Here is a 115,343-nt window from a genome sequence, read left to right as displayed (position 1 = left end):
TCATCGTGAACAAGTACTTCATAATCGTCTTCATCCGTTAAACCCTAAAAGAGTAAAAGAATGGGAGTATAATCACTTATTGCTTGATGAACAAGAAGGTAGAAGAATTGATATCATTTTAGAAAGTAAAGATGGATTATATGTTTCAGAATTTACCGTAAGAGATAGTTGCGAAAAGCTTAATAGGTATATAAATGCTTTAATTGAAGGTGCACTTATCGAAAATGGGTTAGAAGAATATCCTGATGGTATTCATGACGAGTATTTTCAATTTTATTTAGAGAACTTGGATCAATTCGGTTTCTTAAACTGAAAAATACGATGATCGGCATTCACTTGAAAACGCCCTCTATCAAAGAGGGCGTTTCTTTATTTCGCAAGCATCCATTTCTCTTTCATAAACAAGCTTCTGACGATGACAAACAGGATAACGACTGCCAGTGCCGAGGAACCGAGTGTCAGGGCGATGGACATTGGATCGATGATACCAAACATCAATTGCTTACACAGCGCATGAATATTGAGGAATGGGATGGCGAAGTAATACGTATCTAGCTGCGTAGCACCCGCTCTCATGGTAAAGAACATTGGGAGCACACCTAGTGTAATGATCATGGACATGTACGACTGTGCTTCTTTGACTGAGCCCGATATCACGCTGAGCAGCAGTTCAATCATCGATACCATGAAGGAGAAAATGATTAACGCCGCAAACATGACGCCGATAATGCTCCACATTTGATCACCAAAGTTCAGAGCTTGCTTCAGCTTTTCTGTAAAGAGCAAAGTGGATAGAAGCAGCATGCCGATCGCCACAATCCCACTTAAAATACCGAACATAGAGACAGCGAGCCATTTTCCGATGAGAATCTGGAGTCTGCTGGCCGGTGTCAGGAATAAGGCTTCAATTGATTTTCGGTCTTTTTCACCTGCTACAATATCAAGCGCAGCCGGCAAAGCTCCTGAGATGACGGAGGTTACCAAAATCATCGGAAGGAGAATCGACAACAGCATAGCGGTCACTCCGTTTTCCCCTTCATCACCTTCTTCTACATCAACGGACTGCACTTCAAACGGATGTATAACGGACGTATCGATTTGATCCGCTGCTAAGCGCTTCTCGACCACCTGGTTTTGATACTGCTCCAGCAATGATTGCAGCATTTGAACCGTGATCACCGAATCATCATCTGTCGTATATCCATGAATTTTAATGGCGAATGGCTTTTGATGCTTGAGCATATCACCTGCTTCTTTCGGCATTTCCAGGTAAGCATTTGCCTTACCATCCTTGACGGCTTGCTGCGGATCTTCAAATGTTTCAAGGTTTAGGTTTTTGACCTCTTTGATCATTTGGTTCATTTCCGCTGGAAGCTGTTCATTGATGGCGACTGTATAGGCTTTATCCCCTGGATCTGCAATCATGCTTTCATAAAAGAACACCAGTCCAAGCATGGTCAAAAGAGGAATCAGTACAGTTAAGAGCAACGTTTTTCGATCCCTCAGCGCATCTGTCATTTCTTTTAAAAAGACGGTTTTCCACATTATGAAATCCCCCTAGCGAGCTTCGACATAAAGATATAGTTCAAGTCTTCACTTTGTTCCTGTGCATATAATTCTGGAAGTGTCCCTTTGTAAACAAGCTCTCCTTGATGAATCATCATCACACTGTCACAAAGCTGGCTGACTTCTTCCATGATGTGGCTTGAAAAGAGGATCGTTTTATTTTGCTGCTTGAGCTGATGGATAAAATCTCTGAAAATATTACTCGACGTGATATCTAAGCCTGTTGTCGGCTCATCAAATAAAATAATGTCAGGATCATGAATTAAGGTTCTGGCAATCGCCACCTTTTGTTTCATCCCTCTTGAGAATCCTTTCACCTTGCGATCCATATATTGTCTCATTCCAAAACGCTTTGCCAAATCCTCTATTCTTGCTTTGATTTCATGCTGATCTAAGCCATATAATTTGCCAAAGTATTCAAGGTTTTCTCTTGCCGTCAAACGGTCGTAAAGCCCCGTCTCTCCGCCAAACAAGACACCAATTCGTTTTTTCACTTCTGTTGCTTCTTTCACTGTATCAAAGCCTGCAACAGTGACTGTTCCGTGTGTAGGCTCTAATAATGTGGCTACGGCGCGCAATAATGTCGTTTTTCCTGCACCATTTTCTCCTAAGATGCCAACGACTTCCCCTTCCTTCACGGAGAACGTCATATGTTTCATCGCTTTCACGACTTTTTTCTTATCTTTAAACCAGCAGCTGCAATCGCCGAGAGTAATCATTTGGTTCGCCCCTTTCAACTTTACTTTCTAAGTCTATGATAGAAAAAATAATGCCTGCCTGATATAAAAATGTCGCGAAACGTCCTTTTTCTGTCTTGAAATGATCTATTTCAAAAAAACAAATGGTAAAATAGACAAATAATAAGAATAGTCATAGGTGATTTTTATGATAAAAGTAGGTCTCGTCGACGATTACCGAGTAGATTTAGAAAAGCTGCACGCCATTGTAGGCAGGATGGAGGCTGTGGACATTGTCTTTGTCACGCAGTCAGCAGAGGATGCATATGAGAAGGTCAAACAAGGAGACATTGATTTATTGTTCGCTGACATTGAAATGCCTGGAATGTCCGGCTATGAATTAGCGGACCTCATTCACTCTCACGCACTGAATGTCGATGTGGTCTTTGTGACAGGAAATAGTGGATATGCAGTCCATGCGTTTGATTTGAATGTACATGATTATATTATGAAGCCCTACCAAGCTGATCGAATTGCGAAATGCTTAGAGCGTTATATGTCCACCAAGCAGGAGAAAAGCATTCATGGACGGCTTCTCATTAAACAGCAGTCAGATATTCATGTGCTGCAGAAAAAGGATGTCATTTTTGTTGAACGAACGGGCCGCTCAACAACTATCGTGACAACGACAGGAGATATTCAGACCTATCAGACATTAAACGAGTTAAAGGGCGATCTGGCTGAAAAGGATTTTATCCGCTCCCACCGATCGTTTATCATCAATATTCATTACATTAAGAATTTCTCGGCGTATGCTAAAAATTCGTATATCGTGTCTTTTGAAGGTACAGATAAAAAAGCCATGATGACCAAGCAGCAATTAGAATTCTTTAAGAAATACTATTTTTAAGGAGAACGAACGTGAACGCTTTCTATCTTGGATTTCGCATTTATGCCCTCATATGGTTAGGTCTTGCGTTTCATGCAGCTGCTGAAGCCTTTCTGCCGTTACCATCCATTGTGTTGTGGCTTCTTACCTTTTGCGCGATGTGTGTTTATACATTTTTCATGTACAAAAGATTTTTGCCTCATACGAGTGGTGATGTGATATTAGGCGCTTTTATACTCATCACCTGCGCAGGTCTTTTGCTGTTTGTAACGCAACCGAATGGGCTGACCTATCTTTTGGCGCTCATCATAATGGTGACAGTTGATATCCTCTCATTGAAGGTGATGCAGACGGAAAAACAGTTAAATGGACGGCTTCAAGAGCTCATAAAAGCAGAATCAAGAACCAACGAATTACTTCTTGAGATGCGCAGTAAACATCATGAAACAGCCAGACATTTAAATGCCTTTTCCTCGTCGAACGACGAGCGTGAGATCAAAGATTTGATTCAGCAATACGTCAAACATTTCCCATGGATGAAAGGCGAAAATGCTTATTTGGCCTCTACCCTACACTCCTTTTTGGAGCGGGCTGAGAAAGAGGACATTGCACTTTCACTAGACCTTCAAGCACCCTTTTCATCGCTTCCCTTTTCAAAGGCGGATCAGGTTAGTTTTACTGGCAACCTGCTTGATAATGCCCTAGATGCAGCGATTGAAGCGAAGCAAGCCGGAAAAGAGGGCAGCATCTCGGTCACGACCTCTATTCGGAGCGGATTATTTTTAATCCATTGTGAAAACAGCACAAAAGGTATGGAAAAACACGTGCTAGATCATTTATTCAAAACTTTTGGCCGTTCGACAAAAGGCGGCGATCATCAAGGCATGGGGACGTATATCATTCAACAGCTTGTTGAAAAGGCAGACGGTACACTTGATTTCACTTACCGTTCTCCAAATTTGCGGCTCGTCATCAAAATCCCTCTCACCATGTCATAAAAAAAAGGTGCATAGCTGCACCTTTTTTTAGTGTTAAGAGAAGATTTTATCAATTTGATTGATTTCCTCTTCTGTTAATTGAACATCGTTTGTTTTTAGGTTTTGCAGCACTTGGTCTGCTCGTTTTGCCCCTGGAATAATAGCATCAATGCCATCCTGCGCTAAGAGCCAAGCGAGTGCGACGTGTGCTGTTTCTGCATTCTTTGATTGGGCAATGGCTTTCAGCTTGTCTACTTTTTCGAGATTTGAAAGGAATGCATCGCCTTGGAAAAGCGGGTCCTTTGCTCGAATATCATCAAATGTCGCATCCTTTGTAAATTTCCCGGTCAACAAGCCTGATGCCAATGGGAAATAAGGAATAAAGGAGATCCCATGCTCGACGCAGTATGGAAGAAGATCCTGCTCTGCCTGACGTTTCAGCAGAGAATACTCCGATTGAAGCACGTCTAAGTAGCCATCTCGGTTAAAGGCTTGAAGCTGTTCAAAATCAAGGTTTGATGCACCGATTGCCCTGATTTTTCCTTCATCCTTCAATTCCTTTAATGTGCCTGCTACTTCTTCGAGCGGCGTGCGTCCATCCGGGAAATGCATATAGTACAAGTCAATATAATCAGTTTGCAGCCGTTTCAGGCTATTTTCGACCTGCCCTCTTAAGAAATCTCGGCTGTTATCAAGTTCAATTTGGCCGTTTACTTCCTTATGAGCCCCTTTTGTCGCAAGGACAAGCTTTTCTCTGCCGCCTCTTTTGGCAATGATCTCACCGATTAATTCCTCTGAACGGCCCAGCCCATAAATAAAAGCAGAATCTAGGAAATTGACACCTTGATCAAGAGCCGTCTCCACAAGCTCCCGTCCAGCATCCTCACTTAGATTCGGGAATAAATTATGCCCGCCTACTGCATTCGTACCAAGCCCTATCGGATTTACCTGCAAATCAGTTCGTCCAAGCGTTACCTTTTTCAAAAGCTCATCTCCCTTATCTACATAATCATCCTTATTTTCCCACGAATCATTTCCAACATTCAAGTATACCGCTCTCTAAAAATCAACCTGCAGGTGGACGCTGCGAAAATAGAAGATGCGTATGATGAAGATAGACTAAAACGAAAAGGAGATCTTCTCATGACCATTCAAATTGTCATCATTATGATTATTCTGCTTTTAAGAACAGGCAAGGAAAAAGAAATCCGCCCCATCAGGCTTCTCATAGGACCACTCATTTTATTAGGCACACTCTCTTATTCCTTTACCCAGCATATTGAAATTACGGCGATGAGCCTGCTTGCAATGATTGTCTTTGCACTCACAGGTTTTGCAATCGGGCTATGGAGAGGTAAACTATACAAAGTAACATATGATCAACAGTCGGGGCGTATCACCGCCGCCAGCTCACTCTATGGAACACTTTTTTTCATTGGAATCATCCTTATCCGGATGACAGTAGGTTCAATTGTACAGGATGGCGGTCATTCCCTGATTATTTTCGCAAATGGCCTGACATTCCTTCCAATCGGCAGTATGATCGGATTACGTTTTATTCTTTTAAAAAAATATATGAACATCAAGGCATCTGCTGCTATTAACTGACAGACAGGAGTTTTTGATATGAACCTTCAGCAGCCACTCAAGCTTTTAGGTCAAATAAGGCGAAAATTTGTATTAGGCCTTGTATTGATCTATATGTATATTCAAATGTATGAGCCCCTTTCAATAGGCGAATTGGTGTTTCGAACCTTCGTCTATTTGGTGTTTCTCCTTTGTCTTTTTCCAAAAAGCAAGCTGTCACCTAAAAAGCAATTTTCTATGCTCTTCTTAATGTGGATTCTGACACATCTCTTGTGGCTGGTGACAGGTCAGATTCAAGACAGTATTGGGCTGACCTTTTTTATGATTGGCTTTATCGCTTTTCGTTTTTCAGAGGCGCATCACCCCTATCTATTTGCTATCATCTTTTTCACTAGTGGGCTCAGCTATTATGTAAACGATTTTTCTTGGAACATGGTGATCACTCTCCCGCTATTCCAGCTGCTTGTGTATACACTTGTTTTGATTTCTAGAATGCGGCGGCGTGAACAGGAATTAAAGGAAGAACACTTCGGAGAATTGCAATTGGTTCACAAGGAATTATCAGAAGCCCATGAACAATTGAAAAAGGCGCATATGGAGCTTGAAGAAGCGACCGTTCAATCTCTCCAATTTGCAGTGCTGGAGGAGCGAAGCAGAATTGCACGTGACCTGCATGACAGCATCGGACACCAATTAACCTCGATGATTGTCCAGCTGCAGTCTTTGCCCTACCGTTTAAAGCAGGAAGAACCAGAGCAGATGACGCAGACGTTTCAGGAGCTGATCCATATTTCTAAAAATTGTCTCACCGAGGTTCGTTCTGTGGTTCATCATATGGCGTCAGATGATGCAGGTCTCGGACTTGCCGGACTTCGCAGCCTCATCAAGCAAGGAGAGATATCGGGAGAGCTTGACATTCACTTTCATACAGAGCAGCTTACGTATAAAAAATGGCCGCTCTCCGTATCTGAACTGCTTTACCGCATTTTACAAGAAGCCATCACCAATACAATTCGCCATGCCAAGGCCACCGCGATGACCATTACACTATCTAACGACCAGCATGAGCTGATGATGAACATTGAAGACGATGGATATTTGACCAGCGAAAAAGATCTTTCATTTGGCTTTGGACTGTCAGGCATGAAGGCACGGTGTGACGCAGCAGGCGGTTCCCTCAAGACGTCCATACGCGACCCGCACGGCTTCTGTATTCATATTCAAATTCCTATCAAGGAGGACTCCAAGGCATGACAAACCCTATTAAGATTGGCATTATTGATGATCAGCCGTTGATACGCCAAGGATTTCGTTATATTGCAAGCGCTCAAGAGGATATTAACGTCATATGGGAGGCGTCAGACGGTCAGGAGGCGGTTGAGCTTTGCTCGATCAACACACCAGACGTACTGCTGATGGATGTACAAATGCCTCGAATGGATGGCATCACAGCAACAGAGCACATTTTAAAAAAGCATCCAGATGTAAAAGTTGTGATTCTCACGACCTTTGATACGGAAGAATACGTCTTTGACGGAATTCGTGCAGGGGCAGTCGGTTATTTGCTGAAGGATACAATGCCTGAGGAATTAATTGAGGCCATCCGCACCGCCTTTGCTGGTGAATCTGTCTTTCGAACGGCAGCCTCTGAGCACATGATGGCACGAGCTCTTCAGCAGGCAAATGATACACATCACACTCATCTGCTTCACGAATCATTCACAGAACGTGAACGCGATGTATTACAGCAAATGGCCTATGGCTTAAAGAATGAAGACATTGCTGATCAATTATTTATCAGCAAAAGTACGGTAAAAACGCATGTGCACCGTATTTTACAAAAGCTCAATGCACAAGACCGTACACAGGCTGTCGTCTTCGCCATCCGGCACCGCCTCGTGAAATAAAAACTACCTTCACTTCAAGATTTTTATACAAAAAACATTTAAAACCTAAAATAAATCTATAAATCAATACTTATTAACTAGTATATTGTGCTTATTTAATTCCTTATTTTATAGATGATTGTGTTAAAAATGATCAAAAATAGGGACTAAAACCTATTCCTCATCATGAATGAATTTCGATAGAATGAATAGTGCAAATCGTCATTAGGATATTTTCCCCTTTAACACCCGAATATACCATTCTATCTGTTTCTTTTTTCTTAGTCAGATAGCGGGAATGAAATGACGAAAGAAAAGCAAAGGAGCATCAACTGTGAATCTTAAAAAAATAAGTGCACTCCTCATGATTTCATTCGTGATGATCATCTCTGCAGCCTGCCAGAGCTCAGCCAAATCAACCGACGCTGATCAAAAGTCAACGAAAACAGCAGAGGTAAAAGTTAATAGCTACGAATATACGTTACCAGAAGACTCAACAACTACCCTGAGAGACAATGAATTGGTACTAAAAGTCAATCTGACGATCACAAATAAAGGTGACAAAGCCCTTTCATTATATAACTCTGACTTCTCCCTTTATCAGGACGATGCCAAAGTATCTGATTTAAAATTCTACGGCAGCAAAGACCGTCTTGACCTTGGTTCATTGAACAAAGGCAAGTCACTTTCAGGAGCACTTTATTTCCTAGTAGACAAAGGGAAAAAATATCAGTTTGTCTATCAGGACAGCATCAAGAAAAACAGTGATTCCATCCAAATCGACCTAGATGGAAACAAAATACTCGATTCAGCAAAAAAGCTGGATAACCCAGCAAAAGCGTTATCCGCTTATACCGATATTATTGTTTTTGATAAAAAGAACGATGAATTCGCAGATTTAACGGGTGACAACCAATCGGATGTCGTCAATAAATACCATGAGATGTTTGTAAAAGACTTCAAAAGAAGTGCAGGAATATACGGAAATGAAGTGAGTGACCGAGATATTCTGTCGATGTACAAACGCATTCAAAACACCATGAAGGATAAAGCCAAAGTAGAAACAAGTGTGAAAACCATCTCTGATGACGAAGCAAAAGTTGTCGCTCAAGTAACAGGCATTGATGCTTCTAACTTAAAAGACAAGCTAGACAAGCAAAGAGACGAGTTTTACAACGGGAAAATCCGTTCTAAAGAAGAATTGTATAAAAAAAGCTTAAACATGTACGCATCTGAATTCGAAAAACTTCCTCCCGTTTCCAGCCCAGCTGAATATGAAGTGAAAATGAAACGTAATGGGGAGGGTCAATGGAAAATTGACCTCAATGATTATAATACAGAGCAGTACATGAGTGGTTTTATTAAAACGAGATAATCTAAAAAAGACGCTGGCCTCTGAAGGTGCCGCGTCTTTTTTAGATTATACTGTCGCCTCTTGCTCTTCTTTCACCGCTTTTTCGATATCTTTAAAACGGCTCGATACAGTCGACGCACTAATACCATACTTTTTCGCTACTTGTGCTTGAGATAGCGGGGCATCGCTTGCAAGTGAATGAATGTAGTATTCGATTCCGGCAGCAAATGACGCTGCTTTACGGATCACAGGTGATTTCTGATCACAGTAGGCTTTCCAAACCGTTAAAGCACCATCTGTCAGGCTTTGATCACCGTGCTCCTTCATTCCGTCTTCAATCAGCTTAGCAGTTTCCAGCTGGACGTCACTTGCCCAGTCCATACGATCTGCTGATAGACCTGCATCGCCTTCTGTTTGAGCAGGTGTTTCTGCTTCTTCTACTTCTTGCTTCGCAAACATACACTTCAGCACATCAGGGAATGATTCTCTCATAAATGTGCTGCGCGCCCCTCCATTTGCTTCATATGCGTCAACAAGCTGGCGAACTTGAAGAAGAAGAGTATCTGTAAACTCTTTCGCAAACATCGTATATTGAATGAAAAACTCTGCCTTTTCTTCAAATTGAACAGGAAAACCAAGCACGAGACTTCCTTTTTCAGGCAGTACCGTTTGATCAGGTTTTACATCTACTTCAACCTTCTCCGCTGTTACCATATTCTCAAAGTAAAGAGACTCGTCCGTTTTTTCATTTAATAAAAGCAAAGATGGCTCCATGTCTGTCCAAGATTGGACCACTTGTCTTGTTTTCGGACGGGTAATATCTTCTGCTTTCTTTGTCAGGAACTCTTGGAAAATGGTCTCTTTCTGATCAGTTAATGGACGGAAGAAGATGCCCCATACACTCAAATGGAAAACTGAGATTTGTTGCGTTTCTTTATCCATATCTGCAAGGAAAGAAAACTCATTAATGAATTGATTGATCGCTCTCTGATGCTTAGAAAAAGCATAATTCATTAAATCCTTTTGAACTTGTACAGCTTCCTTAAACACAAGCTCAGACGTTTGTTCTCCGCCTGATTTTTGACCACAGCAATGTTTATATTTTTTTCCGCTTCCGCATGGGCAGAGCGCATTTCGTTTAATTTTTCCCAAAATAAAACCTCCGACATTCTAGTCTAACCTCACTATTTTAACAAACGATTGCACAGGAGGGTTTTATTTTCAAGAAAAAAGAAAAATCTGAATGATCAGTTAAATTATAAAATCACCTGAAGATCACGATAGATCATAGGAAAGACAGACTTTCTCTGTTTATTTTCTCCAATCATACCAACAGATTTCCCTCAGCTCATTCCTTCGAATAACTGCTTTGCCTCAAAATAAAAGATTTGAACGAATTTCTTTGTATTGACTCTGCCCGTCGATCCTGCGGGAGAAGATGTCTTCTGCATTTCTTTCATTCTTTGGCTGACATCGGTAAAATCGAAAAACTTCGACGCGTAGTGCTCAAACTTAGGATTTGAGAAATCTGTTAATCCTAGTGAGGCAAAATGATTCAAGGAATGATGAATAGCTCGTCTAATCCGCTGCTCCGCCGCTTTCACTTCCCGCATCACCTCTACATCGGTTGCATCATGAGCCAGTTTTCTTTCTGCTGTTTTGATAAACAGCTGCTTTAGCGGCGGGAAATTGACCTCATGAGAATTGGCTGACTGTGTTTCATGTAAGTAGATGAGTATCTCCAGTAAATCTTTAGAGCCGCTCTCGCCGACAATTCCCAGCTCAGATAAGAGGAACTCCCCAGCTTCTTTCATCGTCCTTCTCTTCGCCTCAGCGCCCGCACCTTGAGAAATCACAGGCTCTAATGGCAGCACGTGGCGAAGAGAGGCTTGTATATCGTAAATCGATTTTTCCAGCTTGATACGCTCCATAACTTTTCGAATCACACTGACGATTTCAATGCGATTGACAGGCTTATGGATATAATATTCAATCCCTAGTTCATAGGCTTCTGCCATCATCTCTTTCGCCTCTACTTGGGAAATCATAATGACCTTGCCTTTGAATTCAGGGTGGATATGGCGGATGGTTTGAATGCCATCTCTAGCAGGCATTAAAAGATCAATCAAAAGGATGTCTACTTTCTTGAGGTTCAGTGAATGTGCCTCTAATCCAACTCCGTCACCCGCTTCATCTACGACCTCTCCCAAATCCTCATCCTCTATGATTTGACCTAAAATCGAGCGTATTGCACGATCATCATCTGCAATGAAGAATCGCATACACTCACCCTCTCTGTATTAAATTTTGTATAGGAAGGACAAGCAGAAATGCTGTACCTTTTGTTTCTTTTGGTTCGATTTGAATATGACCGCCAAGCTCTTGTACCAGCTCTCTCACATAGGATAAGCCAATCCCAGTAGACGGTGTTCCAAATGCATCAAATTTGGAGGTATACCCTGGATCAAACACAATCTCTCTCATTTTTTTAGGAATCCCTGGTCCATCATCTTCAATCCGAATCTCTATTTTATCATGACTTCCTTTCAATTCGAGTGAGATCATCCCGGTATCTTTTATTGCTTCGACTGCATTGGCCATTAAATTATTAATCAGCGATAAGAAAATAAACACATGATAATCATGCAGATGAATGCCCTTTATATCAGATGTAAAGGAGATGTTTTTCCCAAGAGATAGAGCATACTTCTCTTGAATGCGGATCACAATTTGAACGAGCTCTTCCGCCTTCATATAGTCTTGCATATTTTCCTTCGAAATCAGCTTTGAAAGCCCAGCATAAATACGCTGATTATCCTTTTTCACTTCATGAATTTCTCCTGCAAGCTTTAACAGCTCCTGACTCAATTTTTTCCCTGCTTCGTGTTCATGCAGCAGACGGTAAAGCCGGTATGATTCCTGTGTAATATGCTCTGTATGTTTTAACGTTTTCTTTAAATGCACCGTTTCTTCGTATAAATTCGAAATGACCATCATCATATGCTCATTTTGTTTCATGATCTGCTTTTCTCTTGATTGCGCCTCATACAGCTTCATCATATTAAAAAAACTGATCACCACAAAGCTGTGAGCAAACGCAATGAGGAACATATCGCTCAGCTTTGATAAGGTCATCGTTGTATCAAACACTAAAAATTGTACAAACAGCTCGACAAAATCAGCAACTAATTCGATCATCAAACCGATGATCCCAATGAAAATAGAGCGCTGTTTAAAGCGTCCCGTACGGACGGCAAAAAACAGGAAAGCATAAGTGAAATAGAAAAAGAAGCTTGGGAATTGCTGATAAAATGAAGAAGCTAGATCAGCATTCTGCTGAATCAAATCTAAGCCTACCCGAAAAAGTACAATAGCTGCGCCTGTTAAAAATCCCGGCAATAGCGGTCTAGATTTTCTTAAGAGTAATAAGCAAAAGAAAAACGCAGGTGCGCCAAAGCTGATGCGAAACGTCTCATTCACAGGATAAAACTTCAGCTCTCCTGCAAGCGGCACAATGACCATCATAAAAATTAAAATGAATGCGTCCTTTTTGACAAGCTGATTTAAACTCAAATGACTGACATCCCTTCCCCTGTTTGCATAGCCACAGTATACAAGGAGTCTCTTTTCTCCACAATGTACAAAAAAATAATTTTCACTGCTCCTTTTATCCTCAAAACCCTTTTTTATGACTATTCTCCGGGGCAGCAAGGTGACCTTTCAGCTATTCAGTGTTTTGAGCATTGACGACAATAATCGACAGACTGATTTTTATTTGTAAGTTTTTCTGTAGATTTACGTCAGATTGTGTAGTTTCCAAGATAAATTGAATGAACAATTTTAGTGAAACTATATGTAAGCGTTTTCTGAATTTTCACTAAAAACCCTTTTTGTTTTTCCGCCGACAATGCCTTCATTTGTACATATATTTAGGTGTAAAGGAGTGGTGCAAGCAGCGCATGACAAGTTCTTTGAAGATGTGTAACATGTTTTCGTGCCTATTTGATCGCATTTTTTGTCATCCGCCAATTCAATAGGGTACTTTTTGATTTTTGATTGGAGGAATCGTATGAAAACAGCAATTTCTAAAAATACACAACACGCATGCCAGTCTTCTGTTGATCAATGGGCAGAAGAAATACGTCCGTATTACACAAACGGGCAGAATGCTGGCTACATTCCAGCACTTGGAAAAGTGAATTCCTCTCAACTTGGTATCAGCGTGATAGGCCCAGATGGATCATCTGTACGATATGGTGATTGGGACGTTCCCTTTACCCTGCAAAGTATCTCAAAAGTCATCAGCTTTATAGCTGCCTGTTTAGGAAGAGGCGTACCTTACGTCTTGGATCGGGTAGATGTAGAGCCAACTGGTGATGCATTTAATTCCATCTACCGTCTTGAGATGCACAAACCAGGGAAGCCCTTTAATCCAATGATTAATGCTGGAGCTATTACCGTATCCTCCATCCTTCCCGGAAAGACTTCTACAGAAAAGCTAGCATATATTTTCGATTTAATCGAAAACTTAATAGGTAAGCGTCCTTCTGTTAATGAAGAGGTTTATCAATCAGAATGGGCAACTGCACATCGAAATCGGGCACTTGCTTATTATTTAAAGGAAACCAATTATTTAGAATCGGATGTCGAGGACACGTTAGAAGTGTATTTAAAGCAATGTTCTATCGAGGTCACAACAGAGGACATCGCCTTGATTGGACTGATTATATCAAGTGATGGCTACCATCCCTTTAAACAAGTCCAAGTCATCCCAAAGGATATCGCCAGACTAACAAAGGCATTGATGCTGACATGCGGCATGTATAATGCGTCTGGGAATTTTGCTGCTTTCGTAGGCGTTCCAGCCAAAAGTGGCGTGTCTGGAGGCATTATGGCTTGCGTTCCGCCAAGCGCAAGAAGAGAGTTCCCGTTTCAGACAGGCTGTGGAATTGGCATTTACGGTCCCGCCATTGACGATTGCGGAAATAGTATTACCGGTGTCATGATGCTGAAAAAGCTCGCCAAAGAGTGGGATCTCAGTATTTTTTAAAAAGAACAGTGATGAATTCGAAGAGGTGATGTTATGAACGAAAAAGCTTTGCTATCTTATTTAACACATACAAATGATTTTATTTGGACTTATATTGTGATTGCTCTGTTACTTGGTGTTGGGGTGTACTTCACATATAGAACACGCTTCCTGCAAGTAAGAATGATCAAAGAAATGTTGCGTGTCCTGAAGGAAGGAAGAAAAGAAAAAGAGGGAATATCACCGTTCCAAGCATTTGCCATCAGTATGGCAGCACGTGTAGGGACAGGGAATATCACAGGGATTGCTATCGCTATTGCCATTGGCGGCCCTGGCGCAATTTTTTGGATGTGGATCGTAGCCATTATTGGATCTGCCTCAAGTTTCGTTGAAAGTACACTAGCTCAAGTATATAAAGTAAAAGACAAAACAGGCTTCCGCGGTGGACCTGCTTATTACATGGAAAAAGGGTTAAACAAGCGCTGGATGGGGATTTTATTTGCGATCCTGATTACGATTTCTTTTGGAATCGTCTTTAATGCGGTTCAATCAAATACGATCACTGTCGCTTTTAAAAACTCCTTTGGTTTAGACCGTTTAACCGTCGGTATTGTGATGGCTGTCATTTTTGCAGCGATCATTTTCAAAGGAATCCAAGCGATCGCAAAGGCTTCTGAATACATTGTCGTTGTGCTTGCGGTTGCTTATATCGGAATTGCGTTCTTTGTCATTGTCACAAATATCACGGAACTTCCTGGTGTCATCAGCACGATTGTGAAACACGCCTTCGGTTTTGAACAGTTCGCTGGCGGTACGCTAGGCGGTGCCTTATTACAAGGAATTAAACGCGGTCTTTTCTCAAATGAAGCCGGTATGGGTAGTGCACCTAACGCAGCAGCAACAGCTGTCACCAGCCACCCTGTTAAACAAGGATTAATCCAAGCATTCGGCGTGTTAACAGATACGTTAATTATTTGTACAAGCACTGCCTTCCTTGTTCTGTTTTCTGATGCGTATAAAACAACAAACCTGCAAGGAATTGAATTAACGCAGGCTTCTCTTAGTCAGCACATTGGACCATGGGCCTCCGGCTTCCTTGCCATCATGATTTTCCTATTCGCGTTCAGTACATTGATCGGTAACTATTACTATGGGGAAACGAACATTGAATTCCTTGGAGCGAATAAAATTTGGCTGAACATCTATCGAATTGCTGTTATTGGAATGGTTCTGTTCGGTGCGGTTGCCACTGTTCCTCTCGTTTGGGGTCTAGCCGATCTCTTCATGGGACTCATGGTCATCGTCAACCTCATCGCCATTACCATGCTGTCTAAGGTCGCCTTCGCAGCACTGAAGGACTACACGAGACAGAAAAAAGAAGGTAAAGATCCTGTTTTCTATAAAAATGCCGTTCCAAACAATGAGAAAATTGAATGCTGGGACGATGAACCTGCTACATTGAAAAAGAATCAAATCGGATAAATCAAAAAAGCTCTGGTCAACTGATCAGAGCTTTTTTCTTTATGTCAAAAATTCAAGTATGAGTTTGTTGACGACCTCTGGTTTCTCATGATTGATCCAATGAGAGGCATCATCGACAAAGATCAGCTGGCCATTTGGACAGATCTTGATCGTTTCCTTCGCCAGCTTTCTGCTTAAAAATTTGTCCTCCATCCCCCAGATCATGCGAACAGGGACGAGAATTCGTTTGGAAATCGGCTTTTCAAAGCCGCCTTTTTTGATGGCTCGATACCAATTCAGCATTGAGGTCAAGGCGCCTGGCTGCGTCCAAGCGAGCTTGTAGCTTGAGACATCTTCCTTCGTGAACAAATGCGGTCTTGCCGTCAGCCCAATGGCTTCATCCAGCTTTTGAAAGTGATTTTCTTGAAGTGCTGCCTCTGGAACATTCGGAAGCTGAAAAAAAGCGATATAGGAGCTTTTCTTCCACTGCGGCGGATAAAAAGGAAGAACCCTCATCATCACCCGCGGATGCGGCATATTGACAATGATTAATTTCTCGACATATTGAGAACGGGTTGAAGCCAAATGCCAAGCAACAGCTCCGCCCCAGTCATGTCCGCCGACAATCGCCTTTTGGTTCGGGCTCAGCGTCTTGATCAAACCCACAATATCATCTCTCAGTTTATCTAATACGTAGGATTCGACTCCTTCTGGCTTGTCACTTAGATGGTAGCCTCTTTGATCAGGAACAACAACACGATAGCCTGCCTCAGCCAAGGGGATGATTTGATTTTTCCAGCCGTACCAAAACTCAGGAAACCCGTGGAGCAGCACAAGCAGCGGGCCATTTTCCGGTCCAGCCATTGCTGTATGAAGTGTTACACCATTTGTTTGGATTGATTGAAACTCAATTTGTTCCATTCCTTTGCCACCCTTCTCCTTGTCCTTTTATTCTTCCAACATAGCATATTTTCCATTTTTCAGAAAATAAAAACACTCACAAAAAAACCTTCACACTCGTGAAGGTACAGATTGTTGACAAAGGGCTAAAATGATCTTGATTTTAGCCCTTTGTCTTCTTTTCAGCGTGATAGAAAACCTTTGCAGTCTAGGAAGGGCGAGTACCGGAGCGGAGCGAATTTGACATTCGTGAGCACCGGAGCGCAGACCTGACACCGAATGCGAGGGTTTGTCTACACGCTGAAACTTCACACTCGTGAAGGTCTTCGTCTATTTCATATAATTCAGCACCCAGATCAACCCATTTTTCCGGTCCTGTACTTGTCCGTGAAGTGCGCCAAAGAAGGTATCCTGTAATTCGACCAGTACATCTCCATCAGCTTCCAGCGCTTCATAGACAGCCTTTAGTTCTTCTTCATTGTCAAACTGCATGATCAACCTGAGATTCTCTGGCTTTGGCGTGCGTCCAAATGTATCTGAAAAATGAAGCAGTGATTCCCCAAGATGCAATTCAGCATGCAGGACACGGTCCTGATGTTCATTTAAGATCTGAATATCCCCACCAAAAATCCCTTGATAATATTGAAGAGATTCTTTCACATCTTCTACAACAATATAAGGACTAACACTTATCATATCCCTCATCCTCCTCTTGTTCCGTCCATCATCTCTTTTATAGCTTATCCCAAATCGTATGAAAAAAGGCACAAATCGTCAACGGATTTGCACCTTTTTCTCATGAAGATTTCGCTAATTCACTGTGTTTGTTTGAATACGCTGCATACATGACGACACCGATTAACAGCCAAACCCCAAAGTAAAGCCATGTCCGGCCTGGTAAGTTGAGCATAAGGAACAAGCAGCAGCCCATTGATATAATCGGCAAAACCGGCACAAAAGGAACCCTGAAGCCCCTCTCAAGCTGCTGATGTGTCTTTCTCAAAATAAGCACAGATAAACTGACCATGGCAAACGTTAATAACGCACCGATATTCGCTAAGTTGGACAGATCCTTCAAATCAATAAAGCCTGAAATAACAGCTGTCATTCCGCCAATCATCCATATGCTAGCAACAGGCGTATCACTTTTGTTTGTTTTTGAAAACACTTTAGGCAAAAGTCCGTCTCGGCCCATCGCATAGGCAATTCGAGTTGCCGCATAATTATTGGCGAAAATCACAGCCATCAATCCAATGACCGCACCAACCGAAATAATACCAGCCACACTATTTTGATGTACACTTTGCAGAACATATGACATAGCCTCTGTGACATTCAGCTGTGTATAGTGCACCATGCCTGTCATGACCAAACAAACGACAATGTAAATGATTGTACAAATAAGTAATGAACCTATGATCCCAATTGGCAGGTTCCGCTGCGGATTTTTCACCTCTTCTGCTGAAGCAGAAATTGCATCAAACCCTAAAAAGGCAAAAAACACAGCAGCAGCACCGGCAATGACACCTTCTGCGCCAAACGGCATAAACGGCTGCCAATTGGATGGCTGTACATAAAAGCCGCCTACTACAATGAAAAGAACAATAATACCGAGTTTCACAAACACCATGATATTATTAAATTTTTTACTTTCCTTCGTTCCTCTAGATAAGATCCACGCAATCAGTAAAGCAATGATAATCGCCGGCAGATTCATATATCCGCCTTGCTCCGGCCCCGCTAAAAATTGATGCGGAATCGAAATTCCAAATCCCTCGAGCAGGCTGTTGAAATAACTCGACCAGCCGCTGGCAACAGCTGAAGCAGTCAGCATATAGACAGATAATAAGGTCCATCCCATTAAATGGCCTACAAGCTCGCCCATGGTCGTATATGAATAAATGTACGCACTGCCGAATACAGGAAGCGCTGAAGCCATTTCTGCATAACAAAGTGCTGCCAAACTGCACACAATGGCTGCAATCGCAAAGGAGAAAATGACAGCCGGTCCTGCATCTTTAGCCGCTGTAATACCAGTTAACACCATAACCCCTGTACCAATCACTGCCCCTATACCAAGAAGCGTGAGATCGAGCCCGCCCAGCGTTTTCTTTACCTTTTGCTGTCTGCTCTGTTCCAACAAATCGTGAATGTGTTTCTTACGAAGAATATATCGCAAACCCTTTCCCTCCAAAACGTTAGAAAAACAAAAAATCATTCAAATTTCATTATAGCAGAATAGGTACTAAGCATTCACAACCAATTCACGTAAATCTTTCTTCATGATTTTACCAAGCTTGTTTTTTGGCAGCTCACTGATGAAATGAATGGATGGCACTTTGTAATCTGCCAAACGTTCCTGACAATAGTTCACCACATCTTCTTCGCAGAAATCGGCGGATTCGTCTTTTACGATATATGCACTTGGCACTTCACCATACAATTCGTCCGGCACCCCGATGACAGCTGATTCAATCACACCTGGAATTTGTTCAATGACTTCTTCTACTTGATCAGGATAGATATTATCCCCACCGTATAAAATCACATCTTTGTATCTGCCTGTGATAAATAGAAACCCGTCTTTATCTAGATAGCCTGCATCTCCCATATGGAACCAGCCATCTTTGAGCACCTTCGCAGTAGCATCAGGCTGATGATAATAGCCTAAGAAATAAAATGGGCTTCTCATGACGACTTCGCCAATTTCTCCAGCTGGCAGTGTTTCCTCAGTCTCAGGATGAACGATTTTCACTTCTACATCTGGATCCACTTTACCAGCAGAGCCCATTTTATCCTCGCCCATCGCAGGATGCCACGCACTGACAACCCATGCTTCCGTGCTTCCGTAGCCATGCATCATCTGAATGCCTGCTTCTTTGTAGTCCTTAATCAAACGGACCGGCACCTTCGTACCGCCAGAAATCGCAATTTCAAAGGATGAAAGGTCATACGAACCGCGTTTCATTTCTTCCAGCATGTACGTATAAGCTGATGGGAAAGCCATCATGAACGTTATTCTTTCTTTTTCGATCGTTTCTAAAATGCGCTTCGGTGTTGCATCATGTAAGAAAACTAGCGTATACCCCTCAATGGCAGCGGCGATCAGATGATTAATTGAACTCATATGATAGAGAGGGTGACTTGCCAAGTACCGTTTCCCTTTCAAGTCAAATCCTCGATTCCCGCGTCTTGTTAAAAATTGATAGATTCGTCCATGTCCGACCATACAGCCTTTTGGATTCCCCGTTGTCCCAGAGGTAAATAAGATCATCGCTAGATCCTCTTCTGTTACCTCTTCCGCAAGATCACTGCCATCATTTGAAGCCAATATGTCTTCAAACAGCTGCGTTGTTTTCGCATTTACACCAGATTCCACCATGAGACAGTTGTCTAAAGACACATTCACCGCAGCAATCATGTCACGGAATTCTCGGTCAAAAAATAAAGCCTTTGGCTCTGCTTTTTTCAAAATACCTTCCAGCTCAAACGAAGTAAGCTGCCAGCTAAGCGGAACTGCGACTGCACCTACTTTAATGGCTGCCAGCATAATCGTTGAAAAGTGATGATGGTTTTGACAAATAAAGCAAACGCGGTCACCTTTTCGAATCCCTTTTTGATGTAAGTAATGAGCAAGCTGGTCGATGCGTTTTGCATATTCTTCAAATGTATAAGACACCCCTCCGCCAGTTACCGCCTCAATTTGTGAAGAGCGTTCCATTCTGTCGTTGAGTAATGCCTGTAAAGTATTCAATATCTTCATCTCCAAACGTTTGATTTCCAATAGCCAATTTCCAGCGAATTGGGTTGGCAGATTTTATCTCATTCACATTCTAAAATAAAAACAGCTGAAAGTAAAATCATTTCATTTTGGAATTGTTCTTTATATTAATTGATAATATAGGTAATTTTATAGCCGTCTTCCATTTTGGTTTAAATCATGATGATTATTATGATAAGATAGACCTAGTAATTGATCGGAAATGCGAATGCAATAGGAAAAGAGGTATGGAGAATGCAACATTTCGAGCTAGAGGCAAGTTTGTTAGACCATGCACTGACAAAGTATTTAAAAGCGACGAAACAAATAGATGAAGAAAATATTCCGAAAAACGTCACGAATGTTAAAGGGTTTATTTTACGTATCATCTACCGCCATCAATCATGTACTGTGAAAAATATTCTGCAGGAAGTTTCATTATCTCCCTCTGCAACAACAACCGCTCTCAATCACTTAGAAGACGAAGGACTGATCATCCGCTCTCGAAATAATAATGACCGCCGTACTGTGTGGATTGAACTCTCTGAATCGGGTGAACAAATTGCTAAACAAATGATCGACAATCGTCAGCTGCTTGTGAATCAATTGTTCAACCACCTTTCAGAAGAAGATAAAAAAACATTTTTTGAATTAATCGAAAAAATGATGGACGAGCACACATTAAAGGCTTAGGAATACTCCTAAGCCTTTAGATTTTTGACAAAGGGCTAAAAGCTCTTTGTCTTCTTTTTTTATGGCTTTAAAACGACCTTTATACAATCATCCTGTTTGTCATTGAAGATGTGGTACGCATGAGCAGCTTCATCTAATGGCAATTTGTGAGTAATAATCGCTCTAGGATCAATTTCACCGCTTGTCACTTTTTGATAGAGCTTTGACATGTATCCTCTCGCCGGGGCTTGGCCCATTTTCAGGGTGACGTTTCTTGCGAAAAAAGCGCCTAATGGAAACATGTTGTACAGGCCGCCGTACACACCCGTCATCTGCACTGTTCCACATTTGCGAACGGCTTTTGTGGCAATTTGAATGGGTCCGATCGTTCCGCCTTGCAGCTTGAGTTTTTGCTCAATTTTTTCAAGCGGCGACTTCTTTCCGTCCATTCCCACACAATCAATCACAACATCGGCTCCGCCCTTGGTGAGCTCCTTTAACGTTTCTCCCATGTCGGGATCTTCTGTAAAATCAAAGACCTCCACGCCGCTCATTCGTTTTGCATGCCGCAGGCGGTAATCAATGTAATCGACGGCAATCACACGTTCAGCCCCTTTTTGCCAAGCAAATTGCTGCGCCATTAACCCAACAGGACCACAGCCTAGCACGATGACCGTATCGCCTTTTTTCACACCTGCGTGCTCTACGCTCCAATAGGCGGTTGGCAGGACATCTGATAAGAAGAGCAATTGTTCATCCTCCAGCTCACAATCCTCTGGAATCTTAAACGGGGTGTAGTTGCCAAAAGGTACACGTAAATACTCTGCCTGTCCTCCGGGATAGTTCCCATATTTCTCACTATAGCCAAAAAGCCCACCCGAATCGTAGTGCGGGTTTGAGTTGTCACATTGGCTTTCTAAGTGATGATCGCAATATTGGCATTTACCACATGCAACTGTAAATGGAATGACGACACGGTCTCCCTTTTTTACGGCTGTGACATCCGGGCCAACTTCCTCCACAATCCCCATTGGTTCATGCCCAATTACATAGCCGATTGGAAGCGGGAAATTCCCCTGATACAAATGTAAATCTGATCCACAAATTGCTGTTGATGTAATACGTATGATCACATCTTCCCGATCTTGAATCGACGGTGCATCTACTTTCTTCACTGCAATGCTATTTTTCCCTTGATAAGTAACAGCTCTCACATGCACTTCCTCCTTTAGCTCAAATCATCTTTACATAGCTTCACCTTGAATGAATGGTTCATTCATCAAATGAGCAATTTATGTGGAGGAGGTAAAAAACAAAAAAAGCCTGTCGATTGTTTCGACAGACTCATGATGTTGTGTAACGCGTTACACAGTTAATCTTTTTCGACAAAAAACAAATCATATTGAGTTGAAGTCTCCCGATCGAACATGAAGTTCCCTTCTTGAATAAAATAAGGACATATACTTGGGCTTGGAGATTCTTCAAACTGTTCATACACCTGCTCAATTTCTCCTGGAAGCAGCAAAACCAACATTTTATTTGAATGAGACACAAATTCATAAGAGTGAATCGTATCCGGCGGGATATAGGCAAAGTCACCCGGCATCAAGCAAATATCCTCTCCGTTCAAATGAAGGTTCATCTTCCCTTCAACACAATAGATTGCTTCTGTATGAACTTGATGATAATGCGGCGGGAAATATTTCCCCTTCGCTCCTTCAACCACAAAATGACTGAATCCGCCTCCTGTTGTTTCTACTGTTGCAATCAGCTCATGAATCTGGCCATCAATGATGTATTGCTTCCCTTCACCAGCCTCTAATACATAAGGCTGTACCTCGTGAGGAAGCTGACTATGAAATAAAACGGAGGGCCTCGTTGTATTAGACAGTTCTCTGATTCCATGCATCAGGATGATATCGCTTTCTTTTTCAGCCTGCTGAAAACTGGCTGCATCAAAAGCATGATGAGTCATAGACCATTCATTCTGAAAAAGCCTCTTTCCAATTTGCTGATAGACATCTGTCATTTTTCCGCCCAGCGTATATGAAATAAATCTTGTTTTATGACTATGCATTCTGTAGCCATGAATCGTTTTGGGCGGGATATGAATATAATCAAAGGCTGTGGCCATGTATTTTTTACCGTCCAGCATCACTTCAAGCTTTCCTTCCAGTACAAAAATAGTTTCAAATAAGTGCTCATGACAGTGCAGCGGGAAATAAGCTCCTTTCCCCCCTGTGATTAAGGCAAGCTCAAACAGCTGATTCGTTTGATTTGCTTCTGCCAGCATATGAACAAGCTGATTCTCCAGCCCATACAGCTTTCCGGAACCAGACACGGTATAAAAAGAGGTACCTTCGGATTGCTTCATCGATTGCGGTTGCTCCGACATCCCATCACTCCTCGTGACAAATTGACTATCTATATTATATAGACCAATTGATATAATAGATAGACAATATGCGAGAGATTTTACTCATCTCGCATAAATAAATGTCTAAGGTACCTTTTTACGTGTTCTAAAGGGGTCGTTTGTTTGAGTGCAGTGGTCATCGATAAACCCCCGATGACCATTGAGTGAAGGAGAGAAGCCAGCTCATCCGCTTTGTTTTCTTCATACCCGCTGTTCATTAGCTTTTCTTTTACAAGCTCCTGCCAGCGGATCATTTCTTGTTTGCATGCAGCATGAAGCTGCGCGTTTTCAGGCTTGGACTCTGCCGCCAGCAAGACAATTGGAATCCCTCTTTCACTTTCTTTCTCCATAAATCCTCGAATGATCTTTGTCATAAAACGATCGATGGCGATATATGGGTCATCCGAATAGGCAAAGCCTTCTTCAATTTGATTAATGACCTTTTGACTAATGTGTTCAACAGATGCAATAGCCAGCTCTTCTTTTCCATTTGGAAAGTAATAATAAAGAGAGCCTTTAGGTGTGCCGCTCTCTCTGATAATTTGATTCAATCCTGTCGCATGGTATCCCTGTTTACGTAAAAGAAGTGCTGCCGTTTGAATGATTTTGTCCTTCGTACTCACGTGTGACACTCTTTTCCCTCCATAGACCAAAGTCGCTGATCATGCGTTATCGATTTAATTGACTAGTTCCTTTCCAAATCGAGGATGTCTCCATTTCCGCCGCAAGCCTGAGCAGCCAGTCCTCTTTTCCTTTAGGTGCTGTCACCTGTACCCCTAAAGGCATGCCCGCGCTAGTCAGATGAACAGGAACACTCATTGATGGCTGACCTGTTAAGTTGGCAAGCTGTGTAAATGGGGTGTAGGTCAAGCTCTTGAGGAACATGTCATAAATAAGATCCTGCTGTGCTTGCATTGAAAGGGATGACACACGTAAAAGTGCGGCTGTTTCCTGATCTGAATGCATAAGCTCACCTACCTTTGGAGCTGAATAGGCAGTAGCTGGTGTCACATAGAGATCGTAGGTTTGATGAAATGATGCCATTTGTGCAGCAGCCCGATCCCACGCATCAAGACTTTCTGTATAAGCAGCAGCGGTCACATTCTTGCCAGCCTCCGCCAGCACCCATGCCACGATGTCCGTTTCCTCCGGCTTTACTGGACGCCCTAACGAACGAGCCAAGGAAGTGAATAACGCAGACATTTCTCCGCTGTTCATCACGTAATATTGCTGCATGAGATGAACCCCATCAATTTCTGGCTTGGCTTCTTCTACTTGATGACCCTGCTCACTCAACCATTTCACTGTTTGCTGAACCGCCCGCTTCGCCTCCTCACTGACCTTCGTGCCAACTGGAGATTCTACGCTGTAAGCAATTCGCATAGAAGATGTACGTTTCGCCAGATCCTCTTGGTAACTGCCATCGTATAACGGAGTTTGGAAAGCAGCTTCAGGTTGAATGACTTGAAGTAGATCAAGAAGGGCTGCACTGTCCCGTACTGTTTTTGTGAGTGTAAAGTCGATGGAAGCCCCTTGCCACTGCCTTCCTGCGCCTGGGCCTACCGGCGTTCTTCCCCGCGTGGGCTTAAGGCCGAACAAACCGGTAAAGGATGCTGGAATCCGGATGGAACCACCGCCATCACTTGCTCCGCCAGCAGGTACAATGCCGCTTGCAACGGCTGCTGCTGTCCCGCCGCTTGAGCCGCCCGGAGAATAGTCCGTATTCCAAGGATTTCTCGTTGGACCATGTAAAGCAGGCTCTGTCACATTTCTTAAACCGAATTCCGGTGTATTTGTATGTCCGATCATGAGAAAACCAGCCTGCTTCAACCGATCAACAAAGTGCGAATCCGAATTTGCTTTTACATCCTTTAACAGCAAAGCTCCTGCTGTCAGCGATTCATTTTTAATCCCTTGCGATATATTTTTCAGCACAAACGGAACACCAGCAAATGGCTGATACTCATGTAACTCCTTGATGTCTTTTAAAACTTGTTCTTGTCTCGTCCGTATCACAGCGTTTAGTTCTGGATTGACCTCATTCAATCTATCAAATGCAGCCTGCATAAGCTCCTCGGGCTTTACCTGCTTATTCTGCACAAGTGCTGCCAAGCCAGCCGCATCATACGTCATATACTCTTTTACGTTCATCAGCATGTCCTTCTTTCTCTTATCATGATGTCTCTATTGTCTACTAGAATTCTATGAATTTCAATTTCAGGTTACTTGTAAAAATAACTTTCTGAACAAGACGACAATTCTACTATCCCATCCCTCTGCTTTCTCCGATATAATAGAGAAAAAAAGACCGAGGTCATCGGATGAGAGGAGCCATGCATTGAAAAGGAAATTACTTATCGTCATTGCGTTTCTTCTTGCGTTGACAACTGCTTTGCCCTTCCATTCGCAGGCAGCTGCACCGCCAAAAGAAACAGATGTCATCATCGTCTATAAAAATCAAAAAGGAAAACAAACAGCGATTGAGGAAAGTGAGAAAGTGAACGCACAGTACATACATCTTCCCGCTGTCGCTGTGACAGCAGATGAACAAGCGGTCACCTCACTCAAAAAAGACCCAAACATCGCTTACGTCTCAAAAAACGTAAAGGTTAAACTCGCGGCTTCTACTGTGAAGAAAACAGCCGCTGCTACTAATCAGGATGCATTGGTACAAAAATCTTACAATCTGCAAAAACTAAATATCAAGCAAGCAATAAAAGAAGGCGTCACTGGTAAAAATGTAAAAGTAGCCGTTTTAGATACTGGCATTTTCTCACACGAGGATTTAAAGGTATCCGGCGGTAAATCATTCGTGAACTACACATCCTCTTATAAAGATGATGAAGGACATGGCACACATGTCGCCGGCACGATTGGTGCGCTTAATAACGATTATGGAACAGTCGGCGTTGCTTCTGGTGTGAAGCTGTATGCTGTGAAAGTGTTAGATAAAAAGGGAGAAGGCGACCTGTATAGTCTGCTTCGAGGCATCGATTGGGCGATTACCAACAAGATGGACATTATTAATTTAAGTTTAGGCTTTGAAGACAATATCCCCATCTTGCGTTCAGCAGTAGATGAAGCCTATAAAAAAGGACTGCTCGTGGTTGCTGCAAGCGGAAATGATGGAAAAAAGAATCATATTAGCTACCCTGCCGCTTACAATAGTGTCATTGCCGTTTCTGCAACGACTGACAAAGACAAACTTGCGTCTATCTCGAATACAGGGAAAGGGATTGAATTTTCTGCCCCTGGCGAGAACGTCATCAGCACTTATTTAAAAAATGAATATTGGTATGCAACGGGGACATCACAAGCTGCACCGCATGTCACAGGAATGCTCGCACTGTTAAAACAGCTTCATCCGAAGAAAACAAATGCACAGCTTCGCACTTTATTGCGCAGCTATACAGTGGATCTTGGTGCAAAAGGGAAGGATCCGCAATTCGGCTATGGCCGCGTGCAATATGTGCCGCAATCCACCTTTTTAAAGGCTGCGGCAAGTGCTGTCAAAAAAGCCGAAACATCTAAAAAGCAGGCAGATGTCAATCAAGCCAAAACGAGAATTGGCCGGCTCACTGCAAGCAAGCAAAAAACAGCACTCACAGAACGGGTGAAGAAAGTCCAAGCAGCCATTGATATCCGCTCGGCACGTGCAAAGGTCAAAGCAGCCGAAAAGAACAAAACACAGAGCGCTATTAAAAGTGCTCAAACGGCCATCAAAAAACTAAACAAAGGCAAAGAAAAAACAAGCCTGCAAAACCGGCTTGACAAAGTAAAAAAACAAGTCGCTTATCAAAAGAAAGTGACAGATGCTAAACAAAAGGTCAAAAAAGCGGAATCCAAACGAACAAAGAAAACAAAAGCAGCGGCTCAAAGCGCTGTCAAACAGCTAAAAGCCTCCAAAACAAAAACCAATTTACAAAAACGATTAAACCGTATTAAGGTCTAACAGAAAAAAACGATTCCTTTCAGCGAGGAATCGTTTTTTCTATCTCAACATCGGCTCAAACAAGCTGTGATGATATTTCCCTTCGGCATCTGCCCTCACTTGATCGAGAATGCTTTCTAACGAAGCCGTCACGCCTTCTAATGCCCGCCGTACTGCGCCGTTCTCAAAATCCGCTAAACTCTCCGGCAATTCATCTTCATCCAGTACATAGACTTCACCAGTCGGAAGAACGAGAAGATCAATAATGAGGTCTTCAAACATGACCAGCTGCCCGTTGAACTGTGTATCTCCCACCATATTCAAATAAGATCCTAGTTCCTTTCCTTGATCATCTCTCCAGAAATATATGTTATAAGGACGATCCTTCCAATAATAGGCGGTCGTATAGCTCCCTTTTGGAATGGTCAGAAAACCAGCACCTGCCCTCATCGTAAATGGGTCTTCAATCTTGTGAAACAGCACAGCCTGCTGTCCCTGTGCATCTAACAGCTGACAGGTATGTTCCACAACTTTCTGATCGTATTTGATTTTTCTCTCGATGACTTCATCCCAACGATTCGCATGCAGCGAAAACAACATGTCACAACTCCCTCTAAACATCTCGTTTCTTTCCAGTATACACCGATTTTTTCTGAAGAAATAAAGGATTGCCTCATTTACTTATGGAAGCCCTATGATGAGGTGAAAGAAATGAACGGAATCACGATTCTTGAAAACTTTACACAGCTTGGACAAATCATCCTCATGATTTGCGGCTATGTCCTTTATTGGCAGCTGGTGAAAACGAAGAGAGAACGAAAGCTGTCTCCTTATGAGCGCATGTTAAAATTCTTTGTCATGTTCGGTTTAATATCCTGGGGGGTATCATATTGGGCGCTGGCACTGTGGGCGTAAATTGAAAAAAGGAAGAGCTGCCCGTGCAGGACTTGCTCTTCCTTTTATTACGCGTGATTTGATGAACCTGCCGGCTGTTCTTTCTTGATCACATATTGATAGCTCTTGACATGTGTCCCATTTTGGTTCACAAATTCTTTATCAAGCGCACGCTCAAAGCCCATTCGTTCATATAAGCGAATGGCGGCCTGCATTTTATCAGATGTATGAAGATACAGGACATTTTCGCCCCATGATTGCGTCAGTTCAATACTTTTACGCAGCAATGACTCTGCAATGCCTTTTCCCCTCACATCGGGATCTACTCCTAAAAACCGGACGATGGCTGATGTAATGCCCATTTCGGGTTTATCATACGCTTGCTCTGATGAGCGGAACATTTGAAGCGTCCCTACGACTTTGCCGCCAAGCTCCGCCACAAGCATCAGCTCCATGTTCGGATTATCTACAGCTGCTGCAAGCGCGGCAGAATAATTTTGCCAGCCTTCCTCTGTAAATTGAGGCTCATACTGTGCATAGGATTTGATCAGCACGCGTGTGATAGCCTCATGATCTTCTTTGACTGCTTGACGAATGATCAGCTCTTGCTGCTTCATGTCAGCACCTCCTGCTCTCTATTAGTGGATATACGTATCATGCAATCACTGCATGCGATCACCTTACTCTTTTCTCTACTCATTCAATGTAAAGAGTCTCATTCGAAAGATCAATCATTTTGCACGAAATCATCTTTGAAAAATTTTCATTGAAAAGGAACGCTTGATTCATTATGCTGTGTTGAGGAAGTATACGAGGAGTGTTGTCATCATATGAGTTCTTTATCTTATCCCCAAGAATCGAAAAAAAATCGATTTCTCCTTGCCGCATTGCTCGGATCTTTAACCGCCCTTGCTCCGCTGGCAATGGATATGTATTTACCTGCTTTACCTAATATCGCCCGTGACTTTGAAGCAAGCACGGCGCTGTCTCAGTTAAGTCTCATGGCTTGTTTGATTGGACTTGCTCTTGGACAGCTGATTGCAGGTCCAATCAGTGATACAGTCGGCAGAAGAAAGCCGCTCATGATTGGATTGATCATTTTTATTGCAGCATCCCTTCTTTGTACAGTGGTCACATCGATTTGGACGTTCATTCTTCTTAGATTGATTCAAGGACTTGCTGGTTCAGCTGGCATTGTCATTGCACGAGCCATTGTCCGAGATCATTATGAAGGATCAGAAATGACGAAATTCTTTGCACTGCTGATGTTAGTCAACGGGGTTGCTCCGGCAGCGGCACCTATCGTGGGCGGACAAATGTTACGGTTCACGACGTGGCAGGGTGTGTTTGTTCTTCTAGGAATCCTCGGAGCGCTAATGCTCCTAAGATCAATGTTTTCATTGAAAGAAAGCTTACCTGCGGAACGCAGACAGACTGGGGGCTTCAAACAGATCCTAGGTGCGATGAAAATTCTAGCGAGCGATCGTCTCTTTGTTGGATATGCCCTATCACAAGGTCTTGTCTTCGCAGCAATGTTTGCCTATATTTCAGGTTCACCGTTTGTGCTTCAGGAGATTTTTAACCTTTCTCCACAAGGATTTAGTGCGGCCTTTGCGGTAAATAGTCTTGGGATTATCACGGCTGGACAAGTATTTGCCCGAGTCGCTGCGAAAATCGGTGAAGAGAAAGTTCTTCGCATTGGATTGCTGATAGCTGCATTAGGGGGAGTCACTTTATTTTTCATGATCTCAATTGATGCAGGATTGTACGGTATTCTGATTCCGCTGTTTTTTGTTGTCTCAAGCGTTGGAATTGTCGGCACATCTGCGCCGTCTCTTGCGATGCAGCATCACGGAGCGCATGCAGGAAGTGCAGCTGCACTGATCGGTGTGGCACAAATGCTGCTAGGCGCTTGCATGACCCCTCTTGTCGGACTAGCCGGAAGCCAAACAGCTTTTCCAATGGGTCTAATCATTATGCTTTGTGATCTAGGCGCACTTTGCTGTTATTTCTTCTTTGTGGCCCGAGCGAAAAAAAGACCCGCATAAGCGGGTTTTTTCATTTATTATGGCTTGCTCCAATTAATGGTGCGGAACACGTTACTCTCGTCATTGTTGTGATATGCATCTAAATCAAAGCCTGATAGTCCAAAACCAATTGCCATGACAATTCCTCCGGCAACGGTGAAGATGATCCCCCATTTGATACATTGCTTTTTTAAATCATTCACGTTCATACTCTCACGACCTTCTTTTTAAACATTCCCATGAATGCCTTAGTGGTTTGAATAGTCATTTGCACAAATAGCTTTGTCAAATACGCTGTGGCTATGCCGCTTAATAATCCGACACCTAATAGAAGAATACCAACGCCAACCTGCGTCACCACCACATGCAAACCGTCCTGAAAAATAAATGGAGAACCAATGATGCTCCAAAAACCGCCGAGCAGACCAGTAAGCGTCAATGCACCTGTCACGAGTGGAATGCACCAAATCACCATATACACAGAAAGAATCAGCAGGAAGACTGTTGCTAGAATACTGCCCCATAACGGAAAGCCTAAAATGAGAATGGAGAGTCTCGTCGCTTTTTCTCCAAACGTCGGCACCTGAACGGTTTTTATTCCTTGTTCCTTCATAATCCCTTCAGCGATCATAGCAGGCTGCCCGACTTGATGAACCGCTTCCTCTTCACTGTAGCCATCTTCCTGATAATCCTCAATCATTTCATCGTAGTATTCGATAAACCGATCACTATCTTTGTCGCCTAGAAGATGCAGATGCTTCTTTAGGCTGCTCAAAAATTCTTTTTTATTCATTGCCCTGTCCTCCAGAAATAAAGTCGTAAATCGCCATCACCTGATCCCATTCCTCTAAAAACTGCGCCATATGCTCCCGCCCGCTTTCTGTCATGCGGTAGTATTTTCTTAATCGACTGTTATGTTCCTGGGAATAGGTCTCCACATAATTGTTTTGCTCTAAACGCTTTAAAATCGGATACAATGTCGATTCTGAAATCTCAATACAATGGGACATATCTTTAATGATTTGATAACCATAGGAATCGCCTTTCTTTAATACCGCCAGTACACAAAATTCCAGTAATCCTTTTTTTAATTGTGCATTCATGTTTACAACTCCTAACTCTTTATACTATACATTACATAGTATTGTGTGACAAGAGGTATAGAGAATAAAAAAAGACCCTTTTTCGGGTCTTTTCATTTTTATATATTCACAAATCCTTCTCCGAACACATCGCGTACGTCATGGACAACAACGAATGCGTCTCGATCTATTTTCTTAATAATTTTCTTAAGGCGCATGAGCTCCTGCTTTTGAATGACCGCGTAAAGAATTTCCTTCGATTCCTTTGAATAATGACCGCGTCCGTTTAAAATCGTTACGCCTCGATCTAAGGTGTGATTGATTTCTTCCGCAATATCATCTTTGCATGAAGAAATAATCGTCACTGCCTTTTTCGTGTTAAGTCCTTCTATCACGAAGTCCATCACCTTTGTCGCCACGTACAGCATCACAATGGTAAACATTAATTTTTCCGCACCAATAATAAAATAGGAAGCAAATACAACGATCAGATCAAAGAACAAAATGGCATAGCTCACGTTCCAGTCTAAATACTTGTTGGCAATTCTTCCGAGAATGGCAGAACCCGCCGTTGTTCCACCTGCTCTGAGCACAAGACCAATCCCAATTCCGATGATAATTCCTGCAAAAATCGCTCCAATGATCAATTCATGAACATTCACGACCCATGTTGTGGTCAGGTGCAAAAATAGAGAGTTACTTGCGACGGCAACCACAGTATAAATCGTGGTCTTCTTGTCTAAATACTTATAGCCGACAAGCAGTAAGATGGCATTAAACACGAGGTTCGTCAGCCACGGTGCAATCTCAAACAAATAATAAAAAATAATGGACAGCCCTGTTACGCCGCCTTCACCAAATTCAAGCGGAATGACAAACATGTTCACTGCTGCGGCAAATAAAAAAGAACCAACTAGAATCATCGCTATATCTTTTACACATTTTTTCAATTTCTTCTTTCCTCCTTTTTTAAGCATATAAAAAACCCTCTTTCTGCACGAAAGAAGACAGTCGTTGGACAACATAAAAATCAAAAGACGGCGCCTTTTGATGAAGCTTTCTGAAATCAATCTTTCCATAATATATATCTCTTTTCAGAGGCTGTCAATGACTTGGTTTTCTATTATTTTGACTGCATTTTTATGCATCAAAACCCGCATGTTTTCCGGGTTTTTCCGCCCTATGATGCTTTTTCCTCTCCTTGACAAAAACACTTTAGTCATTTAAACTACTGCCTCATATCATATCCATCATTTCCGATCTAAAAAGGAGGCTGTTTGATTCCGATGAATCCTATTCAAAGCCGTTTACAGGCTCACGCACCTTTGATTTTAGACGGTGCATTAGCAACAGAGCTTGAACGAAAGGGCTGTAACTTAAACGATCGTTTATGGTCAGCCAAAATACTTATTGAACAGCCACAATTGATTCAGCAAGTACACTTGGACTACTTCCAAGCAGGTGCTGACTGCGCAACTACCGCCAGCTACCAAACAACGATTGAAGGCTTTGCTGAAAAAGGCTATACAAAAGAAGAAGCGATTGAACTCATGAAACGCTCTGTCACTCTTGCGAAAGAGGCACGCGATCTTTTTTGGCAGGATGAAGCGCGTCGTGAAGGACGGACAAAACCATTTGTCGCTGGATCTGTGGGGCCATTCGGCGCTTATTTATCTGATGGTTCAGAATATAAAGGAAATTATGGACTCTCAGAGCAGGCTCTTATTGATTTTCACAGACCAAGAATTCAGGCATTAGTAGAAGCGGGTGCAGATATTCTTGCATGCGAAACGATTCCTTGTCTGATTGAAGCAACTGCCATTGCAAAGCTGCTGCAGGATGAATTCAGCGGGGTATCTGCTTGGATCACATTCAGCGCAAAGGATGGCCTGCACATTAGTGAAGGTGATTCCATTCGAGAATGTGTACAGGCGCTTGAGCCTTATGAACAAATCGCTGCCGTCGGCGTGAACTGTACGCCGCCGCAATTTATTACTTCTCTTATTCAAGAAATGAAAAAGGGAACGAGCAAACCGATTGTGGTATATCCAAACTCAGGTGAAATATATGATCCTGAAGAAAAAGTATGGAACGGAGATACGTCTCATCTTACTTTTGGGGAATGTGCGCATCAATGGTACAAAGACGGCGCGCATATCATCGGCGGCTGCTGCCGGACGACCCCAGAAGATATCAATGACATCTTAAAACGAACCACATCGTAGCATCATGAATCATCACACATACTTCTAAGCAAAAGGGCGGGAAGACATGGAACAAGCAAAAGATCAGTCACAACAATATCAACGAAAAATGACGAGCCGGCACCTGTTCATGCTTTCTCTAGGCGGCGTCATTGGAACAGGGCTCTTTTTAAGCTCGGGGTATACCATCAATCAGGCCGGACCTGCGGGGACCATTCTTGCCTATCTTGTCGGGGCTTTAATTGTCTACCTCGTGATGCTTTGTTTAGGTGAGCTGTCTGTCGCAATGCCGGTCACAGGGGCTTTTCATACGTATGCAACAAAATACATTGGACCTGGTACAGGCTATACGGTTGCTTGGCTATACTGGCTGACATGGACAGTGGCACTCGGTTCGGAATTTACAGCCGCAGGACTATTAATGCAGCGCTGGTTTCCAGACACTTCAGTTTGGATGTGGAGTGGTGTTTTTGCTCTTCTCATCTTTTTACTGAATGCATTTACAGTCAAGTTTTTTGCAGAATCAGAGTTTTGGTTTTCCAGTATTAAAGTGATGGCTATTATTCTCTTTATTATTCTTGGCGGAGCTGCCATGTTTGGTTTGATCCCATTAAAGGGCGGTGAGGCCGCTCCGTTCTTTTCTAATTTCACTGGCGAAGGCGGGCTTTTCCCAAACGGCTTTTTACCAATTTTAATGACGATGCTTGCGGTCAACTTTGCTTTTTCAGGTACGGAGTTGATTGGGATTGCTGCGGGTGAAAGCGTCAATCCTGACGAGACCATTCCAAGAGCAATTCGCACAACCGTCCTGCGTCTCGTCCTGTTTTTCGTTGGAACGATCGTTGTGTTGGCTGGCTTGATTCCAGTAGAAGAAGCCGGGGTGATCAAAAGCCCATTTGTCGTGGTATTTGATCGTATCGGGATTCCTTATGCCGCAGATTTCATGAATTTTGTCATCCTGACCGCGATCTTATCTGCCGCAAACTCAGGATTATACGCATCATCTCGTATGCTTTGGTCGCTTTCTGAGGAACGGACACTTCCTAAAAAACTGGCGAAGCTGACGTCAAAAGGCATTCCTTTGAATGCACTCATTTTAAGTATGATCGGTGGGATTCTTTCTTTGCTATCGAGCGTGATCGCACCAGAAACGGTATACCTTGTCCTAGTGTCAATCTCTGGACTGGCCGTTGTGGTTGTATGGATGGGGATTGCTGCCTCACAATTTATGTTTCGGAAAAGATTTTTACAGGAAGGCGGACAGCTTCATGATTTATCCTTTCGAACACCGCTCTATCCAGTAGTTCCGATTGCAGCCTTCCTCCTATGTCTTGCATCTGTCATTGGCATTGCCTTTGATCCAAATCAGCGGATTGCCCTCATCTGCGGCATTCCTTTCATTGCGCTCTGCTATGCTGCCTATTACGTGACAGCTTGGATTCAGAAAAAACGCGAAAAACCTGGTGTATAAACATCAGGGTTTTTTCATCTGACAAAAAAGGATATCGCTAGTAAAAGAAGCACACTTTGGTATATGATAGGAATCTATGATTTCAGGATGAACCAAGGGAGTTGTCGTGAATATGGAAATGACCATTACAAGAGCATTAAGTGAACTGAAAATGTTAGATAAAAGAATCAATCGAACCGTTGATGAAGCCGTACTCGGTGGATTGATGATCGGCAAACATATACAGCACGGATTTCAGAATCAAGAAGAGATTGAAAAAAAGGCGAAGGCTGATGATCAATCGATTCGAGCTTTAATCAAACGCCGGAATGCCATCAAATCAGCCATCGTTGTATCAAATGCAACCACAATGATTGATGTGGCGGGTGTCCGTATGACGGTGGCAGAAGCGATTGAACGAAAGACGTCGATAGACTACGATATTCGTTATTTACGGAAAATGAAACAGGTGTACAAAGAGTTGGTCGACAAAGCTGAACAAACGAATGAAGATGTGAAAATGAGACTTGATCAGCATTTAGAAACCTTGTTTGGGAAAGATGGAAAGACACAAGCGGCTGCCAACCAAGAGATCGTGAAGTCTTTTCTAGCTGAAAATGAGGCGGTGATCATCGATCCGCTTCGCCTTCGAGTGAAAATTGAACAGCTTTCGAAAGAAATTGAAGATTTCCAAATGGAAGTTGATTTTTCCTTGTCTGAAAGCAATACACTAACGAAAATACAGATTGATTAATTGATTTTGTTAGTGAGCCGAAAATCGATAGGACTAAACACCTCCGAGGGAAAGGTCATTCCCTCCTCATCTGATGATCATCTTAGGATGATCCTTGATAAAAGCTCAAAGCTGAACGTTCAAGGATCAAAGTTCAAGTGTGAAAGTTCTTATCTATCAAAGCTCAAGTTGAAAAGTTAAACGCTCGATCGAATCTGGGAATAACGGCTGATGAGTGTTTGTTTATCGACTCATTCGGTTGCCGCCCAGCAGGTTTGCTAACAAAAAGAAAAGGATGTCACCTGATGACATCCTTTTTTCTATGAGATTAATAACGTGATGTATATGCCAAATGGTACACACTTGTGACATTTGAAGATAGTTTGATGTCGTTTGACGTAAACGTCACTGGAACGATATCGTAGTAATGTGTTGACCAGCCTGCATTATTGTATGATTGGTAGCCTGCACCTGCAGGAACTTGAAACGTTAGTGAAAACTGTCCATTCTCGTCTGTTGTGCCTGTCGCTGTTTGAGCATATGATTTGATGGCTGCTTCAAAATAAAGCTTGATCGGCTGATTAGGCATGAGGTTCCCGCTTGCATCTTTTAGTGTTCCTTTAAACGTAGCTGGATAATAAGAACCCACGCGATATTTACTGCCATAGCCGTAATTCACTATTCCACTATCGGCTGCTGTGACACTTGTTACTTGAACGGATGCTGGTACTGCACCTGTTTCTTCAGCATGTGCAAAGCTTGGGAATACGAGAAGCAATGATAGAAAGAAAGCAAACATGATTTTTTTCATCGATAAATCCTCCTTTTTTTTCCTACTATATTACTATCGACATTAATTGGTATTTTTCCAGTTAAAAACAAAAAACTTCCCTTTTTTTAGAAAGGGAAGTCCTTTTTTTATTTTTTCACAACCACTTTTACCGCTTTGCTTTCTCTTTTTCTCACATCTGATGCGGTCGCATACAAAACTGTTTTGGCTTTTTGCGGCTTGATTTGGGCAGTAAATGCGCCCTTGCTATTGGTTTTGACTGTTTTGATGACTTTCTTTGATTTGTTTTTCACTTTAATGGTCAAGCCTGCACCCGCAGTCCCTTTGACCGCTTTACTTTTAATGGTTACTTTGCTCACTTTCGGCTTAGCTGGTGCTTTGCCTTTTTTCACGACGGTTTTGAGCGTCGTAGCGGCCTTTCCTTTTGACATTTTAATGTGAAGGACCTTGTTTTTGTTCTGATGCTTAATCTTCACACTAAAGGTTCCTTTTTTGCCTGCTGTGCCTTTTCCAAGCAGCGTTTTGCCTCTATACACAGAAATAGCAGCACCGGCTTTTGCTTTACCTGTCACCTTTTGATGCTGATCTTCCACTTTGTTCACTGATGCATTCAATTCGACAGCACTTAATGCAGCAAATGCATTCAGTCTGCCATGTCCTGTCATCCAATCAATTCCTGGGATTTTCGGATCGACAATTGGCTCCTCGTTTTCATCATAGAAAACGTCGTCTTTTCCATCAATCGATTTAAATGAGATGTCATCTGCTGTACTTTGCAAAAGATTTCTCACTTGATTTGGCTTTAAGGATGGATTTTTAGAAAGCAGTAACCCTGCTGCTGCTGCTACATATGGTGTCGCCATTGATGTCCCGCTAAGGTATGAGACATTCCCATCAGGCATGAGGCTCGGAATATCCGACCCTGGTGCTGACATGCTCAGTCCTTTGCCATAGCTTGAAAACTCAGCGGCAATATCCATACGGTTGCTTGCGCCAACCGCCATTGCGTATTTTGACGTCGCAGGGTAGCCCATTTCTGGTACGCCATCATTTCCACTTGCCACGACCACTAGTACATTTCTTTGTGCAGCATACTTCATTGCATATTCAATCACTCTGCTGTAATAGCCGCCAAGGCTCATGTTGATCACCTTTGCGCCTTTGTCCACTGCATGTTTGATACCAAGTGCAATATGCTCTGTATCGCCAAAGCCATAGGCATCCAGCACCTTCACCGGAATGATGCCCGTATGTTGGTTAAGGCCTGCCATTGAGTAATGATTATCGGATTTTGCGGCAATGATGCCTGCCACATGCGTACCGTGTCCATTGTCATCAATCGCATCTTTGTTTCGTCCAATGAGATTCGCACCTAAGTCTGTACGAACAGTCCCGTTTAAATCTGTCAAACGGCTGTCTACACCTGTATCCACAACAGCAATTAATGTCTGCTTCATTTTGCTTGTGCCAATCAGTGTATTCATTTGTTCAAATTTGACGTCAGCGCCTTTTTTCCCGCTGTTTTGCGCACTGTTTTTCAGCGGCCACTGATAACCATACTGCGCGTCGCTGCTTAGCGCACGATAGGTTTGAACAGGCTCTGCAAATTCAACATTTGGCATGCTGGAGAGCTTTCTTGCCGTGCTTTTGATGACCGCTTTGCCTGCTTTTAGTGTCTTTCCAGCTGATTCTTGCCCGGCTGGCACATCATAGACATACATTCCTTTGAATAAAGGACTAACTGACTGTGAGGTCACACGGTTTTCTTGGATGCCGTAGCTTTTCATTTTCTTTTTCGCAGATTGAAGTGTTTGGCCATCCTTTAATTTAAAAATGATCTTATTCGTTTTAACCTTCTCTTCTTTTACAAGCTTTTGTTTCTCTAATACATAACCAACTGACTTTCCTTCAAGCTGATCGATGCCCATTTTTTGACTGACGGCTTCTAATTCCTTTTTTAAATATGCCGGACTTGCTTCTTTGAGCATATCAAAAAGGGACCCGATCGCCTGTTGTTCTTTTTCTGTTACGATATGACCGCTAAATGCACCATTTTTCTCTACGTCACTTAGCAGTGTTTTTAATGTGAGCAGATGGTTGTATACCTTTTGCTGCTCTTTTTGATGTTTGATGAGCTTTGATTTGAGAAACGGCTTTGTCTTTTGGAACAGACGTGAAAGCTTTTGACCTTCTGCCGTTTCATTGAATCGTTTATCTTCAATTGTACGAATCGATTGAAGAATTTCACGCCCGTATTTTTTCTCAATAATGATGATTTCAGGCTCATCTTCTTCAGGAAAAACAGGTTCAGAAGGCGGAAGGTTAGCTCCTTTATATCCGATTGTATATGCCGCATCCTCTTCCTCATCACGGCTATCTTCCTCCGAACCTAAGTAGAGCACTTTGACATAATAGGGTCCTGACCATGCATGCGGGAAGTTGATCTCTGTCTCTCCGCTTGCTGTGTCCACGCGATATCTTGAATATGTGTCATCCTTCATCGCTCTGTCCTTGCTTGGATAGACCGATACGGACAGCACTTGTTTACTTTTCACAGAAATTTGCATGTGTGTATGTTTTGCCACCTCTTGTGCAGATGGCGTGATTTGATACCACGACTCTTCCTTTTCGTTCTGTAATGTACCTGAGATGACTTCACCATTTTTTAACCCAATGGCTTCATTGACACTTGTTCCATGAGTGGCAGCTGCTGCCTCGTATCCAGGTAATGCTGCCATACATAGAATGATGGCCATGAGTACGATCACACAGGATTTGACCTGCTTTTTGAACATGAAAAGACCCCCTTATCTTTTATGATACCTTGGAAGAATATCACAGAAATACATTTAGTAGAATCTGTTTTTTACATAATTAAACTCGTTTTAAGCTAGGATTTGAGATATTCAGTCAGCAAGACGGATAGCTTCATAAACTTTTTGCCATTTCAAACGGAAAATGATGCTATTTAACCATGCGGAAAAGTACATTACAATCAACTTGTAAGCGCTTAACAAACAAGAAAGAAGGGATCAGCTTGTTCCAAAAAGATCATGTTTTCACACAAGTAAACGGACGATCAAAGAATGAGATTTTACAATACATTTCCGAGAAAGCTGAAGACCTTCAGATTACAAACGATCAGGCGGGGCTATTAGCAGATTTGTTGACACGCGAAGACGAAGTCTCAACAGGACTTCAGCAAGGCTTCGCCATTCCACATACAAAAAGCTCCGCTGTACAAACGGCTTCACTTCTTTTTTTAGAACTTGAACAACCAATTGAATGGGGAAGCTTCGACGATTTGCCCACAAGCTATTTATTTACACTGCTCGTTCCACTAGAAGAAGCAAATGTCACACATCTGAAATTACTGTCAGGTATTGCGACCAGTCTAATGGAACCTGCTTTTATCGAGAAGATTCAACCAGGTCAAACAGCTGATTACTATTACGACGTCATTGAACAACAATTGAAAGAGGGGATTACACAATGAAAATTGTCGGTGTCACTTCATGTCCAGCAGGGTTAGCTCATACTCCAATGGCAGCCAAAGCGTTAGAAAATGCAGGTAAACAGCTCGGACACGAGATCAAAATCGAACAGCAGGGGATTATGGGACAGGTGAACGGCATTACAGCAGAAGAAGCACAGCAGGCAGACCTATGCATCATTGCCTCAAATCAGCATATCAACGATGTGGAACGCTTCTCAGGCATACCCACTGTACGTGTCGAGATCGGACGTGCCTTAAAAAATGCTGAGCAAATTATCACCAAAGCTGTAGAACTTGTTGAAAAGAAAAAGTCTGAATCTCAATAAACATGAGCAATGCCATATAGAAAGGAGCAAAGCAAAATGAAAGCAAAATTAAAAGTCATTGAAGGCCATCTTATGACCGGTATTTCTTATATTCTTCCTGTAATCATCGGCGCCTCACTAATCGTTGGTTTAGCAAAACTGGTCGGATTAGGGTTTGGCGTTTCAGATTTAAACCCCTATAAGGAAGCTGGCGGCATACTGCACGGCGCCTATTTAATGGAGCAGGTCGGCTGGACAGGTATTGGCTTAATGAACGTCCTGCTTGCTGGATTTATCGCCTATTCCATAGCGGATAAATCAGGCCTTGCAGCCGGTTTTATCGGCGGTGCCCTCGCCAGCTCAACCAATGCTGGATTTATTGGTGCCGTCATTGCAGGCTTCTTCGCAGGATATGTTGCTCTTTTTGTAAAAAGAAAAATTCAAATTCAAGGCTCTGCAGCCGGGCTCGTCCCTCTGCTCATCCTGCCGCTCATTACCGTTGGCTTAACCGGACTTCTTATGTCAGTTCTGCTGGGCGGACCATTAGGCGCTTTGAACACGGCATTAATTGAATGGATTAAAGGTATGGTCGCTGATGGAACAAGCACACTCGCGCTCGCTCTCATTTTAGGGGCGATGATTGGATTCGATCTTGGCGGACCGGTGAATAAATCAGCGTGGATGGCTGGTAACGCCCTCTTCCTATCAGGTGTCTACCTCCCTGCCATTCTCGTCAATATTGCGATTGTCATTCCACCGCTTGGATACGGGCTTGCGACATTGATTCGAAAACGCAACTTCTCCCCAACCTTTAGAGAAGCCGGACGAGGCGGCCTTGTCATGGGGATTATCGGTATTACGGAAGGGGCGATCCCTTTTACCCTCGTCAATCCTTTGAAATTGATTCCGCTCAATGTTGTCGCATGTGCTGCTGGAAGCGGGGTCGCTGCATTATTAGGAGTTCATGACATCATGCCGCCAATTGGCGGGCTATACGGCTTCTTCTCAGTCGGAAACTGGTGGGCTTATTTAATCGGAGCCCTTACTGGCGCACTCGTCATCGGTATTGGCGCCAACCTGCTTGTGAATTTCTCTGAGAAAAAAGAGCCAAAAACGCCGGAACATGATCAGAAGCAGAAAGAAGAAGACGATTTTGACCTTGTGCTAGAAGGATAATTTGAACGAAGAAAGGTGTCGTTGATCAATGACTGTCAATGTACATGTGATTCCACATACTCACTGGGACCGGGAATGGTATTTCACCACCTCCCGCTCCCGTATTTACTTAATGAAAAGCGTAATGGACATCTTAGATACCCTTGAAACAGATGAAAGGTTCCATTACTTCATGCTCGATGCCCAAGCTTCCTTATTAGATGATTATTTGAAATGGCGTCCAGAGGATGAGAATCGAATCAAAAAGCTTGTCACAGCGAAACGTCTCATCATCGGCCCATGGTATACCCAAACCGACCAGCTCGTCATTTCAGGAGAATCGATTGTACGGAACCTGCAATATGGGATTGAACGCTGTCAGCAGTTCGGCCACGTGATGAAAGTCGGCTATGTCCCTGATTCCTTCGGTCAATCCGCACAAATGCCTCAAATTTATCGCGGCTTCGGCATTGTCGATACGGCATTTTGGCGCGGCGTTTCTGACCATATGACGAACCATACTGAATTCAATTGGCGCGGTGCTGACGGCAGTGAAGTCTTTGCTGTGAATCTGCCATTCGGCTACTACTACGGTGGAAATATCCCTGAGAAGGATGAGGACTTACAAGCCTTTTTATCTGAAAAGATTGGTGCGCTGCAAGCAAAGGCAACCACAAAGAATGTCTATTTCCCGAATGGCTTTGACCAAGCACCCATCCGTAAAAACCTGCCTGACTTATTAGAAAAAGCCAATGAACTTGACAAGCACCACTATCAAATCAGCAGCTTAGAAGATTATATTGCAGCAGTAAAAAAAGAGCGGACATCTTTCGAGACATTACACGGAGAGCTCATTCATGCGAAGCATATGCGGATTCATAAATCTATCTTTTCAACACGAGCGGATTTAAAAATCTTAAACAACCAAATTGAAAACTATCTCGTGAATGTGATGGAGCCCATCCTCACGATCAGCTATTCGCTTGGACACGACTATCCGCATGATACGGTTCGTGATATTTGGTACCTCATGTTTGAAAATGCAGCGCATGACAGCATTGGCGGCTGTAATAGTGACACGACAAACCAAGATGTCTTCTTCCGCTACAAGCAGGCAAAGGAAATCGCCGAGAATCTTGTGGACTTGCACATGCGTCTCATCACAATTCGACTGCAAACAGAGCAAGAAATCACATTCACGTTGTTCAATACACTGCCTTCAAAGCGTTCTGAAGTCATTGAAGCCGAAACCTTTATCACGGAACGTCCATTTACGCTAAAGGATGCAAATGGACGAACGCTTCAGTACACAGTGAAAAGCAAAACCGATGTCACAGATTATGTGCTGGCACAGCAAATTTCTCTTAACCCAAGTAAAAAAGTGTACATGCCAAAGCAAGTATGGAAAGCCATTCTGCTGATTGAAGCCATCGACTTACCATCAGTTGGTTATACACAGGTCAGCATGGTCTTCGATGAATCAAGCGAATCGGCATGGGAACAAACTGAAGGACGAGTGATTGAAAATACGTATTACCGCATTGCGGCAAATGACAACGGATCACTGGACATCACAGATAAGCAAACTGGCCGGACATTCTCTGAGCAAATGATCTTTGAAGACAACGGAGATGATGGGGATTCCTACAACTATTCACCCCCTCGTGAGGACCTGTATGTGTCATCCAAGGATCTTTCATCGGCAGACATCTCAGTGGCTAAAAGCGGCCTGCAGCAAGAGCTGACCATCAAGCTTCAGCTCACTGTCCCTTACGACCTAGAGGCGCGCGCTCAGCAATCGGCTGCGACTTCACTTCCGATCACAGCGAAGGTGGCATTAAATAAAGACGATGCTGTCATCCGTTTTCATGTAAATGTCGATAACCATGCGTTAGATCATCGCCTGCGTGTTCTTTTTGATACAGGCATCGCATCAAACGTATCACTGAGCGATCAACAGTTTGGTACAATCGAACGCCCAACAGAGCTGACGCAAGAGCTTGAATGGTGGAACAATGAACATTGGGAAGAAAAACCGATCACCATTGAACCGATGCAATCCTTTGCTGCACTTCGTGATGAAGCATATGGTGCCGCTCTGTTGACCGACTGCGTGAGAGAATATCAGATCACAGGAGAAGGCTATACAACGATTGCATATACGCTCTTCCGCTGTTTCGGGAAAATGGGGAAAGAAAACCTTCTTTACCGTCCAGGACGCGCATCTGGGGAAAAAATTGTGGATACGCCTGACGCTCAGCTGCAAGGTGCACTGTCATTCACATTTGGTATGCACTATAGCAAGGATGCAGTCAGCGAGGGACACTTAGCGAAGCTTGCCAAACGGTACACCACCCCTGTTCAATGCTACGAGCGGGCAGACTTTTTAAACGGTCGTTTAATTTTCTCTTTCCGAGATGAAAAAGAAGACTTACAATCTACTTATAGCCTGCTTGACATCGAGACAGATGGAGCCATTCTAAGCGCTCTGAAAAAAGAAGAGCACGGAACAGGCATTGTCATTCGTCTCTTCAATCCATATTTAACGCGTCAAACAGCCGCTTCAATCAATAGTTCATCTCTACAACACGGAGAAACAGCGAATTTAGGAGAAACACCTGAAGGACATATACTCAAAGCACAACATGGATCATTACACATTGAACCGCTTACACCTTGTCAGGTACAAACCTACATTGTAAAGAAAAAATGAACATGTAGGGGCGGGATCCAATGGATTCCGCCCCTCTTTAATGGAGGGCATTGATCATGCGAATTGGAGGCATTGAAGCAGGCGGAACGAAATTTGTCTGCGGCTACGGAACTACAGATGGAACGATTGAACACATGACTTCCTTTACAACAGGGAATCCAGATGAAACATGCCGGCAAGTGATCGATTACTTTACAAAGCATCGTGTCGATGCCATTGGAATTGGGGCATTCGGGCCTGTCGATGTGAAAGAGCAAAGCCCAAGCTACGGGACGATTTTAGACACACCAAAAACAGCCTGGCGCCAATTCCCTTTCCTCTCTACCTTAAAACAAGCCCTTGGGCTCCCGATGAAGCTTGATACCGATGTAAACTGTGCAGCACTCGGAGAAGCCCGTTTTTCAACTGAAGCAGAAAAGCCTGCCTCCTTGGTCTATATTACTGTTGGGACTGGAATAGGCGGCGGTGCCTATATTGAACATCGCCTGATTCACGGATTGCTGCATCCAGAAATGGGTCATATCACCGTACAGCGGCATCCTCATGACACTTACGGAGGCTGCTGCCCTATACATCATGACTGTTTAGAGGGACTGGCATCTGGACCTGCCATAGAAGGACGCTATCATACACTGGCACCCATGCTGCCAGAGGATCATCCTGCTTGGTCACTTCATGCTTACTATCTCGGGCAAATGACTGCTAACCTGCTGCTCACCCTTTCACCAGAACGCATCATTCTAGGTGGAGGCGTGATGAAACAGCCGGCTATGCTGCCGCTTATTCTTGATGAAACAGACAAACGGCTTCACGGCTATTTGCAGCTGCCAAAGCCTTTACATGAAATCATCACAAAACCATCCTTTGATGGATTATCAGGTTTAATGGGCGCCATCGCTCTTGGAACTGATGCCTTACAGGCGCAAGGAGCCGCGCAATGATGATGACGGCAGATCCTCGAACCTATCAGCTGATTCAGCGGCTTTTTGAAACGAAGGGGTTCGTGAAGCTGGAGGAGCTCACTGCCTCTTTTCGCTTATCTGACCGCTCTATCCGCAATTTAATCAAGGAAGCAAATGAGTATTTAAAGGAAGCCGGGGCTATGATTAAAACGATCCGAGGAAAGGGATATACTCTTTTAACGAGTGATCAAGACGCTTTCTTACTTTGGCTTCATCAGCAAAAGCTTCCTGCCCGTTCTCTTGTCCCCGTCATGCCAGAAGAGCGTGTACGATTTATGATGAGAAAGCTGCTGCTTCAATCAGATTACTTAAAAATTGACCAGCTGGCTGAAGAACTGTTTATCAGCCGCATGACGGTCAGCAGTGATTTAAAAAAAGGACGAGAGATGTTAGCCCGTTACGGCATGACCCTTGTGTCAAAGCCTGGATTTGGCTTAAAGATTGAAGGAGATGAGCTGCAAAAAAGAACGTGCTATGCAGACTTACTTCTTGAAGAAGAGCCTGCTCTCTCTCATATCACCGAGCGGGAGCAGCTCCATTTTCCTGATATATCTCTTGAAACCATTCGATCTATTGTGTTGACGAACCTGCATCAAGAGTCATTGCTCATTAAAGACATTGCCTTAAAAAATTTAGTCATTCACTTAGCCATTGCGATTCAGCAAACACGAAAAAACCAGCGGATATCCGCCAGTAGCGTCCGCACACAAAGATCACCCGTTTTGATGAGAATTGCACAAAAAATCATACAGCAGGTGAGTGACACTTTTTATGTGACCTTATCAGAGGATGAAACAGATTACTTAGTCATGCATCTATTGGCGAACCAAACGTGGAAAGAAGCCGCCCAGCATCAGACGACAGTGGAAGTTCAACAGGCGGTTACAGTCTTTCTACAGCACATTGAAAAAACAAGCGGCCATCGTTTTGCTGATGACAGCATCCTGCAGCAAGACTTGATGCTTCATATGAAGCCGTTATTAAATCGCATCCAATATGGCGTATCATTACAAAATCCGCTTTTGCATGAGATCAAAATGTCCTATCCATACCCGTTTGATTTGGCTGTCAGCGGGCTGAATGCCTTACGGCTGGTGCGGACGCCAAATGAAGATGAAGCGGCATATGTTGCCCTGCATATCGCTGCTTCATTTGAAAGAAGTCAGCTCGATACCTCGCAAAAAAAGAAAGCGATTATCGTGTGCGGATCTGGTTTAGGGACGGCCAGACTGCTTGAAATTAAATTGAAGGCAGCCTTTCAGCACGAGCTTGACATCGTTGAGCTCTATTCCTATCAGGATTATCTCATGAGCACCTCTTTGCCGTGTGACGTCATCATCACAACCGTTCCACTCACATCAAAGGGGAAACCAGTCATTCAGGTCAGCGCCTTTTTTGAACATCATGATATACAGCGTGTGAATGAAGTCATTCATTTATTAAATGGGCACGGGGCACCCTCAAAAGAGCTGATGGCGTTTTTTCAAGAGCGATTGACTTTCATGAATACTGATCTAAGCAGCAAGGATGAGGTATTAGATATATTATGCAGCCGTTTAGAGGCGCATCAGCTAGTATCGTCTTCTTTTCGGTCCTCGGTGTTTGAGCGTGAGCAAATGTCGTCTACCTATCTTGGCAGCGGTATTGCAATGCCGCATCCGCTTATCACAAATGAAGGCACCTCCTCTGTAGCCATCGCACACTTAAAACAGCCAATTGACTGGCAGGGAGACCAAGTATCACTTGTCTTTTTATTAGCGATTCATAAAGATGACGCTGCCTGCATGAACCAATTCTTTGAACAGGCCGTCGATTTACTAGACAATCCAGACCGCATTCACTCCCTCAAGCAAGCCAAAACATTTAATGAGCTGATGGATGCGCTATTTCAATAAGATCAAACAAAAGGCCGCCCAGTTCATGAGGCGGCCTTTGTGTTATTGAGATAAACGTCATCAATCGTAGATGACATTTTTTCCTTCTTCACTTAATTTTTTTAAGGAGCTCAGCATATGATTGATTTCTTCATCGGAATGTCTTTCCCATGAACCTAATTCTGCGACTATTTTCAACGGAGATTTCGATCGATAAGAACGTGTTGGGTTGCCGGGAAATCTTTTGTCAGTCACATTTGGATCATTTTCAAAATCGCCTAACGGTTCTACAATATAAATTCTTTCTTTCGCATCAGACCTAGCTAATTCAGCACCCCATTTGGCCGCGTTTAGTGTTCCGGTGAAATAGATATGGTTCGATTTTTTATCCTGATAATTGGATAAATAAAGCGGTTCAAGCAGATCTCCAATCTTCAATTCCGCTTTTGTCCCATGAAAAAACGGCCCGGGATCTAACACCTTTTGCTTGTCATTCATACAGCCACACCCCTTATCGTTTTTGACTTGCGTATAACAGTATACGGCCTGATCTGGGCGAGAAACAGTCTATAAATGAGATTAAATTCGGGGTATAATGATAGTAGAGAGTTAGATGTGAACAGACATAAGTACTGTAAATAAAAACGGAAATTTCGCATTCACACCAACAATGACGAAAACAAGAATACCTTCCACAGCTGACAGCGTCACAATCAATCCATGGTTCATTGGATATTCCTTCGCAATTAATTTCTGTCCTATATAATTCAAACCATAAAAAATCAAAAACAATGTGAAGAACATAAAAAAAATCGTCATCATATAAACAACCCCTTTCTGATAATGGATTTTTATCCAATTTTTACAATATATCATCAGACTATCATGTTAGAACAACTCGAACAATATGATCTTGCCAATAAAGTGAACGAAGAAAAAAAGCCAACCACCCGCATAAGGTGATTGGCTTTTTCATCATTTACTTCCCGATGTTCTCTCCATTTTGCTGAATCAATGTTTCATACCAATAAGAGCTCTTTTTGCGAATTCTTTTGAGATCTTTTAGGTCAAATTCGTCGCGATTGACGTAGATGAACCCGTAGCGCTTGGAGCATCCTTGGTGTGTGCTGATTAAGTCGATGGCTGACCACGGGCAGTATCCGAATACCTCGACGCCGTCTGTGATCGCCCATTTGATTTGTTCAATATGTTTTTCTAAATAATCAATTCGATAATCATCTTGGATTGAACCATCTTCTTCTAACTTGTCGAAAGCACCCAATCCGTTTTCCGTGATAATAAGCGGCAGCTGATAGCGGTCATAAATCTCCCGCATCGTTGAACGGAAGCCGACAGGGTCAATCTCCCAGCCAAACGCATTTTTACTTAAGAACGGGTTGTTGCCGCCTTTGTAGACCCCATCTTCACCGGATTTCAAATGCTGATCTCCGCCGCGTGCAAATTCGTCGTTGCCATCTCCTTTACTCGCTTCAACCGTTTGAGAAGTGTAGTAGTTAAAGGCAATGAAGTCTGGCTTCGCGCTTTTCAATATATCCATATCTCCCTCTTCGATGACAGGAAGAATGTCTTTTTCTTTCATGTACGCCCAAGCAAGGTTGTTATAACGGCCGAACACCGCCATATCAAGATAAAGCCAGTTTCGGATCGCATTGTAATTCGCCGCAGCAAGCACATCTTCAGGCTTTGGAGAAGCCGGATAAATGAGCGCGATGTTTGGCGCTGGTCCAATTTTCGCTTCAGGCAGCATTTGATGACAAAGCGTCATGGCTTTTGCCTGTGCAACGAGCATATGATGATTCTGCTGATACAGTTCTTTTTTCGGATTTTCTAAATTTGGATCAAGTGTACCGAGCGCTGATCCATGTAAGATCATCATGTTTTGTTCATTAATGGTCAGCCAATTTTTTACCTTCTGACCATACTCCTTGAATAGCACCTCTGCATAGCGTTCAAACGCATCCACTGTCCCGCGGTTAGACCACCCGCCCTTTACTTGAAGCGCATGAGGCAGATCAAAATGATACATTGTCACGATTGGTTCAATGCCATAGCGGCGCAATTCATCGATGAGTGAATGATAGAATTCAATCCCCTTTTGATTGATCTCCCCATCTCCATCTGGAATGATCCGTGTCCACGCAATGGAAAAGCGATAAGCCTTCAAGCCCATTTCCGCAAACATCTTCACATCCTCTTTATAACGGTGATAGTGATCGCTTGCGACTTTAAAATCCGTTGTCCCTTCAGGATAACTTGCTCTCATGTCAATGACAGAAGGCCCCTTGCCATCCTCATTCCACGCACCTTCTACCTGATAGGCGGAAGTAGATCCGCCCCAGAAAAAGTCTTTTGGAAATGATGCTAGTGTTGAATATCTCATGATTTCTTCCTCCTTTTGATTAAACTAGATGTAAAAATGATTGCCCTGGTGTGATTTGTTTCTCTTCTGTTTCAATAATATCGCTAAACTCACCTGAATTGGTAATAATAACGGGTGTTGTGACTGACAGGCCTGAAGCTTGGATGGCTTCTATGTCAAACTCAGCAAGCAGTTCGCCTTCTGTGATGGTTTGCCCCTGAACAACCTTCGGGGTAAAATGCTTTCCACCTAATTGTACGGTATCCAGTCCAATGTGAATGAGTACTTCTGCTCCGCTTTCAGAAGTTAGACCATACGCATGGCCTGTTGGGAACACCGTTGTCACAACTCCTGATACTGGTGCAAACAGCTTTCCTTCTGATGGAATGATGGCTGCGCCCTTTCCTAATGCACCAGATGAGAATGCTTTATCCTGCACTTCCTCCAGCTTGATGACCTCGCCCTTTAAAGGACTTTTCACATGAGCTGCTTTGACCCCATGTTCGTTTTCAATTACCGGTGCAGAAGCGGCCGGCGTTTCATCTTCATCTACTGGATCTTTAAATCCAATCAAATAAGTTAAGATGATCGAAAGGACGAACGAGACCGAGATACCGATGATGAACCCTGTAAATCCTTGACCGTAGAAAATCGGCAGTGTCAGTAAACTTGGAAGGCCTGACGCAATTGCAATACTTTGTGAATAACCGATAATCGCACCGCCGACCCCAGCAGAGATAACAGCTGCAATAAATGGTTTTTTCAAACGAAGTGTGACCCCGTATACAGCTGGCTCTGTGATCCCAAACACAGCAGAAACTGCTGTCGATCCAGCCAGTGATTTCAGTTTTTTATTCTTTGTTTTCAGCATAACACCGATTGAAGCACCGGCTTGTGAGAATACAGCTGGCGCAGTGGCCGGCTTGATATGATCTTTCCCATGGACTGCGATATTATTTAAAATCACTGGCACAAGTCCCCAATGGATACCGAAGATGACAAGAATCTGCCAAGCCATCGCAATTAAAGCACCTGCAAGTGTAGGACTAAAGGAGAATACTTTCAGCAAAACAGCTGCAATGCCATTCCCTGCATACACACCAAATGGTCCAAATACGATGAGTGTCAGCGGAACAACCGTGACAAGCAAAATCAGTGGAGTAATAAAGTTTTTGACACTTTCATGAATGACTTTGTTAAAGAAACGTTCGATATATCCCATGACAAACACTGCCAAAATGATTGGGATGACCGTAGATGTATAAGACATTAAGACGACTGGAATCCCGAAGAATGACACATCTCCGCCGCCTTTTGACAATTCTTGAATGGTTGGGTAAATCAGTGCACCTGCTATCGTCACAGCGACAAACGGATTCGCTTTAAACTTCCTAGCAGAAGTGAATGCGAGCAATAATGGCAGGAAGTAGAACAAGCTGTCAGATGCAGCAAATAAAATTTGATACGACGTATCTTCAGGAGATAACCATTTTGCGTTGATACAGATGCCTAAGAGACCTTTTAAAATACCTGCACCCGCCATGACACCGAGAAGTGGTGTGAAAATCCCCGATACAATGTCGACGAATTTCCCGAAAAGGCTTGTGCTCTCTTCACCTGATTTTGCAGATGAAGCAGCGGAATCCTCTAATAGATTCGTAAACTCTCCAATTTCTCGATAAACCTCTGGTACGGTATTGCCAATGACCACTTGAAATTGGCCGCCGCTTTCCATAACGGTAACGACGCCATTTAATTTTTCAATGGCCGCTTTATCTGCTTTTGATCTGTCATTTAAGGTGAAACGAAGCCTTGTGGCGCAATGCACCAATGAATGAACGTTTTTCTCTGTACCAATGTGTTTGATAATGTCTTCTGCTAATTGACGATAACTCATGCAAAAACCCCCTTTTTTTCAAAAAAATACGTTTTTGGGCAAAATAAAAACCTAAACGGGCACCAAAAATAGTCGCAGCTTGCTGTTGCGCTTTTTCAGTGAACGTTTAGGTTTTGCCTGCCGAACAGTCACAATCCTCTAAGACGATCATTGTGAAACCGTATTCTTTTATGTTTATGAGCAAATAGTACCACTCACCTTTTCTCATGTCAACGCTTTCTTTTAAAATCTATCTTTATTTTTCTCGTTTGATCAGTCGATTCAAATGAATTGATAGATACAGCATCTCCTCTGATGTGAGATCCCGGTGATAGGTTTGATAGACATATTCTGCGATTTTCTTTGCGCAATCGTATGCTTTCGGATATTTCACTTTGATGAGCTGATATAAGTCCTGATCTTCGCTGACAAGGAGTGTTTCATTGATCAGACGCTGGACGAAAAAGCGCAAATGCGTGAGAAAACGATAGAAGTTGAGTGAGTCCTCATCAAATTCCATGTTGAGGTGATATTTCACAATGGTGAGAATGGCATTAACTTCCTTTGTGATATTGACCGTCGTATTCATATCCTCATTGAGCTCTGCGTTAATGATATGCATGGCAATAAAACCTGCTTCATCCTCAGGCAGTTCAATATGAAGACGCTCTTCAATCATCTCAAGACAGTCCTTTGCCACAAGAAATTCATCTTTGTATAAGCGTTTAATCTCCCAAATAAGCGAATTCTCAATCAGATGATTTTTCTTCAGCCGTTCGATGGCGTAATGAATATGGTCTGCCAGCGATACATGCAGACTTTCGTTTAATCTTCGGTTCAGCTTTGTATGTGCATATTGGATCATTTCCTCGGTCACCTTGACCACATCATACGGAACCTCTTGAAGCAGCATTTTCATCCGCTCGTGAACGGAATGATCCTCCAAGCGGAAGACTTTATCAATCAACGATTCGTCCACCGGGTCCCCGGGACGTCGCTGGAAAGCGATGCCTCTGCCCATGACGACGATTTCTTTTCCATGTTCATCTATGACACTAATGACATTATTGTTTAGAACCTTTTGAATCTGCATTTCCAAACACCTCCGTCTATGACCAACAACTTTACTCAAAATATGCTCTCATCTTAACACAATTGTCAAATCACTTGGTGCTTTTATCTGACTTTTGCAATAGATTTCACCATGATTCTACCCTTTCATAGATGGTCTGTTCCTTCAATTGCCTGCATACAATACTCCTGAGGAGGTGACCTTCTGTGAAATCTTTTTTCTGGTCTGCATCATTTTTATTCTTGCTCATGTTTACCCTCATCATTCTAGGCATCGTATTCTGGCTGAGTGGACAAGGCTTAGGCCAGCTTTGGAGATATGTGCTCATTTCACTTGTCACAGCGGCCGTTTTACGCGGCGTCACCACTTGGCTGAAACGGCATGTGATGCACCTTTCCTCCAAATAAAAACGGCTGCCCCGAGTGTTCAGGCAGCCGTTTCTTTATTCTTTGGTTGCTGCAGCTTCCTTCTGAGAAGCACGCAGCTCATCATTGATTTTTTTCGCATCCTCTAAAAACTCTGTTTCATATCCACTTTTGAGTGCCCACATATAAAATAGCAGAGCTACCACCGTAATCAGTGCCATGTCCCAGCCATAATGAATGATGTTATAACCGCCGAATTTATCACTGCCAAGACAGGAAATCGTCATCATCACAAGCAGGTACACAACCATCCAAGCACCCGCCTTAAAGTTGCGGCCGAAGCCTTTCCACTTCGCTTTTGCTTGATAGTAAAAATAGATAGGAAGACCAATGAGAATAATGAACAGCACCTGACCTGTTAACGGCCATCTTGCCCAATACAGTGTCAATGAGGCAAAGACAAAACCGAGAGGAGCAATGATGCTGAGTCCTTTTATTCGAAGCGGTCGATATAAATCTGTCCCTGTCTTTCTCAGCGTCATGACGGTCACTGGTCCAGTCAGATAAGAAATGAGTGTTGCGACAGAGATAATTTCAGCAAGTACACCCCAGCCTCTAAATAAAAACAGAAAGATAAACGATACGGCTAAGTTAAAAAACATTGCTGGACGAGGCACGCCGTAAATAGGGTGCAGACGGCCAAGCACACTTGGCATGTATTTGTTTTTTTCCATTCCATAAATCATACGAGACGTCGTTGCGGTATACGTAATTCCCGTACCAGAAGGCGACACAAACGCATCCGCATATAAAATCAGAACAAGCCAGTTAATACCAAGCGCAATGGCAAGGTCCGCAAATGGCGAGTTGAAATTCAAATGACCCCATCCATTCACGATCATAGATGGATCAACAGCACCGATAAAGGCGACTTGTAAAAGGACATAAATCACAGTCGCAATGAAAATCGATCCGACAATGGCAATTGGAATCGACCGGCCTGGATTTTTTGCCTCACCGGCCATGTTAATCGGGCTTTGGAAGCCATTGAAGGCAAACACAATCCCAGATGTCGCAACAGCTGTCAGCACACTCGCCCAGCCGTTAGGGGCAATACTTGTTCCAGAAGTAAAATTCTCACTATGAAAACCTACGAATAAGAGCGCACCAATTGTTAATCCTGGAATGACAATTTTAAACACGGTAATGAATGTATTTGCTTTTGAAAATAACCCAACTGTCCAATAATTAAGCAGAAAGTAAATCACAAGCAGCACACTGGCAACCATAAGACCTTCTGTCGTCAATACCCCTTTTGTAACCAAATGAGATGTCCACTTTGCCCACTCCCAAGGCCATGAGCTCATGTACTGGACGGAAGCAACCGCCTCCACTGGTATCACGGAGACAATGGCGATCCAGTTCGCCCAAGCTGCAATAAACCCAATAAAAGATCCGTGTGAATATTGCGTATATTTCACCATTCCGCCTGCCTCTGGAAACATCGATCCGAGTTCACTATAAGACAAAGCGATAAATAAAATCACAACCATCCCAATCAACCAGGATAAAATAGCAGCAGGGCCGGCGATTTGAGCCGCACGCCAAGCACCGAAGAGCCATCCTGAACCAATGATTGAGCCAAGACCTACCATCATTAAAGCGAAAGTTCCCATCCTACGATGCAAATGATTCATGTTCATAACACCTTTCGATTAAAATACAGAGCATGTGTCAAGCAAGCGTCTTTCTTTCAAAGCAGCTCACTTTTCATTTTACTGGCAAATATTTCTTCTAATGAACCTTTACTCTTGTTCATTTTTTCGCCTGTTATATTATCTCTCAATTCTTCATTTTCTGAAATAGTCGAACATGCTTATTTCAAAAGAAAGCGCTTTTTCACCTGTTCAATCTATTAGACTGAATAACTACCTTTACCCTTATTTTGAAAAAAACAAAACAAAAAAGATAGAGGAAATGACTTCCTCTCCCTTCTAACCCACGCCATGTAAAGGAAAAAAGGATAAAGGGGGGTTCCCTCTATCCTTGTGAAATCGCTTGTTCTTTTTCAATAACAGCTAGTCTTTCTTGAACTTCTTCTTCAGATAAATTGTGCTGTTTCACATACAGGTTCCGTTCACTTGTGCGGCATTCATGACTGCAGCTGCGCATATACTTATGCTCACTCTCTTCAGTGGCAATCATCTTACGGTTACATGCAGGGTTCGCACAGTTCACATAACGCTCGCAAGGCTCACCAGTGAAGAAATCTTTTCCGACAACCACATGCTCTGTTTGATTCACTGGTACTGTTAAGCGATTATCAAACACATAGCATTGACCGTCCCATAGCTTCCCTTGTACTTCTGGGTCTTTTCCGTAAGTGACAATTCCGCCGTCAAGCTGAGAGACATCTTCAAAGCCTTCACGCTTTAACCAGCCTGAAAACTTCTCACAGCGTACGCCGCCTGTGCAATAAGTCAGGATTTTTTTGCCTTCAAGAATCTCTTTATTGTCACGAATCCACTCAGGTAATTCACGGAATGTCTCAATATCAGGACGAACTGCCCCTCTGAAGTGACCAACATCAAACTCGTAATCATTACGCGCATCAATCACAACAGTATCAGGTGATTGCATTTGCTCGTAAAATTCAACCGGGCTAAGATGTTTCCCCGTTAATTCCAACGGATTCACATCATCCTCAAGGCTGAGGTTCACTAGTTCATTCCGATGACGGACGTGCATTTTTTTAAACGCATGACCATCTGCTTCGTCAATTTTGATCGGCATAGACGCAAAGCGCGGATCTTCTTTTAACGCTTGCATGTACTTGTCCGTTTGCTCAATAGTTCCAGAAACCGTTCCGTTCAAGCCTTCTGCTGATACGAGGATACGGCCTAACAAACCAAGCTCCTTACAGAATGCTAAATGCTCTGCTGTAAACGTCTCTGGGTCCTCAATGGGGACATATTGATAGTAAAGTAAAACGCGATATTGTTTTTCCATCTATATAAACACCTCTTAAATTTAATCAAAACATACCATTCTTTATCATACAGGAAATACATACCTAAAGGCAATGTCGGCGGCTCAATTCCATAAAACGGAAGGGCCTTTCTTCTCATATATTAGAATATTTGACAGAACTTTCTGTAAAATGAGATGATTTATGAACAATATGATGTGTAAAGGAGCAATGATCCATGATCCAGCCAGAAGATATTGTCAGAAGCGGCCCTAACCAATTTATTTCTCAAAAAGGAATCTATCATGAACTTGAATCCCTTGTTTCTCCTTTTCAGTCACCTGCTGTAGTGACAGGATATGATTCATACCAAGCTTTTTCACAATACACAAAGCTGCCGTCCGAGTGGCCTTTCATTCAGCACAAAGGATACAGTTCACCTAATGCGGTCACACAGATCGCAGAAGAGCTTAACGGGTCAGATGTGATCATCGGCATCGGGGGCGGAACGATTTTAGATACCGCAAAATCAGTTGCAGACGTTCTTCAAATCGAAGTCATCATGGTGCCAACGATTCCCGGCACATGTGCTGCGTCTACACCTCTCAGCGTCATTTATGATGACAAAGGAAACTTCATGAGAGTTGATTATCATAAACGATCCAGCTACCTCACCTTAATTGATCATACTTTTTTGCTTTCCTCTCCTCTTTCCTATCTTCAAAGCGGAATTGGTGATACGCTGGCAAAATGGTATGAAGCAGAAGCGATTATTCGTAACACAAAAGGCGCCTTGCCGCTCATGGTACATGCAGCACTAAAGCAGGCGGTATATGTTCGAGACATTCTTCTTTCTCATAGTGAAGAAGCTGTCAACAGCTTAAAAACAGGTCAGCTTTCACAAGCATTCGCAGATGTGACAGATACGATTATTACGTTAGCAGGAACAGTCGGCGGCTATGGGGGACGCTATGGAAGAATGGCAGGAGCCCATGCCGTTCATAATGGATTGACATTTATTGAAGAAACGCATCATGTGTTACATGGACAAAAAGTAGCTTATGGCATCCTCGTCCAGCTTGCCGCAGAAAACCGAATGTCCGAGGTTGAGGAATTACTTGAACTCTACCAAACTCTCGGATTACCTAGAAATATGCGCGATCTTGGTATGACAACTCAACTGGAAGAAGCGGCACTTACGGTAGCAAACCATGCGGCACGTAAAGATGAAACCTTTTGTTTGATTGGAGACTATTCTAAAGAACAGATTGTTGACGCCATTCAAATCATTGAGACCTATCACCCCCAAAAATCTGTCTAAAGATGAGGGAAATAAAAAAGCACAGGCATCGCACCTGTGCTTTTCTTTCGATTAAAAATCAAAGTTATCTGGATCTGGACCTGTGCGCTCATCTTCATTGAGCTGATCAATGACACCCATCTCACGTGCGGACAGCTCGAAATCGAAGACTTGTGTGTTTTCGATGATTCGGCTCTTCGTCACAGATTTTGGAATGGTGATAATGCCATGCTGCAAGTCCCAGCGAAGAATCACTTGCGCTACTGACTTATCATGTTTTTTCGCGATATCCTGGAGAACAGGATGGTTTAGAAGCTTCCCGCTGCCTAATGGCGACCACGCCTCTACATGAATTCCTTTCGATTTGCAGTAGTCTCGTAAAGGCTCCTGCGTCAGCTTCGGATGCAGCTCGATTTGATTCACCATTGGCACAACTTCTGCCTCTTCCAATAAATCCTCTAAATGATGCTGATGGAAATTACACACTCCGATCGCTCGAACGCGTCCATCCTTATATAGTTTCTCTAGCGCTTTCCATGTTTCTTTAAATTTGCCTTCAACTGGCCAATGAATTAAATAAAGATCTAATACATCTAATCCCAGCTTGTTCATACTTGTTTCAAAGGCTTCGAGTGTTGATTCATAGCCTTGATCATTATTCCAGACCTTTGTCGTAATGAATAGATCATCGCGCGAGATACCTGATTGCTGAATGGCTTTGCCTACCCCTTCTTCATTTTGATAGGCGGCTGCTGTATCAATGCTGCGGTAGCCCGCTTCAAGAGCGTCTTTGACGGCATTTACAGCCTCATCCCCATCTTTTACCTGCCATACACCAAAGCCTAGCTTCGGCATTTTTACTCCGTTTGCTAATGTGACTGTATCTGTTAATCCACTCATCAAACAAACCTCCGCTTCCTTTTTACTTACCAAGCACTATACCCGAATTTTCGATTGATCATGCATGACATTCTGGCTGAGCTATTTGATATATTTTCCTATATCAACTTGATTGGTGTCAACGATTTGATATTCGCTGGTTTGATCTTTTGTTTTAGAAAAATCATATGTTTCTAAAAATGTTTGATCGTAAAAAGTCAGACCATATGTTTCCTTCTCATTCTCATACACTCTGATCCAATAAGACTCTTTTGAAGTTTTTTTAGTTTCATTCGTTTTCTTTAATTTCATACCCGAAAATTCCTTGAGTAACTTTTGAATATCCGCTTTCTTTTCCACCATAACACGCTCATTATCATGCTCAATTTGAATCGAAGTCACCTTGTTTTGATCAATTGAGGCCACATTATCAAAAGAGTATGTTTTTGCATTGATCAGAAAATAAATACCAATTCCTAATAAAATAATGACGACTAAACCAATCATCCACTTTTTCAACCTAACTCCTCCTTCCTATTCTCAGCACACCTATAAAAACAGTGAAGTCCAATCATCCTCCTCAGAAAATACCTGAATTCCGTGCTGTTTAAGCAAGGCGGATGTCACTCCATCTCCAGCTTTTGTCCCCCCGTTAAAATCTCCGCGATAAATCATCCGGCTGCCGCAGGAAGGGCTGTACTCTTTTAACACAACCGCCGTCGCTTTCAGAGACTGAACCTGTTCCAGCGCGGCCTTCGCGCCTTTTACATACATCTCCGTAACATCATTTCCATGTACATCGATCACGGAGGCGAGGCCCTGTAATACATCATGTCCGTCTCCGCCAATGATTTCTGCGGGAGGCCTTGGCGTGGAAAGGCCGCCAAGCAGCTCAGGACAAACTGTGACCGCCTTTCCCTCCTCAACAAGCTCCTCAATTCGCTGATCTAATCGATGGCTGCCATTATAACGAACCTTCAACCCAGCAAGACAAGCACTGACGACAATCATGTATGTTCCTCACTTTTTTTGCTGACTTTAAAATAAATACATACAGGCAAGAAACATATCGTATTCACCAAAAAGGGCAGAGCACAATACAAAGCAGCAGCCCAAATTGGTTCTCCAGCTCCTGCAATACCAAAAAAATAAACAAATAATAGCACGCTGACAAACAATCCCACGAATGGCATGATGAATGCGTATTTTTTATAATTTTCTATCATTTCTTTCTCCAATGAGCTCCCTCCCTTTCTTCATGGCTTCAAATAACATCAATATATGTTAATTTTACCATAAAAAACCGAAACCATCTCCTTTTTACGATGGTTTCGGTTTTTTATCTATATCTTTTCTTTCCAAGCTTTTAAGAAGCGTTCAATTACTTGTAATTCATCCTCATGAAACTGCTGAAGAAATTCTAAATAGGACGTGACTGCTTTTTCATGCAGCTCATCATGAAGCGCTGCCAATTGCTTGCCTTCCTCTGTCAAAGAATAATAGACAGATTTCTTATCACCCTGCCGGTGGCAATAGTCCACCATGCCTTTTTCAATTAGTTTTTTCACAGCCTTTGTAATAGCTGGCTTTGATAGTTTTAGTTGTTGAGATAGAAATGTATTGTTTGATTCGTTTGGATTGGCTTGAATCATCGATAAAATGTGAAGCTGTGTGAGTGTCCATTCTTGTTTGAGTGTATCAGTCGTGGTAATCAGTGGATCTGTTGGATCATTCCGTCTCTTTTCCCTATGCATAATCAGATCTTGAATCGCTTTTAATACAATCTGCTCTTTTGTTTCCATCTGAACCTCCACTCTTAACTGGTTAATAAAATGGTACTAATAATGAAGAAAGGAGTCAAAAGAAATGTGGTTGTTAGTAAAATAATAGGTCATCAGACCTTAAAATTGTATATGTACTTTTATACTAGATTCCCCTCATCCTGTCACATGCTATAATCATGGGGATGTCATCCAAATTATCATAATGAAAAGGTGAGCTAAATGAAACCTGAACAACTAATGGCCATTCGCCAATTAGAAGAAAAGATACATCTGTTTTCCTCTGCTGTGAACGGAACCTTCCTTGCATCGGACGATTTCGTTCTATCCAATACTCAAATATCGACTGACACGTTCAATTTGCTCTTACCGACATCAGCTCAAATTCAAGATCCGAAAAAGGTGAAAGCTGCCATTGAACACATGCGGTCACAGAAACTCATCTTCAGCACATGGGTCGATCACCGTTTACTCCATCCTGATTGGGCTGATTTATTAAAGGAATATCACCTTCAAGAGGTCGAACGCAATACCATCATGATGCTTGAGCATACAGGTGACATTGATCCAGTCACATCCCCATCACTTACAATCAAGGAAGTACTTGATGAGCAGACACTATTTGATTACACACATATCTTTATTGAACTATTCAAAGGATCGACTGAGGCCGCCGCCTTAGAAGATTATTTCCAGCGTTTTTCGATTAAAAAATTACACTCAAAAGCTCGCATGTTCGTGGGATATGAACACCATAAGCCGGTCACAACAGGCTTATTATTCGAGACAAACGACAGCTACGGTATTTATGATGTCATAACAAGGGCAGAACACCGCGGCAAAGGACTTGGCAGTGACATGTTTCATTACCTTTTGACCAAGACAGAGAATAAACAAAAATGTGTCATCTTACAAGCATCAGCAGACGGCAAAAATATTTATCAACGTGCCGGCTTCCAACCAATCGGTGAAATGGCCGTCTTTGAATAGAAAGGTACTTTTCTTGTGAATTTGAAATGAACATAAAAAAGCTGCCTAAAGATAGGCAGCTACAGATTGTTGACAAAGGGCTAAAATGATCTTGATTTTAGCTCTTTGTCTTCCTTTCAGCGTGATAGAAAACCTTTGCAGTCTAGGAAGGACGAGCATCGGAGCGGAGCGAATTTGACATTCGTGAGCACCAGATCGCAGAACTGACAAAGAATGCGAGGGTTTGTCTACACGCTGAAGCTGCCTAAAGATAGGCAGCTATTCAGCATGATGCTGACGATCCATATAAAGCGGCGGTCTCTTCAGCGAAATCACCGCACAGCTAAAGGCAATCAGTACAAACACAGCACCGAATTTAGCCAGATCAACAGATGAACCGGTCATCGTAAACATGACTCCGCCAACCGCTGATCCAATCGAAATGCCGATTTGCAAGGCAGATGTATTTAAGCTCTGCTGAATATCAGACGTGACAGGATCTGTTTGAATCAAATAACTCTGCAAAGCAGGCGTCAGTGCCCAGCTGAGCGCTCCCCAAAGGACAACCATGACCATAAAGAGCGCGAACACCCCCGCTGTATAAGGAAGGATAAACATGACGATCGCAAACGCCATAGTCACAAGCAAAATGGCTTTTCCTGAACCCAGTTTGTCACTGAGCCAGCCGCCAAACCCATTCCCGCCTATAGACGCAAGTCCGAAGATCAAATAACAAATACTAATCCAAAACGGGGTCATATGCAGAACTTCCATCAGAAATGGAGTGAAATAAGAATAAAGCATATAATGGCCTGCAAGCATAAACAAACTGATCAAGTGTGCACTAAAAATTTTCGGATGCCCTAAAGAACGAATCTGTTCTCTAAGAGGCGTCACTTTTTCAACAGGCATTTTTTCCAATAGAAAATAGATCAGCACCATCGATATGGCAGAAAGAATACTGATTCCTAAAAACATCACTCTCCAGCCAAAGCTCTCTGTAATAAAAATACCGATCGGTACACCGAGAACAAGTGAGGAGCTAATACCAATAAAAATCAGCCCTAATGCTTTCGCACGATGTGCTGGTTCCACCAATTTGGCAGTGATCGTCAAAGACAACACCACCACAAGCGCTGTACTCATCGCAATCAACACCCTAGATATCATGACAAGGGCAAAGGTCGAACTAAAATAAGTGAACACATTTCCTATTGTAAACACCAATAACGCGATTAAGTAAAGGCGCTTTCGTTCGATTTTGGCTGTCGCAGTCAGCAGCACGGGTGCTGAAATGGCATACACAATCGCAAATACCGTAATGAGCTGTCCGGCTGTTGCAAGAGACACATTCAAATCCTCTGCAAGACTTGGCAGAATGCCCCCGACCACAAGCTCAACTAATCCAACCGCAAAAGTAGAAACGGCTAATAAATATACTCTCCAGTTCATGTCTAACATCCCTTCTGTATATCATCGCTTTCACTTTTGATACAGGGTGCAGACAAACAAAAAAACCCTGATTACAAAAAAGGAAAGCGCGCTTTTGTAATCAGGATTTATCGGATCCTGGTAGAAACCCTCAAACCATATTATTGAGGTTATACAAGTCTATTTTTTTCTTCAAATATATTAGCATAGCCTTTCATAACTCGCAAGCTGTAAAAATAGAAAAATACTGCCATTCCGTTACCTAAACAAAAGGCGCCGTAAAAGGAATCAGAACAGCTTGCTTTCTCCTCCATTTACAGGTAAACTGATGAAAAATCAACGAACGAGGATCAACGTAGATCTGGAATAGTAGCTTGAATCGATCTTTAACAGAGAGGGAACGGTGCTGAGAAGTTCCTACTGACATCTTCAAGTGAACCTGCCGATTTAGTTCTGTTTCATACAGCGGTTCATACCGTTATCATGATTGAGTGTAAAGCTGTGCTTTAAATTAGGGTGGTACCACCAGGAATGGTCCCTAACTTAAAGTACAGCTTTTTTGTTTTAAAAAAGGAGGAACCTGCAATGTCAAAGAAACAATTTGTTGAGAAAATTACAAGCATGGAAGACGACTTTGCCCAGTGGTATACAGATGTTGTCACAAAGGCGCGGCTCGTCGATTATTCAAGCGTGAGAGGCAGTATGATCATTCAGCCGTACGGCTTTAAAATCTGGGAGAATATTCGCGACGAACTTGACCGCCAGATTAAAGAAACGGGTCATGAGAATGTCTATATGCCGCTCTTTATCCCAGAGAGCCTGCTTCAGCAGGAAAAAGATCATATTGAAGGCTTTGCTCCTGAAGTGGCGTGGGTGACACATGGCGGTGAATCCGAATTACAAGAAAGGCTCTGCGTCAGACCGACCTCTGAAGTGCTGTTCGCTGAGCATTACAAAAACATTATTCATTCCTACCGCGATTTACCGAAGCTATATAACCAATGGGCCAATGTCGTCCGATGGGAAAAGACTACACGTCCCTTCCTCAGAACCCTTGAATTCCTATGGCAGGAAGGGCACACGTGCCATGAGACTGAGCAAGAAGCGATTGAAGAAACAGAAAGAATGCTTCACATTTACGCTTCTCTTTGCGAAGATCTCCTTGCCATTCCTGTCATTAAAGGGAGAAAAACAGAGAAGGAAAAATTCGCCGGCGCTCGCTTTACCTATACGGTTGAAAGCTTGATGCATGATGGAAAAGCGCTACAAACTGCCACTTCTCATTTCTTCGGGAACGGTTTTGCCAAAGCATTTGGCATCGAATTCTTAAACCGTGAAGGAAAACTAGAGCACGTCCAGCAAACCTCTTGGGGTTTCACAACAAGAATCATTGGCGCTATGATCATGGTTCATGGCGATGACAGAGGGCTCGTCCTCCCGCCAAATATTGCGCCAACCCAAGTGCGTATCGTGCCAATCGCTTCTCATAAAGAAGGGGTGCTGGATCATGCCTACGAATTGAAGGATCGCCTCGCCCGCATCGCACGTGCTGACATCGACGCAAGCGATAAACAGCCAGGCTGGAAATTCAACGAGTGTGAAATGCAGGGTATTCTGCTACGTGTAGAAGTAGGACCAAAGGACATCGAAAAAGGACAGGTGATGCTTGCAAGACGAGACACTGGTGAAAAGCAAGCTGTCACGTTAGATGCCCTTGAACAAACCATCAAAGCAACGCTTGAAGACATCCAGCGGACGATGTACGAAAAAGCGAAAGAACGATTACATGAAAAGACATCACACGCCCACACAATCGAAGACATCGAGCAAATTCTTGCGGAAGAAAACCGATTGATTAAAGCCATGTGGTGCGGTGATGAGGCCTGTGAAAACGACATTAAAGAAAGAACAGGTGCGACCTCACGCTGTATTCCATTCGAACAGGAAACCATTTCTGACACATGTGTCTGCTGCGGAAAGCCTGCATCTGATATGGTGTTCTGGGCGAAAGCCTATTAAGAATATGAACGATAAAGAAGCATCCCTCATGATGCTTCTTTTTTTGTTAAAAAGACCCAAACACCCATTGACCTCACCTGCATGATCCCCTATAATTCATATTAATATAATCGGTTTTTAAGACTTTAACTGGAGTGGTGATACATGAAACGCTGGCCCTCATTCTTTGCCGAACGCTGTCCTAAATGTAAATCAGCATTAGAAGTCTCAAAGTCCAATGCCCTGCAAGGCAAAGTCGTGAAAACATGTCCCAACCTTCATTATCAAAAAGAGTACCACCCAGCACTAGAAACGTATATCGAGCACGATGACGTCAAATAAAAAAGACCAACACGTTTGCTTTGTTGGTCTTTTCTTTATAAAATATCCAGCCAAATTTTGACCGCTGTCGCCGTAATCATCACAGCAAGTGCCCATTGCAAGTAGACGGCGTTGATTTTCTGACCGACCTTAGCACCAATCGGAGCTGCCATCAAACTTGCCGCCATCAGCACAACAGCAGGAAGAAGCATGACCTGACCCGTCAATACCTTTCCAGTCGATGCGCCTATCGCAGAAAGAAACGTAATTGCAAGTGACGACGCAATCGTCATCCGTACAGGTATTTTTAAAATAGACAGCATCACAGGCACTAAAATAAATGCGCCGCCTGCACCTAATACCCCGGAAACACTGCCAATCACAAAGGCAATAGCTGATGCCAGCCCTTTATGAAAAGTGACTTCTCCCTCTGCGTCTGCACGCTGCCCTTTTTTCGGAATCAGCATGAGAATTACCGCCACAATGGCGAGTAATCCATAGACGAGGTTCATCCCTTTCTCCGGCATAAAATGTGATACATAACTGCCTAATAAGCTGCCCGCTAATATACTGCTTCCCATATATAAAATCAGCGAGCGATGTAAAAATCCACTTTTCCGATAAGCAAGTACACCACCCAGTGTCGAAAAAAGCACTTGAATGGCGCCAATCCCTGATACCTCGTGTGCTGATAGTGCCATCACACCGAAAAGAGGCGGGATATAAAGCAGCATGGGATAGTTGATCACAGATCCACCGATCCCCACCATTCCTGATAAGAAGGAACCAATACATCCGATGATAAAAAGAGTAATCAAAAATGCAAAATCCACGCTGGTCTCCTCCTTTGCAAAAGGAAAAGGGGATCTTCAGCGGATACCCCTACATCCTTTAGGACCCTTTTCTCATCCAGAACTTCAGCACGTGACCTTCTTCTGTCTGCGTGATCAATTCATGTCCGCTTGACTTCGCCCATGCGGCCAAGTCAGCTTTAGCCCCTTTATCTGTTGCATGTATTTCTAAAACTTGACCTTCCGCCAAGTCGTTCATTTTTTTCTTCGTTCGAATAATCGGCATTGGGCATGCGAGCCCTGTTACGTCTAATAGTTGATCAGATGTCATTTAATCGTTCCTCTTTTCTTATTTTATTGGACATTATCGAATCGCACAACGGTTTGGACCCATTTCCATTTCACGTTGCTCTTCCACTTCTGGGTTCAGCTTCCCCATATTGGCTTGACGAATCTCTTGGAAGGCATGCGGCTGTGCAGGCAGACCTTCCGTCACCATCTTTCTAAACACATGTTGATCTTCAATATGGAGCCCATGATTTTCTTTTAAAAGTGAGCCGAGCTCCTTCCAAACACTGCCGTCTTCATTCATTTCTTCTATGGTCATGAAGTGCGCAGGCAGAACGATGTATTCCTTTGAAAACGCCATATACCGTTCATAAAGCGTCTCTCTCAAATCATCTACCCAGTCCTCCGCCATTCCAGCAAGATCAGGTCTTCCAATTGAATCAATAAACAAAATATCACCTGAAAGAAGATATTGATTGTCTACGATAAAAGATGTTGAGCCGATCGTATGTCCCGGGGAATAAATGGGTTGAATATCAATAGAAGCTGCTCCAATCGTTATCCGCTGTCCTTCTTCAAGACGTTCATATTCAAAGGTTACCTCTTCTGCATCTTTTGGCGGCAGCCAGTAGGTGGCACCCGTTTGTTCAGCCAGCTTTTTCCCACCAGAAATATGATCCGCATGAAGGTGAGTATCCAGCACATGCGTCACAGAGACATCATGCTTTTTCGCAAAATCGATATAGATCTCCGTCATTCGAGCTGCATCTACAACCGCGGCTTCTCCATTGGACACGATCATATAGGACAGACACCCTTTGCCCATCCGTACAAATTGATACAGCTCTCCACCGCCGCTTAAATCACCTATTTTCACTGGCTCTAGATGCTCACTCCATGCCTTCATGCCGCCCTGCAAATAATGAACAGGCACGCCAGCCTCTGACAGCATCTCTGCCACCAGGATAGAGGAACCTTCCTTAGCACAAACCACCAATACTTCATGGTCACTAGGAATGTGCTGTAAAAGACCCTCTACTCCGTCAAGCAGATCAAAATAAGGCACATTCATATCAACGATTGCTTCCCCTTCAATCTTCCAGTCCTGCACATCTGCTTGATTTCGCACATCTAGCAAAAAGAGCGGCTCTTTGCCCACGATCTTTTTTGTTAACTGCTCTGCAGTCATGGCTTTTACCGTCATGTTTTATTCAGCTCCTATTTTTCAATGGCTCCTGTCCAGCTATTCATGCCTGGCACCACATTGATTAATTGTTGAAATCCTTTCTCTTTTAGCTTTTGCGCAGCTAATTCACTTCTTCTGCCTGAATGACAGATGAGATAAATGTCCGATTCTCTTGTTAACTCCTCAGCACGATGTTCCACCTCACCAAGCGGGATATGAACAGATCCTGGGATATGCCCCGCTTCGTATTCATCCAGCTCTCGTACATCCAAAATAAACAGAGATTGATCTTCTTTTACCTTCTGTTGAAAGGCATTCAAAGATATTTCCGAAATCATAGGCTCTTCCTCTTGCGCTCCGCCCTTACGAATCAAATGATGGAGCACCTGACCTTCTACTTTTGTTCCTAAAAACTCATGGCCGGCACTTTTTGACCAAGCCGCTAAATCCGCTGCTGATCCTTTATCGGTAGCTTGCACTTCAAGTACATCTCCTGGCAAAAGCTCATTCATTTGTTTTTTTGTTTTCACAATCGGCATCGGGCATGCCAATCCTTTTGCATCTAAAATGACTGTTGGTTGCTGCATGTGATGTCCTCCTTTATATAGGGGTGGGGGTATATTTTTATACGTGCTTAATGCCAAGCATTCATACCACCCTTGATGTTTGTAATATGAGTAAATCCTTGCTTCTTCAATATTTTCGCTGCCTGCATACTTCTCATTCCGCTTTGGCATATCACGTAGATCTCTTCATTTTTCTCAAGCTGAGAAGCTCGTTCTTTTAACTGAGGTAAAGGAATGTTTCGAAACCCTTTAATATGGTTTGTTTGAAATTCTACTGGAGATCGTACGTCAATGAGCTGTTGACCTTTGTTTTTCAGCCTTTTCTTCATATCGGCTGCATCCATTTGGTTCACACCTCGAACCGGAAGGAACCGGCTCACGAGTAAGCCAATCACCAGGACGAACAAAATCGCTTGAATCATTTCATCACCTCACTAAATAAATAAATTCACATTCCCGATTTCAGCCTCTGCTAAATAAGCGGCGACACCAGCATATTGAATGTCATCTAATAATTCTTTCTCCTGCAGCCCTAAAAGGTCCATCGTCATTGTACATGCTACGAGATTGATCTCCTGTTCCTTTGCCATATCAATGAGCTGCGGCAAGGTCATGGCATTGTGCTTTTTGATGACGTGCTTAATCATCTTTGGGCCCATTCCAGCAAAATTCATCTTTGAAATGCCCATTCGATCAGCCCCGCGCGGCATCATCTTGCCAAACATTTTTTCTAAAAAACCTTTTTTCATTGGCACCATTTCATCCTTGCGCAAGGCATTCAGCCCCCAAAAGGTATGAAAAATCGTCACTTCATGATCATAGGCTGCTGCACCATTGGCAATAATGTATGCCGCCATCGCTTTATCATAATCTCCACTAAATAGCACAATCGTCGTGCGTTTCTTCTGTCCTTCCATTCTGCTCCTCCTTCATCATTACCCATGGGGGTATATAAAAACCAAAAAATATATACACATACCGGTAAGGGTATATTATAACAAGTAAAAAAATCCGTCAACCTTCAAAGGCTGAAGAATTTTTTACCGGCTTTTCACCAATAGCTCAACCGCTTCTTTCACAAGCCCCTCCGTATCCTTGCCTTGTTCAAGGCTTTCACGGACACATTGTTCAAGATTTGTACTCACAATCACACCCATTGCACGATCAATGGCATTGCGTGATGCAGACAGCTGCGTCACCACCTCGCGGCAATCCTTTCCCTGCTCCATCATCGCAAGAACCCCTTTAATCTGCCCCTCAATCCGGCGAAGACGGTTCTTCATCTGCTGATTATATTCCATGCACAAGTACCCCTTTCTATTCTTTCTATGAACAGATAGTATACCCTAAGAGGTATTTAGTCAATCATGATGATTCAGTATAAAAAGCTAATGAGATAATTGTCACAGCAACTCCTGCTCATTACACACTAGTTTCTTTCTTAGAGTATATATTCGCCTTATAAAAAGAATAAAGAGCGAAACACACTAAATGAAATAAAAATGAGATTAGGCTCACGTTATTGCTATAATATAGAAAATGGGTAGTTAAAATAAGCTTTTATGGTATAATTTTACTTTAATAGGGTTAATGAAAGTCGCGATAAAATGAAGAGGCGTAAAAGGCATCTAATGTTTGATAATATGTAAACTACTTTTTCTTTCCAAAAAGGAACCAAGATAATTAACAAAAAATAGGTGATGTTGTGGATAATTTTTTTGAACAATTAGATCTTAAAACAATTATAACAATCTTTGCAGGATTTGGCGCTGCTTCTACAGCCCAATTATTTTCACATCATTTCTCTCGAAAAAGGGAAGATATAAAATATCATAAAGAATCTCTACAGAATTTATACTCTCCTGTAATTTTTGAAATAGAGAACTATATAATTGGGGAGTTTGTACATGCTAGAAATATTGAGATAAAACCATTAGAGTTATTATGGTTGCAATCAAAGAATCCAAAAAAGATTTTCAGAATGATATTAGAAAAAATCGGTTCTAATTTACAGTATGCAAAACCAGAATTAATCATGGATTATTTCAATCTGACTAATAAAGAACCTGATACTATCTATAAAAAGAGAATTGATAAAGAGATAGCTCTTTGCAACACGTTGTTATTAGACTATGTTCAGCTATGCAAAAAACTTAAAATTAATTCTTATAAAGTAGACGAGTACATACAAGGACCCCTTATGTTTACTCAGCTATATGAGCTATTAGGGCATACAGCTCATTTTAAGGCACAAGAGTTACTTATAAAACATTATTTTGAAATTAGAGGTTTAGGATATGTTTATTTCAAAAAAATTATTAGGCTTAATCACCAATTCAAAAAAAATTTCACAATAGATAACTATTATAATGCAAAAAATAAATCGAACGAATTATATACACAAATAGGTCAAAAACTTGGTTCAAAATCGGATTGGTGGTTCTCTGCAATCTCTAATCCATATGGATAACCAGATGATATCTCATGATAAAAGTAGATACCAGTTTATAATGTAAAGTGTTTTTTTGTTCTTGAGTATTAAAGCCTGTTGTTAATTTATCAAATCTGATTTTGGTATAATTTTGACATGCTACAAAATGTGAATGTCTCTTTTTCGAAAGTAAAATTTTACGTTTATTTTGAGTGAACGTTTTCCAACTCTTTCTTTGAATAAAATAATAATCAGAAAAAAGGTGACCCATGCCAAACAACCAAGCCCAATCCACCCATCAATGAAAAATTACCTTACCTCCTTCAACACGCTCACAACCAGTTCACTGATGACCGTGGGGGCAAACCCTTCGACAAAGCCAAACGTGAAAATAAACCGGTGCTTATCAGCATCGGTTATGCCCACTTGTCGCTGACGGCATAGGATCTATTTTATATTAAATGCACTCAATAACTTCATCCAAACGAAACCTAGCCTTCAATCAAACGTTTTAACTTAAGCTCCGTATCAGTATCCTCAACTGGAGTATAGACGCTGCATCTTAGATCAGTATCCCCATACACTTGTAATGAAGTGAGATTAAACAACATTTTACCTCCCTTAGCATGACGAAATTCAATTAATACTTCAGGTGCATAGCTGATCTCATTTTCATTCCAAATTTTACGAAACTCAGGATATGCCTGCTCCATTTCTTCTATAAATTGCTCATACCAGTCATCTGCCACATACTGTCCGTAATACGTTCTAAATATGGCGATATATCCTCTAACAAAATGCTCCCAATTCACCGCTAAACTTTTAAATTCCTTTCTTGCGAATAGTAAGCGTATGATATTCCTTTCTGCCGGGATGATTTGTTCAAAGTCCAAAAATACGTTCGCAGCTGCTTGATTCCAGCCAACAATCTGGCTTCTTCTATCCGATACAATCGTCGGGCAATAACGAAGTTCCTGCAAAATTTTCACTAAAGCCGGACTGATTTCCTTCTCATTCTCAATGATAAAGGATTGTTTCACTCCTTCCTCTAACGCTAAAGCGTACAAATATCTCCTTTCATCGTTATTTAATTGTAATGCTCGAGAAATCGCATCTAATACCGAAGTCGATACTTTTATATCTCTGCCTTGCTCTAACCATGTATACCAAGTAAGACTCACACCGGCTAGTTGAGCCACTTCTTCTCTTCTCAGTCCTGGTGTTCTTCTGCGGGTTCCTACAGGTAAACCAACCATTTGGGGCGTAATTTTCGAACGTTGGTTTTTTAGAAATTCTGATAATGCTTGAAGTCTTGTTTCAGGTTTCATGAAGATCTCCCTTTAAAATATTATTAATTATACTAGGATAAACAACAACTTGTAATAGGATAACACAATGGCTAAAGTTAATAAAAACAAGGAGGGAATGATCATGAAAAGAGTTGTCATTACTGGAATGGGAATTATTTCTCCACTTGGAAATGATGTAAATAGCTTTTGGAATCAACTAACCAAAGGACAATCGGGAATATCTCTCATTGATTCTTTTGATACAACTGATTATAAAACAAAAATAGCTGGAATCGTTCGTGATTTCGATGCAGATGAAATATTGGGAAGAAAAGAAGCAAAACGATTAGACCGTTTTAGTCAGTTTGCCTTAGCAGCAGCCGAACAAGCATTAGAAAATTCGCAATTACAGTTAGATCAAGTTGATCTTGAACGTTTAGGCGTATATGTTGGTTCAGGAATCGGGGGAATCCAATCGCTTGTTGATCATGTCAATGTATTAGATAAACGAGGTCCCTCAAGAGTAAGCCCCAGCCTTGTCCCCATGATGATTTCAAATGCAGCTGCGGCCCAAATCAGCATTAGATTAGGGGCACAAGGGCCATCATTGTCACCAGTCACAGCTTGTTCTATTGGGAACACCGCTATTGGTGAAGCTTTCAATGCGATCCGAAATGATGATGCAGATATTATATTTGCCGGAGGAGCAGAAGCTGCTGTTTCACAGATATCTTTGGCCAGTTTTGGAAACGCACACGCACTATCTACTAGAAACCAAGACCCAAGCCGGGCCAGCCGTCCATTCGATACAGATAGAGATGGCTTTGTGATGAGTGAAGGCGCAGGTATCTTAGTATTAGAATCATTAGAAAACGCGATTCTTAGAGATGCGCCGATATTATGTGAAGTAGTTGGGTACGGAGCTAGTTCAGACGCTCATCATATGGTAGCATCCCACCCAGAAGGTAAAGGTGCCTACTTAGCCATGAAAAAGGCGTTGAGAAGTGCAAATATATCAACAGATGATATTGATGTTATTAGTGCACATGCAACAAGTACACAAGTAGGTGATCGTTCAGAAGTTCTAGCTATTAAGAAATTATTTGGTGAACGTTCAGGTGAAATTCCAACAACGGCAAACAAATCAATGACAGGGCATATGTTTGGTGCTGCCGGCGGAGTCGAAGCCATTGCTTTAGTGGAAAGTTTGAGACGAGGAATGATTCCGCCAACTATTAATGTAGAGAATCAAGATCCAGACTGCAACTTAGATGTTGTATTAGAAGCGAGACAGCTTCCATTGAAATATGGACTATCCAATTCTTTTGGTTTTGGAGGACATAATTCAGCCATCTTGTTAAAGCATTACGATTGATGTAGCTATCAAGGGTTTATAGCCCTTGATTTTTTTCATTTTGGGAACACCTCACAGACAAATGATGACGAGCCTCAGCAATCTGATATATTAAATGGAGAAAAGAGAATACTAAAAACATTTAGAAAGCAGGTGACCCATGTCAAACAACGAAACATCCAACCCACTCATCAATGAAAGATCACCATATCTCCTTCAGCATGCCCACAACCCAGTTCACTGGTACCCGTGGGGGCAAGAAGCCTTCGATAAAGCCAAACGTGAAAATAAACCAGTGCTTGTCAGCATCGGTTACGCCACTTGTCACTGTCTTTTAGTATTCATTATATATTTATCTGCTTGCCAATTCCTTAATCATTAAACCCAATTCATAAATTCCCTTTTGTAGGTCTTCAAGAGATGCATAAGCATATGATAAGCGAATATAGTTCCCCTTTTCTTGAGCATAGATACTGCCGAGATTGAGAAGTATCCCTTTTGTCAAAGCTTTTGTATAAAGTGATTTCATAGATAGTGAAGGCAATATTTTTACCCAGACAAAGAATCCTCCCTTCGGAATATTCCATGTAGCAACATTCTTCAAATTGGTTTCTAAAAGACTCATGACCAATTGCCTTCTCACCTTTAATTGACTTCTCACCTGTTCTAGATGTTGTTGGTATTCACCGGATGTAAACCACTCTGCCGCTACTCTTTGGGATAACGAACTGGAGCCGTAATCTGTTTGCATTTTTATGTCGGATAAACGGTCAATCACTGATTCTGGACCGACGATCCATCCAATTCTTAAGCCGGGGCTTAATGTCTTAGATAAACTTCCTATGTAAAGCACATGTCCATTTTTATCTATTGTTTTAATAGGATTTGGAGGAATCTCATCGATCCATAACTCACGATATATGTCATCTTCAATAATGGGAAGCTGTGCATTCTCACTTGCCGCAAGTATTTCTTCCCGTCGCCGTTCTGACATTGAGATACCGGTTGGATTATGAAAACAGGGATTTGTATATAATATAGCCCTCCCCCGCTCCCCCCTTGCCACGTGGATATGTTCCGGCAAAAGTCCATCATTATCCATAGGAACTCCAGTCAGCTTCATACCGGCTGATTGAAATACGTGTAATGAATAAAGATAGGACGGCTGGTCAAGATAAACGGTCGATCCCCTTTGTAAAAGCCCCATTGATATCAGCTGTAAGGCTTGCAGTGCACCCGAAACAATAAGAATGGAAGAAGATGAACTTTGAATTCCGATTGTTCTTAAATAGCCACTTAATGCCTCTCTCAAAGGTAAATATCCTTTTGGTTCCTCATATCCGAATGCCTCTATGTTTTGAGATACCTTTCCCATCATCTCTTTCATAGCAGTTAAAGGAAAAATCTCCTTTGAAAGTTCTCCTTTACTGAGCTGTATAAGATCAGAATTTGATTCTGATTTATTGATCTCTTGAACGATTTTTTGGCTTGGCCGCTGGATTCCAGAGATTACATACTGATCCCAATCGGGGGCGGAATTCTTAGCCAAAAGTGTCCATGTATTGTTCGTAACAACCGTCCCTTTTCCCATTCTGCCTTCGATTAATCCGTCCGCCATCAATTCCTCTAAAGCTGTAATTACTGTGCTCCTATTCACCTCAAAGTGTTTGGCAAGCGTGCGCTGGCTTGGAATCTTACTTCCAATCGGCCATTCTCCATTTCCTATTTTATCTTTTATAAATTGAATGATTTGTATGTACTTAGGAAGCTTTCTCATCCTTCTTTCTTCTGAAGCGCTCATAAAAAGTATCCTCCTTAAAAACTAAAGTGGTTGGGTCAAAATCTATTTAACTGGTTGAAGTCATATCATCAAATCTTTATTAATATAGAAACACATTAAATAACTGGTTGGTTTTTGTAAAGAGGAGTGAGAAAGATGCGAAAGAAAACAGTTCGAATCGGCATATCTTACAGTCTGATGATTGGGTTGTGGGCATCAGCTTTCCCGGGAATTCGCGCGGGTTTGGAGAGTTACACGCCGGAACACCTCGCTTTGTTTCGCTTGTTGATTGGGTCAATGGCATTGTTGGTTTTTGCTGTTTTGACTCATATGCATTTACCCGACATGAAGGATATCCCTGCTATTTTATCTTTAGGATTTTTAGGTTTTACACTATATCACATTTTGCTGAATATCGGAGAAAAAACAGTCAGCGCAGGGGTAGCAAGCTTACTCGTGACCATGACACCTATTTTTTCTGCAATGTTATCTCGTCTGTTTTTTGGTGAACATTTTGGTTCTTATAAATGGATCGGCTCTATTATAAGTTTATTGGGTGTGTCGATCATTTCATTTGGGGCGGGAAACTATACAAATTCAGTGAACGGCATTTTGTTAATCCTGCTGGCAGCATTTTCGGAGAGTATTTATTTCGTTTTTCAAGCTCGCTATATAAAAAAATATGGATTTATTCCATTCGTTACATTCACTATTTGGGGCGGGACAATACCTATGCTTGTATTTCTGCCTGGCTTAGGGGAAGAGTTTTTGAACGCTTCAATGAGCTCAACTTTGTCTATCGTTTATTTAGGTTTATTACCAACGGTTGTGCCTTACTTTGCACTTGCGTATGTAACTTCACTTGTCGGTGCTTCAGAAGCAACAATTTCACTTTATTTGACACCAGCCGTAGCCTTGGCCATTTCTTGGGTATGGTTAGGTGAAGTACCTACGTTTATTGCACTGACAGGCGGGATGGTTACAGTCATCGGGGTGTGTTTCTCCTATCTAACAGTAAATAAAAAGATAAAGATTTTAATTCCTTATTTCTTATCTAAAAAGCAATAAGGTGATGAAGTTAACCCTGAAAATAGAGTCATAAGCAGTTCTCCTTTTTAATAACTTGGGTTTGGTTCACAAAATGGAGTGTATGAATTTTTTTAGGGAATTATGGTATGTTAAACGTACAAATTAATAGAAAGCAGGTGATCCCATGCCAAACAAAAGTAAACCCAATAGATTAATCGCTGAGAAGTCTCCTTATTTACTTCAACATGCTCATAACCCTGTGGACTGGTTCCCTTGGGGAGAAGAAGCATTTGAAAAAGCGAAACGCGAAAACAAGCCTGTTCTCGTATCTATTGGGTATGGATAACCAAAGGAACATGTCACTGGTGCCACGTCATGGCACACGAAAGCTTTGAAGATCAACAAGTCGCTGACATCTTAAATGAGCATTTCATTTCAATCAAAGTCGATCGTGAGGAGCGTCCAGACATCGACTCGATGTATATGTCTGTTTGTCAGATGATGACGGGGCAAGGCGGCTGGCCGCTCAACGTGTTTGTCACGCCGGATCAAAAGCCTTTTTATGCGGGGACATATTTCCCAAAGAGAAGTGCATACGGGCGTCCTGGCTTTATCGAGGCACTGACACAACTGCTGGATGCGTACCATAACGACCGGGATCATATTGAATCATTGGCTGAGAAAGCGACAAATAACTTGCGGATTAAAGCAGCCGGGCAGACAGAAAACACACTGTCTCAAGAGGCAGTTCACAAAGCCTATTATCAGCTCATGAGCAGCTTTGATACGCTGTATGGCGGATTCGGCTCCGCACCAAAATTTCCTGCACCTCATATGCTCTCATTTCTGATGCGCTATTACGAATGGACTGAACAGGAGAATGCGCTGTATGCAGTCACGAAAACGTTAGATGGAATGGCAAATGGCGGTATATACGATCATATTGGGTCGGGTTTTTCTCGTTATTCGACGGATGAAAAATGGCTTGTGCCGCATTTTGAAAAAATGCTGTATGATAACGCGCTGCTGATGGAAGCTTACACAGAAGCGTATCAGCTCACCTCAAAACCTGAGTATAAAAAGCTTGTCCAACACCTGATCCAATTTATCAAACAAGATATGATGAATCCGGGCGGCTCATTTTATTCAGCGATAGATGCAGATTCTGAAGGGAAAGAAGGGCAATATTACGTCTGGTCAAAAGATGAGATCATCACCCATTTAGGGGAGGAGCTTGGCGCTTTATTTTGCGAAGTCTATCACATCACAGAAGAGGGGAACTTTGAAGGGGAGAACATCCCTCATACCATTTCTACCTCTTTTGAGGACATCAAAGCCTCTTTTTCGATCGATGATAAAACCCTTCAGTCTAAGCTGCAAGAAGCCCGGCATATTTTACAATCAGTCAGACAGCAGCGACCCGCGCCGCTTGTCGATGACAAGGTGCTTACATCTTGGAATGCGCTGATGATCGCAGCTCTCGCCAAAGCAGGAAGGGTCTTTGATGAAGAGGAAGCGATCCATATGGCGAAGCAGGCGATGTCTTTTCTAGAAACACATCTTGTTCAACATGAGCGGCTCATGGTCCGCTACAGAGAAGGTGACGTGAAGCATCTCGGCTTTATCGAGGATTATGCGCATATGTTAAAAGCCTATATGTCTTTATACGAAGCGACCTTTGAATTAGATTGGCTGGAAAAAGCCACAGCCATTGCAGAGAACATGTTTGAGCTGTTTTGGGACAAGGAAAAAGGGGGCTTTTTCTTCTCAGGATCAGACGCGGAATCGCTCCTCGTTCGAGAAAAAGAAGTGTACGACGGCGCCATGCCTTCTGGTAACAGCACTGCACTCAAGCACCTTCTCATTCTAAGCAGACTGACCAGACGTCAGGATTGGCTAGACACATTACAGCAGATGTTCCAAGCCTTTTATGTCGATGTCTCTTCCTACCCAAGCGGACACACAGCGTTTCTGCAAGGGCTCCTAAGTCAATATGCGGCGAAAAGAGAAATCATCATTCTCGGAAAAAACGGCGACCCTCAAAAAGAACAGCTTTTACAGGCGCTTCAAAAACGCTTCGTTCCATTTGATATCATATTGACTGCCGAAACAGGGAAAGAATTAGCGAAGCTCGCGCCCTTTACAAAAGATTACAAAACAATCGATGGCAAAACCACCGTGTATATTTGTGAAAATTACAGCTGCCGCCAGCCAATCACCGATATCGACGAAGTGATGGAACAATTATTCCACAATTGAGTTTGTCATGAGATGACTATGAGAAGACAAAATGAGGACAAACAGATAAAAAACATGTCAATCCGCTAACAAATTGTCTGTACGGTTTTATTTTTCCTAAAAAACGGTTAGAATGCGCACTAGACGTTCTCATACCGAAGGGAGAGAAAATGATGAAAAAGGTATCATACACACTCATCGCTTGTTTGTTATCTGTTGGACTTGCAGCCTGCTCGTCAAACGATGCCAAACAAGATAAGCAAAACGACGCAGCCAAAAACAAGGAAACAACACAGGCTGATCAAAAAGAGCAGCAAAAGCAAATGGAAGAAATGCAAAAGAAATTAGACGCACAAAAAATCGATGATCAAAAGGTCGTTGCGACCGTCAACAAAGACAAAATCACAGGCAGTGAATACAATAGCGCCTTATCTACCATTCAAGGCCAGTTTCAGCAGTCTGGGCAAGACCCAACTTCTAAAGAAGGCGAGAAAGCAGTCAAGAAACAAACCATTGATGCGCTCGTAGGACAAGAGCTCATCCTGCAAGATGCTGAGAAGAAGGGCTTCAAAGCCTCTGACAAAGAGGTAGATAAGCAGCTAAAGGAAGAAAAGAAACAGTTCAAAGACAACGCTCAATTTGAAGAAGCACTTAAAAAGAGCGGACTCACATTGGATCAGCTGAAGAGTGACATTGCCGACAGCATCAAATACAGCCAATATGTCGATAAAGAAATCAAATCAGCCTCCGTCTCTGAGAAAGACGTCAAAGCGTACTATGATCAATACGCAGACCAAATGAAAAAACAAAAGCAAAAAGCACCAGAATACAAAGAGGTTAAATCACAAATTAAAAAACAGCTAGAATCTCAAGAAAAGCAAAAAGAAATCCAAAAAGAAATTGAAAAACTAAAGAAATCTGCGAAAATTAATGTTTCTCTATAACCGCTAAGAAAAAATCCGCCATTGTGCGGATTTTTTTGTTACTTCATGAACTATTTTTCCAAATTTATGACAAAAGCCTCATCATAAACGTCTCTTCCATCCGATATGATGGGAGTACAAAAGAAAGCGCTAACAATTCTTTTGTCTTTGAAAAGGTACAGGATCAAAAGCAATTCTCGTACTTTTGCTTCAGTCAATCGGACATCTACAAAAGGAGGATCATTATGTTCAAATGGTTTAAACCTGCTCCGCATATCGACAGGCTTGATGATGCCAAAACAGACGAGACGTATAAGCGGCTGCGGCTGCAAGTCTTTCTAGGCATCTTTATCGGGTATGCGGGCTACTATTTGCTGCGCAAAAATTTCGCTTTTGCCATTCCATATCTACAGGAAGAGGGGTTCACAAAAAGTGAATTAGGCTTTGTACTCGCAGCCGTATCCATTGCTTATGGCTTTAGTAAATTCATCATGGGGATGATCTCAGACCGCTGTAACCCCAGATACTTTTTAGCCGCCGGACTCTTTTTATCAGCTCTTATCAATATCCTATTTGTCTCATTTCCATGGGTCACATCCAGTGTATGGATCATGTTTTTATTCATGTTCTTAAACGGCTGGTTTCAAGGCATGGGGTGGCCGCCATGCGGACGTACGATGGCGCACTGGTTTTCGGTTAGTGAACGTGGTACGAAAATGTCCATTTGGAACGTCGCTCACAATATCGGCGGAGGGATTCTTGCACCGCTTATCACATTAGGGATTGTACTGTTTGCGACGTGGAAAAGCATCTTTTTCTTCCCTGCCATCATTGCCATTATCGTCTCCTTCGTGATCATTCTTCTTGTACGGGATACCCCGCAATCCACTGGTCTTCCGCCAATCGAGGAATATCGAAATGACTATCCGGCACAAAACTATGAGGATCAAGAAAAAGAATTAACAGTGAAAGAAATTTTATTTAAATATGTACTCAACAATAAATTCCTATGGTATATCGCCATTGCCAACGTGTTTGTATACTTCGTCCGTTACGGTGTTGTTGACTGGGCGCCGACCTACTTAACAGAAGCAAAGGGCTTTTCACCAGAGCATTCACGCTGGTCTTATTTTCTTTATGAATATGCAGGCATTCCCGGTACATTATTGTGCGGCTGGATTAGTGACCGCTTCTTCAGAAGCCGCCGCGCACCAGCTGGCGTCATCTTTATGGCCGGGGTGTTAATTGCCGTTCTTGTTTACTGGCTAAACCCTGCAGGCAATCCAATGGTCGATAACATTGCCCTTATCAGCATCGGCTTTTTGATTTACGGACCTGTCATGCTCATTGGACTTCAAGCCATTGATCTCGCTCCGAAAAAAGCGGCTGGCACTGCTGCCGGACTGACAGGCTTCTTCGGCTACATTGGCGGCTCTGCCTTTGCCAATGCCATGATGGGTGTCGTCGTGGATCACTATGACTGGACAGGAGGCTTCATTTTACTGGTTGGTTCTTGTGTGCTTGCGATTGTTTTCCTCGCTATGACATGGAATACAGGAAAGCCCGTAGAGCAAGCTTAATGAAAATCACATAAAAGATTCATATCGGCCCAACATGCTCTTTACATCTATTTCTTATGATGGAGGCAGTTACCGTAAAAGGAGGATAAAATATGAAGAAAAGTAGATTACTTGCTTTCGTGTTGCTCTCTTTTGCTTTACTGTCTTTTGCGTGGGTGCCGGCCACCGTATCGGCACATGAAAACCTTTTATCTCCAGATCGCATCTTAACCGTTGCACACCGCGGAGCATCAGGGTATGCACCAGAGCATACCCTGGCTTCCTACAAGCTCGCCACAAAGATGAATGCAGATTACCTCGAACTCGACCTTCAAATGACAAAGGATGGACATCTCATCGTGATGCATGATGAAACCGTTGACCGGACCACAAACGGAACAGGCTGGGTCAAAGACCTCACACTTGCCGAAATCAAACAGCTTGATGCTGGTACCTGGTTTAACGAAGCCAATCCCGACAGACAAAATGCCAACTATATCGGACAGAGAGTCCTGACATTAGATGAGGTGCTGCGCTATTTCGGTAAGCGAGAGAATTATTATATTGAAACAAAAAAACCAGACCTTTATCCGCAAATGGAAGAAAAACTATTGGCCGCCTTAAAGAAACATCATCTTCTTGGGAAACACACAAGAAAAGGGCAGGTTATCATACAATCCTTTAGTCAGGACAGCCTGATAAAGCTGCAGAAATTAGCTCCACGCCTGCCAAAAGTACAGCTATTAGACAGAAACCAAATGACATCCATCACAGACGATCAGCTCGACTTTATCAAAACGTACGCCGTGGGTGTTGGACCGAATTTCAGAGCATTAACACCTGAAAACGTCCAGCAGGTCAGAAGCCACGGACTCCTCCTTCATCCATATACAGTCAACAGCGAAGCAGACATGACCCGTCTACTGCAATACGGCGTCACCGGTCTTTTCACCAACTTTCCAGATGTCTTTAACCGTGTAAAAGCTTCACTCTAAATAAAAAAGCCTTGCGGTCCATCCCGCAAGGCTTTTGATTATTTCACCGTTTGATCAGAAGAAGCTGTTTCAATCGGCTTTCGTTTTCCAATTCCAAATACAAAAAAGCTAAGTGCCACTAAAATCAAGAATCCAATTGCTACAATAAGAGAAATACGCGTATCCTGATTAATGAGCATAAACACAAGAACCATCAATAAAAATCCGATTGTAAGATAGTTAGAAAACGGTGCTAGCGGCATCTTGAACGGGTGCTGATCAAGCGCTGCCCCCTTTGCCTTTCTGAAGCCAATATGACTAATCAAAATGACAAACCAAGGCACCATCCCAGGAAGGACGCTCGCACTATACACATAGACGAAAATGTTTGGCGGAGAAACATAATTCAGGACCACTCCTATCGCTAAACCAATCAGCACAGCGAATGTCCCAAAATACGGTACACCGTTCTTCGAAATTTTCGTAAAGAAAGCAGGCGCCTGACCATTCACACCTAATGTATAAAGCATACGGCCCGCACTGAAAATACCACTATTACAGCCGGACATCGCTGCTGTAATGACAACAAAGTTAATAATACCAGCAGCTGCTGTAATCCCGATCTTCGCAAACGTCGCCACAAATGGACTGCCAAGGGTATTCAGCTGATCCCAAGGATACACAGTCACAATGACAAAGATCGCACCGATATAGAAAATCAAAATACGCCAGATGATACTTTTGATGGCATTTGTCAGCGTCTTTTGCGGATTTTGCGCCTCACCCGCTGTAATCCCAATCAGCTCGACACCTTGATAAGCAGCAATAACTAGAGACAATGCAAACAGGAATCCGCTAAACCCACCTGTAAAGAACCCGCCATGCGCCCAAAGGTTAGACAGCCCAATAGGAGTTCCGCCATTTCCAAAACCGAAGAAAATAATGCCTAAACCTGCAACAATCATCAAGATAATCGTAACAATTTTGATCATCGCAAACCAAAATTCAAATTCACCAAATGACTTAACCGAAATCAAGTTGGCCGCTCCTAAAATGATCATCGCAATTAACCCTGGAATCCACGCAGGCAGCTCTGGGAACCAATATTTCATATAAGCCCCAACCGCAATAATTTCAGACATTCCGACAATGACCCACTGGAACCAGTTACTCCAAGCCGTCATATACCCTGCAAGCGGATGAATATATTGATGCCCGAATGTAGCAAACGACCCTGTACTCGGCTCAAGATATAACATTTCTCCCATCGCACGCATAATAAAAAAGATAAAAATACCACACACTGCGTACGCTAGAAGAACCGACGGACCTGTCCACTGAATGGCTTTCGCTGACCCCATAAATAAGCCAACACCGATTGTGCCGCCAAGAGCAATCATTTGAATATGGCGGGCACTTAACCCTCTCTTTAATTCCTTTTGAGCCACTTTTCTTCCCCCTCATCAACAAACAACATAAAAAATAAAAATCAGAATTTTCATTCTGATTGAGAAACATCAATCTTTCGATGTATATTATCATAATAAATCTACCCTTAAAAAACAATTGTTTTTTTGAGGAAAACACTATTAACAAAATATTCTGACATAAAATTAAGTTCAAATTGTTTTATATTGATATAATCAATAACCAGAAAAATCTTCAAAAAAAGACCGCTCTCACGGTCTTCTAAGCTCAAACTGTAAATTTATAGGAACATCGGTAATTGCTTTCCTAAAACACTTTCCTCTGATAAATCACAGTAGAAAGTCCCCAAGACAGCAAGTAGAAGAGCATAATCAGCACAGCTGACCCCGTATATAAAACAGGGATCGATAAATTCATAATAAAATCAGTGATCCCACTAAATTGCTCTGCCAAATAGAGAACAACAGGCGGTCCCATAGCAGATAATACGATAAAGCCAATGATCACTGCCGTTGTGATATAACCAGGCTTTAAGATATAAAACAATGGAAATGTACACGCCGCGAACAATAAAAACAACCCGCTGCCAATCGCAATATCTGACAGCGAAAACAGCTTCCCAAACACAAATAATGCAGCACTTGTCAGCACGATCGAAATACTCATATAGAAAATGGCGCCAAGATAACGTGATGCGATAATTTCTTTACGTGTATAGGGCAAGGAGTTTAATAGAATATTCGTTTCTGCCTTTTCATCATACGCATATGTGTTAAATGGAATGAAGACACTAGCGACTAGAAACGTCAATACTGGATGGACATCCATGAAAATAAAAAATAAGATAAACGGAATAAAAATAAGTAACTGCTTCTTTTGCAAAATCACATCACGCTTAATTAAATGAAACATGCGCAACCCCGCCTTTCAAATAAAACATGATATCCTCAAGCGACGCCGGTTCGATCACAACAGCATCCCCAAAAATAAGTTTCACCTCATCAACCCGATCGGTTAATGCTTCAAATCCGGCTGCTGTACGCTGGATATGGATAAACGCCTTTTCTGTGTCTCGATCCAATAACTCCAGGCTCCCCTTCACCAGCGCATAACTTTCTGCCACTTCATGAATCGACTGTTGAAACACCAATCTTCCATTTTGTATAAACGCAATATAATCCGCGATCCGGTCTAAATCAGTCGTCACATGCGTCGAGAAAAAGATCGTCTTATTTCCATCAATCATCAATTCTTGTAACGTGCTGAGCAGCTCTCTTCTAAAAACCGGATCTAAACCAGCAGTGGGTTCATCCATGATAATCAGCTCTGCATGATGTGACAGCGCAATCGCAAGTGACGCCTTCATCTGCATCCCTTTTGAAAATGTTTTGATCGCTTTATTCAGCGGCAGACCAAACTGTTCAATATATTGATCAAAAAGCCGGTCATCCCAACGTTTATAGGCAGGAGCCACAATCCGTTTGATGTCCTTTAAATTCAACCCTGGAAAAAAACATTTGCATCGTAAACAAATCCGATTCTTTCCTTAATCTCTTTTTCATGAGTATGATAATCCAATCCAAAGACCTTTATGTCACCTGAATCGGGTTTTAACAAATTCATGATCATTTTAATGGTGGTCGACTTACCCGCTCCATTCTCTCCAATAAACCCTGTAACAAAGCCTTTCTTAACCCGTAAATCAAGATCCTGAACGGAAAAATCCTTGAATCGTTTCGATACTCCTTTGAATTCAATCACATGCTCCACTCATCTCACTCCTCATATAAGAACTTTAATAACTGCTGCAATTCATCAAAAGATAAGCCTAATTCTTTGCCGTTTGTGACAACCGCTCCAAGCTGTTCCTCGATCACCTTCAATTTCTTCTCTCTCATCACTTCTAGGTTTTGTTCGGCAACAAAAGATCCCTTGCCTACAATCGAATAAATAAATCCCGCTTTCTCTAACTCTTCATACGCTCGCTTTGTTGTAATCACGCTAATTTGTAGATCCTTCGCCAGTTTTCGAATAGACGGCAGCGCTGCACCTTCCGCAAGCTCACCCGTTAAAATCATCGATTTGATTTGATTCGTAATTTGCTCATAGATAGGCTCCTTAGAATGGTTAGAAATCGTAATTTGCATATAAAAACCTCTTTTTTCAGATAGTTGAAACAAAATATTGTATATACACTATATATACATTATATACACACTAAAAGAATATTCAAGCATTTTAAAAAATGTTCTCCTCATTTTTTTAAAATAAAAAACCGCACAGCCCTTAAGCCATGCGGTTCTTTAACAAAATGCTTTACTTCCAATATACCCATTTTCCCATAAGCCACTCCACAGGACCTCTTCTCCATTTTTTCAAATAGAGATAGCTGATGAACAGCTGTGCTGTGTACAGTCCGACAGCAAGCAGCAGCCCAAACATTGATCCCAATTGTCCAAATAGACCAAGTCCATAAGAATAGAAAATCGTTGTACAAATAATCGACTGCGCCAAATAGTTTGAGAGAGACAAACGGCCAAGCCCTGCAAGCAGACGTTTGAGACCTTGAGCTGCCTTCGAATAGTAGAAAACAATAAAGGCTTGAATATACCCAATCGTGAGCACATAGGCACCCAGCGTAATCACCAATTCACTCCAAGGAGCATCAATGAACGTCGCACATTTTAAACCGAGCCCGATGATAATCATCCAAACCCAGCCTTTACGATAAGCCATGCCTCGATCTTCTTCTGTCAAATGACCCTTTTTCCCGATCGCCATGCCAAGCAGTGCAAACGGGCCAACCATGATCGTACCGAAAAGAAACCCTAATATCGGCATAAGCGTAATGGTCACGATCGCCAGAATCATGGTCACAATCATCATATCGTCTTCAACCGTAATCCGGCTGAGCAAAATATCCCCATAATCACCTTTTGCATACACATCGGTTAATAAATCATCAGTTCCATAAACAAATTTCATCATGTATGGCAAAACGACTAATGACAACGCACCTAACACACCCGACCAAATAAGCATTGTTTTAATCCGGCTGCTCAAAAACATCATCAAGAAAAACGTACAAGCTCCATAATAAAGAAGAATGTCACCGTTCCAAATAAAGATGTAATGCAGCATCCCAAGCACAATCAAACCAAAACCACGGCGAACGACAATGGCATTCGTATTTAATCCCTTGGCCTTCGTCGATTCAATCAGCTTGATAAAAGAATACCCAAACAAAAAGGAAAAGATCGGATAAAAAGACCCTTGGAACAAAATTTCCGTCACATATACACCGAATTCCTGTCCCCAAAAACTCGAATCAAACATTTTCTCAAAATCATAATCATATTGGAAATTAAGCATATTCACAATCAAAATACCTAATAAACTAAAACCACGTAAACTATCAATAAACTCAACCCTAGATCCCTTCAACACGACAGCTCCTTCGGACAATATAAAGATAAAGCATATTTATCCTACCACACTTTTAAAAAAATGGTTTCCATCCCCATGTGAAAAAGTGTGTTTTAAGGTAAATTTAATAAAAAAACCTAGAATCTATATTCTAGGTATCATACTAAATACTTATGACTTATGACTTTCTTCTTCCCGCAGCACACGCTTCAAATAAAACAAAATTCCCAAACCGAATAAAATCAACGCCATTTCCCAGTCTGCAGAAATCGGCAACCATTTCAGCATCATTAAAATCAGCAAAACCGCTCCAACACCTGCGAAAAAAATGACGTTTCTTTTTAATTCTTTGTTTGATTGAAACAACACTCTCTCCTCCTTGATACCTACTAACCAAATGAATGTTTTTCTAACCAGCCGGTATCTCCCATTTTCCAAGCTATTCATTGACCCTAAAAACTCCTTTGATCTTAAGGGCAAATCCAAGGAAGATGCTCAGGCGAGTTGAGTTTCTGCGTTCCCACTATTCATCCCCCTTATCTTTTAACTGAAAGGCGATGATTTTTCCTAATGCTTCCTCAGCAGCAAAAGGAGTAACGCTGCCTGTTGGATTTTCTTGTTCTTGTTTTAAGCACTCATACATGTTTTTTTCGATTTTTGATGGATCAATCCAAGAAATACACCATGATGCCCAAAAACAAGTAGGCCCCTCATAACGTTTCGCTAATGGCAGAAGGAATGGCAGACTAGGCTGCCCAATCCTCATGAGTGAGATGGCAGCAGCCATTCTTGTCTCCTCTTCGTCACTCTCTAAGAGGTTGGCTAAGGACTCAGCTGCGTCCTCTGCATCCGCTCCAAATTCACCCAGTACAGCTGCTGCAATATTTCGCAGAGACCCCTTTTCTTTTAAAGCTTCAACAAGCACGGGCACTGCATCTTTTCCTGATTTTCTCAATTCCCCCATTGCTTGAACGATCGTTACTTCATTTGTATTGGCCAATTGTTGAACGGATTGAGACAGCTTATTTTCTGGCTTCATTTACAATCAACTCCTCTTTTTACTGAACCGCGCGGTATCGATAACAAAGCACATAAAATCCAGCTCCAGCCACTAGGGATACAATTGTAGTTAACAAGCCATCAGTGATGAGATGAATGCTAATCATGACCATAGCACTGATCACAAACGCAAATAGCAATGATCGATAATAGGCGGCCAAAGCAAAACTTCTTTCTCTTCTCAGAGGCTGCATAAAGGCAAAGAACCGTATGGCTAAAAACCATATATAAATTCCTCCACCAAATAAGGTCCAATACAAAACATCCTGAATACCAGCCAATAAAAGAGAAACCAAGTAGAACGCATACAACCAAAAGGTTTGAAACACTTCTAACAAAATGATTTTTTGATATAAAGCCCCAGGAAAAAGATAGAGCACTCCTGTTTGTGCGTGTCTTACAATCCCCGCATAATATGAGCTAAAAAGAACAGATGCAGCAATGACAATCAAGAATAGATTCAGCCAATCTGAAAAATAAGTAAAGAGGACATAGTAAGTACCGATTAACAGCATGGTAGATAGCACATGGAAGGTGATATATTTTTTTATCAGCAATAATTCAATCCAAAGAAAAGCCCAAACGCCCGTTAATGCTGGAAGTCCCCACCATGTCCTGCTCTTTTTTTGAACGATTGGACTTGATTGAATATGTCTCCCCTCAAATTCCTCCCAAAATACTGCCTCCTTGACTAAAGACTCCTTCATCTCTAAACGATGACTAGCACTGTACATCATCATGAAAGATAGAAACATCACTCCAATAAAAATGAAGACAGAAAGAATGGAGAACTCTTCGATCATACGTCCAACTTGAAACATCAAAGAATCAGCAATGTTCATCAATGAAGGCTGTTTCATCACCAATTGATTCAAAACAAGTAGTGCAAAGCTGAAAAACATCAAGACAAAACTGAGTAAGAGCAAACGCTTGTATACTCGAATGGTTCTAGCACAAGAAACCGCAATCATCCAAGTTTCGACCAAACATAACAGCCCTGTCAGAATGAGTGATTTGCCAAGCAGAAACGGGTACTGCTGCGTCATAAAAAACAGGAGTAGATCGGCAGCTACAGCAGAGAAAATGAGAAGAGCCCCTCTCCAGAAAATGTGATACATCCACACACTGATAACAACCGTCCATAAAGAAACGCCATTTCCATATAACCAAATGATATCGTTCATTTGGCTAGGCAGCCGGTTCGTAAACAAACCAACCCCCGTATAAAGAACAAACAAACAGATAATGATCCATCCAGCTGTACCCGTATTCCAATCACCCATACTTGAAACTGCACTTAGCTGAAAACCAATTGCCGCTATGAAAAGAAGTAAGATCAGAAAAGGCATTTTCTTTTCTTGATTTTTACTGATCAAGCGCCTTTGAGATTTCATCCATAAAAGGGAGAGTGTGTTATTCACTTGACCACTCCCCCAAAAGTTGAATAACTTCTGCCCTCCACTCAACCTGTTCTTCCTTTAATTGAGGAACATCCATACTCTTCATGATGGCACCGTCTCGAATCAATACCACCCTACTGGCTGTATCGAGAACGAACTCCAGACTATGAGTCGACACAAAGACCGACCCACCTTGACTGCTTTTTTGTCTCAGCCAATCCGACAGCCACTGTTTAGACGGAATATCTAACCCGACAGTCGGTTCATCTAATATAAAAAGGGAGGCATCTTGAACAATGGCTCCTGCTAAGACGACACGCTGCTTTTGGCCTCTTGAAAGCCTTCCACACAGTTCATTCATCTTCTTTTCCATATGTACTTCTTTCAACGCTTCATATACCTTTTCCTTGATCTGTTTTAAGCCTTTATGATATCCACGTGCACGGAATTGAACATGTTCAGCAACCGTTAGTTCTGGATACAAATAGGGGTGATCAGGAATAAGAGCTACTTGTTTTTGGACATGGGCATGACCAGGCGGGAAACCCTCTATGAGAATTTCCCCTCCATCTGGTTTATATAGACCTGTTACACACCGAATCGTTGTCGTCTTCCCGGCACCATTAGGCCCAAGCAGCGCCACAACCTCTCCTGCTTCGATGGAAAATGACAGACCCTCTATCCCATCACCATTGCTATATCGTTTGCTTACATTCTGAACCTCCATGAATGGCATCAAATCTCTCCTTTTGATTAGAGTGATGTATGCTTATCTATGGTGTGTTAAAATTAAAAACGAATGTCATTAGACCCACTATTCATTAACCCTAATATTACCATATAGAGAATAACAAGGTAATAGGAATGAGGTAATCTATTCTATATACAACGGAAAAAGAAAATAGTTTATGTACAAAATAAAAAAAGATTGGGTGGCAGCATCCCAATCTTTTATCTATTAACCCTATACCATCTCCTGACACGCCCAAGCATCCACCTCAACCTTTAAAGCAGGTGAAGCCAAAGCCACCACATAAATCATCGTCATACAAGGCAGATGATCGCCTAAAAACTGCCCCATAATTTGTTTCCTGCTCTCAGCATCGAACTCTCCAACGAGATAAAATACTAGTTTCGTTATATCTTCCACAGCCATATCTGCCGCTTCTACATTTCGTTTCACATTCTCTAACGCTAGCTCTAGCTGCTCCAACGGGCTCTCAGGAATTGTTCCATCCGCCTCCATCCCCACTTGACCTGATAGAGTTAACCACCGCTGTGGTCCAGTTGTTTCTATTTGATGGGTATATGGTGCAAGTGGCGGGTGAATGGTCTCAGGATTACGTGATGTTCTCATGAATAAAAACCCCTTTTCTGAAAATACACAATTTTTCTCATCATATCAAATTTTCAACCGTATTCAGATTTTTATGCTCATAGTAAACTTTCAGAAACAATCGCAACAGGCTGCTATAATTCTTGTTTTCTAAAAAGAAACCATCCGATGAGAAAAAAGAAAACAATCAATACCGATACACCTAGAAAACTTGTAAGTGCCTGATCCGAATAAGTCCCTTTATGAATCATCTCTTCGGCTGCACTTGTCACGCCTTTAGGCGCAAACTTCCCTAATGTCTCTTCATAAAATGAAGGTACGGTAAACAGAATAAGGTTGATCAAAAGCGACACACCACCAGCTGTGACAGAACGTTGAAAGAACGCCGAAGCACAAATGGTCGATACTACAATCAGCAATAAATTTGGATAATAAAGAAGTGTTCCTTTTAACACATTGACCCAATCCACATGCCCAAATTGAATGTCCACATAATAAACAGAGACAAGCACCGCCACCACCAAACTAAACAAAGTCAAACAGGCATAGGCGCATATTTTCGAGACATAGTAACTCGTTCGACTGATCGGTTTCACCATAATCATCGCAGTCACTCCAGAGGCACGCTCTCCAGCGATCGTCCCCATCACGATCAAAATCAGGATAAACACACCTAGCGAATCAAATTTACTCAATGCACTCGCCAAAGCCTCTCCTGCACTAGGCTCTGGTATGTAAAATGTAGATCCTTCAGGTAAATTAGCTGATTTCGATAGAAGATCCGGCAGCACTTTGAGCGTAATAGGCTGCGTAATCATTAAAATCGTAAAAATGATAGGAACAAATAAGATTTTATAGCTAGTGAATAACTCCCTAAATTCCTTTTTCAACATCATCATGCATTCACAACCTTCATGAAAATATCTTCAAGCGTCAGCTTAGATAGTCGATAATGGAGGAGAACACCCCCAGATTCAGTGATGAGACGAGGCAGCTCCTTCAATGCTATTTGCTGATCGTTCACTCGCACCTGATAAGCATCTCCTGTCTCAAAGCATTCCTCCACCCAATCCCGCTCTTTTAACAAAGCCACTAATTTCATATTCTGTTGTTCTAATTGAAATTCAATCACTGGCTGGATATAGTCATCTTTAATCTGTTTTATGGAAGAAGACATCTCAATTTTGCCACTGTTGATCATGATAATATGATCTGTCACACGTTCAATGTCATCTAAAATATGGGTCGACATAAAGATCAACATCTCTTGTTTCAGACGCTCAATCAATGTCAGAACGTCTTTTCTCCCCATGGGATCAAGTGCAGACACAGGTTCATCCAAGATGAGAACCTTCGGGCTGTTGATAAGCGCCTGCGCAATGGCAAGCCTTTGCTTCATTCCCCCGCTATAGCTGCCAATGGCACGATCCTTCGCCTCATATATGCGGCAAAGCTTCAACAGCTCCTCTGTTTTGGAGCGAATGATTTTTTTCTCTAAATGAAATAACCCGCCAACCCAATGCATCCACTCCTGCCCCGTCATATCCTGATAAAATGCAGGATGCTGCGGACAATACCCTATCACATGACTGATTTGATCCATCTCCTTTGTGACATCCAAACCTGCCACCTTCACGACCCCAGAAGTAGGACGAGCAAGCCCCGTCAAAATCCGGATCGTCGTTGTCTTCCCCGCTCCATTGGCTCCTAAAAAACCAACACATCCAACCTCCCCAACAGAAAAGGAAACCTCTTTTAACACTTCATGCCGTCCATACGATTTCGTCAGCCCGTGACACTCCAACATATTCAAACGAATCCCCCCTACTAAGATTGTTTACGACCAAAAATCAAATACGCAATAGGACCGGCACTTGCCACAAACACAATCACCAACGCCCAAATCCACTTCACCTCTCCTCTGATCCTCGATGGATCTCTTTTCAGCAAATCAAACAAACCAATCACCATCAAAATCGCTTGCAGCAAAATAAGAGGTAATATCATCTTCATATCCATCCACGCCACTCCCTTTTCAAACGCCAATTCGTTTTGGTATTACTTCTTTTGACGACATGAAGAGTGAATTCGTTCAAATGGATTTTATTTTTATTGGTCGAATGATCTATAAATATAAAAAAGCCCAGTGAAGGTTAGTTCACTGGGCTTGCTTGTTATTCTCATGATGAACCTCGTAAAATCTTTTCCATCTTCTTTCCTTTCGCTAACTCATCAATCAGCTTATCTAGATAACGAATGTTCTTCATGGTTTCTTCCTCAATGTCCTCTACCCGTACACCACAGATGACTCCTTTGATTAAACTGCGGGAAGGATGAAGCTCAGGAGCCTCGGCAAAAAATGTTTCTATATCTGTATTTTTATCCACCTGTTCCTGCAACTCTTCTGGACTGTACCCTGTTAACCAACAAATAATCGTATCGACTTCAGCCTTTGTTCGTCCCTTTCTCTCTGCCTTTGCGATATAGAGAGGATAGACTTTTGCAAAGCTCATTGTGTAAATTTTAGGTTTGGTCATGTGCTCTTCTCTCTTTCTTTGTTTAAGTATTTTTTCGATGCATTAGAAGATAGTTAACCACTCGTTTATATTTCTTTTATCATCAGATATATTACAATAATAACCACATATGTATACATTATGATATAATTACTCGTTATTATATGTGAAAGGAAGAAGAAAATTGTCTAATTTCGATTTTCACGCATTACTTCAACCATTAGAGTTTGAGATGCTGGTATGTGATGTAGTGTCTCAAAGAGAAAGGGTCCCCTTTAGAACCTTTAAAGAGGGGCGAGATCAAGGTATTGATGGATTTTATACAGACAGTAAAACTAAAACCATCATACAAGTTAAACGTTATGGTCAGCAATTTTTTAAACCATTAATGAAGACTTTAAAGCAGGATCTCCAAAAAATCCGTAAATTAAAACCAGATCGATATATCTTAGGAGTATCAATGGAGTTAACACGACAACAAACAAAAGATATTGTTGATTTATTTAAAGAATTCAACGTTACTGAACACGATATATTAGATAGAGTTGAATTGAACAGACTCCTTTCACAGCCGACTTACAGAAAAGTGATAATCAACCAACCAAAGCTTTTAATCCCAAACTCAAATGTCCTAGAGCATTTGTTAAAAAAATACTTACATAGTCGTATTTATAAAGAGTCTGCCTATAGATTAAAAGATGCTTGTAAAACAGCAAAAACTTTTATACCTTCAAAAGTCTATAGGTCAGCAATTACAAATTGGGACATTAACAGAACTATCATACTTTCCGGAGAACCAGGTGTTGGAAAGACAACAATCGCTCAAATTCTAGCTTTAGCCCATTTGTATCAAGATCAATTAAACGGATTTAGATGGGTATACTCAATCGATGATATATACAGTATGTTAGATGAAGACCAAATACAAGTTTTTATTTTAGATGATTACTGGGGAAGTATCCTCGAAAAAGAAAAGAATAAAAAAGAAGAAGAACGCTTAGCTAAGTTAATAAAGGATATCGAAAATTTTCCTAATGATACAAGATTAATTATTACAACAAGAGAATATATTCTTCAACAACTCATTCATAAAAGTCCTTTACTTAAAAAAATATTTGATAACTATACCTTAATTTGCAACTTGGAAGCATACACCGAGAGTGAAAAAACAAGTATTTTATTTAGTCGCCTCTATTACTCAAAACTGAATTATGAGCATGTTAACTATTTGCATCTTCATACAGATGAAATTGTATATCACGACAATTATAATCCAAGGGTACTATCACTATTTTTAGATCAACAACCTCAAAGTTATGAAACACCAGAAGATTACTTAAATCGATTGTTAAATTATTTAGATTGTCCAAGTGATTTTTGGAGAGATATTTTTGATAATTTATCTAATGAAGCAAAGTTTGTAGCTTTGCTACTACTAATTACTTCGACCCCCTCATTACAAGAGGATATTGAAATCTGCTACAAAAATTCCTTACACTATTATTTCACTGAAACGCACACGAAGAATTTAAGTGAGAGTCTCAGAGAACTTGAAGAAACCATGATCAAGACAGTTTATGATGATGAGTATGATGATATCTTTTTATATTTTATTAACCCATCAGCACAAGATTTTCTGCTTGACTTCTTGAAAGAGAATTGTGAACAATGGATTCCAAAACTACTGCCTTGCTGCTCCTTCTATAATCAATTATTATTTCTATTTAAGAATATATCACCTTTTTGTAGTTCAAACGTTAGTGAACAAATCATACAAAGTTGTATAGAACATTATGATGATTATACAACTAGTTTTTCAGAAAACGATAATATATGGAATGTTGATATTTTAGAACAAGAAAAGGGAAGCTTAGATAGATTCTTTGATTTACTTAGAATTTATCTAACACAAAATCAAAAACAACCGAGTCTTTATAAATTTTTAGAGTATAAAATCAGTCAGTACTGTATTGATATGGGGAGTAATGATCCTAAAGAATATCAATATAACGATTTACACAATTTACCTGGTTATATCGCAAGTTGCACAAATATTGGAATGACTTTTAACGGATATAAATTAATAGATAAATACTACAAAAACGCCTTTAGTGTGTTTCATTATAAAGCGATGGAGCGTTTTCGAGAAATATTTCCTAAGGAGTACGAAATATTTTACGAATCTTTTAACTCAAAAATTAGAAAAAATATAAAACAATTAATTTTTTCAGAGTTAGATTTTTTAGATGAATACTGCATGGATGTAGAATTAGATATATTAATTGATAGCATTCCTGATTTATGTGATTTTTTTTGCGTTCAATACTCAATAGAAATGGATAAAGAAATTGAGCTTCTATATGGACGCTCACCTACAAAAATAAATAATGATCATTCAATAATGAACAGGCATTTGTCGAATGAATATAATTCAAGTGAACATGACATAAGTACAGTAAAATATAACGCATATGATTGGATGTATGGAAAGGAAGAAGCATTAATAGAAAATGATGAAGTTATCGAACTTATATCAAATAGCAAACTTTCGAATGGAGTCAAAGATAAACTAATTCTCACATTAGACAATTATTCACCAGTTTACGTCTACCAATTACTAAATACGAAAGAATCCTTGAATTTGTTAATTTCAATGTTAGAAAAAGACGGTTCAATGATGCCTGAGAGAGAAAGCGACTTATATATGAAGATGTTAACCCATTTAACTCAAGGAGATTCCACATTATTAATAAATTTAATTAACTTCTGTATTGATTCATTTTATTCATTCATGTATAGGGAAAAACCTTTATTCCGAAAAGGAGAATTTTTAAAAAGTAATATTTATAGTGACCATTTAGCAGATAACCCTTCACTCAAAAATATTGTGTATGAACATTTAATATTAGAGGATGAACAGTGGTTACGATTTATTCATATTCCATTATTCGTCGCTTGCTTTTCGATGAGTATATGTTTTAGCGTTGATGATGATGAATTACTAGAAATCTACCCAGAAATATGGGGTGATAATTCAAAAAAAATCAAACGAATACAGCTAGAGAATGGAAAAGAATTATCCGAACTATTTTATCCTGAATTTGGAGAATACTACATCTATAACAGTGAGTGGGAAAGCATATTATATCGGCTTTTCGAAGAGTTAAAACCATATCATTTTAATCAATTCTACGTTGAACCTGCCATTAAGCGATTTATGAAACACTTAGGGGATGGCGATGAATCATCAAAGGTATTACAACTTATATCAACTATGGAATTGTTATTGGAATATGATCAGCATGATGAGATTAATCATATCGGGCAACAATATAGTATTAGTGACGAACAAAATCTTATCGAGAAATTAGGAATAGCTGATTTTGATTTTTGGGATTTACCTTCGATTCCCCAAAATACATTTACTCATTTATTAAAAGGTGATTTAATAAAACGGAAAGTACATAATTGGCAAATGCCAGTTTACAAAATAGAGAACATCTGTTTATTAAAAGAGCTTGGAGTTTATAATCACTCATTAACATCCATAAAAAAGATTGAAAATCTCCTTAAACGCTTTGAAAATGGTGATTATTCGCAAATAATAGTAACCTAAACAAAAAACACCCCTTTGACAAATTCTCAAAGGGGTGTTTCATTATAAAAATTAACCCTACTCCACCGTCACACTTTTCGCAAGGTTACGTGGTTTATCCACATCACACCCGCGGTGAAGGGCTGCGTAGTAAGCGATCAGCTGTAATGGGACAACAGATGCAAGTGGTGCAAGTGCTGGGTGTACAGCTGGAAGGACGAAACGGTCGCCCTCGTCTTCTAGACCTTTTAGTGAGATGACACATGGGTTTGCGCCTCGTGCAACGACTTCTTTGACGTTACCGCGAATGCTGAGATTCACGTGCTCTTGTGTTGCAAGGGCAATGACCGGTGTGCCTTCTTCAATCAAAGCAATGGTGCCGTGTTTGAGTTCTCCGCCAGCAAAGCCTTCTGCTTGGATGTAAGAGATCTCTTTTAGCTTCAGTGAACCTTCAAGGCACACATAGTAGTCAAGTCCTCTTCCGATAAAGAATGCGTTACGTGTCACTGTGAAGAAGTCACGAGCGATTTGTTCCATTTCATCCTTTTGATCGACAAGGGCTTCCATTGCGTTTGCTACAATACCAAGCTCTTTCACAAGATCAAAGTCAAGAGATTGACCATTTAATTCAGCTGCAACTGATGCAAGGATTGCAAGTACAGCGATTTGTGCTGTGTAGGCTTTTGTTGAAGCCACTGCGATTTCTGGTCCTGCATGAAGAAGCAATGTGAAGTCCGCTTCACGAGAAAGCGTAGATCCTGGTACGTTTGTGATCGTTAATGCTTTATGACCAAGCTCTTTCACTTGAACAAGTACAGCACGGCTGTCGGCAGTCTCTCCAGATTGAGAAAGGAAGATGAACAACGGCTTTTTCGATAGAAGCGGCATGTTGTAAGAGAATTCACTTGCTACATGGACTTCTACAGGTACTTTTGCCCAGTCTTCAATGTATTGTTTACCGACAAGACCTGCATGGTAGCTCGTTCCGCAAGCCACAATGTAAATGCGGTCTGCTTCTGCTACTGCGCTTGCGATATCGCCAGCAACTGACAGCTTGCCGTTTTCGTCTTGATATTCTTGGATGATTTTGCGCATAACAAGCGGCTGTTCATCCGTTTCTTTTAACATGTAGTGAGGATATGTGCCTTTCTCAATGTCGCTTGCATCAAGCTCAGCGATATAAGAAGGACGTGTCATGATATCACCGTCAAGGTTTTTAATCATAACCTCGTCTTTTGTGACAATGACCATTTCTTTATCCATTAATTCCGCATATTCGTTTGTTACTTGAAGCATCGCCATTGCGTCAGAAGCCACAACGTTGAAATCTTCGCCGAAACCAACCAATAATGGGCTTTTGTTTTTCGCCACATAGATTGTTTCTTTGTTTTCGTTATCGAAAAGGGCAATCGCGTAAGAGCCTTTTAGTTGAAGAAGCGTTTGACGGAAAGCTTCCTCTGTATCAAGACCTCTGTTTACAAATTGTTCGATGACTTGAACAACAACCTCTGTATCTGTGTCGCTTTTTAGTGTGACGTCTTGTAAATATTCGCGTGTCAATTGTACATAGTTCTCGATGACACCGTTATGAACAAGCGTAAAACGGCCAGAAGCACTTTGATGCGGATGCGCATTTAGATGGCTTGGTACACCGTGAGTTGCCCAGCGTGTATGTCCGATTCCTGCTGAAGATGCCACGTTTGCATCCACGACTTCACGAAGCTCAGCGATACGTCCTTTTTCTTTAAATACATGCACGCCATCTTCGTTTGCCACAGCGATACCTGCTGAATCATACCCGCGGTACTCAAGCTTCTCTAAACCTTTTAATAAGATTTCCTTCGCATCATTCTGACCAATATAACCTACGATTCCACACATAAATATTCTTCCTCCCGATCATGTGAAAGGGACAAAGAAAGCCTACTAAAATAGAAGGGACATTTCTTCGTCCCTCTCTACATGTTTAATTTGGGAGATCATGTGTATTCCCTTTGTACAAAGAGTCACCTCTTTGCTTTAAAGAAACACTTACGGCTGTGATCTCTTTTTTTGATCAGCCGGGAGGCATCCGCCGAAAATTCGATAACCTCCATCCTCGTCAACTAAGCATCTTTCGTCCGATCGCTTAGTTCGGGCGCTATAATTATAAGAGAGTTTCTGAACATCTACCCTGCCTTTCCTGATAGAATAAAAATCCAGTAACACAAGGATGATTGTACTATAAGGTCTGACCTCCGTCAATCACAATGTGCGGGTAATCCCCTTCATTTGAGAAAGTGAGACCTCCATACACTATATGCGATGAGGCTTGTCTCGTTCTACCTTTGATGTGCTCTCCTATGTATGAAGACAGCGGCAAATTGCCCTCGCTTATAAGATTCGTACAAATCCATCCATTTATGCCGCTTATTCGAAAAAAAAGCAAACCGCTGTTAGCGATTTGCTTTCATCTATTACTCAATACCCATTTCTTCTTTCACAACAGCTGTAATTCGAGCCACATATTCATTACACAGCTCTTTTGTTTTCGCCTCTGCCATGACACGTACAAGCGGCTCTGTTCCAGATGGACGAACAAGAATACGGCCGTCACCATTCATCTCTTTTTCGACCTCTTGGATCACCGCTTTTACTTTTTCATTTTCTTCTACTTTATATTTATCAGACACTTTCACATTCACTAAAAGCTGTGGGAATTTTTCCATTTCCGCTGCAAGCTCTGATAATGTTTTCCCTGTCGCTTTGAGCGTATTCACAAGCATGATCGCAGAAAGCATGCCATCACCTGTCGTATTATAATCAAGGAAAATCAAATGGCCTGACTGCTCACCGCCGACATTATAGCCATCCTTTTTCATCGCTTCGACCACATAGCGGTCACCAACAGCTGTTTGAATGCTCTTAATGCCTTGTTTCTCAAGCGCTTTATAGAAACCAAGGTTACTCATGACCGTTGACACGACGGTATCATCCTTTAACCGGCCTTCATCCTTCAAATAACGTGCACATATGTACATAATTTGATCGCCGTCTACGATATCACCTTTTTCATCGACTGCAATTAAACGGTCACCGTCACCATCAAACGCAAGACCAATATCTGCACCCTTCTCCTTCACAAAAGCAGAAAGTGCCTCTGGATGAGTGGAACCTACACCATCATTGATATTCAATCCGTTTGGAGATGTTCCCATTGTGGACACATCAGCATCTAAATCTGCAAATAAATGTGTCGCTAGAGAAGAGGTTGCACCGTGTGCACAGTCAAGCGCCACGTGAATACCTGTGAAATCCTCGTCCGCTGTCTGCTTTAAGAATTGCAGGTATTTCTGACCGCCTTCAAAGTAATCGTTCACCGTTCCAAGATCGGCTCCAACTGGGCGTGGTAATTGATCGACTGGCTGATCCATCAGCTGCTCAATTTCGTTTTCCTGTTCATCTGACAGCTTAAAGCCGTCACCGCCGAAGAATTTAATGCCGTTGTCTTGAACTGGATTGTGTGAAGCAGAAATCATGACACCCGCTTCAGCATCCATTGCCTTCGTTAAATAAGACACACCAGGTGTTGAGATCACACCTAGACGCATTACTTCAGCTCCAATTGAAAGTAAGCCTGCAACAAGCGCTCCTTCTAACATATGACCAGATACACGTGTGTCTCGACCAACGAGTACCTTTGGACGTTCTTTATCCTTCGTGAGCACATAGCCGCCAAATCTCCCAACTTTAAATGCGAGCTCTGGCGTTAATTCGCTATTCGCTACACCCCTTACACCATCAGTTCCAAAGTACTTGCCCATGTTTCAATCGCTCCTTTTTTACCATTCAAGAGGACGCATCGTCCTCTTTTTTATCTTCTTTGACCCGCTGTCTTTGACTCGATTCTTTCTTTGCTTTATCTTGCGTGGATTCTTCTTTACTCTTCTCACCCTGATCATCGTCATCAGTGGATGGATTTTGTTGATCTTTTTGATCCTTCCGATCATTCGTCGAAGCCGGCTGATCCTCTGTATCAGTAGAAGTGAGTTTCACTTTGACCTTTGATCTCGATAATGTCCAAGTCACATTTTGAGGACCATTTACTTGAACTTTGACCTCATGGGTTCCTTCGTTCAAGTCCCCTGCATTGATATAGGCTTCAACATCTGAAGCCTTTAGTTTATCAATCGCACTCTTTGATCCCTTTGCTGTTAACGTGATCCGTCCAGAAGATGGGCTCACAAAATCAGATGTGAGATCCTTGCTCAAACCCACGACAGAAATCGGTACATTATCGATCTTTTTTTCTTCAGCTGTTGCAACCTTCACTTTGATCTTAACGGTTTCGGGTGATACCTTTTTCACACCATCTGGCAGGGGAATATCGGCATCAATCTCCGTATCATCTTTGATCTTGCTTAGGTCCAGCTTGACGCCATCAATAAAATCAAGGGCATCCAGCACCTTTTGAGAGCCGTACACTGTGACCTCACTCGGGCTTGTCTCAATGCTTGAGATGCTGATCCCTTCTGGCAAGCTGCCCGTCCGCTCAATTTTAAAAGGGACCTTTTTGCTTGGACTCGAGATTGGGACTGTAATATCCACCACGGACGGACTTACTTCAACTGGCAGCTCATTCCCGCTGCTATCATACACAGTGAGCTTCGCCTCTTTTTCAATTTGCTGATCGACATCTTCTAAGTTCACAAAAGCTTTAATGACAGAAATTTTGTCGATGACGTCCTTTGATCCAGTAACTGTGACCTTTTTCGGATTCACAATGGGCTGTTCAGGTGAATAGCCGTCTTTGATTTTATTTTGATTATAAAACTCGGTTTCAACAGGAAATTCAGCTGTCGTTTTTTCTTGTATCGTTACAGTCGTCACAGATGGATTAATCGATAGTGTGAGTCCCTTTGATACATCTCTTGCCTTCAGCTCCACTTTATGTGTACCTGTCGATAAGTTCTGCATGTCTGCGTAAATTTCAAAATTCTTTGTTTGTCTTGCTGTTTTCACAGCACTAGTTGATCCTTTAATCGTGACATTGACTGTCTGCGGCACACCAGTGACGACGTACTTCTCGTCATCATAATACGCTTTAACAGGAATGTCGGTTAAAGTTGCTTCATCTGTCGTCGATGTTGGGAAAAAGGATTCACCGATTTTTTTCGGCGTGGGCGCTTGCGCTGAATTGACTGCACCATACAGCAATAAAGCGAAGACCAATGCAAGAAGCTTAACGGCCCAGCGATTATTCAAAATCTTATCCATTTTTCTTGCCCCTCCAATACCATTTGGTCGAGGAAGCATCTTTGCTGTTCTTACTAAATTCAGCAATCAGCATTTCTTCAAGCGCTTCTTCTGTCAATTCTCGGTGGAGATCACCATTTCTTGCGACAGAAATGCCGCCAGTTTCCTCAGAAACGATGACAGTTAAGCTGTCTGTCACTTCACTAATTCCGACTGCCGCCCTATGACGCGTCCCCAGCTCCTTAGAGATAAAAGGGCTTTCTGACAGCGGTAAATAGCAAGCTGCAGCTGCAATCTCATCCCGCTTCATAATGACAGCACCGTCATGAAGCGGTGTATTCGGAATGAAAATATTAATGAGCAGCTCTGAACTCACCTTTGCATTCAAAGGAATTCCTGTCTCTATGTAATCATTCATTCCGGTATCGCGCTCAATTGTCAGCAGTGCGCCGATTCTGCGTTTCGCCATATAGTTAATTGCTTTTGTAATTGCCTCGATCGTTTTCTGCTGCTGTTCCTCTACAGGTGTCCCGCTTCTTGAGAAGAAACGGCCGCGCCCAAGCTGCTCAAGCGCTCTCCTTAGCTCTGGCTGAAAAATAATAATGATCGCAAGGAATCCCCACGTAATCGCTTGATCCATCAGCCATTGAAGTGTGTTAAGACCGAGATACGCACTTCCCATCCTGACGAGAACAATGACCACAATTCCCTTTAAAAGCTGAACCGCTTTTGTTCCGCGGATGACCATCATTAATTTATATATCACATACCAAACAACGAGAATATCAACAGCATTACCGAGGTACTGCAAAAAAGGAATATCCCCTAAAGCCATTTCCTCGTCCTCCAGAATTTTCAGTTATTCTTCGTTTGATGCATTTTTTAATATAAAAATAGCCTATGTATCAATACATAGCGTGGCTATTATACCACATTTTGTTTCAGCAAGGAAAATAGTTGCCATATCTGGCTGAGTTGCTAGTATGCGTGAATCCCGCCAATGTATAGAAAAAGAGCAGCCCCCTTAGAGACTGCTCTTTAAGCCGATTGAGTTACTTTTGCTCCTCTGGCCCAATGACCCGCATTACGTTTTGTGCTGTTGATTTCATTTTGTACCAGATCCAATCAAATACTTCATTAATTTCATTAATTTGACCAGTGACTTGTCCGGCAGAAGCAGTCAACTGTTCCCCATTGACGACGGTGACATTTCCATCAACCTTGCCTTCTACAATCAGCTTGCCATTTTTGACAGTGATATCACCCTTTACGGTTTCCCCTTTAGGTACGGTCACTGTATCATTTTCAACGACGAGATTCGGCTGCTTTGACACACTGAAATTATGATCGGTATTCCAGCTCGTAAACAGACTGCCTCCCATTAAAATGAGAAAGAGGGCAGCGGCTACCATCAGCGGGTGAGCTTTGATCCATCTTTGAACCGACACACGCTTTTTCTCCTTTGGAAGACCTGCCATCACCTTTGCAGTGAAATCAGATGGTGCTTCTATATGAGATGTACTCTGCACTAGCGCGATGGATTTCTCAATTTGTTGAAAATGAGTACGGCACTCCTCACACGATTGCAGATGGCTTTTTAATTCTTTTTCGTCTTGGGACTCAATGTCCCCGTCTAAATACTGATGCATAAGCTGGACGATTCTATCCTGACAGCTCATCAAAATCACCTCACTCAAAGGTCTCTCAACTGTTTCCGGAGAGCCTCTCTACCCCTGTGTATTCTCGTTTTCACCGTACCAACTGGTATATTTAGAATCTCACTAATTTCTTTTAACGAGAGTTCATCAATATACTTTAATACGATGACCGAACGATATTTGTCGGGTAATCTTAGAATTTTTTGCTGAATGGTACTCGATAATTCAAGAGATACCACCTCATCCTCTGGCAAAATGCCATCAGCAGCAATTTGAGAATACATATTTAATCCTTCTGTTCCTGCCACCTCTGCATCTAAATAATAATCCGGCTTTTTTTTGCGAATACGGTCGATGGTCAGGTTGGTTGCAATGCGGTACAGCCACGTGGAAAACTTACGATTCACATCAAAGCTTTCGATATTCACATAAGCACGAATAAACGCCTCCTGCGCAATATCCTCCGCTTCATGTGCATTCCCAAGCATACGGTAGCACAGCTGATAAATTTTGTCTTTATACAGGTCTACGATGTCTGCAAATGCGTTCTGGTCGCCTTTTTTCACTTGCTTAATTCTCTTTTTAATCATTGTGTCCATAGTATATTCAACCTCTGCCTTCACCGGTCTTTATGTATACGAACCTCTTTCCAAAAGGTTTCATTCTCCTCTAAAAAATAGTGTAACAAATTTTTGACAGTGTGTTACGCTTATCAACCGGTAAAAACCTTAACATATCCTTAAATTTTCCCAAAACAAAAAAGAACGGGAACAAGTCCCGCTCTACAATAGCTTTTCACCCATTAATGAACCAATTAACGCAACTGCCGCTTCAGCGGTTTTGTTTTTCTCATCTAATACCGGATTTACTTCAACAAATTCAGCAGACGTTAAAATACCCGCCTCCTCTAAAAGCTCCATTGCGAGATGACTCTCCCGGTAACTAATGCCGCCTGCAACCGGAGTACCTACACCAGGGCATTCCGCTGGATCTAATCCATCTAAATCAAGCGACAGATGGACACCATCTGTTCTTTCCTTTAGATAGGCAATGGCTTCCTCCATCACCCTTGTCATCCCTAAACGATCAATTTCATGCATCGTATACACCTTAATTCCTTTTTCCCGAATCAATGCCCGCTCTCCTTCATCTAAAGATCGAGCACCAATTATAACGACATTTTCAGGCTTCAATTTAGGCGAATAACCGCCAATGTTCGTTAAATCTGCATGTCCAAAACCGAGACTGACAGCAAGCGGCATGCCATGAATATTTCCAGAAGGAGAGGTTTCCTCCGTATTCAAATCCCCGTGTGCATCATACCAAATGACACCTAAGTTTTCATAATGCTTGGCTACCCCAGCAAGTGTGCCTATCGCAATGCTGTGATCACCGCCTAAAATGAGCGGAAACGAACCAGATTGCACAATACTGTCAACCTTCTCAGCAAGCAGCTGATTTGCACCAGCATTCTCCGTCAAATTCTTCAGCTTTTCACTTGTATATAAACCTTTCTCATCATCTCTTTGTTCAACTGGAATATCTCCAAGATCCTCTACATCAAATGAGAGCGTTTCCAATTTTTCTTTTACGCCTGCACAACGAATCGCACTCGGGCCCATATCGACGCCCCTTCTCGTTTGACCCAAGTCCATTGGAACTCCAATAATCGTGACCTTCTTTTGCTCTCCCATATGTACATCCCCTTTCCGTTCATGCTTATATTTTACTTTCTTGATGCCTTCTGACTCAACTCGACAACATTTTGAATAGTTATACAGTCCCTCTGCCAACATAAAAAAAGACACCTTTTTCAAAAAGGTGTCTTAACTGGGCTAGCTGGATTCGAACCAACGCATGACGGAGTCAAAGTCCGTTGCCTTACCGCTTGGCTATAGCCCAAAAATGGTGGAGGGGGACGGATTCGAACCGCCGAACCCGGAGGGAGCGGATTTACAGTCCGCCGCGTTTAGCCACTTCGCTACCCCTCCACATATGGAATTGATAAAGAAAAAACAGTGCCGGCAAGAGGACTTGAACCCCCAACCTACTGATTACAAGTCAGTTGCTCTACCAGTTGAGCTACACCGGCATATGGTGGAGGATGACGGGCTCGAACCGCCGACCCTCTGCTTGTAAGGCAGATGCTCTCCCAGCTGAGCTAATCCTCCACATCATGGTGACCCGTACGGGATTCGAACCCGTGTTACCGCCGTGAAAGGGCGGTGTCTTAACCGCTTGACCAACGGGCCAGTTTGTCAAGTTTGTTGTTTCCGTGAAGCTGACAAAAGTTATTATATACAGGTTGTCCCCCTTTTGTAAAGGGGATTTTTATTTTTTTTATTTTCTAACTATTTACTCCCTATTCGTTCAACAATTTGACTGAAATATAATTTCAATATTCAAATATAATATTGAAATTTCATATCATACTCAATATACTGAAAATGAAGAAATAAGGAGGTATGTCACATGCAGCCATCTCAACTGCGTTCTTTGACAACAGAATCAAGAAACCCCAACACAATGGGTATTTCTCAAGCAGATCCGCTTGAAATACTCCAGATGATCAATGAAGAAGATATGAAGGTCGCTCAAGCAGTCAACCTTGTACTTCCACATGTCAAAACAGCAAGTGACTTTGCTTATGAATCCATCTCAAATGGAGGCAGACTCGTTTATATAGGCGCCGGAACAAGCGGCAGAATTGGCGTAATGGATGCTGTCGAATGTCCCCCAACCTATAGCGTCTCACCTGATGTCATTGTAGGCATCATGGCAGGCGGAGACTCAGCCTTTTCTCAAGCTGCCGAAGATGTGGAAGACAGTGAAGAAGCCGGCAAACAGGATTTAGTACACATCCACCTGACATCAAAAGATACAGTCGTCGGTATTGCCGCAAGCGGCAGGACACCTTATATCATCGGCGCTTTAAACTATGCAAAGTCAATTGGAGCTAAAACAGTAGCACTCAGCTGCAATGAACAAGCAGAAATTAGCGAGCTTGCAGATTGCGCCATTGAGGTCATTGTAGGACCAGAAGCCATCACTGGGTCAACAAGAATGAAAGCAGCATCCGCTCATAAAATGATTTTAAATATGCTTTCCACGTCTGTCATGATTAGACAAGGGAAAGTATATGAAAACCTGATGGTTGATGTAAAAGTCAGCAATCATAAATTAAAAGAACGCGCCATCACCATCATTCAACATGTGACAAACGCTTCCTACGAACAAGCCGTGAAGACTCTTGAAGCAGCAGACTTAGAAGTCAAAACGGCCATCGTCATGCTCCAAACAAACACAGACAAGAAAACAGCCAAAGATTTACTCAACAAAACGAATGGCCACATCGACAAAGCGATCTCACGTTATCAATCCTAAAGGAGGCAGAGCTCATGTCAGCAGGTGGACTTACCCTACTACACACAATCAAATCAAAGCTTCCCCAATCTGAAAAAATCATTGCAGACTATATCCTTGCCCATCCTGACAAAGTCATTAAAAGTACAGTACACGAAATCAGTCAGGCAGCTGGCGCAAGCAGCTCTGCAGTCATCCGCCTTTGTAAATCTCTCGGGCTGGATGGCTATCACGATTTAAAAATGCGGATCGCTGGAGACTTGATGCATGACGATAAACAAGGCTACAGAGATATCGAACAAGATGAACCGCTTCAATCCATTATTCAAAAAACAGCAGGAAACTCAATTCAATCGATCAAGGACACCGCTTCTATTTTAAATCTAGAAGCTTTAGAAAAGGCTGTTCAATTACTGCTGCATGCAAATCAAATTCATTTTATCGGAGTTGGTGCATCTGGCATCGTCGCAGCTGATGCCCAGCAGAAATTTCTCAGAATTAACTATACAGCGACAGCCTTCACTGACATGCACATTGCATCTACGGTCATTGCAAATGCGGGAGAGAATGACATTGTGTTTGGGATCTCCTTTTCTGGAGAAACGTTAGACATCATTCAAGCCCTTCAGCTTGCAAAAGACAACCAAGTGAAAACCATTGCTTTAACACATCCAGGTCATACAAGCGTTTCTGCTTTATGTGATGTTCACCTATCGACGTCCGGTTCCAATGAAGCACCTTTTCGCAGTGCTGCCACTTCCTCTAGAATGGCACAGCTCTACTTAATTGATGTCTTGTTCCTCAGTTTAGCTTCTCGTCAATATGAAGAGACAGCGCAATATATTGACAAGACAAGGCATGCCATCCGCTCCATGAAACGAAAATCAAAGGGGGATTCAACATGAGTCATCAAAAGAAATATCAGCAGTTGGCGAAAGATATTCTTTCACTCTGTGGTGGTTCTGAAAATATCTCTTCCCATACACATTGTATGACACGTCTTCGAATTACACCGATCGACAATGAAAAAGTTCACATCACAGCAATCAAAGAACTCGATGGCGTCATTGGCGTCGTCGAAGCAGAAACGCTTCAAATCATTTTAGGCACTGGCGTTGTCAACCAAGTATCAAGTGCGTTTGAAGAGCTGCTAAATGCCTCTGGCTCTTATGATTTAAACAATGAAGCACAAAAAAACAAGCAAGCCATTTCACAAAAGAACCGCACACCGTTCAAGCTGTTCTTACGTCGGATTGCCAGCATTTTCATTCCAATTATTCCGGCACTAGTTGCCTCAGGTCTGATTACCGGAATAACAAAAGCAATCGTGCAAGCAGGCTGGCTTGACGAAAAATCTCAAGCTGCGATTATTTTAACGGTTATAGGTTCTGGACTTTTCGCTTATCTCGGGATATTAGTCGGAACAAATGCCGCAAAGGAATTTGGAGGATCTCCTGCATTAGGCGCATTAGCTGGTATCCTCATTATTAACCCAGCCTCCGCAGACATTATGTTATTTGGCACAAATATTCTACCAGGCAGAGGCGGACTCATCGGTGTTCTTCTAGCCGCCATCTTTATGGCACTTGTGGAAACCCGAATTAGACGCTTCGTCCCGCAATCACTTGATATCATCGTCACACCAACCATCACACTACTCATTACAGGCATTTTCACGTACGTTGTCTTCATGCCAGTCGGCGGATTTATATCTGATGCCATCACCTCAGGACTGACTTATCTATTGAATATGGGCGGAATTTTCGCAGGATTTGTTCTTGGTGCTACCTTCCTCCCACTTGTTGTAACAGGACTTCACCAAGGGCTGACACCGATTCATATGGAACTCATCAATTCAATTGGAGATGACCCGCTTCTGCCAATTCTCGCTATGGGCGGTGCAGGACAGGTCGGCGCTGCATTCGCCATTTATATGAAGACAAAAAAGAAAAAGCTTAAAAGAGCCATCGCTGGCGGACTTCCTTCAGGGATGCTGGGCATTGGCGAACCACTCATTTTCGGTGTCACACTCCCGCTGGGACGACCATTTCTCACCGCTTGTCTTGGTGCAGGAATCGGCGGCGCATTTCAAGCCTACTTCCAAATTGCGACGAAAGCCATCGGGGTATCCGGTCTTCCATTAACCTTTATTGTTCACACACATCAAATGCTTCTTTACTTAATTGGACTATTTATCGCATATGTTGCTGGATTTTTCTTCACATACTTATTTGGATTTCATGATGATATGGCTGTTGAATTCGAGGATCACAATCAATAAGGAGGTTTAGACCTTGAAGAAATGTTTTCTTTTGATCACATGTCTGCTCATGCTCCTTGGGTTACCAGTACAAACATTTGCAACTAGCTCCCATCCTGTATCGTCTTTGTCTAAAACAGCACCTGAAGAATATCCCGTTTTAAAAAAAGCAAAACGACCGGAACAAGTAGGTTTTTCTTCCAGGCAGCTGAGGAAGGTTGATCAAATGATTCAAAATGACATCAAAGCAGGATTTCCAGGAGCCGCTCTCATCATTATCAAGGACGGAAAGATCGTCCATCAAAAAGCCTATGGCTACCGGCAAAAATACGATGGCACAACAGAGCTCAAATCGTATAAAAAAATGAAAAAGGATACACTATTCGATCTGGCATCCAATACAAAAATGTATGCGACCAACTATGCCCTGCAAAAGCTTGTCTACGAGAAAAAACTTGATGTCAACGAAAAAATACAGACCATCCTTCCAGATTTTCAGGATGAACCTGATGCAAAAGTAACCGGTAAAGACCAGCTCAGGGTAAAAGATCTTCTCACCCATTCTGCGGGTCTCCCTTCCAGTGTTTTATTTTATAGCAAAGAATCAGCTGGCTCTTTTTATTCTCAAGACAGAAAAACAACGATGAAATGGCTGCCAAAGGTACCGCTGCAATACAAGCCAGGTACTCAGCACATTTATAGTGACATTGATTACATGCTGCTAGGCATGATCATCGAAAAGAAAACAGGCATGCCTCTTGATCAATATGTCGAGTCAACGATTTATCGGCCGCTAGGTCTCAAACATACAATGTTCAATCCACTGCAAAAAGGGTTCAAGCCGAAGCATTTTGCAGCAACTGAACGTTTAGGCAATTCACGAGACGGTGTCATCGATTTTGAAAACATCCGACGGTACACCCTGCTAGGTGAAGTACACGACGAGAAAGCATATTACTCAATGGCAGGTATCTCCGGCCACGCTGGACTTTTCTCGAATACCTCAGATATGGCCGTGCTGCTTCAGCTGATGCTTAATAAAGGAGGCTATGGAAAAACAACCATCTTTGATCAGGCTTCTATCGATCTCTTTACAGCCTCATCTGATACGAACCCAACTTACGGGCTAGGCTGGCGAAAAAACGGTCATACTGACATGGAATGGATGTTTGGAAAATATGCAAGTAACGAAGCCTATGGGCATACTGGCTGGACCGGCACCATGACGTTGATTGATCCTAAACACAATTTAGGTGTCGTGTTGCTGACGAATAAGAAACATTCACCCGTTGTTTCACCAGAAACAAATCCTAATCAATTTGAAGGTGACCTGTTCCCAACTGGTACTTATGGAAGCATCATGACCGCAATCTACGAATCTTTTCAGTAAAAGGAGGAATTAGATGTTGAAAGCTCTCTTCCCCGCTGCACTGGTTTTAGCCCTGCTAACCTCTTCCATTCCAACGGAAAAGGTTAGCTCTGCCTCTCTGCCAACCGCTAAACAAATGGTTCAAGACATGTCACTGGATGAAAAGATAGGTCAAATGCTCATGCCGGACTTTCGCAACTGGCAAAAAAAAGATGAATCCGCACCTACAGGCTTCACAAAGATGAATAACGAAGTATCTCATCTTGTAGAAAAATATCATCTAGGCGGTGTCATCTTATTTGCCGAGAATGTCGTTGATACAAAACAAACCGTGAAACTAACCCATGAATTTCAAAAAGCATCACCAAACATTCCTTTACTCATCTCCATTGATCAAGAAGGCGGAATCGTCACAAGGTTACAAAAGGGAACACATTTCCCAGGAAATATGTCGATTGGTGCCTCTAGAAGCAAAAAAAATGCATATGACACAGGAAAAATCATCGGAAAAGAATTAAACGCCTTAGGCATCAATACAAACTTCTCTCCTGTGCTTGATGTGAATAATAACCCAAACAACCCCGTCATTGGTGTCCGTTCCTTTAGCTCTGATCCTGCTCTTGTCTCTAGACTTGGCCTTCAAACCATGAAAGGACTTCAAAAGGAAAAGACCATTTCCACACTAAAACATTTCCCGGGACATGGTGATACAGCCGTCGATAGTCACTACGGCTTGCCGCTCGTAGAGCATGACCTAGATCGTTTAAAAAAGGTTGAGCTGTATCCGTTCCAACAAGCGATCAATGCTGGTGCAGATATGGTCATGACCGCTCATGTGCAATTTCCTGCCATTGATGACACAACGTATCGAAGCAAAAAAGATGGCGAGGACATCATGGTTCCAGCAACCTTATCAAAAAAAGTCATCACACACTTATTAAAAGAAGAGATGGGCTTTCAAGGTGTTGTTGTGACAGACGCTCTAAATATGAAAGCGATTGCAGATAATTTCGGACAGGAAGAAGCCGTCGTGATGGCCATTAAAGCAGGCGTCGACATCGCTCTCATGCCAGCACCAGTCACCTCATTAAAAACAGAGAAAAACCTAGAGAATGTATTCAATGCTGTCAAACAAGCGATTTTAAAGAAAGAGATTCCGATGTCGCAGATCAACGAATCTGTCGAAAAAATTCTTCAATTGAAAATCAAACGCGGCATTATTTCCTCCAAAAAACCAATCAATCTTGAGAAAAAAGTCAAAAAAGCCACTCAAGTCGTTGGGAAAAAGTCGCACCTTAAAGCAGAACAAAAAATGGCACGTGAAGGGATCACCCTGCTTAAAAACAACAAAAAAACCTTACCTTTCAAGCCTAAAAAGAATGACAAAATCGTGGTCATGGCACCTTACGAAGATCAGACAAAAGCAATGTCTGTCACAGTCGAATCTCTCATGAAACAAAAAAAGATCAAGCCTGTAAGCATCCAGTCATATGCTTTTGCGGATAAAACGTTCACCAAAGATACAGCCAAACTGATTCAAGAAGCTGACTATGTCATCACTGGCTCTTACGTTGTCCAAAATGATCCAGCAGTGAATGATGGCGTAATTGATGACAATGTCCAGGATCCGAAAAAATGGGCAACCGCCTTTCCTCGTGCTGTCATGAAAGAAGCAGCAGCACAAAACAAAAAAATGGTCATCATGAGTCTTAGAAATCCTTATGATGCGGCAAATTTTGAAGAAGCCGATGCCTTACTAGCTGTGTACGGTTTTAAAGGCTACTCAAACGGACAATTCAATCAGCCAAATATTCCTGCTGGACTAGAAGTGATATTTGGAGCTGCATCACCTAAAGGGAAACTGCCAGTTGATATCCCATCTGTCACTCATCCAAATCAAACCCTTTACCCATTCGGCTATGGCCTCAACTTGAAAGGGAAACAGATCAAATAGGAGGGATTCTCTTGAAGAAAACAGTCAGTTTCATACTCGCAAGCTTTCTCATGATGAGCACATTGACCGCTGCCTCTCCCGCAGAAGAACGAATAGTCACAAAAGGGAAAAAAGCATCAGTCAAAACAGGGATCGAAACACTACTCTCAAGCAATCTTTCATGGCTAAAAGGAAAAAGAGTTGGTCTCATTACAAACCCGACTGGCATCGATGCAAATATGAAAAGCAGTGTCGATCTCCTATTTGAACATCCAAATATCAAGCTCACTGCTTTATATGGACCTGAACACGGCGTACGCGGCGATGCACAAGCAGGAGAAGGCGTCGAATCCTATACCGACGAAAAAACAGGGCTTCCTGTTTACTCTCTTTATGGAAAAACAAGAAAACCAACTCCTGAAATGCTGAAAAATGTAGATGTCCTGCTGTTTGATATTCAAGACGTTGGTACTCGTTATTACACCTATATTTACACGATGGCCTATGCGATGGAAGCCGCTAAAGAAAACAACATTCCCTTTGTTGTCCTAGACCGCCCAAATCCCATTGGCGGACTAAAAGTAGAAGGACCTGTTTTAGAGCCTGAACACGCCTCATTTGTAGGGCTCTATCCCATCCCATTAAGACATGGAATGACTACTGGTGAGCTTGCAAAACTGTTTAACAAAGAGTTTCATATCAATGCTGATGTAACAGTCATCAAAATGAAAAATTGGAAGCGGTCCATGACATTCGATGATACAAAGCTGCCGTTCGTCCTTCCTTCTCCTAACATGCCAACAGTGGATAGTACCTTTGTATATCCTGCCACAGGATTAATTGAAGGCACAAATGTCTCTGAAGGCAGAGGAACGACAAAACCATTCGAGCTCATTGGTGCACCATATATCAATAGCAGCGAGCTGGCAGATCATTTAAATAAGCTAAAACTAAAAGGCGTTCAATTTAGACCTGTGTCATTCACCCCCACATTTTCTAAACATGCCGGTACACTATCTCATGGTGTGCAGTTATACGTCACAGACCGCTCATCCTTCGAAGCGGTGAAAACGGGGTTATCCATTATCAAAGCAATACATGATTTATACCCTAATGACTTTGAGTTCCTTCAAACAGGCAGCTTTGATAAACTCATCGGGAATGGCTGGATGAAAGAAGAAATCAATAAAGGAACTTCCGTCAAACATATGATGAAACGCTATCATCACGACCTCAAAACATTCGAAAAGAAACGAAAAAAATATCTCATCTATTAAGATCACAAAAAAACTTCCATCTATCAAAGGATGGAGATTTTTTCATGAGAAAGATTTGGTCACAGCAGGTGCTTTCAGCTCAAAACGATTGAGTAAGAAACCAAACAAGGCAGCAAGCACTTGCTGAAACAGCATGCCAATCACCACAGGAACAGCGACAGCAGGCGGGAAAAAGCTAATGGCAAGCACAGCCCCCGCACTAATGTTTCTCATACCGCCTGTATACACGATAGCCACAATCTCTCCTTGAGTACATTTCATCGTCTTTCCAATCAACCATGCAAACGCATATCCGCTCATCGCAATGAGAAACACAGTCGCTGCCTTGCTAAAAAATGCGGCATCCAGTTCACGCAAGTATGGCGCAACAACAGAACTGTTAATCGACACCACTACAAACAAGCCTATTTTTGAAAAAGGTGACAGTGTCTGACTAATCATTTTTGTCACAGCAGGCTTTGCATATTGACGAACGAGCATCCCTAAAATAGATGGAAGCACCACCATCCCAAACAGCCCTTTCATGATCGCGACCATGTCCATATGAACCTGTGTACCGGCCAAAAGTGACAAACTGGCTGGCACAATCAATGGCGAAAGCAATGTATCAATTAAAATAATGGATAATGTTAACCCAACATTCCCCTTATACATTGCCGCCCATATTAAACTAGAAACTCCTGTGGGAATCACCATTGCAAGTGTCAAACCGGTGATCGTCATAGCATCACCCGCAAATATGAGATGTCCCGCTGACCAAGCATAAAGAGGCATCAACACGTGCAAAATCATAAACGATAAAATCAAAGGCAATGGGTGCATCACTGTATGCTTTAAAGCCGAAAAAGTAGAAGACAAACTCCCTGCAAAGGTCATAACAGCAAATACCCATGGCACTAAAAATGTAAAATCCTTTAAATAGGCCGCCAATAAAACACCGAGTAACACACTAAAAGGTGTAATGAGCGGCATCATCCGGCCGAGTACTTGATTCAAACGCACAAGCATGCCGGCCACCTCCATCCCTTCACTTTCTAACCTTTTCTATTGTAACAGACAGAAAGGCCTTTTTAAGAACCACTCACCTGTTTCATAAGCTTTTGACTTGATGTATCCATTCCAACTACGTCCACCTGGACGCCATTTGCTTGATACCTTTCCTTTATACGTTCTATCGCTGATACACCTGATTCATCCCATATACGTGCTTCAGACAAATCAATCACAACAGATTGGAGTTCTTTCCCCTGATGGAAAGCTTGGATCAAGTCAGTGACAGAAGCAAAGAAAATTTGTCCTTTAACTCGATATTCCCAAGTACCTGCCTGGCTTTCTTTAGACGTAATATGAAGCTTCGATATCTTTGCGACAAAGAATACCGCACTAAGCAGTACACCTGCAAAAACGCCTTTTGATAAATCATGAGTCAACACCACCGTCACGACCGTGACAACCATCACAATAGAATCTGTTTTCGGATTCTTTTTTAGCTGCTGAAAAGAACTCCAATCAAATGTGCCAATGGAAACCATGAACATCACAGCCACAAGAGCAGCCATCGGAATTTGAACCACGACATCACCTAGTACAAAAATCAGCACCATTAAAAAAGCACCCGCTACAAAGGTAGAAAGCCGGCCTCGTCCTCCTGCCTTCGTATTAATCACAGATTGGCCAATCATTGCACAACCAGCCATACCGCCAAAGAATCCCGCAACCACATTGGCAATCCCTTGACCTCTCGCTTCCTTGTTCTTATTACTAGACGTCTCTGTCATATCATCGACAATCTGTGCGGTTAAAAGAGACTCAAGTAAACCAACCATCGCAAGTGCTAAAGAATAAGGAAAAATGATAGCAAGTGTTTCCCAGCTAAACGGAACTTGAGGAATCAGAAAAACAGGCAAAGAACTAGGAAGCTCTCCCATATCTCCAACTGTTCTAACATCAATATGTCCAAATACAGCCAATATCGTCATTACAATAATGGCAATGAGTGGGGAAGGTATCACCTTTATCACCATAGGCAATAAATAAATGATCAGCAGGGCACCACCTGTCATCATATACATGGCTAATGATTCCCCAACGAAATGTGGAAGCTGAGCCATGAAGATCATAATAGCCAACGCATTGACAAAGCCAACCATGACGGACCTCGGAATAAATTTCATCAAACGAGATACTCGGCACAATCCGAACACAATTTGAATCAAACCCGTCAAAATCGTAGCTGCAAACAAATATTGCAACCCATGATCAGCAACCAAGTGAACCATGACGAGAGCCATAGCCCCTGTTGCAGCCGAAATCATGCCTGGGCGTCCACCAACAAACGAAATCACAATCGCAATACAAAACGATGCATACAACCCAACCTTCGGATCAACGCCCGCAATAATCGAAAACGCAATGGCTTCAGGAATTAAAGCCAGTGCGACTAATATACCCGCAAGAACGTCCTGACGTACATGTCCAAACCATTCTTGCTTTACAAATAAATCTTTCAAACCATCTACTCCTTTTTATATACATTCCGTACATGGAAAAAGAAGATCTATACCTGGAGATGAAGAAAGGAAAAACAAACGATACTTCACTTTCGGGGGAAAAGAGGAACGTACAGAGTCTTTTGATATAGAGGATATCACTTTAGTAAGAATAAAAGAAAGAGACTGAAGAATCAAGAACAAAAAGAAGGAGATAAGTAAAAAAGCGATGCAACAATGCTGTGCAAGCCGTTTTATTCGCTTTCCTAATGTCATCAGTCTATTGATCATCGAGCAATTTAATATATATGTAAACAAACAAAAAAAGCCTTCTCATCATCGAGAAACCTTGTCATATCAACATATAGAGGAAAGCTTCCAAGCGGGCTCGAACCGCTGACCTCTTCCTTACCATGGAAGTGCTCTACCTACTGAGCTATGGAAGCATGGCTCCGCAGGTA

The 115,343-nt window shown here is 42.1% G+C and carries 109 protein-coding genes, 7 tRNA genes, 2 pseudogenes and 1 riboswitch (2 of these 119 cut by a window edge); of the genes and pseudogenes, 44 read left to right on the top strand and 74 right to left on the bottom strand.

Translation table 11 applies throughout. The annotated features are described in order from the left end of the window. A protein-coding gene (locus NST65_RS01565) for a hypothetical protein (RefSeq protein ID WP_025092776.1) crosses the window boundary here: on the top strand, positions 1–313 show its 3' portion. 239 nt of this gene lie to the left of the window's left edge; 313 of the gene's 552 nt are visible here — the last part of the coding sequence; the start codon falls outside the window, past its left edge; its stop codon occupies positions 311–313. Between the two features lie 56 nt (positions 314–369). Here NST65_RS01565 and NST65_RS01560 read toward each other — a convergent pair whose 3' ends face one another. Together NST65_RS01560 and NST65_RS01555 are read right to left on the bottom strand one after the other, a co-directional pair. Next, positions 370–1,545, bottom strand: coding sequence for an ABC transporter permease (locus NST65_RS01560; protein ID WP_041116535.1), 1,176 nt, complete (start codon positions 1,543–1,545; stop codon positions 370–372). Further along, positions 1,545–2,285: an ATP-binding cassette domain-containing protein gene (locus NST65_RS01555; RefSeq protein ID WP_098677392.1), complete on the bottom strand. Its 741-nt coding sequence runs from the start codon at positions 2,283–2,285 to the stop codon at positions 1,545–1,547. Before NST65_RS01555 ends, NST65_RS01560 begins: the two co-directional genes overlap by 1 nt. Positions 2,286–2,451: 166 nt before the next feature. On the opposite strand from NST65_RS01555, the gene NST65_RS01550 reads away from it, so the two are divergent. Together NST65_RS01550 and NST65_RS01545 are read left to right on the top strand one after the other, a co-directional pair. Continuing rightward, the gene (locus tag NST65_RS01550) at positions 2,452–3,153 is read left to right on the top strand and encodes a LytTR family DNA-binding domain-containing protein (protein ID WP_095407650.1); all 702 of its coding nucleotides are present in this window, start codon (positions 2,452–2,454) and stop codon (positions 3,151–3,153) included. Between the two features lie 11 nt (positions 3,154–3,164). Next, complete coding sequence (locus NST65_RS01545; RefSeq protein ID WP_111927574.1) at positions 3,165–4,130, top strand: GHKL domain-containing protein; 966 nt, start codon at positions 3,165–3,167, stop codon at positions 4,128–4,130. A 33-nt stretch (positions 4,131–4,163) separates the two neighbouring features. Here the strand turns inward: NST65_RS01545 and NST65_RS01540 are convergent, their stop codons facing one another. Beyond that, positions 4,164–5,093, bottom strand: a complete 930-nt coding sequence (locus NST65_RS01540; protein WP_034283198.1) for an aldo/keto reductase — start codon at positions 5,091–5,093, stop codon at positions 4,164–4,166. Between the two features lie 159 nt (positions 5,094–5,252). On the opposite strand from NST65_RS01540, the gene NST65_RS01535 reads away from it, so the two are divergent. The 4 genes from NST65_RS01535 to NST65_RS01520 all read left to right on the top strand — a co-directional run bounded on the left by NST65_RS01535 (position 5,253) and on the right by NST65_RS01520 (position 8,957). After that, on the top strand, positions 5,253–5,717 hold the full coding sequence (locus NST65_RS01535; protein WP_231293948.1) for a DUF1453 domain-containing protein: 465 nt from the start codon (positions 5,253–5,255) through the stop codon (positions 5,715–5,717). An 18-nt stretch (positions 5,718–5,735) separates the two neighbouring features. Further along, entirely contained in the window at positions 5,736–6,950 is a 1,215-nt protein-coding gene (locus tag NST65_RS01530) for a sensor histidine kinase (RefSeq protein WP_111927575.1), read from the top strand. Beyond that, entirely contained in the window at positions 6,947–7,603 is a 657-nt protein-coding gene (locus tag NST65_RS01525) for a response regulator transcription factor (RefSeq protein WP_111927576.1), read from the top strand. Before NST65_RS01530 ends, NST65_RS01525 begins: the two co-directional genes overlap by 4 nt. A 313-nt stretch (positions 7,604–7,916) precedes the next feature. After that, positions 7,917–8,957 (top strand): DUF4352 domain-containing protein, encoded by a 1,041-nt coding sequence (locus NST65_RS01520; protein ID WP_034283192.1) that lies wholly within the window; start codon positions 7,917–7,919, stop codon positions 8,955–8,957. A 45-nt stretch (positions 8,958–9,002) separates the two neighbouring features. Here the strand turns inward: NST65_RS01520 and NST65_RS01515 are convergent, their stop codons facing one another. The 3 genes from NST65_RS01515 to NST65_RS01505 form a co-directional block, all read right to left on the bottom strand. Further along, positions 9,003–10,088 carry an SEC-C metal-binding domain-containing protein gene (locus NST65_RS01515; protein ID WP_111927577.1) on the bottom strand — a complete coding sequence of 362 codons (1,086 nt, stop codon included), beginning with the start codon at positions 10,086–10,088 and terminating at the stop codon, positions 9,003–9,005. A gap of 191 nt (positions 10,089–10,279) precedes the next feature. Next, positions 10,280–11,218, bottom strand: coding sequence for a response regulator (locus tag NST65_RS01510; protein ID WP_034283187.1), 939 nt, complete (start codon positions 11,216–11,218; stop codon positions 10,280–10,282). Positions 11,219–11,222: 4 nt separating this feature from the next. After that, complete coding sequence (locus tag NST65_RS01505; protein WP_034283184.1) at positions 11,223–12,509, bottom strand: sensor histidine kinase; 1,287 nt, start codon at positions 12,507–12,509, stop codon at positions 11,223–11,225. Positions 12,510–13,005: 496 nt separating this feature from the next. Here NST65_RS01505 and NST65_RS01500 point away from each other — a divergent pair, with 496 nt between their 5' ends. Together NST65_RS01500 and NST65_RS01495 are read left to right on the top strand one after the other, a co-directional pair. After that, a complete protein-coding gene (locus NST65_RS01500) occupies positions 13,006–13,986 on the top strand; it encodes a glutaminase (protein WP_024427212.1) in 981 nt (326 codons plus the stop codon). Between the two features lie 33 nt (positions 13,987–14,019). Beyond that, on the top strand, positions 14,020–15,447 hold the full coding sequence (locus tag NST65_RS01495; protein WP_070326641.1) for an alanine/glycine:cation symporter family protein: 1,428 nt from the start codon (positions 14,020–14,022) through the stop codon (positions 15,445–15,447). Between the two features lie 39 nt (positions 15,448–15,486). Here the strand turns inward: NST65_RS01495 and NST65_RS01490 are convergent, their stop codons facing one another. The 4 genes from NST65_RS01490 to NST65_RS01475 form a co-directional block, all read right to left on the bottom strand. Beyond that, positions 15,487–16,347, bottom strand: coding sequence for an alpha/beta hydrolase (locus NST65_RS01490; RefSeq protein WP_041116522.1), 861 nt, complete (start codon positions 16,345–16,347; stop codon positions 15,487–15,489). 309 nt (positions 16,348–16,656) lie between these two features. Next, positions 16,657–17,022 (bottom strand): VOC family protein, encoded by a 366-nt coding sequence (locus NST65_RS01485; RefSeq protein WP_025092526.1) that lies wholly within the window; start codon positions 17,020–17,022, stop codon positions 16,657–16,659. Positions 17,023–17,122: 100 nt separating this feature from the next. After that, the gene (locus NST65_RS01480; protein ID WP_046313711.1) at positions 17,123–18,505 is read right to left on the bottom strand and encodes an amino acid permease; all 1,383 of its coding nucleotides are present in this window, start codon (positions 18,503–18,505) and stop codon (positions 17,123–17,125) included. 66 nt (positions 18,506–18,571) lie between these two features. Beyond that, positions 18,572–20,080 carry an AMP-binding protein gene (locus tag NST65_RS01475; RefSeq protein WP_046313709.1) on the bottom strand — a complete coding sequence of 503 codons (1,509 nt, stop codon included), beginning with the start codon at positions 20,078–20,080 and terminating at the stop codon, positions 18,572–18,574. 261 nt (positions 20,081–20,341) lie between these two features. Between NST65_RS01475 and NST65_RS01470 the strand changes: the two genes are divergently transcribed. Continuing rightward, positions 20,342–20,779: a MarR family transcriptional regulator gene (locus NST65_RS01470; RefSeq protein ID WP_012008812.1), complete on the top strand. Its 438-nt coding sequence runs from the start codon at positions 20,342–20,344 to the stop codon at positions 20,777–20,779. Between the two features lie 59 nt (positions 20,780–20,838). On the opposite strand, the gene NST65_RS01465 is transcribed toward NST65_RS01470, so the two are convergent. The 4 genes from NST65_RS01465 to NST65_RS01450 all read right to left on the bottom strand — a co-directional run bounded on the left by NST65_RS01465 (position 20,839) and on the right by NST65_RS01450 (position 25,325). Beyond that, complete coding sequence (locus NST65_RS01465; protein ID WP_024424382.1) at positions 20,839–21,972, bottom strand: zinc-dependent alcohol dehydrogenase; 1,134 nt, start codon at positions 21,970–21,972, stop codon at positions 20,839–20,841. A gap of 158 nt (positions 21,973–22,130) precedes the next feature. Then, positions 22,131–23,153, bottom strand: coding sequence for a quercetin 2,3-dioxygenase (locus NST65_RS01460; protein WP_342489244.1), 1,023 nt, complete (start codon positions 23,151–23,153; stop codon positions 22,131–22,133). 80 nt (positions 23,154–23,233) lie between these two features. After that, complete coding sequence (locus NST65_RS01455) at positions 23,234–23,806, bottom strand: TetR/AcrR family transcriptional regulator (protein WP_268468266.1); 573 nt, start codon at positions 23,804–23,806, stop codon at positions 23,234–23,236. A gap of 37 nt (positions 23,807–23,843) precedes the next feature. After that, positions 23,844–25,325 (bottom strand): amidase, encoded by a 1,482-nt coding sequence (locus NST65_RS01450; RefSeq protein WP_070326736.1) that lies wholly within the window; start codon positions 25,323–25,325, stop codon positions 23,844–23,846. Between the two features lie 187 nt (positions 25,326–25,512). Between NST65_RS01450 and NST65_RS01445 the strand changes: the two genes are divergently transcribed. Further along, positions 25,513–27,126, top strand: a complete 1,614-nt coding sequence (locus NST65_RS01445) for a S8 family serine peptidase (RefSeq protein WP_251027251.1) — start codon at positions 25,513–25,515, stop codon at positions 27,124–27,126. 39 nt (positions 27,127–27,165) lie between these two features. Here the strand turns inward: NST65_RS01445 and NST65_RS01440 are convergent, their stop codons facing one another. Then, complete coding sequence (locus NST65_RS01440) at positions 27,166–27,705, bottom strand: DUF402 domain-containing protein (protein WP_169737559.1); 540 nt, start codon at positions 27,703–27,705, stop codon at positions 27,166–27,168. A 111-nt stretch (positions 27,706–27,816) separates the two neighbouring features. Between NST65_RS01440 and NST65_RS01435 the strand changes: the two genes are divergently transcribed. Further along, positions 27,817–28,020 (top strand): hypothetical protein, encoded by a 204-nt coding sequence (locus NST65_RS01435; RefSeq protein ID WP_041116516.1) that lies wholly within the window; start codon positions 27,817–27,819, stop codon positions 28,018–28,020. 47 nt (positions 28,021–28,067) lie between these two features. On the opposite strand, the gene NST65_RS01430 is transcribed toward NST65_RS01435, so the two are convergent. Next, positions 28,068–28,616, bottom strand: coding sequence for a GNAT family N-acetyltransferase (locus NST65_RS01430; RefSeq protein ID WP_034283161.1), 549 nt, complete (start codon positions 28,614–28,616; stop codon positions 28,068–28,070). Positions 28,617–28,829: 213 nt separating this feature from the next. Between NST65_RS01430 and NST65_RS01425 the strand changes: the two genes are divergently transcribed. Continuing rightward, positions 28,830–30,047 carry a multidrug effflux MFS transporter gene (locus NST65_RS01425; protein WP_087976296.1) on the top strand — a complete coding sequence of 406 codons (1,218 nt, stop codon included), beginning with the start codon at positions 28,830–28,832 and terminating at the stop codon, positions 30,045–30,047. 17 nt (positions 30,048–30,064) lie between these two features. Here NST65_RS01425 and NST65_RS01420 read toward each other — a convergent pair whose 3' ends face one another. The 4 genes from NST65_RS01420 to NST65_RS01405 form a co-directional block, all read right to left on the bottom strand. Beyond that, positions 30,065–30,235, bottom strand: coding sequence for a hypothetical protein (locus NST65_RS01420; protein ID WP_176967360.1), 171 nt, complete (start codon positions 30,233–30,235; stop codon positions 30,065–30,067). Then, on the bottom strand, positions 30,232–30,819 hold the full coding sequence (locus NST65_RS01415) for a DUF1700 domain-containing protein (protein ID WP_041106184.1): 588 nt from the start codon (positions 30,817–30,819) through the stop codon (positions 30,232–30,234). Before NST65_RS01415 ends, NST65_RS01420 begins: the two co-directional genes overlap by 4 nt. Next, positions 30,812–31,129: a PadR family transcriptional regulator gene (locus NST65_RS01410; RefSeq protein ID WP_024424392.1), complete on the bottom strand. Its 318-nt coding sequence runs from the start codon at positions 31,127–31,129 to the stop codon at positions 30,812–30,814. Before NST65_RS01410 ends, NST65_RS01415 begins: the two co-directional genes overlap by 8 nt. A 98-nt stretch (positions 31,130–31,227) precedes the next feature. Next, positions 31,228–32,058, bottom strand: coding sequence for a YitT family protein (locus NST65_RS01405; RefSeq protein WP_034283328.1), 831 nt, complete (start codon positions 32,056–32,058; stop codon positions 31,228–31,230). A 336-nt stretch (positions 32,059–32,394) separates the two neighbouring features. Here NST65_RS01405 and mmuM point away from each other — a divergent pair, with 336 nt between their 5' ends. From mmuM to NST65_RS01390, 3 genes are all read left to right on the top strand, one after another. Then, entirely contained in the window at positions 32,395–33,333 is a 939-nt protein-coding gene (gene mmuM, locus NST65_RS01400) for a homocysteine S-methyltransferase (RefSeq protein WP_061110491.1), read from the top strand. Between the two features lie 46 nt (positions 33,334–33,379). After that, on the top strand, positions 33,380–34,783 hold the full coding sequence (gene mmuP, locus NST65_RS01395) for an S-methylmethionine permease (protein WP_024427433.1): 1,404 nt from the start codon (positions 33,380–33,382) through the stop codon (positions 34,781–34,783). A gap of 112 nt (positions 34,784–34,895) precedes the next feature. Beyond that, the gene (locus tag NST65_RS01390) at positions 34,896–35,516 is read left to right on the top strand and encodes a hypothetical protein (RefSeq protein ID WP_024427434.1); all 621 of its coding nucleotides are present in this window, start codon (positions 34,896–34,898) and stop codon (positions 35,514–35,516) included. Positions 35,517–35,823: 307 nt separating this feature from the next. On the opposite strand, the gene NST65_RS01385 is transcribed toward NST65_RS01390, so the two are convergent. Together NST65_RS01385 and NST65_RS01380 are read right to left on the bottom strand one after the other, a co-directional pair. Continuing rightward, a complete protein-coding gene (locus NST65_RS01385) occupies positions 35,824–36,306 on the bottom strand; it encodes an Ig-like domain-containing protein (protein WP_061110437.1) in 483 nt (160 codons plus the stop codon). 107 nt (positions 36,307–36,413) lie between these two features. Then, positions 36,414–39,080 (bottom strand): S8 family peptidase, encoded by a 2,667-nt coding sequence (locus NST65_RS01380; protein WP_111927585.1) that lies wholly within the window; start codon positions 39,078–39,080, stop codon positions 36,414–36,416. Positions 39,081–39,259: 179 nt separating this feature from the next. Here NST65_RS01380 and NST65_RS01375 point away from each other — a divergent pair, with 179 nt between their 5' ends. The 6 genes from NST65_RS01375 to NST65_RS01350 are packed head-to-tail and all read left to right on the top strand — an operon-like array spanning position 39,260 to position 46,811. Then, the gene (locus tag NST65_RS01375) at positions 39,260–39,781 is read left to right on the top strand and encodes a PTS sugar transporter subunit IIA (RefSeq protein WP_244858622.1); all 522 of its coding nucleotides are present in this window, start codon (positions 39,260–39,262) and stop codon (positions 39,779–39,781) included. Continuing rightward, positions 39,778–40,107, top strand: coding sequence for a fructose PTS transporter subunit IIB (locus NST65_RS01370; protein WP_061110439.1), 330 nt, complete (start codon positions 39,778–39,780; stop codon positions 40,105–40,107). Before NST65_RS01375 ends, NST65_RS01370 begins: the two co-directional genes overlap by 4 nt. A gap of 36 nt (positions 40,108–40,143) precedes the next feature. Further along, positions 40,144–41,262 carry a PTS fructose transporter subunit IIC gene (locus NST65_RS01365; protein WP_046313686.1) on the top strand — a complete coding sequence of 373 codons (1,119 nt, stop codon included), beginning with the start codon at positions 40,144–40,146 and terminating at the stop codon, positions 41,260–41,262. A gap of 28 nt (positions 41,263–41,290) precedes the next feature. After that, entirely contained in the window at positions 41,291–43,954 is a 2,664-nt protein-coding gene (mngB, locus tag NST65_RS01360; RefSeq protein WP_111927586.1) for a mannosylglycerate hydrolase, read from the top strand. 56 nt (positions 43,955–44,010) lie between these two features. Further along, on the top strand, positions 44,011–44,895 hold the full coding sequence (locus NST65_RS01355; RefSeq protein ID WP_111927587.1) for an ROK family protein: 885 nt from the start codon (positions 44,011–44,013) through the stop codon (positions 44,893–44,895). Beyond that, entirely contained in the window at positions 44,892–46,811 is a 1,920-nt protein-coding gene (locus NST65_RS01350) for a PTS sugar transporter subunit IIA (protein WP_065215393.1), read from the top strand. Before NST65_RS01355 ends, NST65_RS01350 begins: the two co-directional genes overlap by 4 nt. A gap of 60 nt (positions 46,812–46,871) precedes the next feature. On the opposite strand, the gene arr is transcribed toward NST65_RS01350, so the two are convergent. The 5 genes from arr to NST65_RS01325 all read right to left on the bottom strand — a co-directional run bounded on the left by arr (position 46,872) and on the right by NST65_RS01325 (position 52,139). Beyond that, a complete protein-coding gene (gene arr / locus NST65_RS01345; protein ID WP_034283133.1) occupies positions 46,872–47,288 on the bottom strand; it encodes an NAD(+)--rifampin ADP-ribosyltransferase in 417 nt (138 codons plus the stop codon). Positions 47,289–47,399: 111 nt separating this feature from the next. After that, positions 47,400–47,612, bottom strand: coding sequence for a hypothetical protein (locus NST65_RS01340; RefSeq protein WP_024427440.1), 213 nt, complete (start codon positions 47,610–47,612; stop codon positions 47,400–47,402). 157 nt (positions 47,613–47,769) lie between these two features. Beyond that, a complete protein-coding gene (locus tag NST65_RS01335) occupies positions 47,770–49,191 on the bottom strand; it encodes a glycoside hydrolase family 1 protein (protein ID WP_065215394.1) in 1,422 nt (473 codons plus the stop codon). Positions 49,192–49,210: 19 nt separating this feature from the next. Continuing rightward, positions 49,211–51,067 carry a beta-glucoside-specific PTS transporter subunit IIABC gene (locus NST65_RS01330; protein WP_098677752.1) on the bottom strand — a complete coding sequence of 619 codons (1,857 nt, stop codon included), beginning with the start codon at positions 51,065–51,067 and terminating at the stop codon, positions 49,211–49,213. 235 nt (positions 51,068–51,302) lie between these two features. Then, entirely contained in the window at positions 51,303–52,139 is an 837-nt protein-coding gene (locus NST65_RS01325) for a PRD domain-containing protein (RefSeq protein WP_024424409.1), read from the bottom strand. Between the two features lie 185 nt (positions 52,140–52,324). Between NST65_RS01325 and NST65_RS01320 the strand changes: the two genes are divergently transcribed. Beyond that, positions 52,325–52,525, top strand: a complete 201-nt coding sequence (locus NST65_RS01320) for a hypothetical protein (RefSeq protein ID WP_034283125.1) — start codon at positions 52,325–52,327, stop codon at positions 52,523–52,525. A 35-nt stretch (positions 52,526–52,560) separates the two neighbouring features. Here NST65_RS01320 and NST65_RS01315 read toward each other — a convergent pair whose 3' ends face one another. Both NST65_RS01315 and NST65_RS01310 read right to left on the bottom strand, forming a co-directional pair. Then, the gene (locus tag NST65_RS01315) at positions 52,561–54,180 is read right to left on the bottom strand and encodes an APC family permease (protein WP_034283122.1); all 1,620 of its coding nucleotides are present in this window, start codon (positions 54,178–54,180) and stop codon (positions 52,561–52,563) included. A 343-nt stretch (positions 54,181–54,523) separates the two neighbouring features. Beyond that, on the bottom strand, positions 54,524–55,492 hold the full coding sequence (locus NST65_RS01310; protein WP_039176148.1) for a rhodanese-related sulfurtransferase: 969 nt from the start codon (positions 55,490–55,492) through the stop codon (positions 54,524–54,526). 197 nt (positions 55,493–55,689) lie between these two features. Here NST65_RS01310 and NST65_RS01305 point away from each other — a divergent pair, with 197 nt between their 5' ends. Beyond that, entirely contained in the window at positions 55,690–56,772 is a 1,083-nt protein-coding gene (locus NST65_RS01305; protein WP_098677750.1) for an iron-containing alcohol dehydrogenase family protein, read from the top strand. 51 nt (positions 56,773–56,823) lie between these two features. Here the strand turns inward: NST65_RS01305 and NST65_RS01300 are convergent, their stop codons facing one another. The 5 genes from NST65_RS01300 to NST65_RS01280 form a co-directional block, all read right to left on the bottom strand. Next, complete coding sequence (locus tag NST65_RS01300) at positions 56,824–57,651, bottom strand: aldo/keto reductase (RefSeq protein WP_081123920.1); 828 nt, start codon at positions 57,649–57,651, stop codon at positions 56,824–56,826. An 81-nt stretch (positions 57,652–57,732) separates the two neighbouring features. Continuing rightward, positions 57,733–58,149, bottom strand: a complete 417-nt coding sequence (locus tag NST65_RS01295) for a DUF5301 domain-containing protein (protein ID WP_034283111.1) — start codon at positions 58,147–58,149, stop codon at positions 57,733–57,735. Positions 58,150–58,179: 30 nt separating this feature from the next. Further along, positions 58,180–58,641: a DUF523 domain-containing protein gene (locus NST65_RS01290; RefSeq protein ID WP_081123919.1), complete on the bottom strand. Its 462-nt coding sequence runs from the start codon at positions 58,639–58,641 to the stop codon at positions 58,180–58,182. Then, positions 58,638–58,868: a hypothetical protein gene (locus NST65_RS01285; protein WP_081123918.1), complete on the bottom strand. Its 231-nt coding sequence runs from the start codon at positions 58,866–58,868 to the stop codon at positions 58,638–58,640. Before NST65_RS01285 ends, NST65_RS01290 begins: the two co-directional genes overlap by 4 nt. 105 nt (positions 58,869–58,973) lie before the next feature. Then, on the bottom strand, positions 58,974–59,432 hold the full coding sequence (locus NST65_RS01280) for a MarR family transcriptional regulator (RefSeq protein WP_034283105.1): 459 nt from the start codon (positions 59,430–59,432) through the stop codon (positions 58,974–58,976). Between the two features lie 201 nt (positions 59,433–59,633). On the opposite strand from NST65_RS01280, the gene NST65_RS01275 reads away from it, so the two are divergent. Further along, the gene (locus tag NST65_RS01275) at positions 59,634–60,401 is read left to right on the top strand and encodes a GNAT family N-acetyltransferase (protein WP_111927588.1); all 768 of its coding nucleotides are present in this window, start codon (positions 59,634–59,636) and stop codon (positions 60,399–60,401) included. Between the two features lie 258 nt (positions 60,402–60,659). Here NST65_RS01275 and NST65_RS01270 read toward each other — a convergent pair whose 3' ends face one another. Next, positions 60,660–61,832, bottom strand: a complete 1,173-nt coding sequence (locus NST65_RS01270) for an MFS transporter (RefSeq protein ID WP_041115248.1) — start codon at positions 61,830–61,832, stop codon at positions 60,660–60,662. Between the two features lie 77 nt (positions 61,833–61,909). Further along, positions 61,910–62,009, bottom strand: a riboswitch (purine riboswitch). Positions 62,010–62,396: 387 nt separating this feature from the next. On the opposite strand from NST65_RS01270, the gene proS reads away from it, so the two are divergent. Together proS and NST65_RS01260 are read left to right on the top strand one after the other, a co-directional pair. After that, positions 62,397–63,830, top strand: coding sequence for a proline--tRNA ligase (gene proS, locus NST65_RS01265; protein ID WP_111927589.1), 1,434 nt, complete (start codon positions 62,397–62,399; stop codon positions 63,828–63,830). Between the two features lie 144 nt (positions 63,831–63,974). Then, complete coding sequence (locus NST65_RS01260) at positions 63,975–64,151, top strand: hypothetical protein (protein WP_165585036.1); 177 nt, start codon at positions 63,975–63,977, stop codon at positions 64,149–64,151. A gap of 35 nt (positions 64,152–64,186) precedes the next feature. Here the strand turns inward: NST65_RS01260 and NST65_RS01255 are convergent, their stop codons facing one another. The 7 genes from NST65_RS01255 to NST65_RS01225 all read right to left on the bottom strand — a co-directional run bounded on the left by NST65_RS01255 (position 64,187) and on the right by NST65_RS01225 (position 68,262). Next, positions 64,187–64,963 carry a sulfite exporter TauE/SafE family protein gene (locus tag NST65_RS01255; RefSeq protein ID WP_046313651.1) on the bottom strand — a complete coding sequence of 259 codons (777 nt, stop codon included), beginning with the start codon at positions 64,961–64,963 and terminating at the stop codon, positions 64,187–64,189. Positions 64,964–65,021: 58 nt separating this feature from the next. Then, positions 65,022–65,252 (bottom strand): sulfurtransferase TusA family protein, encoded by a 231-nt coding sequence (locus NST65_RS01250; protein ID WP_024427452.1) that lies wholly within the window; start codon positions 65,250–65,252, stop codon positions 65,022–65,024. A 33-nt stretch (positions 65,253–65,285) separates the two neighbouring features. Then, positions 65,286–66,413 (bottom strand): MBL fold metallo-hydrolase, encoded by a 1,128-nt coding sequence (locus NST65_RS01245; protein WP_111927590.1) that lies wholly within the window; start codon positions 66,411–66,413, stop codon positions 65,286–65,288. Positions 66,414–66,427: 14 nt separating this feature from the next. Next, complete coding sequence (locus tag NST65_RS01240; protein ID WP_342489239.1) at positions 66,428–66,982, bottom strand: sulfurtransferase TusA family protein; 555 nt, start codon at positions 66,980–66,982, stop codon at positions 66,428–66,430. A gap of 47 nt (positions 66,983–67,029) precedes the next feature. Next, entirely contained in the window at positions 67,030–67,383 is a 354-nt protein-coding gene (locus NST65_RS01235; RefSeq protein WP_111927592.1) for a rhodanese-like domain-containing protein, read from the bottom strand. Positions 67,384–67,395: 12 nt separating this feature from the next. Beyond that, a complete protein-coding gene (locus NST65_RS01230; protein ID WP_111927593.1) occupies positions 67,396–67,878 on the bottom strand; it encodes a DsrE/DsrF/DrsH-like family protein in 483 nt (160 codons plus the stop codon). 123 nt (positions 67,879–68,001) lie between these two features. Continuing rightward, entirely contained in the window at positions 68,002–68,262 is a 261-nt protein-coding gene (locus tag NST65_RS01225) for a metal-sensitive transcriptional regulator (RefSeq protein ID WP_003217059.1), read from the bottom strand. Positions 68,263–68,666: 404 nt separating this feature from the next. On the opposite strand from NST65_RS01225, the gene NST65_RS01220 reads away from it, so the two are divergent. Together NST65_RS01220 and NST65_RS01215 are read left to right on the top strand one after the other, a co-directional pair. Beyond that, on the top strand, positions 68,667–69,431 hold the full coding sequence (locus tag NST65_RS01220; RefSeq protein ID WP_111927594.1) for a hypothetical protein: 765 nt from the start codon (positions 68,667–68,669) through the stop codon (positions 69,429–69,431). A 258-nt stretch (positions 69,432–69,689) separates the two neighbouring features. Further along, positions 69,690–69,836 (top strand): DUF255 domain-containing protein, encoded by a 147-nt coding sequence (locus tag NST65_RS01215; protein ID WP_111927618.1) that lies wholly within the window; start codon positions 69,690–69,692, stop codon positions 69,834–69,836. A 47-nt stretch (positions 69,837–69,883) separates the two neighbouring features. Here NST65_RS01215 and NST65_RS01210 read toward each other — a convergent pair whose 3' ends face one another. Beyond that, positions 69,884–70,720, bottom strand: coding sequence for a helix-turn-helix transcriptional regulator (locus NST65_RS01210; RefSeq protein WP_111927596.1), 837 nt, complete (start codon positions 70,718–70,720; stop codon positions 69,884–69,886). Positions 70,721–70,823: 103 nt separating this feature from the next. Here NST65_RS01210 and fabF point away from each other — a divergent pair, with 103 nt between their 5' ends. Beyond that, positions 70,824–72,056: a beta-ketoacyl-ACP synthase II gene (gene fabF / locus NST65_RS01205; RefSeq protein WP_070326625.1), complete on the top strand. Its 1,233-nt coding sequence runs from the start codon at positions 70,824–70,826 to the stop codon at positions 72,054–72,056. Between the two features lie 139 nt (positions 72,057–72,195). Continuing rightward, positions 72,196–72,363 (top strand): annotated as a pseudogene (locus NST65_RS01200) (DUF255 domain-containing protein); the annotation flags it as partial. A 24-nt stretch (positions 72,364–72,387) separates the two neighbouring features. Here the strand turns inward: NST65_RS01200 and NST65_RS01195 are convergent. Beyond that, positions 72,388–73,836, bottom strand: a complete 1,449-nt coding sequence (locus NST65_RS01195; protein ID WP_111927597.1) for a PLP-dependent aminotransferase family protein — start codon at positions 73,834–73,836, stop codon at positions 72,388–72,390. Between the two features lie 135 nt (positions 73,837–73,971). On the opposite strand from NST65_RS01195, the gene NST65_RS01190 reads away from it, so the two are divergent. The 6 genes from NST65_RS01190 (at position 73,972) to NST65_RS01165 (ending at position 80,559) form a co-directional block, all read left to right on the top strand. Then, complete coding sequence (locus NST65_RS01190; RefSeq protein WP_111927598.1) at positions 73,972–74,883, top strand: EamA family transporter; 912 nt, start codon at positions 73,972–73,974, stop codon at positions 74,881–74,883. A gap of 145 nt (positions 74,884–75,028) precedes the next feature. Further along, entirely contained in the window at positions 75,029–75,190 is a 162-nt protein-coding gene (locus tag NST65_RS01185) for a DUF255 domain-containing protein (protein ID WP_111927599.1), read from the top strand. A 29-nt stretch (positions 75,191–75,219) separates the two neighbouring features. After that, positions 75,220–77,103 (top strand): thioredoxin domain-containing protein, encoded by a 1,884-nt coding sequence (locus NST65_RS01180; RefSeq protein WP_111927600.1) that lies wholly within the window; start codon positions 75,220–75,222, stop codon positions 77,101–77,103. A 152-nt stretch (positions 77,104–77,255) separates the two neighbouring features. After that, a complete protein-coding gene (locus NST65_RS01175; protein WP_041115334.1) occupies positions 77,256–78,026 on the top strand; it encodes a SurA N-terminal domain-containing protein in 771 nt (256 codons plus the stop codon). Between the two features lie 224 nt (positions 78,027–78,250). After that, positions 78,251–79,585 carry a glycerol-3-phosphate transporter gene (gene glpT, locus NST65_RS01170; RefSeq protein ID WP_111927601.1) on the top strand — a complete coding sequence of 445 codons (1,335 nt, stop codon included), beginning with the start codon at positions 78,251–78,253 and terminating at the stop codon, positions 79,583–79,585. Positions 79,586–79,677: 92 nt separating this feature from the next. Continuing rightward, positions 79,678–80,559, top strand: a complete 882-nt coding sequence (locus NST65_RS01165; protein ID WP_041115336.1) for a glycerophosphodiester phosphodiesterase — start codon at positions 79,678–79,680, stop codon at positions 80,557–80,559. A gap of 38 nt (positions 80,560–80,597) precedes the next feature. Here the strand turns inward: NST65_RS01165 and NST65_RS01160 are convergent, their stop codons facing one another. The 14 genes and pseudogenes from NST65_RS01160 to NST65_RS01095 form a co-directional block, all read right to left on the bottom strand. Continuing rightward, positions 80,598–81,986 (bottom strand): amino acid permease, encoded by a 1,389-nt coding sequence (locus NST65_RS01160; RefSeq protein ID WP_034621697.1) that lies wholly within the window; start codon positions 81,984–81,986, stop codon positions 80,598–80,600. A 286-nt stretch (positions 81,987–82,272) separates the two neighbouring features. Next, the gene (locus tag NST65_RS01155; RefSeq protein ID WP_111927602.1) at positions 82,273–82,878 is read right to left on the bottom strand and encodes an ABC-2 transporter permease; all 606 of its coding nucleotides are present in this window, start codon (positions 82,876–82,878) and stop codon (positions 82,273–82,275) included. Continuing rightward, positions 82,862–83,736 (bottom strand): annotated as a pseudogene (locus NST65_RS01150) (ABC transporter ATP-binding protein). Before NST65_RS01150 ends, NST65_RS01155 begins: the two are co-directional and overlap by 17 nt. Positions 83,737–83,741: 5 nt before the next feature. Beyond that, positions 83,742–84,113: a GntR family transcriptional regulator gene (locus NST65_RS01145; protein ID WP_003217079.1), complete on the bottom strand. Its 372-nt coding sequence runs from the start codon at positions 84,111–84,113 to the stop codon at positions 83,742–83,744. Between the two features lie 169 nt (positions 84,114–84,282). Next, positions 84,283–85,410 carry a DUF418 domain-containing protein gene (locus NST65_RS01140; RefSeq protein ID WP_065215415.1) on the bottom strand — a complete coding sequence of 376 codons (1,128 nt, stop codon included), beginning with the start codon at positions 85,408–85,410 and terminating at the stop codon, positions 84,283–84,285. Between the two features lie 153 nt (positions 85,411–85,563). After that, positions 85,564–85,758, bottom strand: coding sequence for a hypothetical protein (locus tag NST65_RS01135; protein ID WP_111927603.1), 195 nt, complete (start codon positions 85,756–85,758; stop codon positions 85,564–85,566). 157 nt (positions 85,759–85,915) lie between these two features. Continuing rightward, entirely contained in the window at positions 85,916–86,431 is a 516-nt protein-coding gene (locus NST65_RS01130) for a HEAT repeat domain-containing protein (protein ID WP_111927604.1), read from the bottom strand. 19 nt (positions 86,432–86,450) lie between these two features. Then, positions 86,451–87,872: a sporulation killing factor system integral membrane protein gene (gene skfF / locus NST65_RS01125; RefSeq protein ID WP_111927605.1), complete on the bottom strand. Its 1,422-nt coding sequence runs from the start codon at positions 87,870–87,872 to the stop codon at positions 86,451–86,453. Next, positions 87,865–88,587, bottom strand: a complete 723-nt coding sequence (locus NST65_RS01120) for an ABC transporter ATP-binding protein (protein ID WP_111927606.1) — start codon at positions 88,585–88,587, stop codon at positions 87,865–87,867. Before NST65_RS01120 ends, skfF begins: the two co-directional genes overlap by 8 nt. 228 nt (positions 88,588–88,815) lie before the next feature. Further along, a complete protein-coding gene (locus tag NST65_RS01115; protein WP_024424440.1) occupies positions 88,816–89,208 on the bottom strand; it encodes a RidA family protein in 393 nt (130 codons plus the stop codon). A gap of 113 nt (positions 89,209–89,321) precedes the next feature. Beyond that, positions 89,322–90,086: an ABC transporter permease subunit gene (locus tag NST65_RS01110; RefSeq protein ID WP_111927607.1), complete on the bottom strand. Its 765-nt coding sequence runs from the start codon at positions 90,084–90,086 to the stop codon at positions 89,322–89,324. Beyond that, positions 90,083–91,000: an ABC transporter ATP-binding protein gene (locus NST65_RS01105; protein WP_111927608.1), complete on the bottom strand. Its 918-nt coding sequence runs from the start codon at positions 90,998–91,000 to the stop codon at positions 90,083–90,085. The genes NST65_RS01110 and NST65_RS01105 overlap by 4 nt, the downstream gene beginning before the upstream one ends. Before the next feature lie 14 nt (positions 91,001–91,014). Next, positions 91,015–91,206, bottom strand: coding sequence for a PLD nuclease N-terminal domain-containing protein (locus NST65_RS01100; RefSeq protein ID WP_081123891.1), 192 nt, complete (start codon positions 91,204–91,206; stop codon positions 91,015–91,017). Positions 91,207–91,367: 161 nt separating this feature from the next. Continuing rightward, a complete protein-coding gene (locus NST65_RS01095) occupies positions 91,368–91,724 on the bottom strand; it encodes a DUF2200 domain-containing protein (protein WP_034621705.1) in 357 nt (118 codons plus the stop codon). Between the two features lie 163 nt (positions 91,725–91,887). Here NST65_RS01095 and NST65_RS01090 point away from each other — a divergent pair, with 163 nt between their 5' ends. Beyond that, positions 91,888–95,319, top strand: coding sequence for a restriction endonuclease (locus NST65_RS01090; protein ID WP_111927609.1), 3,432 nt, complete (start codon positions 91,888–91,890; stop codon positions 95,317–95,319). Positions 95,320–95,376: 57 nt separating this feature from the next. Here NST65_RS01090 and glmS read toward each other — a convergent pair whose 3' ends face one another. The 12 genes from glmS to NST65_RS01030 form a co-directional block, all read right to left on the bottom strand. Beyond that, entirely contained in the window at positions 95,377–97,179 is a 1,803-nt protein-coding gene (gene glmS, locus NST65_RS01085) for a glutamine--fructose-6-phosphate transaminase (isomerizing) (protein ID WP_065215420.1), read from the bottom strand. Positions 97,180–97,754: 575 nt separating this feature from the next. Beyond that, a complete protein-coding gene (gene glmM / locus NST65_RS01080) occupies positions 97,755–99,101 on the bottom strand; it encodes a phosphoglucosamine mutase (RefSeq protein WP_034284242.1) in 1,347 nt (448 codons plus the stop codon). Between the two features lie 25 nt (positions 99,102–99,126). Further along, entirely contained in the window at positions 99,127–100,554 is a 1,428-nt protein-coding gene (locus NST65_RS01075) for a YbbR-like domain-containing protein (RefSeq protein ID WP_342489229.1), read from the bottom strand. After that, entirely contained in the window at positions 100,547–101,368 is an 822-nt protein-coding gene (cdaA, locus tag NST65_RS01070; protein WP_008344027.1) for a diadenylate cyclase CdaA, read from the bottom strand. The genes NST65_RS01075 and cdaA overlap by 8 nt, the downstream gene beginning before the upstream one ends. 217 nt (positions 101,369–101,585) lie before the next feature. Further along, complete coding sequence (gene rsiW / locus NST65_RS01065; protein ID WP_065215422.1) at positions 101,586–102,212, bottom strand: anti-sigma-W factor RsiW; 627 nt, start codon at positions 102,210–102,212, stop codon at positions 101,586–101,588. Between the two features lie 14 nt (positions 102,213–102,226). Next, positions 102,227–102,790 carry an RNA polymerase sigma factor SigW gene (gene sigW / locus NST65_RS01060; protein WP_024424449.1) on the bottom strand — a complete coding sequence of 188 codons (564 nt, stop codon included), beginning with the start codon at positions 102,788–102,790 and terminating at the stop codon, positions 102,227–102,229. Positions 102,791–102,973: 183 nt separating this feature from the next. After that, positions 102,974–103,885 (bottom strand): arginase, encoded by a 912-nt coding sequence (gene rocF, locus NST65_RS01055; protein WP_024424450.1) that lies wholly within the window; start codon positions 103,883–103,885, stop codon positions 102,974–102,976. 136 nt (positions 103,886–104,021) lie between these two features. Next, a tRNA-Gln gene (locus NST65_RS01050) sits at positions 104,022–104,093 on the bottom strand. A 4-nt stretch (positions 104,094–104,097) separates the two neighbouring features. Further along, a tRNA-Tyr gene (locus tag NST65_RS01045) sits at positions 104,098–104,182 on the bottom strand. 28 nt (positions 104,183–104,210) lie between these two features. Then, positions 104,211–104,283, bottom strand: a tRNA-Thr gene (locus NST65_RS01040). A gap of 3 nt (positions 104,284–104,286) precedes the next feature. Continuing rightward, positions 104,287–104,362: transfer RNA gene (locus tag NST65_RS01035), tRNA-Val, on the bottom strand. A 6-nt stretch (positions 104,363–104,368) separates the two neighbouring features. Continuing rightward, a tRNA-Glu gene (locus NST65_RS01030) sits at positions 104,369–104,443 on the bottom strand. A 220-nt stretch (positions 104,444–104,663) separates the two neighbouring features. Between NST65_RS01030 and murQ the strand changes: the two genes are divergently transcribed. From murQ to NST65_RS01000, 6 genes are read left to right on the top strand one after another with little or no spacing between them, the layout of a single operon-like run. Further along, positions 104,664–105,575, top strand: a complete 912-nt coding sequence (murQ, locus tag NST65_RS01025) for an N-acetylmuramic acid 6-phosphate etherase (protein ID WP_111927611.1) — start codon at positions 104,664–104,666, stop codon at positions 105,573–105,575. Between the two features lie 14 nt (positions 105,576–105,589). Beyond that, positions 105,590–106,459, top strand: coding sequence for a MurR/RpiR family transcriptional regulator (locus NST65_RS01020; RefSeq protein ID WP_065215424.1), 870 nt, complete (start codon positions 105,590–105,592; stop codon positions 106,457–106,459). After that, the gene (locus tag NST65_RS01015) at positions 106,456–107,835 is read left to right on the top strand and encodes a PTS transporter subunit EIIC (protein ID WP_041115368.1); all 1,380 of its coding nucleotides are present in this window, start codon (positions 106,456–106,458) and stop codon (positions 107,833–107,835) included. Before NST65_RS01020 ends, NST65_RS01015 begins: the two co-directional genes overlap by 4 nt. 13 nt (positions 107,836–107,848) lie before the next feature. Further along, entirely contained in the window at positions 107,849–109,204 is a 1,356-nt protein-coding gene (pbp4b, locus tag NST65_RS01010; RefSeq protein WP_065215426.1) for a penicillin binding protein PBP4B, read from the top strand. Between the two features lie 13 nt (positions 109,205–109,217). Further along, positions 109,218–111,137: a glycoside hydrolase family 3 protein gene (locus tag NST65_RS01005; protein WP_065215427.1), complete on the top strand. Its 1,920-nt coding sequence runs from the start codon at positions 109,218–109,220 to the stop codon at positions 111,135–111,137. A gap of 11 nt (positions 111,138–111,148) precedes the next feature. Beyond that, on the top strand, positions 111,149–112,393 hold the full coding sequence (locus NST65_RS01000) for a DUF1343 domain-containing protein (RefSeq protein WP_111927613.1): 1,245 nt from the start codon (positions 111,149–111,151) through the stop codon (positions 112,391–112,393). Between the two features lie 42 nt (positions 112,394–112,435). On the opposite strand, the gene NST65_RS00995 is transcribed toward NST65_RS01000, so the two are convergent. The 4 genes from NST65_RS00995 to NST65_RS00980 form a co-directional block, all read right to left on the bottom strand. Continuing rightward, entirely contained in the window at positions 112,436–113,401 is a 966-nt protein-coding gene (locus tag NST65_RS00995) for a bile acid:sodium symporter family protein (protein ID WP_034283929.1), read from the bottom strand. Positions 113,402–113,463: 62 nt separating this feature from the next. Next, the gene (locus NST65_RS00990) at positions 113,464–114,903 is read right to left on the bottom strand and encodes a SulP family inorganic anion transporter (protein WP_034283931.1); all 1,440 of its coding nucleotides are present in this window, start codon (positions 114,901–114,903) and stop codon (positions 113,464–113,466) included. A gap of 352 nt (positions 114,904–115,255) precedes the next feature. Next, positions 115,256–115,328, bottom strand: a tRNA-Thr gene (locus NST65_RS00985). A gap of 1 nt (position 115,329) precedes the next feature. Beyond that, positions 115,330–115,343: transfer RNA gene (locus tag NST65_RS00980), tRNA-Asn, on the bottom strand; it runs 61 nt beyond the window's last position.

The organism is Bacillus sp. FSL P4-0248 (assembly GCF_038593305.1).
In the GTDB taxonomy this organism is placed as follows: domain Bacteria; phylum Bacillota; class Bacilli; order Bacillales; family Bacillaceae; genus Bacillus; species Bacillus safensis.
This window is presented reverse-complemented; position numbering and strand designations above follow the sequence as displayed.

Coding starts and splice junctions, on each gene's coding strand:
- NST65_RS01560 (WP_041116535.1), bottom strand. CDS start 1,545: ATGTGGAAAACCGTCTTTTTAAAAGAAATGACAGATGCGCTGAGGGAT.
- NST65_RS01555 (WP_098677392.1), bottom strand. CDS start 2,285: ATGATTACTCTCGGCGATTGCAGCTGCTGGTTTAAAGATAAGAAAAAA.
- NST65_RS01550 (WP_095407650.1), top strand. CDS start 2,452: ATGATAAAAGTAGGTCTCGTCGACGATTACCGAGTAGATTTAGAAAAG.
- NST65_RS01535 (WP_231293948.1), top strand. CDS start 5,253: ATGACCATTCAAATTGTCATCATTATGATTATTCTGCTTTTAAGAACA.
- NST65_RS01530 (WP_111927575.1), top strand. CDS start 5,736: ATGAACCTTCAGCAGCCACTCAAGCTTTTAGGTCAAATAAGGCGAAAA.
- NST65_RS01525 (WP_111927576.1), top strand. CDS start 6,947: ATGACAAACCCTATTAAGATTGGCATTATTGATGATCAGCCGTTGATA.
- NST65_RS01510 (WP_034283187.1), bottom strand. CDS start 11,218: ATGCGATTCTTCATTGCAGATGATGATCGTGCAATACGCTCGATTTTA.
- NST65_RS01500 (WP_024427212.1), top strand. CDS start 13,006: ATGAAAACAGCAATTTCTAAAAATACACAACACGCATGCCAGTCTTCT.
- NST65_RS01495 (WP_070326641.1), top strand. CDS start 14,020: ATGAACGAAAAAGCTTTGCTATCTTATTTAACACATACAAATGATTTT.
- NST65_RS01490 (WP_041116522.1), bottom strand. CDS start 16,347: ATGGAACAAATTGAGTTTCAATCAATCCAAACAAATGGTGTAACACTT.
- NST65_RS01485 (WP_025092526.1), bottom strand. CDS start 17,022: ATGATAAGTGTTAGTCCTTATATTGTTGTAGAAGATGTGAAAGAATCT.
- NST65_RS01470 (WP_012008812.1), top strand. CDS start 20,342: ATGCAACATTTCGAGCTAGAGGCAAGTTTGTTAGACCATGCACTGACA.
- NST65_RS01460 (WP_342489244.1), bottom strand. CDS start 23,153: ATGTCGGAGCAACCGCAATCGATGAAGCAATCCGAAGGTACCTCTTTT.
- NST65_RS01450 (WP_070326736.1), bottom strand. CDS start 25,325: ATGAACGTAAAAGAGTATATGACGTATGATGCGGCTGGCTTGGCAGCA.
- NST65_RS01440 (WP_169737559.1), bottom strand. CDS start 27,705: ATGTTGTTTTCGCTGCATGCGAATCGTTGGGATGAAGTCATCGAGAGA.
- NST65_RS01435 (WP_041116516.1), top strand. CDS start 27,817: ATGAACGGAATCACGATTCTTGAAAACTTTACACAGCTTGGACAAATC.
- NST65_RS01430 (WP_034283161.1), bottom strand. CDS start 28,616: ATGAAGCAGCAAGAGCTGATCATTCGTCAAGCAGTCAAAGAAGATCAT.
- NST65_RS01425 (WP_087976296.1), top strand. CDS start 28,830: ATGAGTTCTTTATCTTATCCCCAAGAATCGAAAAAAAATCGATTTCTC.
- NST65_RS01420 (WP_176967360.1), bottom strand. CDS start 30,235: ATGAACGTGAATGATTTAAAAAAGCAATGTATCAAATGGGGGATCATC.
- NST65_RS01415 (WP_041106184.1), bottom strand. CDS start 30,819: ATGAATAAAAAAGAATTTTTGAGCAGCCTAAAGAAGCATCTGCATCTT.
- NST65_RS01410 (WP_024424392.1), bottom strand. CDS start 31,129: ATGAATGCACAATTAAAAAAAGGATTACTGGAATTTTGTGTACTGGCG.
- mmuM (WP_061110491.1), top strand. CDS start 32,395: ATGAATCCTATTCAAAGCCGTTTACAGGCTCACGCACCTTTGATTTTA.
- mmuP (WP_024427433.1), top strand. CDS start 33,380: ATGGAACAAGCAAAAGATCAGTCACAACAATATCAACGAAAAATGACG.
- NST65_RS01390 (WP_024427434.1), top strand. CDS start 34,896: ATGGAAATGACCATTACAAGAGCATTAAGTGAACTGAAAATGTTAGAT.
- NST65_RS01385 (WP_061110437.1), bottom strand. CDS start 36,306: ATGAAAAAAATCATGTTTGCTTTCTTTCTATCATTGCTTCTCGTATTC.
- NST65_RS01380 (WP_111927585.1), bottom strand. CDS start 39,080: ATGTTCAAAAAGCAGGTCAAATCCTGTGTGATCGTACTCATGGCCATC.
- NST65_RS01375 (WP_244858622.1), top strand. CDS start 39,260: ATGCGGAAAAGTACATTACAATCAACTTGTAAGCGCTTAACAAACAAG.
- NST65_RS01370 (WP_061110439.1), top strand. CDS start 39,778: ATGAAAATTGTCGGTGTCACTTCATGTCCAGCAGGGTTAGCTCATACT.
- NST65_RS01365 (WP_046313686.1), top strand. CDS start 40,144: ATGAAAGCAAAATTAAAAGTCATTGAAGGCCATCTTATGACCGGTATT.
- mngB (WP_111927586.1), top strand. CDS start 41,291: ATGACTGTCAATGTACATGTGATTCCACATACTCACTGGGACCGGGAA.
- NST65_RS01355 (WP_111927587.1), top strand. CDS start 44,011: ATGCGAATTGGAGGCATTGAAGCAGGCGGAACGAAATTTGTCTGCGGC.
- NST65_RS01350 (WP_065215393.1), top strand. CDS start 44,892: ATGATGATGACGGCAGATCCTCGAACCTATCAGCTGATTCAGCGGCTT.
- arr (WP_034283133.1), bottom strand. CDS start 47,288: ATGAATGACAAGCAAAAGGTGTTAGATCCCGGGCCGTTTTTTCATGGG.
- NST65_RS01340 (WP_024427440.1), bottom strand. CDS start 47,612: ATGATGACGATTTTTTTTATGTTCTTCACATTGTTTTTGATTTTTTAT.
- NST65_RS01335 (WP_065215394.1), bottom strand. CDS start 49,191: ATGAGATATTCAACACTAGCATCATTTCCAAAAGACTTTTTCTGGGGC.
- NST65_RS01330 (WP_098677752.1), bottom strand. CDS start 51,067: ATGAGTTATCGTCAATTAGCAGAAGACATTATCAAACACATTGGTACA.
- NST65_RS01325 (WP_024424409.1), bottom strand. CDS start 52,139: ATGCAGATTCAAAAGGTTCTAAACAATAATGTCATTAGTGTCATAGAT.
- NST65_RS01315 (WP_034283122.1), bottom strand. CDS start 54,180: ATGAATCATTTGCATCGTAGGATGGGAACTTTCGCTTTAATGATGGTA.
- NST65_RS01310 (WP_039176148.1), bottom strand. CDS start 55,492: ATGGAAAAACAATATCGCGTTTTACTTTACTATCAATATGTCCCCATT.
- NST65_RS01305 (WP_098677750.1), top strand. CDS start 55,690: ATGATCCAGCCAGAAGATATTGTCAGAAGCGGCCCTAACCAATTTATT.
- NST65_RS01300 (WP_081123920.1), bottom strand. CDS start 57,651: ATGAGTGGATTAACAGATACAGTCACATTAGCAAACGGAGTAAAAATG.
- NST65_RS01290 (WP_081123919.1), bottom strand. CDS start 58,641: ATGATTGTCGTCAGTGCTTGTCTTGCTGGGTTGAAGGTTCGTTATAAT.
- NST65_RS01280 (WP_034283105.1), bottom strand. CDS start 59,432: ATGGAAACAAAAGAGCAGATTGTATTAAAAGCGATTCAAGATCTGATT.
- NST65_RS01275 (WP_111927588.1), top strand. CDS start 59,634: ATGAAACCTGAACAACTAATGGCCATTCGCCAATTAGAAGAAAAGATA.
- NST65_RS01270 (WP_041115248.1), bottom strand. CDS start 61,832: ATGAACTGGAGAGTATATTTATTAGCCGTTTCTACTTTTGCGGTTGGA.
- proS (WP_111927589.1), top strand. CDS start 62,397: ATGTCAAAGAAACAATTTGTTGAGAAAATTACAAGCATGGAAGACGAC.
- NST65_RS01260 (WP_165585036.1), top strand. CDS start 63,975: ATGAAACGCTGGCCCTCATTCTTTGCCGAACGCTGTCCTAAATGTAAA.
- NST65_RS01250 (WP_024427452.1), bottom strand. CDS start 65,252: ATGACATCTGATCAACTATTAGACGTAACAGGGCTCGCATGCCCAATG.
- NST65_RS01245 (WP_111927590.1), bottom strand. CDS start 66,413: ATGACGGTAAAAGCCATGACTGCAGAGCAGTTAACAAAAAAGATCGTG.
- NST65_RS01240 (WP_342489239.1), bottom strand. CDS start 66,982: ATGCAGCAACCAACAGTCATTTTAGATGCAAAAGGATTGGCATGCCCG.
- NST65_RS01235 (WP_111927592.1), bottom strand. CDS start 67,383: ATGATTCAAGCGATTTTGTTCGTCCTGGTGATTGGCTTACTCGTGAGC.
- NST65_RS01230 (WP_111927593.1), bottom strand. CDS start 67,878: ATGGAAGGACAGAAGAAACGCACGACGATTGTGCTATTTAGTGGAGAT.
- NST65_RS01225 (WP_003217059.1), bottom strand. CDS start 68,262: ATGGAATATAATCAGCAGATGAAGAACCGTCTTCGCCGGATTGAGGGG.
- NST65_RS01210 (WP_111927596.1), bottom strand. CDS start 70,720: ATGAAACCTGAAACAAGACTTCAAGCATTATCAGAATTTCTAAAAAAC.
- fabF (WP_070326625.1), top strand. CDS start 70,824: ATGAAAAGAGTTGTCATTACTGGAATGGGAATTATTTCTCCACTTGGA.
- NST65_RS01195 (WP_111927597.1), bottom strand. CDS start 73,836: ATGAGCGCTTCAGAAGAAAGAAGGATGAGAAAGCTTCCTAAGTACATA.
- NST65_RS01190 (WP_111927598.1), top strand. CDS start 73,972: ATGCGAAAGAAAACAGTTCGAATCGGCATATCTTACAGTCTGATGATT.
- NST65_RS01185 (WP_111927599.1), top strand. CDS start 75,029: ATGCCAAACAAAAGTAAACCCAATAGATTAATCGCTGAGAAGTCTCCT.
- NST65_RS01180 (WP_111927600.1), top strand. CDS start 75,220: ATGGCACACGAAAGCTTTGAAGATCAACAAGTCGCTGACATCTTAAAT.
- NST65_RS01175 (WP_041115334.1), top strand. CDS start 77,256: ATGAAAAAGGTATCATACACACTCATCGCTTGTTTGTTATCTGTTGGA.
- glpT (WP_111927601.1), top strand. CDS start 78,251: ATGTTCAAATGGTTTAAACCTGCTCCGCATATCGACAGGCTTGATGAT.
- NST65_RS01165 (WP_041115336.1), top strand. CDS start 79,678: ATGAAGAAAAGTAGATTACTTGCTTTCGTGTTGCTCTCTTTTGCTTTA.
- NST65_RS01155 (WP_111927602.1), bottom strand. CDS start 82,878: ATGTTTCATTTAATTAAGCGTGATGTGATTTTGCAAAAGAAGCAGTTA.
- NST65_RS01145 (WP_003217079.1), bottom strand. CDS start 84,113: ATGCAAATTACGATTTCTAACCATTCTAAGGAGCCTATCTATGAGCAA.
- NST65_RS01130 (WP_111927604.1), bottom strand. CDS start 86,431: ATGAAGCCAGAAAATAAGCTGTCTCAATCCGTTCAACAATTGGCCAAT.
- NST65_RS01120 (WP_111927606.1), bottom strand. CDS start 88,587: ATGCCATTCATGGAGGTTCAGAATGTAAGCAAACGATATAGCAATGGT.
- NST65_RS01115 (WP_024424440.1), bottom strand. CDS start 89,208: ATGAGAACATCACGTAATCCTGAGACCATTCACCCGCCACTTGCACCA.
- NST65_RS01110 (WP_111927607.1), bottom strand. CDS start 90,086: ATGATGATGTTGAAAAAGGAATTTAGGGAGTTATTCACTAGCTATAAA.
- NST65_RS01100 (WP_081123891.1), bottom strand. CDS start 91,206: ATGGATATGAAGATGATATTACCTCTTATTTTGCTGCAAGCGATTTTG.
- NST65_RS01095 (WP_034621705.1), bottom strand. CDS start 91,724: ATGACCAAACCTAAAATTTACACAATGAGCTTTGCAAAAGTCTATCCT.
- glmS (WP_065215420.1), bottom strand. CDS start 97,179: ATGTGTGGAATCGTAGGTTATATTGGTCAGAATGATGCGAAGGAAATC.
- glmM (WP_034284242.1), bottom strand. CDS start 99,101: ATGGGCAAGTACTTTGGAACTGATGGTGTAAGGGGTGTAGCGAATAGC.
- NST65_RS01075 (WP_342489229.1), bottom strand. CDS start 100,554: ATGGATAAGATTTTGAATAATCGCTGGGCCGTTAAGCTTCTTGCATTG.
- cdaA (WP_008344027.1), bottom strand. CDS start 101,368: ATGGCTTTAGGGGATATTCCTTTTTTGCAGTACCTCGGTAATGCTGTT.
- rsiW (WP_065215422.1), bottom strand. CDS start 102,212: ATGAGCTGTCAGGATAGAATCGTCCAGCTTATGCATCAGTATTTAGAC.
- sigW (WP_024424449.1), bottom strand. CDS start 102,790: ATGGACACAATGATTAAAAAGAGAATTAAGCAAGTGAAAAAAGGCGAC.
- rocF (WP_024424450.1), bottom strand. CDS start 103,885: ATGGGAGAGCAAAAGAAGGTCACGATTATTGGAGTTCCAATGGACTTG.
- murQ (WP_111927611.1), top strand. CDS start 104,664: ATGCAGCCATCTCAACTGCGTTCTTTGACAACAGAATCAAGAAACCCC.
- NST65_RS01020 (WP_065215424.1), top strand. CDS start 105,590: ATGTCAGCAGGTGGACTTACCCTACTACACACAATCAAATCAAAGCTT.
- NST65_RS01015 (WP_041115368.1), top strand. CDS start 106,456: ATGAGTCATCAAAAGAAATATCAGCAGTTGGCGAAAGATATTCTTTCA.
- NST65_RS01005 (WP_065215427.1), top strand. CDS start 109,218: ATGTTGAAAGCTCTCTTCCCCGCTGCACTGGTTTTAGCCCTGCTAACC.
- NST65_RS00995 (WP_034283929.1), bottom strand. CDS start 113,401: ATGCTTGTGCGTTTGAATCAAGTACTCGGCCGGATGATGCCGCTCATT.